The sequence below is a fragment of the Actinomycetospora lemnae genome (assembly GCF_028737315.1).
GTDB lineage: Bacteria > Actinomycetota > Actinomycetes > Mycobacteriales > Pseudonocardiaceae > Actinomycetospora > Actinomycetospora lemnae.
The window spans coordinates 173015-288357 of record NZ_JAQZAO010000006.1; the positions used below are offsets into that span (position 1 = coordinate 173015).

106 protein-coding genes (2 of these 106 running past the window's edge) are annotated in these 115343 nt (G+C 73.6%); 62 read left to right on the forward strand and 44 right to left on the reverse strand.

Going from position 1 to position 115343, the window contains the following annotated elements; all coding sequences use genetic code 11:
- Positions 1-1032, reverse strand: the 5' end (the start) of a protein-coding gene (locus PGB27_RS15385; RefSeq protein WP_274201248.1) for a heparinase II/III family protein. It extends 1182 nt beyond the left edge of the window; 1032 of the gene's 2214 nt are visible here — the first part of the coding sequence; the start codon lies at positions 1030-1032; its stop codon lies beyond the left edge, outside the window.
- A 281-nt stretch (positions 1033-1313) separates the two neighbouring features.
- On the opposite strand from PGB27_RS15385, the gene PGB27_RS15390 reads away from it, so the two are divergent.
- Entirely contained in the window at positions 1314-2147 is an 834-nt protein-coding gene (locus PGB27_RS15390; RefSeq protein WP_274201249.1) for a polysaccharide lyase, read from the forward strand.
- A gap of 24 nt (positions 2148-2171) precedes the next feature.
- On the opposite strand, the gene PGB27_RS15395 is transcribed toward PGB27_RS15390, so the two are convergent.
- From PGB27_RS15395 to PGB27_RS15405, 3 genes are read right to left on the reverse strand one after another with little or no spacing between them, the layout of a single operon-like run.
- Complete coding sequence (locus tag PGB27_RS15395; protein WP_274201250.1) at positions 2172-4526, reverse strand: glycosyltransferase; 2355 nt, start codon at positions 4524-4526, stop codon at positions 2172-2174.
- Between the two features lie 44 nt (positions 4527-4570).
- Entirely contained in the window at positions 4571-5734 is a 1164-nt protein-coding gene (locus PGB27_RS15400) for a glycosyltransferase family 4 protein (protein WP_274201251.1), read from the reverse strand.
- Complete coding sequence (locus PGB27_RS15405) at positions 5731-7320, reverse strand: O-antigen ligase family protein (RefSeq protein ID WP_274201252.1); 1590 nt, start codon at positions 7318-7320, stop codon at positions 5731-5733. Before PGB27_RS15405 ends, PGB27_RS15400 begins: the two co-directional genes overlap by 4 nt.
- A gap of 227 nt (positions 7321-7547) precedes the next feature.
- On the opposite strand from PGB27_RS15405, the gene PGB27_RS15410 reads away from it, so the two are divergent.
- Positions 7548-8504, forward strand: a complete 957-nt coding sequence (locus tag PGB27_RS15410) for an NAD-dependent epimerase/dehydratase family protein (RefSeq protein WP_274201253.1) — start codon at positions 7548-7550, stop codon at positions 8502-8504.
- Between the two features lie 83 nt (positions 8505-8587).
- On the opposite strand, the gene PGB27_RS15415 is transcribed toward PGB27_RS15410, so the two are convergent.
- From PGB27_RS15415 to PGB27_RS15425, 3 genes are all read right to left on the reverse strand, one after another.
- Positions 8588-11107 (reverse strand): P-loop NTPase family protein, encoded by a 2520-nt coding sequence (locus tag PGB27_RS15415; RefSeq protein WP_274201254.1) that lies wholly within the window; start codon positions 11105-11107, stop codon positions 8588-8590.
- A gap of 147 nt (positions 11108-11254) precedes the next feature.
- On the reverse strand, positions 11255-12451 hold the full coding sequence (locus PGB27_RS15420) for a glycosyltransferase family 4 protein (RefSeq protein WP_274201255.1): 1197 nt from the start codon (positions 12449-12451) through the stop codon (positions 11255-11257).
- A complete protein-coding gene (locus tag PGB27_RS15425; RefSeq protein ID WP_274201256.1) occupies positions 12432-13799 on the reverse strand; it encodes a nucleotide sugar dehydrogenase in 1368 nt (455 codons plus the stop codon). The genes PGB27_RS15420 and PGB27_RS15425 overlap by 20 nt, the downstream gene beginning before the upstream one ends.
- Positions 13800-14020: 221 nt before the next feature.
- On the opposite strand from PGB27_RS15425, the gene PGB27_RS15430 reads away from it, so the two are divergent.
- Positions 14021-15163, forward strand: a complete 1143-nt coding sequence (locus PGB27_RS15430; RefSeq protein ID WP_274201257.1) for a GNAT family N-acetyltransferase — start codon at positions 14021-14023, stop codon at positions 15161-15163.
- A 94-nt stretch (positions 15164-15257) separates the two neighbouring features.
- Positions 15258-16202: a polysaccharide deacetylase family protein gene (locus PGB27_RS15435; protein ID WP_274201258.1), complete on the forward strand. Its 945-nt coding sequence runs from the start codon at positions 15258-15260 to the stop codon at positions 16200-16202.
- Here PGB27_RS15435 and galE read toward each other — a convergent pair.
- Positions 16177-17151, reverse strand: a complete 975-nt coding sequence (galE, locus tag PGB27_RS15440) for a UDP-glucose 4-epimerase GalE (RefSeq protein ID WP_274201259.1) — start codon at positions 17149-17151, stop codon at positions 16177-16179. The two genes, PGB27_RS15435 and galE, sit on opposite strands and share 26 nt — an antisense overlap.
- Positions 17152-17424: 273 nt before the next feature.
- Here galE and PGB27_RS15445 point away from each other — a divergent pair, with 273 nt between their 5' ends.
- The gene (locus tag PGB27_RS15445; RefSeq protein ID WP_274201260.1) at positions 17425-18315 is read left to right on the forward strand and encodes a phytanoyl-CoA dioxygenase family protein; all 891 of its coding nucleotides are present in this window, start codon (positions 17425-17427) and stop codon (positions 18313-18315) included.
- Between the two features lie 51 nt (positions 18316-18366).
- On the opposite strand, the gene PGB27_RS15450 is transcribed toward PGB27_RS15445, so the two are convergent.
- Positions 18367-19734 carry a glutamate-1-semialdehyde 2,1-aminomutase gene (locus PGB27_RS15450; RefSeq protein ID WP_274201261.1) on the reverse strand — a complete coding sequence of 456 codons (1368 nt, stop codon included), beginning with the start codon at positions 19732-19734 and terminating at the stop codon, positions 18367-18369.
- Between the two features lie 392 nt (positions 19735-20126).
- Here PGB27_RS15450 and PGB27_RS15455 point away from each other — a divergent pair, with 392 nt between their 5' ends.
- Both PGB27_RS15455 and PGB27_RS15460 read left to right on the forward strand, forming a co-directional pair.
- A complete protein-coding gene (locus tag PGB27_RS15455; protein ID WP_274201262.1) occupies positions 20127-20510 on the forward strand; it encodes a hypothetical protein in 384 nt (127 codons plus the stop codon).
- An 89-nt stretch (positions 20511-20599) separates the two neighbouring features.
- On the forward strand, positions 20600-21439 hold the full coding sequence (locus PGB27_RS15460; protein ID WP_274201263.1) for a hypothetical protein: 840 nt from the start codon (positions 20600-20602) through the stop codon (positions 21437-21439).
- 137 nt (positions 21440-21576) lie between these two features.
- Here PGB27_RS15460 and PGB27_RS15465 read toward each other — a convergent pair whose 3' ends face one another.
- The 5 genes from PGB27_RS15465 to PGB27_RS15485 all read right to left on the reverse strand — a co-directional run bounded on the left by PGB27_RS15465 (position 21577) and on the right by PGB27_RS15485 (position 27309).
- Positions 21577-23271, reverse strand: a complete 1695-nt coding sequence (locus PGB27_RS15465) for a glycine/sarcosine N-methyltransferase (protein WP_274201264.1) — start codon at positions 23269-23271, stop codon at positions 21577-21579.
- 261 nt (positions 23272-23532) lie between these two features.
- Complete coding sequence (locus tag PGB27_RS15470) at positions 23533-24744, reverse strand: OmpA family protein (RefSeq protein WP_274201490.1); 1212 nt, start codon at positions 24742-24744, stop codon at positions 23533-23535.
- A 5-nt stretch (positions 24745-24749) separates the two neighbouring features.
- Positions 24750-25751 (reverse strand): hypothetical protein, encoded by a 1002-nt coding sequence (locus PGB27_RS15475; RefSeq protein WP_274201265.1) that lies wholly within the window; start codon positions 25749-25751, stop codon positions 24750-24752.
- Positions 25748-26482, reverse strand: a complete 735-nt coding sequence (locus tag PGB27_RS15480; protein ID WP_274201266.1) for a hypothetical protein — start codon at positions 26480-26482, stop codon at positions 25748-25750. Before PGB27_RS15480 ends, PGB27_RS15475 begins: the two co-directional genes overlap by 4 nt.
- Positions 26482-27309 carry a hypothetical protein gene (locus PGB27_RS15485; protein ID WP_274201267.1) on the reverse strand — a complete coding sequence of 276 codons (828 nt, stop codon included), beginning with the start codon at positions 27307-27309 and terminating at the stop codon, positions 26482-26484. Before PGB27_RS15485 ends, PGB27_RS15480 begins: the two co-directional genes overlap by 1 nt.
- Positions 27310-27585: 276 nt before the next feature.
- Between PGB27_RS15485 and PGB27_RS15490 the strand changes: the two genes are divergently transcribed.
- Positions 27586-28209, forward strand: a complete 624-nt coding sequence (locus PGB27_RS15490; protein ID WP_274201268.1) for a vitamin K epoxide reductase family protein — start codon at positions 27586-27588, stop codon at positions 28207-28209.
- Complete coding sequence (locus PGB27_RS15495) at positions 28206-30413, forward strand: heavy metal translocating P-type ATPase (protein ID WP_274201269.1); 2208 nt, start codon at positions 28206-28208, stop codon at positions 30411-30413. Before PGB27_RS15490 ends, PGB27_RS15495 begins: the two co-directional genes overlap by 4 nt.
- Before the next feature lie 18 nt (positions 30414-30431).
- Here the strand turns inward: PGB27_RS15495 and PGB27_RS15500 are convergent, their stop codons facing one another.
- The 4 genes from PGB27_RS15500 to PGB27_RS15515 form a co-directional block, all read right to left on the reverse strand.
- The gene (locus PGB27_RS15500; protein ID WP_274201270.1) at positions 30432-31163 is read right to left on the reverse strand and encodes a DsbA family protein; all 732 of its coding nucleotides are present in this window, start codon (positions 31161-31163) and stop codon (positions 30432-30434) included.
- An 89-nt stretch (positions 31164-31252) separates the two neighbouring features.
- Entirely contained in the window at positions 31253-31381 is a 129-nt protein-coding gene (locus tag PGB27_RS15505) for a hypothetical protein (RefSeq protein WP_274201271.1), read from the reverse strand.
- Between the two features lie 117 nt (positions 31382-31498).
- Positions 31499-32251 carry a zf-HC2 domain-containing protein gene (locus tag PGB27_RS15510; protein ID WP_274201272.1) on the reverse strand — a complete coding sequence of 251 codons (753 nt, stop codon included), beginning with the start codon at positions 32249-32251 and terminating at the stop codon, positions 31499-31501.
- 43 nt (positions 32252-32294) lie between these two features.
- Complete coding sequence (locus PGB27_RS15515) at positions 32295-32846, reverse strand: sigma-70 family RNA polymerase sigma factor (protein WP_274201273.1); 552 nt, start codon at positions 32844-32846, stop codon at positions 32295-32297.
- 342 nt (positions 32847-33188) lie between these two features.
- On the opposite strand from PGB27_RS15515, the gene PGB27_RS15520 reads away from it, so the two are divergent.
- From PGB27_RS15520 to PGB27_RS15550, 7 genes are all read left to right on the forward strand, one after another.
- Positions 33189-33425 carry a hypothetical protein gene (locus PGB27_RS15520; protein WP_274201274.1) on the forward strand — a complete coding sequence of 79 codons (237 nt, stop codon included), beginning with the start codon at positions 33189-33191 and terminating at the stop codon, positions 33423-33425.
- Positions 33422-34096, forward strand: coding sequence for a DUF5134 domain-containing protein (locus PGB27_RS15525; RefSeq protein ID WP_274201275.1), 675 nt, complete (start codon positions 33422-33424; stop codon positions 34094-34096). The genes PGB27_RS15520 and PGB27_RS15525 overlap by 4 nt, the downstream gene beginning before the upstream one ends.
- A gap of 49 nt (positions 34097-34145) precedes the next feature.
- The gene (locus PGB27_RS15530; RefSeq protein WP_274201276.1) at positions 34146-35615 is read left to right on the forward strand and encodes a PepSY-associated TM helix domain-containing protein; all 1470 of its coding nucleotides are present in this window, start codon (positions 34146-34148) and stop codon (positions 35613-35615) included.
- A gap of 116 nt (positions 35616-35731) precedes the next feature.
- Positions 35732-37099 carry a UDP-glucose dehydrogenase family protein gene (locus PGB27_RS15535; RefSeq protein WP_274201277.1) on the forward strand — a complete coding sequence of 456 codons (1368 nt, stop codon included), beginning with the start codon at positions 35732-35734 and terminating at the stop codon, positions 37097-37099.
- 104 nt (positions 37100-37203) lie between these two features.
- Complete coding sequence (locus tag PGB27_RS15540; RefSeq protein WP_274201278.1) at positions 37204-37692, forward strand: SRPBCC family protein; 489 nt, start codon at positions 37204-37206, stop codon at positions 37690-37692.
- Positions 37693-37739: 47 nt separating this feature from the next.
- Positions 37740-38531, forward strand: a complete 792-nt coding sequence (locus PGB27_RS15545; RefSeq protein ID WP_274201279.1) for a DUF1990 family protein — start codon at positions 37740-37742, stop codon at positions 38529-38531.
- Between the two features lie 205 nt (positions 38532-38736).
- Positions 38737-39105 carry a hypothetical protein gene (locus PGB27_RS15550; protein ID WP_274201280.1) on the forward strand — a complete coding sequence of 123 codons (369 nt, stop codon included), beginning with the start codon at positions 38737-38739 and terminating at the stop codon, positions 39103-39105.
- 32 nt (positions 39106-39137) lie between these two features.
- Here the strand turns inward: PGB27_RS15550 and PGB27_RS15555 are convergent, their stop codons facing one another.
- Both PGB27_RS15555 and PGB27_RS15560 read right to left on the reverse strand, forming a co-directional pair.
- Positions 39138-40022: an endonuclease/exonuclease/phosphatase family protein gene (locus PGB27_RS15555; protein ID WP_274201281.1), complete on the reverse strand. Its 885-nt coding sequence runs from the start codon at positions 40020-40022 to the stop codon at positions 39138-39140.
- Between the two features lie 116 nt (positions 40023-40138).
- Complete coding sequence (locus tag PGB27_RS15560) at positions 40139-41725, reverse strand: heparin lyase I family protein (RefSeq protein WP_274201282.1); 1587 nt, start codon at positions 41723-41725, stop codon at positions 40139-40141.
- A gap of 613 nt (positions 41726-42338) precedes the next feature.
- Between PGB27_RS15560 and PGB27_RS15565 the strand changes: the two genes are divergently transcribed.
- Complete coding sequence (locus PGB27_RS15565) at positions 42339-43286, forward strand: hypothetical protein (RefSeq protein WP_274201283.1); 948 nt, start codon at positions 42339-42341, stop codon at positions 43284-43286.
- Positions 43287-43451: 165 nt separating this feature from the next.
- Here the strand turns inward: PGB27_RS15565 and PGB27_RS15570 are convergent, their stop codons facing one another.
- Entirely contained in the window at positions 43452-44018 is a 567-nt protein-coding gene (locus PGB27_RS15570; RefSeq protein ID WP_274201284.1) for a hypothetical protein, read from the reverse strand.
- Positions 44019-44246: 228 nt separating this feature from the next.
- Positions 44247-45749 carry a phospholipase effector Tle1 domain-containing protein gene (locus tag PGB27_RS15575; protein ID WP_274201285.1) on the reverse strand — a complete coding sequence of 501 codons (1503 nt, stop codon included), beginning with the start codon at positions 45747-45749 and terminating at the stop codon, positions 44247-44249.
- A gap of 120 nt (positions 45750-45869) precedes the next feature.
- Between PGB27_RS15575 and PGB27_RS15580 the strand changes: the two genes are divergently transcribed.
- Positions 45870-47936 (forward strand): acyltransferase family protein, encoded by a 2067-nt coding sequence (locus PGB27_RS15580; protein WP_274201286.1) that lies wholly within the window; start codon positions 45870-45872, stop codon positions 47934-47936.
- Between the two features lie 7 nt (positions 47937-47943).
- Here PGB27_RS15580 and PGB27_RS15585 read toward each other — a convergent pair whose 3' ends face one another.
- Positions 47944-48132, reverse strand: coding sequence for a hypothetical protein (locus PGB27_RS15585; protein WP_274201287.1), 189 nt, complete (start codon positions 48130-48132; stop codon positions 47944-47946).
- A gap of 192 nt (positions 48133-48324) precedes the next feature.
- Here PGB27_RS15585 and PGB27_RS15590 point away from each other — a divergent pair, with 192 nt between their 5' ends.
- A complete protein-coding gene (locus tag PGB27_RS15590; RefSeq protein ID WP_274201288.1) occupies positions 48325-48486 on the forward strand; it encodes a hypothetical protein in 162 nt (53 codons plus the stop codon).
- 53 nt (positions 48487-48539) lie between these two features.
- On the opposite strand, the gene PGB27_RS15595 is transcribed toward PGB27_RS15590, so the two are convergent.
- The gene (locus PGB27_RS15595; RefSeq protein WP_274201289.1) at positions 48540-49214 is read right to left on the reverse strand and encodes a hypothetical protein; all 675 of its coding nucleotides are present in this window, start codon (positions 49212-49214) and stop codon (positions 48540-48542) included.
- A 250-nt stretch (positions 49215-49464) separates the two neighbouring features.
- Between PGB27_RS15595 and PGB27_RS15600 the strand changes: the two genes are divergently transcribed.
- Complete coding sequence (locus PGB27_RS15600) at positions 49465-49824, forward strand: VOC family protein (protein ID WP_274201290.1); 360 nt, start codon at positions 49465-49467, stop codon at positions 49822-49824.
- A 15-nt stretch (positions 49825-49839) separates the two neighbouring features.
- On the opposite strand, the gene PGB27_RS15605 is transcribed toward PGB27_RS15600, so the two are convergent.
- Positions 49840-50352, reverse strand: coding sequence for a mycothiol transferase (locus tag PGB27_RS15605; protein ID WP_274201291.1), 513 nt, complete (start codon positions 50350-50352; stop codon positions 49840-49842).
- A 27-nt stretch (positions 50353-50379) separates the two neighbouring features.
- Entirely contained in the window at positions 50380-51870 is a 1491-nt protein-coding gene (locus PGB27_RS15610; RefSeq protein ID WP_274201292.1) for a class F sortase, read from the reverse strand.
- 426 nt (positions 51871-52296) lie between these two features.
- Between PGB27_RS15610 and PGB27_RS15615 the strand changes: the two genes are divergently transcribed.
- Positions 52297-52521 (forward strand): hypothetical protein, encoded by a 225-nt coding sequence (locus PGB27_RS15615; RefSeq protein WP_274201293.1) that lies wholly within the window; start codon positions 52297-52299, stop codon positions 52519-52521.
- Between the two features lie 4 nt (positions 52522-52525).
- On the opposite strand, the gene PGB27_RS15620 is transcribed toward PGB27_RS15615, so the two are convergent.
- Entirely contained in the window at positions 52526-52921 is a 396-nt protein-coding gene (locus tag PGB27_RS15620) for a hypothetical protein (RefSeq protein WP_274201294.1), read from the reverse strand.
- A gap of 172 nt (positions 52922-53093) precedes the next feature.
- Here PGB27_RS15620 and PGB27_RS15625 point away from each other — a divergent pair, with 172 nt between their 5' ends.
- The 3 genes from PGB27_RS15625 (at position 53094) to PGB27_RS15635 (ending at position 54989) form a co-directional block, all read left to right on the forward strand.
- Entirely contained in the window at positions 53094-53759 is a 666-nt protein-coding gene (locus tag PGB27_RS15625) for a hypothetical protein (RefSeq protein WP_274201295.1), read from the forward strand.
- A gap of 273 nt (positions 53760-54032) precedes the next feature.
- On the forward strand, positions 54033-54680 hold the full coding sequence (locus tag PGB27_RS15630) for a Clp protease N-terminal domain-containing protein (protein ID WP_274201296.1): 648 nt from the start codon (positions 54033-54035) through the stop codon (positions 54678-54680).
- A 33-nt stretch (positions 54681-54713) separates the two neighbouring features.
- A complete protein-coding gene (locus PGB27_RS15635) occupies positions 54714-54989 on the forward strand; it encodes a hypothetical protein (RefSeq protein WP_274201297.1) in 276 nt (91 codons plus the stop codon).
- Positions 54990-54999: 10 nt separating this feature from the next.
- On the opposite strand, the gene PGB27_RS15640 is transcribed toward PGB27_RS15635, so the two are convergent.
- Positions 55000-57315: a CDP-alcohol phosphatidyltransferase family protein gene (locus tag PGB27_RS15640; RefSeq protein WP_274201298.1), complete on the reverse strand. Its 2316-nt coding sequence runs from the start codon at positions 57313-57315 to the stop codon at positions 55000-55002.
- Between the two features lie 52 nt (positions 57316-57367).
- Between PGB27_RS15640 and PGB27_RS15645 the strand changes: the two genes are divergently transcribed.
- From PGB27_RS15645 to PGB27_RS15665, 5 genes are all read left to right on the forward strand, one after another.
- A complete protein-coding gene (locus PGB27_RS15645) occupies positions 57368-58339 on the forward strand; it encodes a zinc-dependent alcohol dehydrogenase (RefSeq protein WP_274201299.1) in 972 nt (323 codons plus the stop codon).
- Positions 58340-58402: 63 nt separating this feature from the next.
- Entirely contained in the window at positions 58403-58618 is a 216-nt protein-coding gene (locus PGB27_RS15650; protein WP_274201300.1) for an FmdB family zinc ribbon protein, read from the forward strand.
- Positions 58619-58748: 130 nt separating this feature from the next.
- On the forward strand, positions 58749-60011 hold the full coding sequence (locus PGB27_RS15655) for a GNAT family N-acetyltransferase (RefSeq protein ID WP_274201301.1): 1263 nt from the start codon (positions 58749-58751) through the stop codon (positions 60009-60011).
- Positions 60008-61225, forward strand: coding sequence for an FAD-dependent monooxygenase (locus PGB27_RS15660; protein ID WP_274201302.1), 1218 nt, complete (start codon positions 60008-60010; stop codon positions 61223-61225). The genes PGB27_RS15655 and PGB27_RS15660 overlap by 4 nt, the downstream gene beginning before the upstream one ends.
- 342 nt (positions 61226-61567) lie before the next feature.
- Complete coding sequence (locus tag PGB27_RS15665; protein ID WP_274201303.1) at positions 61568-61969, forward strand: 6-pyruvoyl trahydropterin synthase family protein; 402 nt, start codon at positions 61568-61570, stop codon at positions 61967-61969.
- On the opposite strand, the gene PGB27_RS15670 is transcribed toward PGB27_RS15665, so the two are convergent.
- Positions 61962-62477, reverse strand: coding sequence for a L,D-transpeptidase (locus PGB27_RS15670; RefSeq protein ID WP_274201304.1), 516 nt, complete (start codon positions 62475-62477; stop codon positions 61962-61964). The genes PGB27_RS15665 and PGB27_RS15670 overlap by 8 nt on opposite strands.
- Before the next feature lie 93 nt (positions 62478-62570).
- Positions 62571-63101, reverse strand: a complete 531-nt coding sequence (locus PGB27_RS15675; protein WP_274201305.1) for a DinB family protein — start codon at positions 63099-63101, stop codon at positions 62571-62573.
- Positions 63102-63133: 32 nt separating this feature from the next.
- Between PGB27_RS15675 and PGB27_RS15680 the strand changes: the two genes are divergently transcribed.
- The 4 genes from PGB27_RS15680 (at position 63134) to PGB27_RS15695 (ending at position 66825) form a co-directional block, all read left to right on the forward strand.
- Entirely contained in the window at positions 63134-64153 is a 1020-nt protein-coding gene (locus PGB27_RS15680; protein WP_274201306.1) for a glycosyltransferase family 4 protein, read from the forward strand.
- Positions 64087-64977 (forward strand): methyltransferase domain-containing protein, encoded by an 891-nt coding sequence (locus tag PGB27_RS15685; protein WP_274201307.1) that lies wholly within the window; start codon positions 64087-64089, stop codon positions 64975-64977. Before PGB27_RS15680 ends, PGB27_RS15685 begins: the two co-directional genes overlap by 67 nt.
- A gap of 271 nt (positions 64978-65248) precedes the next feature.
- The gene (locus tag PGB27_RS15690; RefSeq protein ID WP_274201308.1) at positions 65249-66280 is read left to right on the forward strand and encodes a lysylphosphatidylglycerol synthase domain-containing protein; all 1032 of its coding nucleotides are present in this window, start codon (positions 65249-65251) and stop codon (positions 66278-66280) included.
- A complete protein-coding gene (locus PGB27_RS15695; RefSeq protein ID WP_274201309.1) occupies positions 66229-66825 on the forward strand; it encodes a histidine phosphatase family protein in 597 nt (198 codons plus the stop codon). The genes PGB27_RS15690 and PGB27_RS15695 overlap by 52 nt, the downstream gene beginning before the upstream one ends.
- A 42-nt stretch (positions 66826-66867) precedes the next feature.
- Here PGB27_RS15695 and PGB27_RS15700 read toward each other — a convergent pair whose 3' ends face one another.
- Together PGB27_RS15700 and PGB27_RS15705 are read right to left on the reverse strand one after the other, a co-directional pair.
- Positions 66868-67029 (reverse strand): hypothetical protein, encoded by a 162-nt coding sequence (locus PGB27_RS15700; RefSeq protein WP_274201310.1) that lies wholly within the window; start codon positions 67027-67029, stop codon positions 66868-66870.
- Between the two features lie 601 nt (positions 67030-67630).
- Positions 67631-67816: a hypothetical protein gene (locus PGB27_RS15705; RefSeq protein WP_274201311.1), complete on the reverse strand. Its 186-nt coding sequence runs from the start codon at positions 67814-67816 to the stop codon at positions 67631-67633.
- On the opposite strand from PGB27_RS15705, the gene PGB27_RS29440 reads away from it, so the two are divergent.
- The 6 genes from PGB27_RS29440 to PGB27_RS15730 all read left to right on the forward strand — a co-directional run bounded on the left by PGB27_RS29440 (position 67769) and on the right by PGB27_RS15730 (position 73567).
- Entirely contained in the window at positions 67769-68251 is a 483-nt protein-coding gene (locus PGB27_RS29440) for a sensor histidine kinase (protein ID WP_408630081.1), read from the forward strand. The genes PGB27_RS15705 and PGB27_RS29440 overlap by 48 nt on opposite strands.
- A complete protein-coding gene (locus tag PGB27_RS15710; RefSeq protein ID WP_274201312.1) occupies positions 68235-68897 on the forward strand; it encodes a response regulator transcription factor in 663 nt (220 codons plus the stop codon). Before PGB27_RS29440 ends, PGB27_RS15710 begins: the two co-directional genes overlap by 17 nt.
- 235 nt (positions 68898-69132) lie before the next feature.
- Entirely contained in the window at positions 69133-70044 is a 912-nt protein-coding gene (locus PGB27_RS15715) for a glycosyltransferase family 2 protein (RefSeq protein WP_274201313.1), read from the forward strand.
- Between the two features lie 4 nt (positions 70045-70048).
- Positions 70049-71386 carry a glycosyltransferase family 2 protein gene (locus PGB27_RS15720; protein WP_274201314.1) on the forward strand — a complete coding sequence of 446 codons (1338 nt, stop codon included), beginning with the start codon at positions 70049-70051 and terminating at the stop codon, positions 71384-71386.
- Position 71387: 1 nt separating this feature from the next.
- Positions 71388-72398 carry a glycosyltransferase family 2 protein gene (locus PGB27_RS15725; protein WP_274201315.1) on the forward strand — a complete coding sequence of 337 codons (1011 nt, stop codon included), beginning with the start codon at positions 71388-71390 and terminating at the stop codon, positions 72396-72398.
- A gap of 14 nt (positions 72399-72412) precedes the next feature.
- Entirely contained in the window at positions 72413-73567 is a 1155-nt protein-coding gene (locus tag PGB27_RS15730) for a glycosyltransferase family 4 protein (protein ID WP_274201316.1), read from the forward strand.
- Here PGB27_RS15730 and PGB27_RS15735 read toward each other — a convergent pair.
- Both PGB27_RS15735 and PGB27_RS15740 read right to left on the reverse strand, forming a co-directional pair.
- Positions 73507-74859 carry a glycosyltransferase family 2 protein gene (locus PGB27_RS15735; RefSeq protein WP_274201317.1) on the reverse strand — a complete coding sequence of 451 codons (1353 nt, stop codon included), beginning with the start codon at positions 74857-74859 and terminating at the stop codon, positions 73507-73509. The two genes, PGB27_RS15730 and PGB27_RS15735, sit on opposite strands and share 61 nt — an antisense overlap.
- A gap of 46 nt (positions 74860-74905) precedes the next feature.
- Positions 74906-76219 carry a DUF7402 domain-containing protein gene (locus tag PGB27_RS15740; protein ID WP_274201318.1) on the reverse strand — a complete coding sequence of 438 codons (1314 nt, stop codon included), beginning with the start codon at positions 76217-76219 and terminating at the stop codon, positions 74906-74908.
- 316 nt (positions 76220-76535) lie between these two features.
- Between PGB27_RS15740 and PGB27_RS15745 the strand changes: the two genes are divergently transcribed.
- Positions 76536-77000, forward strand: a complete 465-nt coding sequence (locus tag PGB27_RS15745) for a hypothetical protein (protein ID WP_274201319.1) — start codon at positions 76536-76538, stop codon at positions 76998-77000.
- Positions 76997-78883 carry a hypothetical protein gene (locus PGB27_RS15750; RefSeq protein ID WP_274201320.1) on the forward strand — a complete coding sequence of 629 codons (1887 nt, stop codon included), beginning with the start codon at positions 76997-76999 and terminating at the stop codon, positions 78881-78883. The genes PGB27_RS15745 and PGB27_RS15750 overlap by 4 nt, the downstream gene beginning before the upstream one ends.
- A gap of 8 nt (positions 78884-78891) precedes the next feature.
- Here PGB27_RS15750 and PGB27_RS15755 read toward each other — a convergent pair whose 3' ends face one another.
- Positions 78892-79560, reverse strand: a complete 669-nt coding sequence (locus PGB27_RS15755; protein ID WP_274201321.1) for a glycoside hydrolase family 16 protein — start codon at positions 79558-79560, stop codon at positions 78892-78894.
- Between the two features lie 205 nt (positions 79561-79765).
- On the opposite strand from PGB27_RS15755, the gene PGB27_RS15760 reads away from it, so the two are divergent.
- The 3 genes from PGB27_RS15760 to PGB27_RS15770 all read left to right on the forward strand — a co-directional run bounded on the left by PGB27_RS15760 (position 79766) and on the right by PGB27_RS15770 (position 82768).
- The gene (locus tag PGB27_RS15760; protein WP_274201322.1) at positions 79766-80365 is read left to right on the forward strand and encodes an acyltransferase; all 600 of its coding nucleotides are present in this window, start codon (positions 79766-79768) and stop codon (positions 80363-80365) included.
- Positions 80366-80441: 76 nt separating this feature from the next.
- Complete coding sequence (locus tag PGB27_RS15765) at positions 80442-81284, forward strand: beta-1,6-N-acetylglucosaminyltransferase (RefSeq protein WP_274201323.1); 843 nt, start codon at positions 80442-80444, stop codon at positions 81282-81284.
- 89 nt (positions 81285-81373) lie between these two features.
- Positions 81374-82768 carry a lipopolysaccharide biosynthesis protein gene (locus PGB27_RS15770; protein WP_274201491.1) on the forward strand — a complete coding sequence of 465 codons (1395 nt, stop codon included), beginning with the start codon at positions 81374-81376 and terminating at the stop codon, positions 82766-82768.
- Positions 82769-82773: 5 nt separating this feature from the next.
- Here PGB27_RS15770 and PGB27_RS15775 read toward each other — a convergent pair whose 3' ends face one another.
- Positions 82774-83280, reverse strand: coding sequence for an SGNH/GDSL hydrolase family protein (locus PGB27_RS15775; RefSeq protein WP_274201324.1), 507 nt, complete (start codon positions 83278-83280; stop codon positions 82774-82776).
- A 578-nt stretch (positions 83281-83858) separates the two neighbouring features.
- Between PGB27_RS15775 and PGB27_RS15780 the strand changes: the two genes are divergently transcribed.
- Positions 83859-85088: an IS110 family RNA-guided transposase gene (locus tag PGB27_RS15780; protein ID WP_274201325.1), complete on the forward strand. Its 1230-nt coding sequence runs from the start codon at positions 83859-83861 to the stop codon at positions 85086-85088.
- 4 nt (positions 85089-85092) lie between these two features.
- On the opposite strand, the gene PGB27_RS15785 is transcribed toward PGB27_RS15780, so the two are convergent.
- The 3 genes from PGB27_RS15785 to PGB27_RS15795 form a co-directional block, all read right to left on the reverse strand.
- Entirely contained in the window at positions 85093-85977 is an 885-nt protein-coding gene (locus PGB27_RS15785) for an alpha/beta fold hydrolase (RefSeq protein WP_274201326.1), read from the reverse strand.
- A gap of 85 nt (positions 85978-86062) precedes the next feature.
- The gene (locus tag PGB27_RS15790) at positions 86063-87019 is read right to left on the reverse strand and encodes a PrsW family glutamic-type intramembrane protease (RefSeq protein ID WP_274201327.1); all 957 of its coding nucleotides are present in this window, start codon (positions 87017-87019) and stop codon (positions 86063-86065) included.
- Positions 87020-87047: 28 nt separating this feature from the next.
- The gene (locus PGB27_RS15795) at positions 87048-87638 is read right to left on the reverse strand and encodes a zinc ribbon domain-containing protein (RefSeq protein WP_274201328.1); all 591 of its coding nucleotides are present in this window, start codon (positions 87636-87638) and stop codon (positions 87048-87050) included.
- A gap of 447 nt (positions 87639-88085) precedes the next feature.
- On the opposite strand from PGB27_RS15795, the gene PGB27_RS15800 reads away from it, so the two are divergent.
- Positions 88086-88748: a hypothetical protein gene (locus PGB27_RS15800; RefSeq protein ID WP_274201329.1), complete on the forward strand. Its 663-nt coding sequence runs from the start codon at positions 88086-88088 to the stop codon at positions 88746-88748.
- Between the two features lie 222 nt (positions 88749-88970).
- Here PGB27_RS15800 and PGB27_RS15805 read toward each other — a convergent pair whose 3' ends face one another.
- Both PGB27_RS15805 and PGB27_RS15810 read right to left on the reverse strand, forming a co-directional pair.
- Positions 88971-89102, reverse strand: a complete 132-nt coding sequence (locus tag PGB27_RS15805; RefSeq protein WP_274201330.1) for a hypothetical protein — start codon at positions 89100-89102, stop codon at positions 88971-88973.
- Between the two features lie 330 nt (positions 89103-89432).
- Positions 89433-90284 carry a hypothetical protein gene (locus PGB27_RS15810; protein ID WP_274201331.1) on the reverse strand — a complete coding sequence of 284 codons (852 nt, stop codon included), beginning with the start codon at positions 90282-90284 and terminating at the stop codon, positions 89433-89435.
- 130 nt (positions 90285-90414) lie between these two features.
- Between PGB27_RS15810 and PGB27_RS15815 the strand changes: the two genes are divergently transcribed.
- From PGB27_RS15815 to PGB27_RS29445, 7 genes are all read left to right on the forward strand, one after another.
- Positions 90415-93735, forward strand: coding sequence for a BTAD domain-containing putative transcriptional regulator (locus PGB27_RS15815; protein WP_274201332.1), 3321 nt, complete (start codon positions 90415-90417; stop codon positions 93733-93735).
- A 783-nt stretch (positions 93736-94518) separates the two neighbouring features.
- Positions 94519-95823: a sugar transferase gene (locus tag PGB27_RS15820; protein WP_274201333.1), complete on the forward strand. Its 1305-nt coding sequence runs from the start codon at positions 94519-94521 to the stop codon at positions 95821-95823.
- Between the two features lie 275 nt (positions 95824-96098).
- The gene (locus PGB27_RS15825; RefSeq protein ID WP_274201334.1) at positions 96099-97427 is read left to right on the forward strand and encodes an exopolysaccharide biosynthesis polyprenyl glycosylphosphotransferase; all 1329 of its coding nucleotides are present in this window, start codon (positions 96099-96101) and stop codon (positions 97425-97427) included.
- A 164-nt stretch (positions 97428-97591) separates the two neighbouring features.
- Positions 97592-98761, forward strand: coding sequence for a glycosyltransferase (locus tag PGB27_RS15830; protein ID WP_274201335.1), 1170 nt, complete (start codon positions 97592-97594; stop codon positions 98759-98761).
- On the forward strand, positions 98754-100340 hold the full coding sequence (locus PGB27_RS15835) for a Wzz/FepE/Etk N-terminal domain-containing protein (RefSeq protein WP_274201336.1): 1587 nt from the start codon (positions 98754-98756) through the stop codon (positions 100338-100340). The genes PGB27_RS15830 and PGB27_RS15835 overlap by 8 nt, the downstream gene beginning before the upstream one ends.
- 20 nt (positions 100341-100360) lie before the next feature.
- On the forward strand, positions 100361-101746 hold the full coding sequence (locus PGB27_RS15840; protein ID WP_274201337.1) for an O-antigen ligase family protein: 1386 nt from the start codon (positions 100361-100363) through the stop codon (positions 101744-101746).
- Positions 101747-103040: 1294 nt separating this feature from the next.
- Positions 103041-104030, forward strand: a complete 990-nt coding sequence (locus PGB27_RS29445) for a glycosyltransferase family 2 protein (protein WP_408630082.1) — start codon at positions 103041-103043, stop codon at positions 104028-104030.
- Between the two features lie 632 nt (positions 104031-104662).
- Here PGB27_RS29445 and PGB27_RS15845 read toward each other — a convergent pair.
- Both PGB27_RS15845 and PGB27_RS15850 read right to left on the reverse strand, forming a co-directional pair.
- Positions 104663-106696: an HNH endonuclease signature motif containing protein gene (locus PGB27_RS15845; protein ID WP_274201338.1), complete on the reverse strand. Its 2034-nt coding sequence runs from the start codon at positions 106694-106696 to the stop codon at positions 104663-104665.
- Between the two features lie 94 nt (positions 106697-106790).
- Complete coding sequence (locus PGB27_RS15850; protein ID WP_274201339.1) at positions 106791-106913, reverse strand: hypothetical protein; 123 nt, start codon at positions 106911-106913, stop codon at positions 106791-106793.
- Between the two features lie 586 nt (positions 106914-107499).
- Between PGB27_RS15850 and PGB27_RS15855 the strand changes: the two genes are divergently transcribed.
- The 7 genes from PGB27_RS15855 (at position 107500) to PGB27_RS15885 (ending at position 113470) form a co-directional block, all read left to right on the forward strand.
- On the forward strand, positions 107500-108306 hold the full coding sequence (locus PGB27_RS15855; RefSeq protein ID WP_274201340.1) for a peptidoglycan-binding domain-containing protein: 807 nt from the start codon (positions 107500-107502) through the stop codon (positions 108304-108306).
- A gap of 174 nt (positions 108307-108480) precedes the next feature.
- Positions 108481-110274 (forward strand): serine/threonine-protein kinase, encoded by a 1794-nt coding sequence (locus tag PGB27_RS15860; protein ID WP_274201341.1) that lies wholly within the window; start codon positions 108481-108483, stop codon positions 110272-110274.
- Positions 110275-110286: 12 nt separating this feature from the next.
- Entirely contained in the window at positions 110287-111102 is an 816-nt protein-coding gene (locus tag PGB27_RS15865; RefSeq protein WP_274201342.1) for an FHA domain-containing protein, read from the forward strand.
- Between the two features lie 117 nt (positions 111103-111219).
- The gene (locus PGB27_RS15870; RefSeq protein WP_274201343.1) at positions 111220-111873 is read left to right on the forward strand and encodes a hypothetical protein; all 654 of its coding nucleotides are present in this window, start codon (positions 111220-111222) and stop codon (positions 111871-111873) included.
- Positions 111870-112193, forward strand: coding sequence for a hypothetical protein (locus tag PGB27_RS15875; protein WP_274201344.1), 324 nt, complete (start codon positions 111870-111872; stop codon positions 112191-112193). Before PGB27_RS15870 ends, PGB27_RS15875 begins: the two co-directional genes overlap by 4 nt.
- A 6-nt stretch (positions 112194-112199) precedes the next feature.
- Positions 112200-113009 (forward strand): WXG100-like domain-containing protein, encoded by an 810-nt coding sequence (locus PGB27_RS15880; protein WP_274201345.1) that lies wholly within the window; start codon positions 112200-112202, stop codon positions 113007-113009.
- Positions 113006-113470, forward strand: a complete 465-nt coding sequence (locus PGB27_RS15885) for a hypothetical protein (RefSeq protein ID WP_274201346.1) — start codon at positions 113006-113008, stop codon at positions 113468-113470. The genes PGB27_RS15880 and PGB27_RS15885 overlap by 4 nt, the downstream gene beginning before the upstream one ends.
- A 7-nt stretch (positions 113471-113477) precedes the next feature.
- Here PGB27_RS15885 and PGB27_RS15890 read toward each other — a convergent pair whose 3' ends face one another.
- Positions 113478-114452: an SGNH/GDSL hydrolase family protein gene (locus tag PGB27_RS15890; protein WP_274201347.1), complete on the reverse strand. Its 975-nt coding sequence runs from the start codon at positions 114450-114452 to the stop codon at positions 113478-113480.
- A 245-nt stretch (positions 114453-114697) separates the two neighbouring features.
- Here PGB27_RS15890 and PGB27_RS15895 point away from each other — a divergent pair, with 245 nt between their 5' ends.
- Together PGB27_RS15895 and PGB27_RS15900 are read left to right on the forward strand one after the other, a co-directional pair.
- Positions 114698-114880 (forward strand): hypothetical protein, encoded by a 183-nt coding sequence (locus PGB27_RS15895; protein ID WP_274201348.1) that lies wholly within the window; start codon positions 114698-114700, stop codon positions 114878-114880.
- A gap of 150 nt (positions 114881-115030) precedes the next feature.
- Positions 115031-115343, forward strand: the 5' portion of a protein-coding gene (locus tag PGB27_RS15900) for a hypothetical protein (RefSeq protein ID WP_274201349.1). Its footprint extends 443 nt past the window's final position; only the first 313 of its 756 coding nucleotides appear in the window; the start codon lies at positions 115031-115033; its stop codon lies off the right edge, out of view.

The window sequence follows — 115343 nt, forward strand, 5'->3', positions numbered from 1 at the left end:
GAGCAGGGCCGCGTCGTCGGCGGTCGGGGCGTGTCCGGGGCGCAGGCGCCGCAGCAGGGCGACGACGCCCAGGAGCTCGGCGGTGAAGACCTGGTAGCCGACGGCCTGCTCGGCGCCGACCCCGTCGGGGAGGATCTGGCGCCGGGCCTCGACCGCGAGCGCGGCCAGGGCGTCGCGCTCCCACCGGCGGGCCCGCGCGAGCTCGGGGAACGCCATCGCGACCGCGGCGAGGCCCGCGAGCTCGCCGACGAGGTGGTTGTTGGCCGAGCTGTGCCGCGAGCGGTCGCGCCAGCAGCGCCGGGCACCGGCGGCGAGCATCCGCACCGCGCGGCGGTAGCGCTGCGCGTCGAGGTCCGGGTGGTCGGCGAGGCCCTGCAGCGCCACCGTCACCGACAGGGCCCGCACGCCGGCCTCGAACGCGCCGCGCCAGGCGATGCCGCGCCCGGGCGGGTTGGCCTCGATCCAGGAGTCGAGCTGGTCGAGCGCCTCGCGGCCGTACCGGTCGTCGCCGGTGACGAGCCACGCCTGCGCGAGCCAGGGGAGGTGCTGCAGGCGGTTGAGCTCCCAGATCCACTTCGGGTCGCCGTGCCCGCTGCGGTGGTTGATCTCGTCCGCCGGGCGGTCCGGCCAGCGGAACCCGGCGAGCGGGTCGTACCACCAGTCGATCGGGCCGTCGTAGCGCGCCTCGGGGTGCGCGAAGTAGGTGAAGCGGTGCTCGAGCACCCGGTCGGCCGCCGCGACGAGGGCCGCGGTCGCCTCCGGGCGCTCGGTGGCCATCCGTAGCGCGGTCGCCCGGTCGAGGAGCACCGGGCGTCCCGTGCCCGCCCGGAAGTCCTCCCGCAGCGCCGCCCAGTCGACCGTCTCGGCACCGAACAGCTTGGCGTCGGTGGGCTCGGCGTCGCCGGTGACCCGCCGGGCGACCGATCCGCCGACGGTGGCCGCGCGGTGCGCGATCTCCTGCGGACTCATGGAGCGGAGCCGCCGCGCGTACCAGGTCAGGGCGGAGCGGGTCGGCGCTCCGGGGCGGGCCATGCGGCGACTGTACGGGGCCTCGACAGGGCTCCCCGGCCCGCCCGGGTCGCCCAGATGGACCTGCAAGGTTCCCACCACATGCGTCACATCAGTCTCACCAGTCCGTGCAGTTGTCACCTGTCACGACAAGTGGTCGGATCACTGCGACAAACGGTCGACGACGGCGGCGCCGCCACGGTGCGCGGTCGACCCGGCTCGACGAACGGCGGGAGCAGGGCGGCATGCAGACGAACGGTCGCGGGGGGTCGCGGAGAGCATCGCGGGGTGCGTCGCGGCGAGCGGTGGTCGGCGCGGTCCTCGGCGCGGGGCTCGCCCTCGGCAGCGGGGTCGGCGGGGCCGCCCCGGCCGCGGAGGCGGGGACGGCCGGGCCGGAGGGGACGGGCACGACAGCCACCACGGCGAGCCGGGCCACCGCCGCCGCGCCCGCCCGCGTCCCGGTCGGCAGCCGGGAGCTCTTCGTCGGCGACTTCGAGACCGGCGACTTCTCGCAGTGGGGGCAGTGCCAGGCGAAGAACCTCAACAAGCGGTGCCGCACGATCGGCGCCGGCAACGACCAGATGCGGATCGTCCCGGCGCCGGACGCGCGCCAGGGGCAGTACGCGGCGCGGTTCAACATCCGTCCCGGCGACGTCCCCCCGTTCGGCGGGGGCGAGCGGTCCGAGGTCCAGTCCAACGCCGCCGGCGCCCTGGTCCACGAGGGCGACGAGCGGTGGTACGAGTGGTCGATGAAGTTCCCCGAGGACTTCGAGAACCCGCGGGGTGTCTGGTTCATCGTCCTGCAGTGGCACAGCTCGTCGGGCTCGCCGCCGCTGGCGATCAACGTCGAGCGCAACGGCGACATCATGATCGGCGGGGACGGGCTCAAGGGCGAGCCCCGGCGCTCGCTGGGCAAGGTGCGGCGCGGCGAGTGGGTGGACTACGTCCTGCACGTCAAGTTCTCGCAGGACCGGGACACAGGGTTCATCGAGGGCTGGGAGAACGGTGTCCAGACCGTGCCGCGCTACAACCGCGCGGCGATGAAGGACGACGAGAACTACCTCAAGCAGGGCGTCTACCGCGACAACGGCCCGGCGACCTGGGTGATGCAGGACGGGCTGCGGGTCACCGCGCCGTGATCAGCACCCCGATCCGCACCCTGGTCAGCGGGCGGTCGCGTAGTCCCGTCCGGTCACCGACTCCGCGAGCCGCGTGAACGCCTCGGCCGTGCCCTCGATGGTGAAGTCGCGCCGGGCCCGCTCCCGCGCCCGCTCACCCATCGTGCGGCGCAGGTCCGGGTCGTCGGCGAGCTTGCGCAGGCGGGCCCCGAGGGCGGCGGCGTCGCCGCGCTCCACGAGGTAGCCCTCCTCGCCGTCGGAGACCAGGTCGGCCACGGCGCCGACGTCGGTGGAGACCACCGGCAGGCCCTGGGCCATCGCCTCCATGATGGAGATCGGCACGCCCTCGTGGTCGGAGGACAGCGCGAACACGTCGGAGCCGGCGAGCAGGCGCACCACGTCGCGGCGCTGGCCGAGGAACGTCACCGTCCGCTCCAGACCCCGCGAGGCGACGACGTCCTCGAGCTCCGCGCGCCGCGGCCCGTCGCCGACGACGGCGACGTGCAGGCGGGGGTCGTGGAGGTCGGCGACGGCCTCGAAGAGCACCTGGTGGGCCTTCGCCGCGGTCAGCCGGGCCAGGACGACGACGACCACGTGCCCGTCGTCGACGCCGAGCTCGGCGCGTGCGGACGCCCGGTCGGCGTCGGTGCGCGGTGGCGGCATCAGGATCCCGTTGGGCACCAGGTACTCGCGGACGCGGCTCAGCGGCCCGCGGTTCACGCCCTCCTCGTCGTGCAGGTAGCGGCCCTGCGACGGCGAGAGCAGGGCGAGGCCCCGCGACAGGAACAGCGTGTTGACCGCCCAGCGCGGCAGCACGCGGCTGCCGACGACGGTCCGGTCCATGTTGTGGGCGGCGACCACCGAGACCGGGCCGCCGGCCAGCACCGCGGCCAGACGCCCGAACAGCAGCGACGCCTTGTGGTAGTTGGCGACGAGCACGACGTCGGTGCGGACCCGCCGCAGGTGGCGCACGAGACGCGGGAGCGTGGAGGGGTCCCACCGGCCCGAGCGCTCGAGCACCGTGACCGGCACGCCGCCGGCGCGGAAGTCGCCCGCCAGCGGGCCCTCCTCGCGCAGGCAGACGACGTCGGTGACGACGCGGTCCGGGTCGAGGTGGGCGAAGGTGTTGCGCAGCACCGTCTCGGCCCCGCCGTGCGCGGCGACGTCGAGCACGAGCGTGACGTGCAGGGGCCGGCGGTCGATGACGTCGGTGCGCGGGCCCGGCCAGGCGAGCTCGGGGGCGTCCTCGTCGCGGCGCGGCAGCACCGGGGTGCGGGCCTCGCGGCCGGCGGTCTCCTCGAACGCGTTCTGCGCCTCGGTGACCGAGCGGTCGAGCGTGAACACCTCGTTCACCCGGCGACGACCGGCGGCGCCCATCGCGCGGGCGGCCTCGGGGTCGGCGAGCAGCTCGAGGAAGCCGGCGGCCAGTGCGGCCGGGTCCTCGGCGGGCACCACGCGGCCGGTGACCCCGTTGACGATCATCTCGGGGACGCCGCCGACCGCGGTGCACACCGCGGGCTTGCCGGCGCTCATGGCCTCGAGCAGCGAGTTCGGGCAGGCCTCGACCGTGCGCGAGCTGAGGGTGAACACGTCGAACACCCGGTGCAGGCGGCGCGGGTCGTTCTGGTGGCCGAGCAGCAGCACGCGGTCGGAGAGGTCGAGCTCGTCGATGAGCGCCTCGAGGTTCGCGCGCTCCGGGCCGTCGCCGACGAGCAGCAGACGGGCGTCCGGGCGCTGGTCGGCGACGCGGCGGAAGGCGCGCAGGAGCGTCGGGTGGTCCTTCTCCCGGCGCATGACGGCCACCGTGCCGATGACCGTGTGCTCGTCGGTGAGCCCGAGCTCGCGGCGCGTGGCGGCGGGGTCGTCGCCGGCCGCCGCCATCCACGTGGGGTCGATGCCGTTGTAGACGATGCGCAGCTTGCGGGCGTCGTAGCCGAGCTCGCCGGTGATGTAGGGCAGCTGGCCCCACGCCACGCCGTAGACCTCGTCGGCGGTGCGGGCGAGCTGCTTGTTGATCCAGCGCCGCCGGCGCCCGGCCGGGACGACGTCGCCGCAGTTGCGGACCCACACCAGGATCCGCGGCACCCCCGTCAGGATGCCGGCGACGCGGCCGAGGATCTCGGCGTTGAACCCGCGCAGCACGACGATGTCCGGCTGCTGCGCACGCATCTCGCGGACCAGCGCGCGGACGGTGCCGACGACGTCGCGCTTGCCACGCCGCAGCTCGGTGCGCGGGACGTCGGCAGCCTCGAGGCGCGCCCAGTTCGCCGTCGACCCCACGTTCCCGCGGTCCTGCAGGCAGACGATCGAGCCGCGGACCCGCTCGGGGTCCATCGAGGCGAGCAACGTGGACGCGTGGCGCTCCGCGCCGCCCACCATCATGTTGGGGACGACGAACATGACCCGCAGCGGCCCTTCCGCCGTCACGGGTCGGCGGGGGCGCCTCACGAGCCGGTGCGGGTGTCGGGGTCCGTCACGGTCACCGACGGTACCGACGCCGCGCCGTGGGTCGGGGACGCGGAGGGGTGGCGTCGGGCCAGCACCTCGTGGTAGAGGCCCTCGATCCGCTCGGCGACCGCCTCGGCGAGGAACTCGGAGCGGGCGCGGGCGAGTGCCGCCTCCCCGAGGGCGCGCCGCCGGTCGGGGTCGGCGAGGAGCTCGCCGAGGGCGTCGGCGAGCGCGGGCACGTCGTGCGGCGGGACGAGCAGGCCCTCGGTGCCGGACGCGACGAGCTCGGGGATGCCGCCGACCTCGGTGGCCAGCACGGCGACGCCCCGGGACATGGCCTCGAGCACGACCATCGGCTGGCCCTCGTTCTCCGAGGGCAGCGCGAGCACGTCGGCGTCGGCGAGCAGGGCGGCGACCTCGTCACCGCGCAGCCAGTCGTGCACGGTGACCGAGCCGCCGACGCCGAGCTCGTCGGCGAGGGCGCGGGCCCGGTCGTGCTCGCCGTCGCCGGCGAGGGTGAGGCGCGGGCCCGGTGTGGCAATCGCGGTCCCGCCCACGACCTTGGCCCAGGCCTCGACCAGGTCGAACGCGCCCTTCTTCGCCCAGATGCGGCCGAGGAAGACGACGTGGGGCGCCGCGCCGGGCGCGCGCCGCGTGGCCGGGGCGACGGGCACCGGATTGGGCAGCGACGTCAGCACGGCGTCGGGAGCGATCCGGGCGAGACGCTCGCGCATCAGCCCGCCGAGGGCGACGACGACGTCCGCGCGGGTCAGCGTGGACCGGATGACGCGCTGCAGCGGAGCCGGCGCCCGGTCGTGGAACAGGTGGAACCGGCCGCTGTGCACGTGGAGCACCACGGGCACGCGCAGCGCGTACGCCGCCCAGCAGACGACGGCCTTGCGTACGAAGCTGCCCGCGGCCGACATGTGCACGTGCACCAGGTCCGGCCGGCGCGCGACGAACTCGACCAGCACGCGGGCGAGGCCGCCGGCGAACGTCGCCGCCTTCGCCGCGGCGCCGCCGTCGCGGTGGGTGGCGACGTGGCGCACGCCCCACCGCGCCCACAGCCCGGTGGCGGCGAGCGTGCGCACGCACGTCGCGATCCCGCCCTGCGTGGTGGTGCTCGTCGAGACCCAGAGGGTCCGAGGGCTGCGGGTCACCGCGCGCCCAGCGGTCGGCCGGTGATGATCGGGGCACCGGCCGGGACGGCCTGCCGCGTGCCCTCCCGCGTGCGGCCCTCCTCGGCCCACGCGACCTGGTCGGCCGTCGTCATGCCCCCCGGCAGGCCGGCGCCGGGCGTGCCCGGACGGGGCGCGGGGCGCGTGTCGCGGAAGCGTTCGAGCTGGCCGACGACCACGCCGGCGTAGAGGAAGCACAGCAGGCCGGCGAAGTCGAGGATGCGCAGGTCCACGGTCAGGCCGTTGGCGACGAGCATGACCATGGCGATCGCCCCGAGGACCGCGAGCGGGCGTCCGAGGAACGTGCCCTCGGGCAGCTCCCGCAGGGCCCGGTAGAGCAGGAACAGGACCCCGACGAGCACCGAGATCCAGAGCAGGACCCCCGGGAGGCCGAGCTCGGCGGCGATCCCGAGCTCGTTCTGGTGCGAGATGATCCCGAGGCCGCGGTTCCAGTCGATCTCCTGGGACCACGAGACGTGCTGGTGGGTGTTGTAGGCCCGGAACTGCCCGATCCCGATGCCGAGGAACGGGTGCTCGGCGAGCGCCTTGAGCGACGTCGCCATGATGTTGAGCCGGTCGTAGATCTCGTTCGACGACCCGATGCCGCCCTCGGACCGGTCGGAGGAGAAGAACGTCGACGCGTTGGCCGCCACGCCGGCCGCCCCGAGCGCGAGGTAGACGACGAAGGGCCGGCGCCACCCCTTGGCGAGGACCGCCCCGAGGAGCAGGGCGACGACGAGCGAGAGCAGCGCGGACCGCGTGTGGGTCAGGTACACCGCGTAGGCCATCGGGAGGGTGAGGGCGTAGAGCGCCCACCGCAGCCGCCGACCGGTGCCCGGCCGCGTCGCGAGGAACAGGCACACGACGAAGCCCATGACGAGCACCATCCCGTTGACCACGGGCTGGTTGAACACGCCGACGGCGCGCCCCTCCCAGTTCGGGGCCTCGACGATGAAGCGCGGCCACACGAGCCGCCGCGGGCCGTGGAACTGGATGATGCTGACCCAGGCCGAGTAGGCCGCCATGCCGATCGTCGTCCACAGCAGCCAGCGGACGGCCTTCTCGGTGTCGAACACCGACTTGGCGACCACGTACACCACGAACGGCAGGATCGTGCCGCTGAAGATCCAGCGGTAGACCTCGGCGGTCTGCTCGGTGATGGGGTCGACCTCGGGGTGGGGCAGGAGCGCCGAGATGATGTTCCAGACCAGGTAGGTCGTCATCAGCCACTCGACGGTCCCGAGCCGGGGCATCTCCTTGGCCCGGCGGGCCACCGCGAGCGCCAGCGCGAGGACCATGGCGTAGAAGAGCGGCGTCAGCGCCTCGGCCGAGACGATCTCCTTCTGCGCGGTGCGGCCGAAGCTCGCCAGCACCACGAGCAGGAGCGCGACCAGCGGGTTGTTGAGGGCGAGTGCGAACACCGCCGCGCCCACCCCGATCGCGGCGAGCAGGAGCCCCGCCTGGCCGGGGGCGACGAAGGCGATGCCGGCGACGACCACGACGACGACCGCGCCGATCACGTACTCGCCGCGGGACCGGTCGCGCACGCCACCGGGGAGCAGGCTCACCGCGTCCCACCCGGCGCTGGTGCCGGAACTGCGGCCGGGGCTCCCGGGGTCGGGGTCATCGGCGCCCTCTCGTCTCCGGTCGGCAGACCGACGCCGCGGACGGGCGCCGGGATCGCGCCGGTCCAGGATATCGGGCTGCGCGAGGGGCGCGGACGGGGCCGTCGCGGGCAGCGGCGGACGACCGGGTTCGATGGGCGGGACCGCACCACGGCGACGGGGGAGAAGACATGTCCGACAGGTATCTCGTGACGGGCGCCGCGGGCTTCGTCGGCAGCACGATCTGCCGCCGGCTCGCCGCCGCCGGGATCGAGACGGTGGGCGTCGACTGCTTCACCGACTACTACGACACCACGCAGAAGAAGGACAACCTCGCGACGATCGCGGGCGGCTCCTTCCGGTTCGTCGAGGCCGACCTGACCGCCACCGACCTGCCCGCGCTGCTCGAGGGCGTCACGCACGTCGTCCACCAGGCCGGCCAGCCGGGGGTGCGCAGCAGCTGGGGCGAGGAGTTCGCGGTCTACACCCGCAACAACGTCGAGCTCACCCAGCGCCTCCTCGAGGTCGCGCGGGCCTCGGACACGCTGCAGCGGTTCGTCTACGCCAGCTCGTCGTCGGTCTACGGCGACGCCGAGCGCTACCCGACCCTCGAGACCGACCTCCCCCGCCCGGTCAGCCCGTACGGCGTCACGAAGCTCGCCGCGGAGCACCTCTGCACGCTCTACGCGTCGAACTTCGGCGTGCCGACGGTCTCGCTGCGCTACTTCACCGTGTACGGCCCGCGCCAGCGCCCCGACATGGCGTTCACCCGGTTCGTGCGCGCGGGCCTGCTGGGCGAGCCCATCAACGTCTTCGGCACGGGCGAGCAGGTCCGCGACTTCACCTACGTCGACGACATCGTCGAGGCGAACCTGCTGGCCGCCGACCGGCCGAGCCCGCCCGGCACGGTCCTCAACATCTCGGGTGGCAGCAGCGTCTCGCTCAACGAGGCGCTCGCGGTGCTCGAGCGGGTCGTCGGGCGGGAGCTGCGGATCGTGCGCCACGACCGGACCGCGGGCGACGTCTTCCGCACCGGCGGCGACGCCTCCCGCGCGGCCGAGGTCCTCGGGTGGCGTCCCGCCGTCACGCTCGAGGAGGGCCTGGCCGCGCAGGCGGAGTGGATGCGCGGGGTGCTCGGCACGTCCTGAGCCGCTCGACCGGCCCCGGAACGACGACGGCGGGAGGGCCCGTGGCCCTCCCGCCGTCCGTGCTCTCGGCGACTGCTCGGTCCTTACTTCTCCGTGCGCAGGGTCACCGTCGGCGCCGACAGGTTGCCCTGCCCCGCGTCGGCGGCGCCGCCGTCCTTGCTGCTCGCACCGGACCCCGAGCTGGTCGGGGCGGCGCTGCGCGAGAACCGCGCGGTGCCGACCCGCTTGGCCCCGGGGGGCGAGCTCGGCGACGCGGACGCGGTGTCGGCCTTCCCCGCGGGCTTCGCGGACCCGCCCTGCGTCCCGTTGGCCGGGCCGCCGGTGGGACGGGCCGAGGGGCCGCCCGCCGGTCCGGACGAGGCGCCGGGACCACCGGGGCCACCGGGCTGCGGGCCGGACGGCTGGGGACCGCTGCCGGGCGTGGGCTTGGGGCTCGGCGACGGCTTGGCCCCCGAGGTGCGGCGGGTGTGCACGCTGACCCCGGGTGCCTCACCGGCGGGGCCGCCGGGGGCACCGGGGCCGGGGTTGCCGGACGGCGCCCCGGCCGCCGACCCCGCGGCGGGCTTGGGGGCCGCGCCCGCGGGCTTGGGGGTGGCGGGCTTGCCGGCGGCCGTGGCGCCCCCGGAGGGGGACGGAGCCGACGGTGCCGACGGTGCCGACGGAGCCGACGCTCCGGCCTGCGCGGTCGGGCCGCCGGTGCCGCCCTGCCCGCCGGTGCCGCCGGCCGGCGGCTTGGCGCCGGACCCGCCCTGCGGGGAACCGCCGGGCGAGGGCTTCGCGCCCGGGGACGGCTTGGCGGCCGACGCGCCCTGCGGCGTCGCCCCGGGCGAGGGCTTCGCGCCCGGACGGGCCGCCGGGTCCTCGCGGCGCGGGGCGGCGCTGCCGTTGGCGGGCTGACCGGAGCCGGAGGAGCCGGACGAGCCCGACCCCGAGGACGACGTCCCGCCGCGCACCGCGCTGCCGTTGGTGGGCTTGGCGACGCCGTTCACCGGCGCGCCGTTGGCGTTGTCGGAGCCCGCGGCGGCGCCGGCGGCGGCACCGGTCGCGCTGCCCGCGCCCATCGCGGCGCGGGCCTCCTCGAGCTTCTCGCGGGAGATCGGGGCGGTGCGGTCGGCCGGCGGGACCTGTGCCGGACGCGACGGGGCCGGGGCACCCGGGCCACCGGGGCCACCCGGGCCGGCGGGCCCGCCACCAGGCACCGGCGGCCCGGCCGGCAGGCGCGCCGGCGTCCAGGACCGCTCGGCGAGGAAGCCGGGGTCGGCGAGCTGAGCGGGGTTGCGCACCAGCACCACGCCGAGCGCGGTGCCGCCGGAGCGGGCCAGCGCGTCGAGCGCCGCGGAGGCGTCGCGCGAGCGGGTCTGGCCCTCCTCGACGACGATCAGCGCGCGGTCCGCGGCCGAGCAGACGACCTGGCCCTCGACGCTCTCGGCGGGCGGGGCGTCGACGATGACGAGGTCGGCGAGCATCCGGCCCTGCGCGAGCAGGCGCGAGACGTGCGAGCGCGAGAACAGCGCGAACAGGTCGTCGCGCTTGCTGCCGCGCGGCGACACCAGCAGGGCGCGCCCGTTCGAGAACACCTTGCCGTCGATGCGGCTGTCGCCGCGCTCGGCGAGGAAGTCGGCGACGCCGGACATCGACGCGAGCTCCGACGAGCCGCCGGCGTCGCTCTCGAGGTCGGCCTGGACCAGCAGCGTGGTCTGGCCCTGCAGGGCGCGCAGCCCGGCGAGCGCGACCGCGATCCGCGTCTTCGAGGCGCGGGCGGTGGTCGGGCCGGTGATCGCGAGCGAGCCCGGGACCGGCATGCCGTGGGCGTTGGTCAGGCCCATGAGCGCCCGCAGCATCTCGTTGCGGGCGTTCTCCCCGGAGCGGCGCTTGCCGCCGACCACCGCGAGGACCTGCAGACCCAGGCGGTCGCGGACCTCGCTCGGGGTGACGATGCGGTTCTCGAAGCGCCCGAGCGCCATGGCGAGCAGGGCGCCGAGGAGCAGGCCACCGACCAGGGCGGCGCCGGCGTTGCGGCCCGCGTTGGTGGGGTTCGAGACGACACCGGCGTTGAGCTGCAGGTCCTGCAGCTGGTTGGTGGTGCTGCTCAGGTCGTCGATCTGGTCCTGGAGCCGGTTGGCCTCGGAGGTGTTGCCGGCCGTCCGCGCCGCGTCGCGCTGCTGGGTGAGGTTCTCGACCTGCTGCCGCTGGGCCTCGCCGCCGCCGAGGCTGGAGTTGACGTCGTCCCGCAGCGTGACGGCCATCTTCGTGGCCGAGTCGGAGGCGACCTCCGGGCTGTCGGCGACCGCCTCGATGTAGACGATGGGGCTCGCCGCGGCGATGCGGGCGTTGAGGGTGACCGAGTCGGGCACGCCCGCCGTCTGGCGCAGCTGCTGCTGCGACGACGCCTGGTTGAAGTAGTCGGCGTAGCCCTGGGCCAGGACGGTGTCCTGCTCGGGGGCACGGTCCTGCGACACGATGGTCAGCGCCGACCGACCGGTGTAGGTCGACCCCTGCAGGAGCGAGGCCCCCAGGGAGCCGACCGCTGCCACGATGCCGATGACGAGGATCAGCACCCACCGGCGGCGGATGCGATCCCACTGGATCTGGAGCGGGCTCATGACGTGCCTTTCGTCCGATCGTCGGCGTGTCGCCCCCGGGGGACGCCGGAGGGCATCCTACTGTGGTGGTCCAAGGCGACCGCCGTGCTGCGCTCGCCGGTCCGCCCGTGGGCGGCGCCGATGGCGCGGGTCATCGCTGCGGGTCCCTCAGCGTCCCTGCATGGCCGACTCGTAGGCCGCCAGCAGTTCCTTCTCGGAGTTCGTCCAGGAGAGTGGCCCGGAGACGCGCTCCGTGCCGATCTCGCCCATCGCCCGCCGACGACGGGGGTCGTCGAGCAGCTCGGACACGAGGCCCGCGAACTCGCCGACGTCGTTGGGGCGGGCGTAGACCGCCGCCTCCCCGGCCGAGACACGGGCCTCGACCAGGTCGAACGACACCACCGGCCGCCCCATCGCCATGTACTCCATGATCTTGTTCATGGTGGACACGTCGTTGAGCGGGTTGCGCGGGTCCGGCGCGAGGCAGACCGACGCGGTGGACAGGTGACGCAGCACCTCCTCGTCGGAGATGCGGCCGGTGAAGGTCACCCGGTCGTCGAGCCCGTAGGCGTGCGACAGGGCGACGACGTCGTCGAAGGCGTCGCCGGTGCCCATGAAGACCGCGTGCCAGTCGTCGCGGCGCTCGGCGAGCTGCGCGAGCGCGCGGATCGCGTAGTCGACGCCGTCCTGGGGGCCCATGACGCCGAGGTAGCAGAGCAGGTGCTCCTTGCCCCGCGCCAGCGCCGGCTCGGGCTCGCCGAGGCGGAAGCGCTCGATGGCGGGCGCGCTGCGCACGACGAACGTGTCCTCGACGGGCACCCGCCCGCGGCCGGTGGCCACGGCGCGGTAGCTCTCGTTGGTGGCGATGACCGTGTCCGCGGTGCGGTAGGTCGCCCACTCGAGCAGCCGCATGCCCCAGTACATCGAGTCCTTCTTCTCGCGGAAGCGCGAGAGGTAGAGCTCGGGGACGAGGTCGTGCTGGTCGAAGATGACCCGCGCACCGCGCGCCTTGGCCCGCAGCGCGGGCAGGAACAGCAGGTCCGGCGGGTTGCACAGGTGCACGACGTCGACCGGCGCGCGCTTCTGGATGCGCTTGAGCAGCCGGTTGGTGTGCCAGAGGGCGGTGCCGTACTCCTTGAGGTAGCCCTGGGGCCCCCCGGTCGCCGCCTCGAGCGGGTAGCGGTGGATCCGCACCCCGTCGATGACGACCTCGGTCTCGGTGTCCCGCTTCGTGCCCTGCGGGCAGATCACCTCGACCTCCCACCCGTGCCCGGTGAGGGTCTGGCACTCCTGCCAGACCCGCCGGTCGAAGGGGACCGAGAGGTTCTCGACGATGATCAGGGCTCTACCAGGCAAGGCCGACATATCCCTCCTGTTGGCGACGCGACGCCGCGTCGGGCAGCCGGACGAGGTCGATCACCGGGACGGTGGTCCCGTGTGCATCCGATGGCCCAGCTCCGCTGCGCCCCGTGTCCGCGAGGGCGGCGCGGACGTCCGCGTCCGCCTTCCCCACGACCAGGACCTCGGCGTGGTCCGTGACCTCGGCGACGCTGTCGACGAGCAGGTCGCGCAGGTGCGGGAGGCGGGCCTCGATGAAGGCCCGGTTGGCCCCGAGCAGCGCGGACTCGACGACGGCGGGGTCGTAGATCCGCAGGTCGAAGCCCTTGCCGAGCATCCGCTCGCACAGCTCCACGAGCGGGCTCTCCCGCAGGTCGTCGGTGCCGCCCTTGAACGCGAGGCCGAAGACGCCGACCCGGCGCTTCCCGGTGGCGGCGACGTGCTCGAACGCGCGCTGGATGTGCTCGTCGTTCGACGGCAGCACGTTCTCCAGGATCGGCACGCGCACGTCGTGGCGGCGCGCGGCGTGCACCAGGCCCCGCAGGTCCTTGGGCAGGCAGGAGCCGCCGAACGCGAAGCCCGGTCGCAGGTAGGCCGGGCTGATGTTCAGCTTCGTGTCGGACAGGAAGATCTCCATGACGTCGTGGGAGTCGACGCCGAGCTCGCGGGCCAGCGCCCCGATCTCGTTCGCGAAGCCGATCTTGAGCCCGTGGAAGGTGTTGTCCACGTACTTGGTCATCTCCGCCACCGGCGGCTCGACCCGGAACTCCGGGGCGCCCAGGCCGGCGTAGAGGGAGAGGACCGCGTCGCCGCTGGCCGGGTCGAGCTCGCCGACCACGGTCTTGGGCGGGTCGTAGAAGTCCTTGACGCTGGAGCCCTCGCGGAGGAACTCCGGGTTGACCGCCACGCCGAAGTCCTGGCCGGCGACGAGGCCCGAGGCCTCCTCGAGCAGCGGGACCAGGACGCCCAGGCAGGTGCCCGGCAGCATCGTCGAGCGGAAGACGACCGTGTGCCGGCCGGCGGTGTCCTCGGGGTCGCGGGAGCCCAGCGCCTCGCCGATCTCGCGGGCGGCGCGCTGGAGGTAGGTGGTGTCCAGGCTGCCGTTGGGCGCGGACGGCGTGCCGACGCACACGAGGGAGAGGTCGGTCCCGTGGATCGCCGCCGTCACGTCGTCGGTGACGGTGAGGCGGCCGGCGGCGACGACCTCGGTGACGATGTCACCGATGCGCTCCTCCACCACGGGCGTACGGCCCTCGCCGATCATCGCGAGCTTGGCGGGGTTGACGTCGACACCGACGACGTCGTGGCCCTCCGTGGCCAGGCACGCGGCGCTCACCGTGCCGACGTAGCCGAGACCGAAGACACTGACCTTCATCGCAGGGAGTCCTCGCAGGAGGGTCGGGGTCGCGGCGGTCGATGGGGAGCGGGACCGCACGCCGGGTCCCGGTCACGGTACCGACGGCATCCGGCCGCACCGCCGTCGGGCAGTCGGCCGGGACACGACGCTGAGGATCCACTCACCGATACGGAGGACGTCCGGGAGGCGGCGAGGTTGGCCCCGGACGGACGAGAAACCCGACCGATAGCCTCGGGCGGGTGAGCCGTGACGTCGAGGTCCTCGCCGATCCCGCCGACGAGCCCGGGCTGGTCGACGAGTGGCGCGCCCTGGCCGAGGCCGCGGGCAACGCGTTCGTGTCCCCCGAGTGGTACGGCGCCTACGCCCGTCACTACGGCGCCGACGCTCCCCCGTTCGTGGTGCGGGTGCGCGACGCCGACGGCTCGCTCGCGGGGCTGCTGCCGCTCTGCCGGGACGCGAAGCGCCGGGGAGCCGGGCGCACCGTGCGCTTCGCGGGCGCGAACGTCGGCGACCGCTTCGCCCCGGTCGCCGCGGCGGGCCGCGAGGCCGAGGTCGCGCGGGCGGCCGCGGGGGCGCTGGGCCGCGAGGCCGTGGTGCTGCACAACGTCGACGCCGGCGCGGCGTGGATCCCGGCGCTGGGCGAGGGCCTGCGCGGGCGGGTCGCCGCGACGCGGCTGCGCGGCGGCGTCATGCCCTACGTCCCGCTGACCGGGCACACGTGGGACACGTTCCTCGGCGCCCGCAGCCGCAACTTCCGCCAGCAGGTGCGGCGCAAGGAGCGGGCGCTGGTCGACGGCCTGGGCGCCAAGGTGCGCGCGACGTCGTCGCCCGGCGAGGTCGTCGGCGACGTCGGCGAGTTCTTCCGGCTGCACGCCCTGCGGTGGGACGAGCGCGAGGGCGGGTCGACGATCACGAGCCCCACCGTGCGCGCCTTCCACGAGGACTTCGCCGCCGCGGCGCTCGGGCGGGGGTGGCTGCGCATGTCGTTCCTGGAGATCGACGGGACCGCGGTGGCGGCGCTGTACGGGTGGCGCATCGGCGGGCGGTACGCGTACTTCCAGGCCGGCTTCGACCCCGCGTGGGCGGAGAAGAGCGTCGGCCTGGTGCTCATGGCCCACACCGTCCGCGAGGCCATCGAGGAGGGCGCCGACGAGTACGACCTGCTCCTCGGCGACGAGACCTACAAGGCCCGCTTCGCCACCGACGAGCGCGCGGTCGAGACCCTCGTCGTCGCCGGCGCGCTCGACCCCACCCGCCTGCTCGCCCAGGCCGACGCGGGCGTCCGGCGCGCCACCGACGGCCTCTCGCCCGAGCTGCGCGCCCGCCTGCGCGACCTCGCCGGGCCGGTCCTCGCCCGCATGCCCGGGACGCGCTCGCGCTGAGCGGCTGTTCAGCCTGGCGTCCACGCCGGCGTTCATCGCCAGGATCTCCACCACGTCGAGGAGCACCCCGACCGGGCCGATACCGTCGGGTGCCATGAGTCGACGACTCCTCGTGCTCGGCTGGCACAACATCGACCCGACGCCGTTCTACCCCGCCGCCCCGGGCGCCGGGCGCCGCGGCTTCGAGCGCCAGCTCGCGGCGATCGACCGGCTCGGCACCGTCGTGCCGCTCTCGGAGGCCGTCGACACCCTGGCCGCCGGCGGCTCGCTGCCGCCGCGCGCGGTGGCCCTGACCTTCGACGACGGCTACGCCGACTGGCTCGACGCCGCCGTCCCCGCGCTCGACCGCCGCGGCCTGCACGGCACCTTCTTCCTCGTCTCGGACATCCTCTCCGGCCGCATCGGCGCCTGGTGGGAGGAGCTCGCCGACGCGTTCGACCGCTGCACCGCGACCTCGCTGGAGTGGGCGGGCCGCACGCACGACCTGTCGACGCCGGTCGCCCGGCGCGCGGCCCAGGACGCGCTGAAGGACGAGCTCAAGCTCGTCGACCGCGCCACGCGCGTCGAGGCGGTGTCCCGCATCGCCGAGCGGATCGCCCCGCCGGCCCCCGAGCGCCCGCCGATGTTCCTCGACTGGGCCGGCGCGAGGGCCCTCGCGGCGACGGGTCACGGGATCGGGTCGCACACGGTCACCCACCCGATCCTCGCTCGCGAGGACGCCGCCACCCAGCGCCACGAGCTCGAGGCGTCGAGGACGGCGCTGGAGGAGGGGCTGGGGCAGACGGTGGACCTGCTGGCCTACCCGAACGGGAACGCCGGCGACTACGACCAGCAGACGATGGAGCTCGCGCGCGCCGCGGGCTACCGGGCCGCGGTGACCACCCGTCCGGGGCTCGTCGGGCCGCAGGAGCCACCGTTCGCGATGCACCGCGTGGTGCTGACGCCGCTCACCGGCGTGGCCGAGCTGTTCGGCAAGGTCGCCCGGAAGGGCACCGGGATGGCCCGGCGCGTCGTCAGGACGCTGACGCCGACCGGCTGAGCAGGGCCTCCCAGGCCGAGGCGACGATGTCGTCGAGGTCGTGGCGGGCGCGCCAGCCGAGCCGCTCGCCGATGCGGGTGACGTCGGCGACGACCGCGGCCGGGTCGCCGGGGCGGCGCGCGACGACGGCGGGCTCGACGGGGCGGTCGACGACGCGCGCCACCGTCGCCATCACCTCGAGCACCGAGAAGCCCCGGCCGACGCCGACGTTGAGCGTCTCGGCGCACGGGCCGTCGAGCAGGGCGGTCGCGGCGACGTGGGCGTCGGCGAGGTCGTCGACGTGGACGAAGTCGCGCACGCAGCTGCCGTCGGGCGTGTCGTAGTCGGTGCCGAAGACCGTCGGCGCCTCGCCCCGGGCGACGGCCTCGAGCGCGATCGGGACGAGGTTCGCCTGCCCGCGGTCGGCGAGGCGCGGGTCGCGGGCCCCGGCGACGTTGAAGTAGCGCAGCGCCACGTAGCGCAGGCCGGTGGCGCGGTGGACGTCGGCGAGCAGCCACTCGCCGGCGAGCTTCGTCGTGCCGTACGGGTTCACCGGCACGGTGGGGGAGTCCTCGGTCACCGCGGCGCCCGTCGTCGCCCCGTAGACCGCGGCGCTCGAGGAGTAGACGAAGCGCTCGACGCCGGCGCGCGCGCAGGCGTCGAGGACGCTGCGCAGGCCCTCGACGTTCTCGTGCCAGTAGTGCAGCGGACGCTCCACCGACTCGGGCACGCTCTTGCGGGCGGCGAAGTGCATGACGCCGTCGAGCCGGTGCTCGGCGAGCGTCGCCGCGATGACGTCGGTGTCCAGCACGCTCGCGCGCACCAGCGGGACGTCGTCGTCGAGGCGCTCGTCGAGGCCGGTCGACAGGTCGTCGAGCACCACCACCGCGTCGCCCCGCGCGCGCAGGGCCCGGACGGTGTGCCCGCCGATGTACCCCGCCCCGCCCGTCACGAGCCAGCGCGCCGCCATGCCGTCGTCCCCCTCGGTGTGCGTCCGGGCCGAGGTTAAGGGGTGGTGCGGGGCGATGACGCGCCCGCCGTCCGGTCACGGAGTGCTCCGCGGCGACGTCCGCGGGCGACTCGTCCGGTTTTTGCGGTTACCACAGCAGCGTGATCCTCCGGGGTAACGCGGTGCGTTCCGAGATCGACGTCACCGGTACGTTGCCGCCGGACCGGCGATGTCCACGTGGGTCGCGCCCGCGGGCAGGGGGGACGCGCCGGTAGGCCCCAGGGAGGTATGTCTGTGACCAACGTGCTCTCGAACCCGTCGTTCGACGACGCCACCCGCCGCGAGCACCTCTACCGCGGCGACGTCATGGTCTACGGCGCGAGCCCGAGCACGCTCGCCCTCGTCGAGTTCACCCGGGAGCTCGTGGAGGAGGCGTTCGGCGATCTCGACCCCCAGCTCGCGCAGTACGCGATGGACGTCCACGACTTCGCGGCGCTGCTCGCGGAGCTCAAGCCGCGGTTCATCCACCACCCGCGGTGCAAGGAGCTGCTGCCGGCCGTCCTGTCGGAGCGCGGCTGCGACCTGGACCGCACCTACTTCGACGTGCCGCGCCTGCGCACGTCGACGTCCGACGACTACCTGACCACCGGCATCGCGTTCGCCTTCCACCCGCACCGCGACACCTGGTACTCGGCGCCGATGTGCCAGACCAACTGGTGGATGCCCGTCTACCCGGTGACCAGCGACAACGTCATGGCGTTCCACCCCAAGTACATGACGCAGGGGATCGCCAACGGCTCGTACCGCTACGACTACGCCGAGTGGAACAGGACGAGCCGTCAGGACGCCGCGAAGCACATCGGCCGGGACACCCGCGACCAGCCGACGCCGGAGGAGCCCGTCGAGCTCGACCCGCAGGTGCGGGTCGTGCCCGAGGTCGGCGGGATGATGGTGTTCTCGGGCAACCAGCTGCACTCGTCGGTGCCCAACACCTCCGGGCGCACCCGGTTCTCCATCGACTTCCGGGTCGTCGACATCGACGACGTCGCCGCCGGGCGCGGGTCGGTCAACGTCGACTCCCGCTGCACGGGCACGACGCTGCGCGACTTCCACCGCGCCTCGGACCTCGCGCCGATGCCCGAGGAGCTCGCGGCGGCCTACGACGGCGTGGCCGTCCCGGTCTGATCCCTGTCGCGGGTCCCGTCGCGGATCGTCTCCGCCCCGTCGCCGCGTGCGTCAGCGCAGGCGGCGGGGCGCGGACGTGGCGCGCAGGGTCGGGGCGACGGGGCGGCCCTCGAGCACGGCCTCGGGGCCGTCGGTGAGCGCCTTCTCGTAGGTGGGCAGCGCGCCGGCGACGGCCGCGACGGTGTGCTCGACGTCGGCGTCGGTGTGCGCCGCGGAGACGACGAAGGATTGCCCCAGCACCCCGCGACGCAGCAGCTCGGCGAGGAAGATCGTGCGCATCGCCTGCGAGGCCCGGCCGTCGGCGTCGCGGGTGCGGAACACGAGGCACGCGGGGTGGCCGACGACGTCGACGAACTCGTCGAGCCCGGCCGCGGCGACGACCTCGTTGCACGCCTCGGCGAGCTTGGTGCCCTGGCGGCGCATGGTGGCCACCGGGTCGTCGCGGCGGTAGGCCTCGACGACGGCGCGGAACGCCGTGAGGCCGACCGTCTCGGGGCCGTGCGTGGTCGAGAGCAGGAAGACGCGCTCGGCGTCGGTGCGCAGTCCGCCGAGCTCCATCAGGTCCCGGCGCCCCGCGAGGGCCGAGACGGGGAAGCCGTTGCCCATGGCCTTGCCCCAGGTCGACAGGTCCGGCGTCACGCCGTAGACGGCCTGGGCGCCGTGCGCCGACCACCGGAACCCCGTGATCATCTCGTCGAAGACGAGCACGGTGCCGTGCGCGGTGCACAGCTCGCGGACGCCCTCGAGGAAGCCGGGCGCCGGGTCCTGCAGCGTGGTGGCGGCCTCGAGGAACACCGCCGCGAGGCGGCCGGGGTGCGCGTCGAACAGCGCCTGCAGCGAGGCGAGGTCGTTGTAGGCGAACCCGACCGTGGCCGTCCTGACGGTCTCGGGGACGCCGGCGCTCATCGGGGTCGTGCCCATGAACCAGTCGTCGGTGGAGAAGAACGGCTGGTCGGCGACGGCGACCATGTCGCGCCCCGTCGCCGCGCGGGCGAGCTTGAGTGCCGCCGTCGTCGCGTCCGACCCGTTCTTGGCGAACTTGACCATGTCGGCGCCCGAGACCAGGGACAGGAAGTCCTCGGCGGCGTCCACCTCGAGCCGGGTCGGGCGCGAGAAGCTCATCCCGCGGTCGAGCACCGCGCGCACGGCCTCGCTGACGGGCGCGTAGCCGTGACCGAGGGTGACCGCCCGCAGGCCCATGCCGTACTCGACGTACTCGTTGCCGTCCACGTCCCACACCCGGGCGCCGCGACCGTGCTCGAGGACCGGCGTCATGTACTCGGGGTACTGGTCGGACCCGCGCGCGTAGGTGTGCGCGCCGCCGGGGACGAGGTCGTGCAGCCGCGCCTGCAGTCGGGCGGATTCGGCGAAGGTCGGCTCGTCGGTGCGGAGGGTGGGCGACGACGACGAGGACGTCATGGGCCTCAGCTTCCCTGGTCGGCGGGCAGCGGCTGCGGGGGGTCGACGTCGACCCGGGATCTCCGGCGTCCAGGGTGACGAAGGCGTTGCTCCATGCGGGATGCGTGTCACCTCCGTCGGCTGGTGTCGCCATCCTCTGCTCCGGGGGGTCATCGGTGCGGAGCGGGTCCACCACACCGACGGCTCAGGGCTCGTCCCCCGGTCCAGATCAGGCCGTACGGGTGTTCACACTGGCCCACATGGCAGCACCGGCGATACCCCCCGGCGCAATGTCGTCAGCGCCGAACGGCCGTCACGCCCGCATCGACGACGCCGGCCCGAGCGTCCCGCCGCGTGGTCGCCGGGCCCGCCGCCGGCTCGCGTCCGCGCCCCGGCGCCGGACGCCGTGGCCGGTGGCCGCAGTGCCCGAGGTCGTGACGGCGACGCTCGCGGCGCCCGCCGCCGTCGAGCCCCTCCCGAGCACCACGGTCCTGCCCGGCTCGCCGGTGGCGCCGACCGCCTGGGCGGGGGTGCCGGGGCTGGTGCGGCGGCCGACGTCGCTGATCCGCCTCTCGCCGCGGGTGCGGCCGGCGTCCTCCGAACCGGCCGCTCCCGTGCCGCCGGGGGCGGTTGTCTCCGAGCCGCCACTGCCGGTCGTCGGCGGGGGACCGGGCGAGGCCGTGACCGGGACCGTCGGCGGGCCTCCGCGCCGCGCCCCGATCCGCCGCGCGCCCGTGCCCGGCACGCCCGTGGCCGAGGAGCGCCCGGTCTGGGGTCCGCCGCACCCCGCGCGCTGAGGGGCTCGCCTGGACCCGGAGCCGTGTCAGCGTGGCGTCCACGCTGGCACTGGACGCCAGGAAATCCACCAGCTGGCAGAGTCGCGGCGGTGGGCGGGACGGAGCTGACGCGGCTGGTCGCCCGCCTCGTCCCGGAGATGCGCCGCCGCGGGCCCTACCGCCCGCCGGGCGCGGACGAGGCCGCGTCGCTCGCCGTGCTGGCCGAGGCCCTCGGGCGCGGGGACGCGGCGGCGGCGCGCGAGGTCGGGGCGTCGCTGGGTCTCGCGGCGACGGAGGACGGCGGGCGGCTGCTGCTCGCGTCCGACCCGGGCGCGGAGCGGGCGTGGCTGGTGGTCGCGCTGCGGTGCGGGGTGGCGCCGGGCGCGGTGGTCGAGGTCCCGCACCCCAACGCCGACCTCGACACCGAGCACGTCGGCCTGGCGCTCGCCGACCGCCGGCCCGGGGCGCTCTACCTCCAGGCGTGCGCGCACCGCGGCGCGGGGGCACCGGCGGACGCGGGCGACCGCGCCGACTTCCCCGCCGACGTCGCCGCCCGGGACGACGCGCCGTTCTCCCGCGTGGCTGCGGGGCTCGCGTCGCGGGGCCTGGCGCAGATCCAGCTGCACGGGTTCGCGGACCGGGGCGACGTCGACGTCGTGCTCTCACCGGGGGCGGCGCCGGCGGGCACGCTGCTCGACGCCGTGCGGGCGCGGCTGACGACCGCCGGGGAGCGGGTCGGCGAGGACGACGACCCGCGGTGGGCGGACCTCCTCGGGCGGCGCAACGTGCAGGGGCGCGCCGCGGCGGAGGCCGGCGCGGCCTTCGTGCACCTCGAGCTGTCGCGGTCCCTGCGCCGCGACCCCGAGCGTCGCGAGGCCGTCGCGGACGCGCTGGCCGGGGCGCTCGACGACGTCGCGGGCGACGCGAGCGGGGGGATTTGCTGGCGTTGAACGCCGGCGTGGACGCCAGGCTGGCAACACCCCGTGCGCCGTGAACCCCCCTCCGGGAACCCCCTCCGGAAGACGGCGAAGGGCCGGGCAGGGACGTGTGGGTCCCCGCCCGGCCCTCGGCCGTCGGTGCGTGCGCGTCAGCGCTTGATGCGGAAGATGCCCCAGGCGAGCTGGCCGCTCCGGCCGCCGTTCACCCAGTTCCGCAGGCCCGTCTTCATGTTCGCGATGTACTCGTCGGAGATCGCGCCCTTGAACTTCGGCTCCGCGGCCTCGAGCTCCGCCAGCACGCGCCCGTAGTGGGTCGTGAGCTGGTGGGTGTGGTCCTCGAAGACGAAGTCGCCGAACCCGTGCTTCGCGAACTCGTCGCGGTAGAAGCCCGGGGAGCCGAGCGTGTCGAGGTGCAGGCGCGCGAGGATCGGCGAGAGCGCCGAGACGTCGGCGGCGTCGTCGGCCATCGGGTCGGTGAACACCACCTGCCCGGTCGGCTTGAGCACGCGGTCGATCTCCTGGACCACGGCGGCGCGCTCACCGGAGTGCAGGAACGCGTCCTGCGACCACACGAGGTCGTAGTAGTTGTCCTGCACCGGCATGTTCTCGAACGACCCGTCGACGACGTCGACGAGGTGGTCGAGGCCCTGCGCGCGGTTCTTCTCGCGATTGCGCTCGTTCTCGACCTCGGAGAGGTTCAGGCACGTCACGCGGCAGCCGTACTGCTTCGCGAGCCAGCGGGCCGAGCCGCCGTAGCCGGCGCCCATGTCGAGCACGCGGGTCTCGGCGGTGATGCCCATGCCCTCGGCCATGCGCTCCACGGTCCGCTGCGAGGCCGGCGCGATGGCCTCGTCGGGGGTGTCGTAGAGGCCGACGTGGATGTCCTCGCCGCCCCAGACCTCGTGGTAGAAGGTGTCGGCGTCGGTCGAGTTGTAGTAGTCGCGGGCGGTGTGGACCGCCGTCGAGTAGCTCTCGCTCAATTCGTCGTCCGGTCGGTAGGTCTTCTCCGCGACGTGGATCCAGAAGTCGGGGCTCTCGGTCCCGTAGGTCTCCTGGAAGTCGCCGTACGTGTCGATCTTCTGGAACCCGACCTCGCGCATGAGCCGGCGCACGTAGTCCTTGCGCAGCGGGAACATGTTGAGGTGGTACACGGAACCGTCGTCGTGGAACGTGTACCGGAAACGGGCGAGCCCGTCGTCGATGTACTCGGGCTCCGCGGTCACCGTGTCACCGCAGTAGAAGTACTTGTGCTTCGACGAGAAACCGTGGTCGAGGATCTCGTCGTAGTTGCGCTGGTCGAGGATCAGCACGCCGTCGTGCTTGAGCATCGCGTAGAACTCGGCCAGCGCCTTGCGCCGGTCACGCTCGTTGAACAGGTGCGTGAACGAGTTGCCCAGGCAGATGATGGCGTCGTACTCGCCGTGGACGTCTCGGTTCAGCCAGCGCCAGTCGGCCTGGACCACCCGCAGGACGTGCCCGTGCTGACGGCCGTTCTCGAAGGCCTTGGCGAGCATCTCCGCACTGCCGTCGGCGGAGACCGTCTCGAAACCGGCCTTGAGGAGCTGGACGGAGTTGAACCCCGTGCCGGTGGCGACGTCGAGGACCTTCTCGACGCCGCGGGCACTGAGCTGGTCGATGAAGAACGACCCCTCGCTGGCGGCGCGACCCTCCCACCCGATGTAGTCGTCCCACTTGTCCACGAACCCCTTCACGTACTCCTCGTGATAGTGGTTCGTGTCCCTGACCTCGTTCGGGTTCTCGCCGAACTCCTGATGAACATCGGCCTCGGTGTACTCGTCGAGGCCAGCCGCGGTGTCGGGGCTCCGGTCTGCGGCTGCGGTCATGTGTCCTCCGGACGTCGGTGACGCTTCCGGGGAGACGACGCTAGGCAGACTCGCGCGGTCCCGGAACCACCCCCCGAGGCCGTACGGTCGACAGAATCGATACAGTCACGACACGTCCCGGTGCGCACACAGCCGTATCGGCGCTGCTCCGACCGGGTGTGCCGCGGAAAGGATCTCCGTGATCACATCGTGCTGTGACGGCAGCCACGTTTCTGGGGGAATGCGCGGAGCGGACCGTGTCGACGGCGTGTCACCGACCGGTTACCCGGTCGGTTCGACGATCACCGTCCGGTTCTGGCTCGCCGGACCGGGCAGCTGCCGGCCGTCCGGACCGACGTCGTCCACGTAGCCGGGGAACTGGCTGCCCACGCCCCGGGTGCTGATCCGGTCCGCGGGCGCGCCGAGCTCGACCAGCAGCGCCTTGACGGCCTCCGCACGCCGGGTGGAGAGGTCGACCTGCCCCTGCGGGGTGCCCGCCCGCGCGCTCGTGCCGGTGAGCGCGAGGCGACGCGACGGCGATTCGGTCAGGAACTGCGCGAACGGCGTCAGCACCGCGGCCGCCGCATTCCGGTCGCGGAACTGCGCGGTGTCGGGCTGGAATCCGACGGAATTGTCGTCGGGCAACGTCGTCGTCTGTCCCGGCGTGATCGTCGGCGGCGGCGGGACGTCCACGACGCTGACGGGCGGGACGTCGCTCGGCGCGTCGCCACCGCGCGGCTCGTCGACGACGGCCACGCACGACGCGCCGCCGGCCTCGGCGATCGCGGTCCACAGCGCGACGAGCGACGAGCGCTGGGCGGGGCTCAGCGCCGGCTGGGGCTCCGCGACGTCGCCGAGGCCCGCGAGGACCACCGTCACGCCCTGCAGCCCCGGCAGCGCGTCGTTCGCCCGCAGCGCCTCGACGGTCTCGGCGGGCGGGGCGTCGAGCAGCCCGCGCTGGCGGAAGTCGAGCGGGGCGACGGTGGAGAGCCCGGAGTCGACGAGGACGACGGTGCCCGGGCGGTTGCCGCCCTGCCCACCCGTCCCGGCGGAGCGGCCGGCCAGGTCGAGCGCGCCGAGCACGTCGACCTCGGGGGTCTGTGCGCGCAGGCCGGTCAGCGCCTCGCCGAGGCCGTTCAGGAAGGCGTTGCGGTCGTCCTCGGCCGCGATGCCGTTGCCGGCGTCGGAGGCGAACGTGTCGCTGCCCGCCGAGACCGGCCGGCCGTCGACGTTGATCAGCGTGATCCGCGGCTGGTAGTCCTCGTCGACCGCGCGGGTCAGCGTCGAGACCGTCGCGTCCTGGACGGCCTGGGGCAGGCCGGGCTCGGGTGAGTTCGCGCGGCCCGACACCGCGAACGCCATGGGCCCCACGGGCACGGGGCAGGACAGCGCGCCGCCGCCCCCGCCGGCGAACCCGCCGCCGGCGCCGCCCTCGTCACTCGAGCAGCCGGCGACCAGCACCACGGTCAGGACGACGGCGAGCAGGAGGGGCACACGCCTCAACGATGGTCTCCGTTCGTGCTCGGCTCGGCCGCGGTCGGCAGGAAGGGACGCAGCTCCGGCGGTGCCTCCTCGCCGGGCACGACCTCGCTGGCCGGGGTGAACAGCGGGTAGAAGGACGAGCCGGTCAGGCCGTCGGTGACCGACGGGTTGCCCTTCTTCGAGGCCATGAGGGTGCGCGCGTAGTTCTGCAGCTCGAGCATCTCGGCCACGACCTGCTGGCGGGCCGCGCGCCAGCGCTGGTCCTCGCGCTCGCGCTCGTTCTCCTGCTGGCGCAGGGCCTCGCGGGCGCGCTCGAGCTCCGCGCGGCTCGCGCGCTCGCGCTCGGTGGCGTCCTGCATCCGCCGCTCCGCACGGCGCAGCGCGCCCGCCACGGGGTTGAACGACACGAACGTCGCCACCATCGCCGCGATGCCGCTGGCGAGGAACAGCGCGCCGAAGAGCAGCGCGGGCAGCAGGGCGTTGATGTCGATGTCGCCCGACGACCCGCCGAACCCGCCGCCGCCCCCGGAGCCGAAGCCGCCGCCGGAACCGCCGGACCCGAAGCCGCCGCCCGAGCCGCCCGAGCCGAAGCCGCCGCCCCCGGAGCCGAAGCCGCCCGACGACGAGCCGCTCGGGGTCATCAGCCGCGTGTAGAACGCGGCCGCGCCGAGCGTGAACCAGGTGACCGCGGCCAGCACGGTCAGGGTCAGCGACGACCGCGGGTCGCCGCAGCGGCGCCGGGCGAGGCCCTGGCCGACGAGGTGGGCGAGCCCGACCGCCGCGGCCGCGAACCCGACGGTGCCGAGCACGATGAGGAACGGCGAGCCGCGGAAGACCCGGGCGAGCACGACGTAGAACGCCGCGATGTCGCCGCCGATCGCGAGCAGGATGATCGCCAGCGAGAGGTAGTCCTCCCGCGAGCGGTTGATCATCAGCGTCGCGTCCCGGTACGAGCGCGGGCGCGGGCCCTCGTCGTCGGCGTCACCGCTGCGCGAGAAGCGGTCCCACAGCGCGCTCACCGGTCGCCTCCGTGCGGGCGACGTCGCGCGGCGCTCGACCCGTCGACACGGCTGGGGCGCACCGGGTCGCCGCGCTCCGGGCGCGGCGGCGGACCGTAGAGCGGCTCGCCGCTCACCGGCCGGGGCATCGGGCCCGTGGGCGGGTCGGCGGGGGTGCCCTCGGGCTCGTCGGCCGGCGAGCGGGTCCGACGGGGAGCCGGGGTCGGGGCCGCCGCGCCCACCGGCTCGCCCAGACGCTCGCGGGCCTCGTCGTAGTCGCGGCGGGCGATGGCGAGGGCGCGGCGGTCGCGCTCGTGGGCGGCCTCGGCCTCGGCGAGCTGCTGGCGGGCGCCGCCGACGAGGCGGTCGATGACGGCCTGGTGGTCGGCGTGCTGGGAGTCGATCCGCGAGAGCCACCCCGACGCCCACGAGGCGATGAGCGGGTCGAGCGCGGCACCCGTGCCCTCGTCGACGCCGTCGAGCAGCTCCTGCACGAGCGTGCGGACGCGGCCGCGGGCGGCCCCGACGTCCGGGCTCGCCTGGTTCGGGTAGGGCATGGGCCCGACGCGGTCGGCGGCGTAGACCTGCGCGAACCGCAGCTCCTCGGGCGTGCCCGGGCCGGACGGCACGCCGGGCAGGCTGGAGAGGGTCCCGCGGGGCGTCGACGGATCGGTGCCCGGGGGCGAGCCGGCCGGGGTCGGGGGACGGCCGGTGCCGCCGCGGCGGCCGGGCCAGAACCTGCGGGTGGCCATCACTGCTCCTGGGAGGTCGTGGCGCCGTACGGGGCGCTCGATCCGGTGCGCGCCGACGAGGTGGTCGGGAAGCCCGTCGGCGGCGACACGGGGCCGGTGTCCGGGATCGACGGGTCGTCGGCCTCCGCGGCCGCGACCCAGCCGGGCACCACCGGGTGCTGCGCGGCCAGGGCCGGGCCGATGCGGTCGCCCGCGGGGTGGCGGCGCACGAGGTGGCGCTCGTAGGCGCTGACCCGGCGCATGACCTGGGCGTGCAGCCGCCGGACGCGGGTGGCCCCGACGAGCTCGCACGCGCGGATCGTGCTGGCCAGCCGGGCGTACTCCACGCGCATCTGCGTGAGCTGGGCGTGCAGGCGGGCGGCCTCGTCGACGAGGGGCCGGCGCACCGCCTCGTGCTCGCGGGCGCGGCGGGCGGCGACGACGTCCTGCGCCGTGTCGCCCTCCCCGCCGCGGCGCACGGCGAGCTGCTCGGCGTCGAGCAGGACCGGGATCGCGTCGAGGCGCGCCCGCGCCCGGGCGAGCGCCTCCTCGGTCTCCGGGATGCGCGCGGCGATCGTCGCCCGGGTCTGGTGCATCGGGGCGATCTCGACGTCGAGCCGGAGCCGCTCGCGGTGCACGCGCGCCAGGAAGTCCTGGTGGTACTCCTCGAGCGAGGGCGTGCCGACGGGCCGGCCCGGCTCGAGGCTCGGCAGGCCGGCGCGCGCATCGGCGCGCGCCTGCCACCAGTCGCCCAGCCGCGCGACGAGTCCGTACGGCGGCATGGGGGAGCCGGTCGCTCCGGGCGAGGGACCGGCGGGGCCCCCGGGCTGGGTCGTCGGGCCCGTCATCGGGGCCTCATCGGGCGCTCATGGGTCAGGGCCGTTCCACCTGGCGGGTTCCTCCTGCGTCGCCCCGTGGAGTGACGGGCGCGTCCGGGGAGTCTAGGACGACGGCCTCCGGCGCCCTGTCGTCGACCGGTCCCCGGGCCCTCCCGCCCGGCGAGCTCGACGCGTGACCGGCTGATCCCCGGGAACTCCGCGGGGTCCCGCAGCGACCGGGACGGTGTGGTCAGCCGAACTGCACCCACCGAGGTCCTGTCCGTCGTGCGGGGGGACGATCGCGGGGTGGACGTGGTCGCCGTGGACGAGCGCGCGGAGCCCGCGCCACCCGCCGACGTCCCCCCGACCCGCGGGGTCGGCGGCGTGCTGCTCGTCGGCGGGCTCGTCGGCGCCGTGGTGTCGCTGGTCCTGCTGCTGGACAAGCTGGCGCTGCTCGCGGACCCGACGTTCGTGCCCGCCTGCAGCATCGACCCGGTGCTGTCCTGCGGCACGATCATGAAGACCTGGCAGGCGTCGCTGCTCGGCTTCCCCAACCCCGTCATCGGCCTGCTGACCTTCCCGGTCGCGGCCGCGATGGGCGCCCTGGTGCTCGGCGGCGTGGCCCTGCCCCGGTGGGCGTGGTGGTCGCTGCAGGCCGGCACCACGGCCGGGATGCTGTTCGTGCACTGGCTGGTCGTGCAGAGCCTCGCGGTGATCCACGCCCTGTGCCCGTGGTGCATGGTCGCGTGGGTCGCGGTGATCGCGATGTTCTGGTGGGTCACCGTGGCGAACCTGCGCGCGGGGCACCTCGGTGGCGCCCCGGCCGCGCTGCGCCATCACGGCTGGGGGCTCGCGGCCTGGTACCTGGCGATCGTCGTCGCGATCGTCGCGACGTTCCCCGCGTGGGCCGCGGGGCTGGTGGGCCTGTGACCGCTCCTGCCTCCGCGGTCGTCCCCGACACGGTGCTCGACCTCGAGATCGGCGGCATGACCTGCGCGGCGTGCGCGGAGCGGATCGAGCGCCGGCTCAACCGGATCGACGGGGTCGCGGCCACCGTCGACTACGCGGGCGAGGGCGCGCGGGTGGTGCTCTCCTCGCCCGAGGTGACCACGGCGACGGTCGTCGACACCGTCGGGGAGCTCGGGTACACCGCACGGCCGGCACGCCCCGCGGCCGACGAGCCCGCGGACGCCCCGGCCGAGGACGCCGAGCTGCGCGACCTGTGGCGCCGCCTCGTCGTCGCGGCGGCGCTGTTCGTGCCGGTCGCGGACCTCGCGCTCGCCATGACCGCCGTGCCCTCGCTGCGCTTCCCGGGCTGGGCGTGGGTGCCGGCCGCGCTCGCCGCGCCGGTCGTCGTGTGGTCGGCGTGGCCGCTGCACCGGCGCGCGCTCGCGGGGCTGCGGCACGGGACGACGTCGATGGACACGCTCGTGTCGCTGGGCATCGTCGCGGCGACGGTGTGGTCGCTGGGGGCGGTGCTCGCCGGTCCGCCGGCGGCACCCGCGGGCAGCACGTGGGAGCTGCTCCTGCACCCGAGCGGGCCGGTGTACCTCGAGGTCGCGGCCGGGGTGACGACGTTCGTGCTGGCCGGGCGCTACGTCGAGCGCCGCGCCCGCCGGGCGTCGGGGGACGCGCTGGCCGCGCTCGCCCGCCTCGCCGCCCGCGACGTCGCGGTGCTCGACGACGACGGCACCGAGCGGCGCGTCCCGGTGGCCTCCCTCGCGGTGGGCGCGCGGTTCGTCGTGCGGCCGGGCGAGAAGGTCGCCGCCGACGGGCGGGTCGTCGCCGGGCGCTCGGCCGTGGACCGCAGCATGCTCACCGGCGAGCCGGTGCCCGACGACGTCGGCGCCGGCGACCGGGTCGTCGGCGGCACGGTCGCGACGTCGGGGCGGCTGGTGGTGGAGGCGACCGCGGTCGGCGAGGCCACGGCGCTCGCCGGGATGGTGCGCCTGGTCCGCGACGCGCGGGCCGACAAGGCCGACGTGCAGCGCCTCGTCGACCGGATCTCGGCGTGGTTCGTGCCCGGGGTCGTGGTCCTGGCGGTCCTGACCGCGACGGGCTGGTGGTCCGCGGGCGCCGGGGCGTCCGGGGCCTTCGGGCCGGCGCTCGCCGTGCTCGTCATCGCGTGCCCGTGCGCGCTGGGGCTGGCGACGCCGATGGCGATGGTCGTGGCGTCCGGGCGGGGCGCGCGGCGCGGCATCTTCCTCAAGGGCCACCACGCGCTCGAGACCAGCCGCCGCGTCGACACCGTCGTCCTCGACAAGACCGGGACCCTGACCACCGGGCGCATGACCGTCGTGGCGGTGCTGGGCGCCGGCCCCGTCCTCGAGCGGGCGGCCGCCGTCGAGCGGGGATCGGAGCACGCGATCGCGGCGGCGATCGTCTCGGCGGTCGACGTGGTCGCGGAGCCCGACGACTTCGTGGCGCTGCCGGGGCTCGGCGCGCGGGCGGCGGTCGACGGCGTGACCGTCACCGTCGGCCGCCCCGACCTCGTCGGACCGGTGCCGGCGTCGCTGCGCGCCGCGTGGGCGGAGGCCGAGGAGGCCGGGCACACGGTCGTCGCCGTCGGGTGGGACGGCGGGGTGCAGGGCGCGGTGGTGCTCGCCGACGAGGTCGAGCCGAGCGCGGCCCCGGCCGTCGCCGCGCTGCGGGCGGCGGGCCTGCACCCGGTGCTGCTCTCCGGCGACCACGAGCGTGCGGCCCGGACCGTGGCCGACGCGGTCGGGATCGACGAGGTCGTGGCCGGTGTGCTGCCCGAGGGCAAGCTCGCGTTCCTCGCGGCGCGGCGCGCGGCCGGCGCCGTCGTGGCGATGGTCGGCGACGGCGTCAACGACGGCCCGGCCCTTGCCGCCGCCGACCTCGGCCTCGCGGTCGGCACCGGCACCGACGTCGCGCTGGAGGCCGCCGACGTCATCCTCGTGCGCGACGACCTCACCGCCGTCCCCGAGGCCCTGGCCCTCGCCCGCGCGACCCACCGCACGATCCGCGTCAACCTCGGCTGGGCGTTCGGCTACAACGTCGCGGCGATCCCCCTCGCCGTCGCCGGCCTGCTCAACCCGCTGCTGGCGGGCCTGGCGATGGCGCTGTCGTCGCTGCTCGTCGTGACGTCGAGCCTGCGGCTGCGGGGCCGGTAGCCGACCCCGCCGCGCGGGTCAGCCGCCGAGCACCCGGTCGAGGTCCGGCGAGCCGAGCTCGATGCGACGGCCGTCGAGGACCACGGTCGGCGTGCCGAACCTCCCGTCCTGCAGCAGCGCGGGGTCGTTCGTGGCCTGCTGGAAGTTCACCGCGACCTCGCCGGTGTGGCGGTTGCTCTGCACGCAGTCGGCGTAGCCCGGGCCCGCGCCGGCGCGCCGGCCGAGGTCGACGAGCTGGCCGGTGTCGTAGCCGCGCGCGCCCTCCGACGGCTGGGCCGCGTAGAGGCTCGCGTGTACGGCCGGGAAGGCGCCGTTCTCGGCCGCGCAGATCATCGCGTTGCCCGCCGCCGAGGAGTAGCCCGGCGGGTTCGAGCGCCGGTCGAGCAGGTTCACGAGGTGGTAGCGGACCTGCACGCGGCCGGCGGCGACGGCCTCGGCGATGCGGTCCCCGTAGCGCTGCTCGAACGCCTGGCAGGCGGGGCACAGCGCGTCCTCGTAGAGGTCGATGGTGTGCGGCGCCGGGCCGCCCGCGGTGACGACGCCGCCCTCGACGGTCGTCGCGTACTCCGCCGGCGCCGGGACGGCGGGGATGGCGTTCCCGGAGGAGTCGGACCCGTTGCCGGTCAGGAGCACGCCGCCGATCACCACGACCGCGACGAGCAGCACGACCACCACCCCGACGATCATCGGCGTCCGCGACGACGTGCGCTGCGGCGGTGCGGGGCGGGGGCGCGTCGGGCGCGTGGCCATCCTCGGGGTCCTCCTCGTGTCGGGACACCGGTCGTCCGGCGCCGTCCTCCTGGTCGCGCGGGAGGGTCCGGGAGTTCCCGGGGTCGCGCTCAGCGGCCCCCGGCGAGGTCGGCGAGCACCGCGTTCCAGGCCGCGAGCTCGGCGTCGCCGTCGCGGTCGGCGTGGCGGTCGCCGCGGGCGGCGTCGCGGCCGTCCGCGCGGGACCACGGCGCGAGCACCCCGGCGACCGACGTCTTCCCCGCCGCCGCCGGCGCGCTCGAGGAGCCCTGGCTGCGCGGGAGGCAGCGGGGGAGTCCCTCGCCCCAGGCGAGGTGGTCGCCGACCCCGGGGCCCGGTCAGGCGACGTCGGACTCACGCTCCCAGGGCGTCGGGGCGGTGGTCGCCGGGCGCTCCGGCGTCTCGGGCCGCGGTCCGCCGCCGAACGACGGGAGGCGCCGGCGGGCGCCCGGGGTGGGGCCGGCGCCCGGGCGCGGGACGGTGCGCACCACCGCGAGCCCGAGCAGGAACCCCGCGACGACGACGAGGTGCGAGACGACGCGGCCCGGCTCGACGCGGCCGGCGACGAGGTCGAGGCCCGAGAGCACGGCGAGCACGGCGATGAACGCCCCGAGCACGGGCAGCAGGCCGGCGAGGTGGCGGGTCCACAGCGCGCCGGCGAGGAACGCGACGCCGAGCGCGAGGTTCCACGCCGCGCTCTCGTGCGTCGCGTGCGCCATCCCGGCGCCGAGCACCTCGAGCGGGTCGACCGCGTGGTGGGCGTGGGTCGCCGCGCCGAGCAGCGAGACCGCACCCAGCACCGCCTGCGCCAGCCCGACCGCCGCCAGCCCCGCGCGGGCCGCCACGCCCCGCCACCGCACCCGCGGCCCCGGGGCGGCGCCGACGACGCGGTCGACGAGGTCGGGACTCGGGGTCACCGCGCCGGTCCGGGCGCGCCGGGTGATCGCCGCCGCGTCGTGCTGCCACGCCCGGCAGTCCGCGCAGCCCGCGAGGTGCGCCTCGATCCGCGCGTGCTCGCCGGCGTCGGCCTCGCCGTCGAGGGCGGCCGACATCGCCTCCCGGCAGGCGTCGCAGGCGGAGGAGCTGGTCACGCCGTGCTGGTCGTCGTGGCGGCCGGTGGAGTTCCCGACGGTGTCACCCCGACCGCCGCTGCGCCGACGGCTCGCCCAGCGCGTCGACGAGGTCGGCGCGGGCGCGGGCGACGCGGGAGCGGATCGTCCCGACCGGGCAGCGGCACACGGCGGCGGCGTCCTCGTAGCTGAGCCCGATGACCTGGGTGAGCACGAACGCCTCACGGCGGTCGGCGTCGAGGGCGGCGAGGGCGTCCCGGACGGCGGCGGACTCGGCGGGGTCGGACTGCGGTGCGCGCCCGAGGGGGCGGTCGTCCTCGGCGGGCTCGGCCGGGGCGACCGGGCGGCGGGCGCGGCGGCGCAGGTGGTCGGCGGCCACCCGCCGGGCGATCGCGAGCAGCCAGCTGCGGGCCGGGGCGTCGCCGCGGTAGCGCCGCAGCGAGCCGAGCGCGCGCTCGTAGCACTCCTGGGCGAGCTCCTCGGCCACCGACGGGTCGGCGAGGTGCGCGAGCAGCCGGACGACCTGGGCCTGGGTGGCCGCGACGAACTCGCCCGCGGCGGCACGGTCGCCGTCCCGCGCGCGCAGCGCCAGCGCGGTGATCCTCGCGTCGTCCACCCGTGCTCCTCGTCGCGTCCCGCCGGCTCCCGGCGGTCCTGCCACGGTGCGCGTCGTCGCGGAGGGCCCCGGAGTTCCCGGCCGTGACCGTCGCGACAACGGGGCTCCGCCGTCGTGCCGGCGGTGCCTACCGTGCTCCTCCGACGGTAGGCCCCACCCGCCGAACGGACGCGGAGCGGTCTCCCTGAGAAGGAACGGGCTCCCGCCTGAGAACGCTGCGCCGTCCGGGCACACCCATCCCCCGCGGCGAGGCGAGCGGTGTGCCGCCGAACCCGATGGTCGTACCGTCGCCGCTGCTCACCGCCATCCCGGCCGCCGAGACCGGCCACCGAGAGGACCGCCATGACGGACCACGGCCCGCTGCCGACGAGCGGCCTGCAGCACGTCGCGACCTTTTGCGGCCAGTGCTCGTGCGGCTGCCCCGAGCTCTACCTCGACCCCGCCGCCGACGACGACCGTCGCGTGCTCATCACCGACGACTTCGGCGCCTCGATCCGCATGAGCCTCGCGCAGCTCGCGGTGATCGTCGACGACGCGCGCAACGGTGTCCTCGACGGCCTGATCGAGGGCGCCCGGTGACCATCCCGGCCCCGCTCACCGGCCTGCTCGCCGCGGTCTTCGCGGCCGCCGCCGCGCTCTGTGTGGCGAGCCTGTGGCGGCGCCGCGCCCGCCACGAGCGCGCCGCCGCGGCCGCCGAGGCCAACCACGTGGTCATGAGCGTCGGGATGGTGCTCATGGTGCTGCCGGCGACGACGGACGTCGTGCCGCCCGTCGCGGGCGCCGCGGCGTTCGCGGGCGCGGGGCTGGCCTGGGGCGTGCGGCTCGTGGCGCTGCGCGCGCGGGGCCGGGCGCTCGGCTCGCCGATCGGCGCCGACCGCTGCGCCGCGCACCCCACCCACCTGCTGCTGTCGAACGCGGCGATGGTCGTCATGTACGCGCTGATGGTCCCGAGCAGCGGCGCCGCGGGCGGTCACGCCGGCCACGCCGGGCACGGGGGCGCGACCGCGGGCGCGACCCCGCTGGCGCTGCAGGCCGTCGGCGTCGCGCTGGCGCTCTACCTGCTCGTGCACACCGCGCTGACCGTGGCGGTGCTGGTGCGCTCGTCGTCCGTGCTGGTGGTCGCCGGCGGGGGCGGTGGGCCGGCCGGTCCGATGGCCCGCGTCGGCCGCGTGGTCGACGCCCCCGCCGTCCAGCTCGGCTGCCAGGCCGTCACCGGGGCCGGGATGGCCCTGATGCTCCTCCTGCACTGATCCCCGGCAGCACCGACAGCCCCGGCTCCCCGCTCCCCGGAAGGCCCCCGTGACCGTCGACGACCAGCCCGCCCCGACCCGCGGCCCGGCGCCGGCGCGGCCCGGCACGTGGACGCTGCTGCGTCCACTGGTGCTGCGCGTGCAGTTCTGGGGCGGCGTGCTGGTCGGGCCGTTCCTGCTGGTCGCGGCGCTGACGGGGTTCGTGTACACGCTCATGCCCTCGCTCGAGCCGGTCGTCTACCGCCACGAGCTGACCGTGCCGGCGTCCGACGCGCAGGTCCCGCTGGCCGACCAGGTGCGCGTCGGCATGGACGCGATGCCCGGCACCACGCTGCGCTCCGTGCGCCCCGGCCCGACGCCGACGGACACCACGCAGGTCATCGCCGACGACCCCGCGCTGCCCGAGTCGTCCTACCGCACCGCCTTCGTCGACCCGCACAGCGGCGACCTGCGCGGCGTCCTCGAGACCTACGGCTCCGGGCAAGCGATGCCGCTGCGCGCCTGGGTCGACCAGCTCCACCGCAACCTGCACCTCGGCGACGCCGGCCGCCTCTACACCGAGCTCGCCGCGTCCTGGTTGTGGGTGCTCGTGCTCGCCGGGCTGGCGCTGTGGGTCGGGCTGGTCCGGCGCCGCCGCAGAGCTCGACGGTCGAGCTCCGCTGCGCTGCGTCTCCCGGAGCGCGCCGGCGCCCTCCTCGTGCCGCGGACATCGGGCGGGCGCCGGGCGCGGCTGCTGTCGTGGCACGCCGTGGTCGGGCTGTGGGCGGCGCTCGGGCTGCTGTTCCTCTCCGCCACCGGGCTGACGTGGTCGACCTACGCCGGCGAGAACGTCGGCGCCCTGCGCGCCCAGCTCTCCTGGGAGACCCCCGAGCCCGCCAGCACGCTGCCCGGGGCGACGGCCGCGAGCCACGAGGCGGGGGCGCACAGCCACCACGCCGAGGCACCGGCCTCGCCGGCCGCGCCGGCGTCGTTCGACCTCGCCGCCCGGGTCGCCGCGGAGGCGGGCCTCGACGGGCTGATCGAGATCTCGCCGGGCGAGGGGCCGGGGTCGGCGACCACCGTCACCCAGATCGACCGCACCTGGCCCGAGGAGCACGACGCGATCGCCCTCGACCCGGCGACGGGGCAGATCACCGACGTCGTGCGCTTCGCCGACTGGCCGCTGGCCGCGACGCTCGCCACCTACGGGATCGACGCGCACATGGGCTACCTGTTCGGCGTCGCCAACCAGGTGGTCCTGGGCGTGCTGGCGCTCGGGCTCGCGTGCGTGGTCGTCTGGGGCTGGGTGCTGTGGTTCCGGCGCGGGCCGGGACGCCGCCCGGGCCACGTGCCGGCCGACGGTGTGCTGCGCTCGCTGCCCCGCGGGCTGCTCGCGGGCGTCGTCGTGGTCACCATCGTCGTCGGCGTGCTCGTCCCGTTGCTCGGCGCGAGCCTGCTCGCGTTCCTGCTGCTCGAGACCCTGCTCGACCGGCGGCGGACGGCCGCCCCCCAGGCCCGCCGGGAGCCGCAGGACGCCTAGCGGTGCCGACGCCCGGTCGTGACGCGCCCGACCACGCGGACGGGCGCGGAGCGTCATCTGGCAGCGTGTCCGGTGACGACGAGACTTCTCGACCCGAGGACTACAGGGGGAGCGCCGTGTTCACGCGTCGGGTGGCGGTGGTGGGGACCGGCTATGTGGGTCTGACGACGGGGGCGTGCCTGGCGTCGTTGGGTCACCAGGTGGTGTGCGCGGACATCGACACCGCGAAGGTGGAGCGGCTGCGCCGGGGTGTGGTGGACATCCTGGAGCCGGGTCTGTCGGAGCTGGTGGCCGAGCAGGTGACCGCGGGGCGGTTGTCGTTCGTGGTGGGGGCCTCGTCGGCGGTGTCCGGTTTCGCCGACGGTGGCGACGGTTCTGGTCAGGCCGAGGTCGTGTTCCTGTGCCTGCCGACGCCGATGGGTGTGGGTGGGGTGGCCGACCTGCGTGCGGTGGAGGCGGTGGTCGAGGAGACCCGTGAGCTGCTGGCGCCGGGCACGGTGGTGGTGAACAAGTCGACGGTGCCGGTGGGGACGGCGGCGCGGACCGCGGAGCTGCTGGATCGTGCGGACGTGGCGGTGGTGTCGAACCCGGAGTTCCTGCGTGAGGGCTCGGCGGTGCACGACTTCCTCAACCCGGACCGGATCGTGGTCGGGTGTGACACGGCGGAGGCCGCGGAGCGGGTGGCGGCGCTGTACGCGCGGTTGGGGGCGCCGACGGTGTTGACCGATGCGTCGTCGTCGGAGCTGATGAAGTACGCGGCGAACTGTTTCCTGGCGATGAAGCTGTCGTATGTGAACGCGATGGCCGAGCTGTGCGAGCGGGTGGGCGCGGACATCGGGGACGTGACCGAGGCGATCGGCTACGACCGGCGGATCGGGCAGGCGTTCCTGTCGCCGGGGCCGGGGTGGGGCGGGTCGTGCCTGCCCAAGGACACGCACGCGTTGTTGCAGGTGGCCGACGCGGCGGACTTCGAGTTCCGGTTGCTGCGCGCGACGATCGACACCAACACCCGTCAGCGCCAGCGGATCGTGGACAAGGTGCGTCAGGCGGTGACGGGGCGGCGGACGGGGTCGCTGACGCGGGTGCGGCTGGGCCTGTTGGGGCTGACGTTCAAGGCCGGTACCGACGACCTGCGGGACTCGCCGGCGTTGGCGATCGCGGCGTTGCTGCGCCAGGCCGGGGCGGACCTGGTGGGCTACGACCCGGCGCTGGTGGGCGACCCGAGCAATCCGGACAAGCCGGCGCGTACCGAGGTGGACGGGGTGCCGCTGGTGGCCGACCCGCTCGAGGCCGCGCAGGGTGCGGAGGCGGTCGTGGTGCTCACCGAGTGGCCGGTGTTCCGGACGCTGGACTGGACGGCGATGGCTGGGGTGATGAAGCAGCCGATCGTGGTCGACACCCGCAACCTGCTCGACTCGGCCACCCTGCGCCGCGCCGGCCTCACCGGCATCGGGCTCGGCCGCCGGGACACCGGCGCCGCCTGATCCCCACCCGGGGCTGGCCCCTCGCCGAGGGCGCGCTTACCGTGGGTGGACGTCGGGGCGGCCGTGCACGCGGGCGTCGGGGAGTCTCATCGGAGAGGCGAGCCATGCGCTGCGAGATCGCGGTCGACATCGCGTCCTGCCCGGACCACGTCTGGGCGGTGGTCACCGACGTCACCCGCTGGCCCCGGTGGACGACGGCCGTGCGCGAGGCCGTCCTGCTCGGCGGCGGCGCGCTCGCCTACGACGGGGTCCTGCGGCTGCGCGCCCCCCGGCTGCCCGAGCGGACGTGGCGCGTCGCCGAGTTCCAGGCACGCCGGCACCGGTTCGCGCTGCGCAGCGAGGGTCTCGGCGGGCGCGCGCAGGTGCGCTTCACGCTCACCCCGGCGGCCGACGCGGGGCGCTCGCGGCTCGTCGTCGTCCACGAGCGAGCCGGCTGGATCGGCTCGCCGATGGCCCGACTGACCGCCCGCACCGTCGAGGGGCACCTGCAGACCCTCGCGGCCGACCTCAAGGCCCACTGCGAGTCGCGGCACGGGTCCCGGGGCGGCGTCGACGCCGGTCCGTCGCGCGCCGGGGTGCCCTCGGCGTCCTGAGACGCACATCCCGGGAGGACCGCGCCGTCCCGGGGTACGCCACCGGCATGGCGCCCGTCGAGCCCCCCGACCCCGCTCTCGGCACCTCGGCCTGGATTCCCGGGCCGCGCCAGGTGATCCGCGAGGCCATGATGCTCACGCGTCTGCCGCGCGGGGTCGCGGGCGTGCTGTGGCGCTGCGTGCGCCCCGACGCCGCGGTGCACGTGATCGACGAGGCCGGCGACCACCGCGACCTCCCGCCCGCCCTCACCGACGGGACGCCGCGTGACCAGCCCCTCGAGCAGGGCTACGGCCCGGCGCTGCACCGCGAGTTCCGCGTGCACGTCGTCGGCGCCCAGCGCAGCGCCGCCGACCTGGTCGACGCCCTCGCCCGCGACATGAACCGCGCCGTCGTCCCCGGCGTCGCACGGTTCGACTACGTCGCGGCGAGCGGCGCGATGACCGTCGGCGAGGAGCTCGTCGTGCGGATGCCCGGGCCGTGGGACGGGCCGGTGCGGGTGCTGCACCGCGACGCGACGTCGTTCCGGCTGGGTACGCTCGTCGGGCACCTCGAGGCGGGCCAGATCGAGTTCGCCGCCCGCGACCTCGACGACGGCCTGGAGTTCGCCATCACGACCTGGGCGCGCGCCGGGGACCCCGTCGCCGACCTGCTCTACAGCCGCCTCGGCCTCGCCAAGCAGATCCAGTACCTGCTGTGGGTCGAGTTCTGCGTGCGGGCCGCGGCGGTGGCCGGCGGCCGCGTGACCGGCGGAGTGACCGTGCGGACACGCACCGTCGCCTGGCCCGACGGCGTCACCGCCGCGGGGAACCCGTCCGAGAATTCTCCGGAGACGGTGTAACGACCGGACGACCCCGGACGACATCCCGGGTGCCCCGCGCGGCCACCGGACCCCCGACCCGGTGGCCCGCGGGGCTTTCTCGTCCCCGGACCTCGTCACCGGTCCGGGGTCGACGGCGCCCGGGTCGTGTGACGCACGATGTCGCCGGGACACGCGGGGTGTCCGTGACGCCGGGCGGTCCCTCGACGGGCTTACCCTCTCCCGCGTGGACGATGACGCGCGGGTGACGACGATGGTCGTCGGTCTGCTCATCGCGTTCTGCGCCGTCCTGCTCGCCAAGTGGCTCGCGGTGGTCGCCCTCGCCGCGCTCCTGCTCCTCGTCGTGCTGCGCTTGGCGCTGCGGCGGGTCCGGCGCGGGGTCCGCGCCCGCCGGGCCGGAGCGGACGAGCCGGCGGTGGTCGCGCTGCCCACCGTCGCCGAGCGCCCCGCCGCCGTCCCGGCGCCCGTGACCCGCGTCCCCGGGCCGACCTGCTCCTGGTGCGGCCTCGTCGGCGGGCACCACGACCTGCGCGGCCGCCCCGTGCGCCCCCGCCACGCCCACGCGCTGCCCGCACCCGCCCGCCACGCCTCCTGAGAGGTGCCCTATCGGCGTGCTGGCTCTGACGCTCACATGCGCCGGAGGCGCACCAGCAGGGCACGGTGGTCGGTGCCCGGCACGTCGAGCACGGCGACGTCGCGGGCCCGCGGACCGTTGCGGGTCAGCACGTGGTCGATCTGCGCGCCCAGGGCCCGCGGCACGCCGGCGAACCACGTGCCGGTGAGCGACGCCCCGCGCTCGGTGGCGGCGTCCGCGCACCCCGCCGTGCCGGCACGGAAGGCCGAGTGGTCGGGGGTCGCGTTGAGGTCGCCGACGACGAGGGCGGGCCCCGCAGCGGCGCACCAGCGCTGCAGCAGCGCCAGCTCGCCGGGCCAGTAGCCGATCCAGCCCGGGGTGATCGAGACGACGTGCACCGCCCCCAGCCGCACCGGCCCGAGGATCCCGCCGGTGACCTCCGCCCACGGGTAGCGCGTGTCGGTGGGCGAGCCGGGCGGGTCGGAGATCGTGCGGAACGCGACGTCGCCGGCGCGCGGCGCGGCGAGCACCGTGATCCCGCGGACGTCCATCGCCCGGGGCGGCACGTTCGTCCACGACCGGTACCCGGGCACGAGGGCGGCGAGGCGGCCGCGGAAGCGCTCGCCGGCCTCGGGCAGCACGACGATGTCGGGGCGCTCGCGACGCACCAGCTCGGCGACGGCGTCGACGTCGGCGAAGCCCTGGAACGCGTTGAGCTCGAGCACCGTGAGCTCGGTGCCACCGGGCGGGGGCGGCGGGGCGGGCACCGTGCGCGGCAGGACGACCGCGGCGGCCAGGGCCACGACGACCGCGACGCCGGCCAGCGCCACCGACCCGCCGGGCCGGCGGCTCCCCGGCCGTCGCCAGCGCCGGAGCGCGAGCAGCACGAGCAGGACCGCGACCAGCCCCGTCAGGGCCGGGCGCAGCGCCGCGAACACCGCGAACGGCAGGTGGTGGTCCAGGCGGACGCGGTCGGGGAGGAGCAGGAGCGCGGCGAGCGCGACGGGGACGAGCGCGCGGGCCGCCGCGGTGGCCCGGGCGCGGCGGGCGGGTGTCAGTCGGCCGGGCGGCGGGGACCGATGCCGCCGATGCCCTGCGCGTCACGCCCGATCTTGAGGTCGGTGACGATGATCGAGCCGCCCGCGCGGATGCCCGGGTCCCGGTACATGCCCATCTTCAGGTACGCCTCGCGGGTGCTCATCGTGCCGTCGCTGGGCTGCCAGTTCGTGACCCCCGTCGGCTGCCCGTCCCGCCAGACGGTCACGCGGCCCTCGTCGGAGTCCATGGACCAGACGATGTTCATGGTCAGGTCGATCCGCTGCCCCGGCGAGACCGGGCCGATGGCCTGCATGTCGTCACCGTTGCTGACCATGTAGAGCTGGCCCCGGGTGACCTGCAGGGCCATCGGCGGCGAGCCGTTCGGCGAGGTGTGGTGCCACTGCAGGACGAGCTGCCAGCTGCCCGTGTCGGTCGGGAAGTCGTCGGACAGCTGGGCGGTGTACCGGATGAACTGCTCCTGCCCGACCACGGGCTCGGTGCCCGAGCCCTGCGGCAGGACCTCGCTGCGCTTGCCGCCCGGCCCGAGGGAGAACTGCCAGGCCTCGCGGGTGGGGTCGTCGGGGTTGGCGACGATGCGGGGCTTCGGCCCGTTCTCGACGAGACCGTCGTCGGCGCTGTTGTCGAAGAGGTCCTCGAACACGCCGGCCGCGGCGTCGAACAGGGCGCCGACGACGGGCGCCGGCCCCTCCGGCGTGGGCGCCGCGGGCGCCGCGGGCGGCGCGACGGGCACGAGCGAGGGCGGCACGGCGACCGGCACGCTGGGCAGCGCCGGGGCGAACAGCCCGGCGGGCGAGGCGGCCACGGGAGCGGGCTCGTCCGGCGTCGCGGGCAGGGGCGCGCCGGGCGTGGTCAGCGCGAGCAGCGCCGCGACCCCGCCACCCCCGACGAGGCCGATCGTCGCGCGCAGGGGCACGCCCCGGCGGCGCTTCGGGGCGGCGAGCTCCGGCGGCGCGTCGGTGGCGTGCGCGGCGCGGGTGGTGACCTCGGTGGCGGTGCTGGCTCCGGCGCCGGCCCCGGTGCCGGCCGGGCCGGTGACCCGGGTGACCGACGCGGACGTGGCGGCCGCGGTGACGGTGGTGGCCGCACCGGTGCCGCGGGGGTGGCGCGAGGTCGGGGCGGCGACGTGGGTGGTCGGGGCCTCGGCCGGTGCGGGCGCCTCGGGGACCTCCGGGGTCTCGGGCCTGTCCGGCGCGGCGTGGCGGCCGGTGCCGGGGCCGGTGACGACGGAGGTGGTGCCCGTGGCGGCGGGGTCCGTGACGATCGGGCCGGTCGGGGCGTCGGCGAGCGCGCTCGAGAAGGTGTCGGGGTCGAAGCCGCCGGTCGCGTCGGCGGCCCGGTGGCGGCTGGGCCCGGCGGTGCTGGTCGGCACGGCGAAGGGCGCGGTGCCGGGGGCGCGGCGGTGCCGGGCCCGGGCGCTCTCCGCGCCGGCGTGCGTCGCGGACGTGGTTGGCCCCGCGGTCGCGGTGGTCGCCGTGTCGGGCGTCGCGCCGGGCACGCGGAGACCCCGGCGGGCACGATGGCTGCGGACCGGACGCCGCCCGTCGCCGGGCGAGGTGTCGGCGTGGCTGGCCACGTCGGTCATCGAGGGCGTCTCCCGGGTCGGTCCGGACGGGGTGACCCGTCGCGCGGCCGTGCAGATCGTGCTCGTCCGCCGACAGCCTGTCACCCAGCCGTGGCCCCGGCGTGCTTCCGAGCGTGTCCTTGGGCCGAACGGCGTGCCCCTCGCGGCGGATGGCTGCTCCGTCCTGCCCGTTCGTGTCGGCCACGCTGCGTCCGACCCCGCGTCCCGGCCCCGATCCGGCCCCGCCGCGCCCGTGACGCACCGGAACGGGACGGTCGCGGAGCGTCCCACCTGCGGGATCGCGGTCACGGGACCCGTTCGTCCGGCCTGGATCTCGGTGCGGTCACGGGACGGTGTCGGTGCGGCGTCGACGACCGGTCGGACGGGCGGCGGGTACTGCCGCGTGGGGACACCGCGGTGGGCCGTTCGGCGCGCACCCCGTGCGGGTCGTCGCCGCGCGGAGGTCCGGGATGTCGGAGATGAAAGGTGCGTGTGCCCGGCCACCGGCGATGCTCCTCCGATCGGGGCATCCGGACGGCCGGTCGTCGCGTCCCGGCGGCGCGTGGGCGGTGACGCCCTCAGGGTTTCTCAGGTTCGCGCTGCGTGGCCGTGCGCATCCCTAGCGTTCCCGGCGATGCGTACGACGACCACGCCGGAGCACCCCGCCACGGGGTCCTCTCCGAGCGCCACGAGTGTCCCCGCGGGCCGTGACGGCGCCGGACTCCTGCGGATCGGTCTCCACCTGCTGCTGGCCGCGCTGCCGCTGCTCGCGATCTCCGCCCACGTCTTCGGGCTCATCACGATGCAGATGTCGGCCGGCATCCTCGTCATCCCCCTCGCCGCGGCCGTCGTCGCCCTGACGGTCCTCGCCCCGCACACCGGCGACCGTGTCGTCGCGGACGGGATGATCTGGGGCATCGTCGGGTGTGCCATCTACGACGGCTTCCGCCTCACCACCGTGCACGTCTTCGGGTGGTGGGCCGACTTCATCCCCGTCATGGGCACCTGGATCACCGGCAACCCGGACGACCTCACGGCCGGCGCTGTGGTCGGCTACCTCTGGCGCTACATCGGTGACGGCGGGGGCATCGGCATCACGTTCTTCGCGCTGGCCTGCGCGTTCGGGCTGCAGCGCTGGTCGCGCCGGGCCGTGGTCGGGGCGTCGATCGCCTTCTCGGTCTTCCCCGTGTGGGCGGGCCTCATGGGCACGGTCGCGATCGCCCCGCGCGGTCAGACGATGATGTTCCCGCTGACCTGGGTGACCGTCACGCTCTCGCTCATCGGCCACCTGATCTTCGGTTGGATCATGGGTCTCGGCTTCTACCGCTCCCGCTCGGTGCGTCAGTCGTGGCCGTGGGAGCCGCTGACGGGCGACCTGCCGGCGCTGCCGGGCGGGACGGGGGAGACGCGTGGCGGAGCGCGAGCCGTGACCACCGGTCGCCAGCCGGCCCTGCCCGCCCAGCGCGCGCCGCACACGCCGCCCGCGGGCCAGAACCTCGACCCCGACACCTGGGAGCTCTGGCGCCGCCAGCTCGAGGCGAACACCGCCGCGCGCCGCTCCCACCGCGTGAAGGTGCGCTAGCACCCTCGACCAGGAGACCCCGCTCCCCGGCGCCGCACGGCCCCGGCCCGATTCCCCCGACGGGCCGGGGCCGCCGCGGTTCTCGACCCGCTCCGCGTCCCGGACAGCACACGGCCCCGGTGGCGTTTCGGGGACGCCACCGGGGCCGTGAGATCTCGCGCCGGATCAGGCCTGGGGCGTCAGCGGCAGCGGCGGGAGCTGCTCCTGGCTCGCCGCGCCCTGGGTCGCCGCGCCCTCGGTGGCCGCGCCCTCGGTGGCCGCGGTGCCCTCGCCCGTGTCCTCCTCGGCGCCCTCGTCGTCGGTCGCCTCGGCGTCGGTCGCGGCACCCTCGTCCTCGGCGCCCTGCTCCTCGGCGTCCTGGGAGCCGCCGCCCAGGACCGGGCCGAGCAGCTCGCTCGCCGGCGGGCAGACGATGTCGTGGACGGGCGCGGTGGCCTCGGTGCCGGCCTCGAACAGCGGCGCGGTGGCGTCGCCCGTGGCCTCGTTGATCGCGCCCTCGCCGGTCTCGAGCGTCGGGTCGACGACGGGGACCTCGCAGGACCCGCCCTCGCTGCTGTGGCCCTCCTGGGACTCGCCGTGGGAGCCGCCGTGGGACGGGCCGTGCGTGGCCTCGCCGGCGAACGCCATGCCGGCGCCCCCGCCGAGCAGCGCGAACGCGGCGGTGGCGGTGAACAGGCCGCGACCGGCGACGGAGGACATCGCGCCGGGACGGCGCGCGGAGTGCTGACCCATGGGTCTCGTACCTCATCGCGTCAGGTGGGGAGCGGTGGCGGCGCGCGACCGCCGTCGGCGGCGCGCACCTCGGGAACGTGACGCTGCGTCCCCTGACTCTGATCAACGAGTGAGGTCACGGTCCGATAACGGCCAGATCACGATCTCACTCGGCCGAGGGACGACCTCGAGCCGTCCCGCTGCCCGGCCGCCCGGGGTCGCCGCAGCGCACGCGGGTGATGCGGGATCTCAGGTGACGCGTGCCACCCCGAGCACCACGGCACCGCCGTTCGAGCCGTAGCCGGTCCAGGCGTCGTTGGCGAAGGCGTAGAGGTAGCCGCCCCGCGTCGTCACGAGCTCGCGCTGTCCGGTGGGACCGATCGGGACGGTCGTCCCCTCGTGGACGGTGCCGTCGAGGTCGACGAGGTCGTCGGCGACCGCCGCGACGAGCTCGAGCCACGCCGCCTCGGGCACGCGGCGGCTGCCGACGACGTCGCTGCGGGCGTTGCCCGTGACGCGCTCGACGAGCCGGCGGACGCCGTCGAGCGCGGTCCCGATCGCGTAGGACGGCCACGACACGACCGGCCACGGCGAGGCGCCCGTGGCCGGCGAGGCGGCGCCGTGGTCGGTCCAGCGTCCCGCGACCGTCAGGACGTAGCGGCCGGGCTCGAGGTAGAGGCCGGTCTCGACCCACGGGTCGTCGGCGTCGACGGCCACCTCGGCGGACTCACCGACCGCGAGCACCCGCCCGGGCCGGTAGGGCGGGTCGAGGTCGCACTCCCGGCGTGCCACCGCGGAGGCGCTGACGTCCGGCGCGCCGGGCACGATCCGCGGGACGGCCCGCGGGCGCGGGCTGAGCAGGCGCCACAGGCCGTCGACGCCGTCGTCCATCGGCGCGCAGGGCTGCCCGACCGGCAGGGTCGGCGCGTCGGGGCTCCAGCGCGGCGCGATGGTCGCGTCGAGCTCGTCGATCATCCAGCGCAGGGCGCCGTCGGACAGGTCGGTCCGGGAACCGCCGCCGCCGACGTCGCCGTGCCCGCCCGGGAACCACACCTGCGCGAACGACGCGTGCCGCCCCGGCGGGGGCGTCGGCCACACCGAGGGCACGTACGGCCCGCGGCGCTCGTCGGCGGCGAGCGCCTGGCGGGCGTGGCGGACGTCGGGGGCGAGCTCGAGGTCGTGGAACGCGGTGACCTCGCGGCCGACGAGGCCGGAGAGCAGGCCGAACGTGCGCGGGACGCCCAGCGCGCCGACGGTGTCCCAGACGCCGAGGAACGCGATCGGGGCCCGGTCGTCGGGCGCGAAGCCGGGGTGGAAGACCAGGCCGGCGTCGGTGAGGTCCTGCTCCGCGCGGTAGCCCTCGGCGAACACGCGCTCGACGATCGCGGTGCGCTCCGCGTCGTCCTGGTCCGTGGCGAACGCCACGAGGCCGCACTGCGCGAGCATCCCGACCGTGCTGCGCACCGTGAACGCGCCGCGGGAGAAACCGACGAACACCAGCTCGTCGCCGGGTCGGAACGTCTCGGCGAGCCAGCGGTAGACCTCGCGGACCGCCTCCGACAGCCCCGCGCCGAACGCCCCGTCGAGCACCCGGCCGATCACGTTCCCGTCCGCCCCGAGGCCCTCCACGTACCGTGGGAGCTGGTCCTCGGTGACGGCGAGCCGGTCGAACAGGCGGCGCACGTTCGTCCGGTCCGTGGCGGTGTTCCAGGTGCCGTCGCAGCAGACGACGAGGCGCCGCGTCACGCTCACCCGATCAGTGTGCCGCGATCATGCCCACGGACGAGGGACGGCCCGGCGTCGGCGCGGCGGCCGCCGTGCGGGACCCTGGGGCGCCGGGCGAGACGATCGACGGGAGGACCGGCAGCGGTGGTGGACAGCGGGACGACGACCGCCGCGCCGGGCACCCGGACCCGCAGCGTGCGCCGTCCGGAGATCGAGGGACTGCGCGGTCTCGCCGCCCTCCTGGTGGTCGTCTACCACGTGTGGGTCGGGCGCGTCTCGGGCGGCGTGGACGTGTTCTTCCTGCTCTCGGGCTTCTTCGTGCTCGGGATGACGGCGCGCACGGCCATCCGCGGCGAGCGGGTCGACGTCACCGGGACCTGGACGCGGCTGTTCTGGCGGCTCGTGCCGACCGCGGGCCTCGTCCTCGTCACGAGCGCCGTCGCGGCGGCCGTGCTGCTGCCGCCGTCGACGTGGTCGCGCAACCTGCGCGAGCTGCTCGCCTCGGTGTTCTTCGTCGAGAACTGGCGGCTCGCGACCGACGCCGTCGACTACTACGCCGACCACGGCACCGCGAGCATCGCGCAGCACTTCTGGTCGCTGTCGATCCAGGCGCAGTTCACGCTGCTCGCCCCGCTGCTCGTGCTCGCCGTGGCGTGGTGGGCGCGCTCGCGGGCCCTCGACGTGCGGTCCGCGCTGCTCACCGCGTTCGCGGCGACGTTCGTGGTGTCGTTCGTGCACTCGGTGGTCGCGACGGCGTCCGACCAGGCCTTCGCCTACTTCGACCTGCGCACCCGGCTGTGGGAGTTCGCGCTCGGCGGGGTGCTGGCGCTCGTGCTCGACGGGGTGCGGATCGGTGCGCGCGCCCGTGCCGTGCTCGGCTGGGCCGGGGTGATCGGGCTCGTGAGCTGCGGCGCGGTGCTCGACGTCGGCGCCGGGTTCCCGGGCTACCTGGCGCTGTGGCCCGTGCTCTCCGCCGCCGCGGTCATCGTCGCCGGCCGGGCGGGCGCCGGCGAGCGCCTGCTGAGGACGCCGGCCGCGCAGTACCTGGGCCGGATCAGCTACCCGCTCTACCTGTGGCACTGGCCGGTGCTGGTCCTGGCGCTCGGGCTCTCCGCGTCGCCGACGCCGGGGGCGGTCGGCGGGCTGGTGGTCGTGGCGGTCTCGGTCGGGCTCGCCGTCGCCACCCACCACCTCGTCGAGCCGCCCCTGCGCACGGTCTCCCTGCCGCGGGCCGCCGGCCGCGCGGGGCTCGCGATCGCGTCGTTCCTGGTCCCGGCGCTGGTCGCCCTGGGCGTGTGGGCCGCGGTGGCCGCCGGCGACAGCGGGACGCCGGTCGCGGTCGGCGACCCCGCCCACCCGGGGGCGACGGCCCTGGCCACGGGCGACGTGGTGGCGGAGCCCGCCGTGACCGACCCCACCGACCCGATCGACCCCGAGCCGGCCGGCGAGGTCGTCCCGGCCGTGCAGCCCTCCACCGCGCGGGTGCAGGACGACTGGGCCCAGTACCGCGACGGGTGCGGGCCGGTCGGCGAGTCGCCGGCGCTCGAGGAGTGCGTCCCGGTCCGCGTCGACGGGGAGCCGCAGCGGCGGATCGTGCTGCTCGGCGACTCGCACATGCAGCAGCTGCTGCCCGCGCTCGAGCCGGTGGCCCGGGAGCGCGGGTGGGAGGTCCGGACGCTCGTGCGCGCCCGCTGCCCGTTCGGGACGACGTCGGAGACCGACCCGGGCGACGCGATGTGCCTCGACCGCAACGCCGCCGCGATCGAGCACCTCGCCGCCGACCCGCCGGACGCGGTCCTCGTCAGCGCCACCCGCGACGTGCGCGCCGGGCTGACCGAGCAGACCCCCGACGGCTTCGTCGCGGGCTGGCAGGAGCTCGACGACCGCGGCATCCCCGTCGTCGCCGTCCGCGACAACCCGCGGTTCGACCACCGCCCGTCCGAGTGCTTCGAGGCCTACGGGCGCGGCGCCGCGCAGTGCGACATCCCGCGCGCCGAGCTGCTCGCCCCCGACCCGCCGTACGCGCTGCGCGACGACGTGCCCGCGGGCGTCTCGTTCCTCGACCTGAGTGACGAGATCTGCACGCCGACCGCCTGCCCGCCCGAGATCGGGAACGTGCTGGTCTACCTCGACGACAACCACCTGTCGGCGTCGTACGCGCGCACCATGTCCCCGGCGGTCGGCGCGCGGCTGCCGGGGCTGCTGGGCTGGTAGGCGGGGTCTAGGCGGACGGCTCGTCGGCGGCCTCGGCGAGACCCTGCTGGTCGGGCTCGAGGTCGACGTCGAAGGCCGGCTCGACCTCGTCGGGGTCGGCGTCGGGGGCGGCGTCGTCGGTGGGCTCGGGGCGGGTCATGCCCTCCTCGCGGTCGACGCGCTCGAGGTCGGTCTCGGCCGGGTGCTCGCTGTCCATCACCGGTTCGTACCCCCGATCCGGCGCCCCGACGCGGGCTCCGTGTCACGGGCACGTGACGGCGCCGAGGTTGCGTCCTCTGACCCGTGACGTGGACGACGCAGCGTGACCGCCAACCGTCGGGCCCTCCACCCGTCTGGATCCACGAGCGCGGGGCGTCCCCGACGCTCGGGAGAAGGAGAGAGTCGGGACATGTTCGTCATCGTGGCCGTGGTGATCGTCGGCGTGATCTTCGTGTGTGGCGCGCTGCTGGGCGTCAGCGTGGCCCAGAACCAGGCCGCCGACCGGGCCCGCCGCACCCATCGCGACCGCCACCTCTCGGCCGTCCGCACCGGGTCCCTGCTCTCGCAGTAGTGGTACGTGAGCACTTTCCACGGCTATAGGCGTGGAAAGTGCTCACACAGGGGTCAGGAGCCGCAGGTACTCGCGACCGTGCCGGCGACACGGTGGGTGACGACGTTCCAGTCCTCGGCGGCGACGGGGTCGGTGTGCAGCCAGCCGACGACGTCGTCGACACCTTCGGCGTAGGCCCGCTGCTCCGCCGAGCCCTCGCCGTAGGTCGCGGCGAGCGCGTCCTCGCGGCCCGCGACCACGCCCGCCCACTGCCCGTTCGGGATGCGCCCGAGCGTGGTGATCGTGTCGTCGATGGCGTCGGCGACCACCTGCGCGCACTGCCCGGCGACGGCCGGGCTCGCGGGGGTGGGTGCGCTCGTGCCCGGCGCGCTGGCCGCGGAGGTGCGCACGGCGTCGACGAGGCCGGGGAGCTGGGAACCCATGCCGACCAGGGCCACCGCGGCGCCCGCGACGGCGACCGTCAGCGGGGCGCGGGTGGCGGCGCGGCGGCGGCCCTGGGCCCGGACGGCCCGGACCGCGGGCGCGGCCGGGACGGCGTGCGGCGGGGTCGGGATGCCGGTCACCGGGTCGGGCCGGTACGCGGTCGGCGGCGGGTAGCCGAGGCCGGCGGGCGGGGCGTCGTGCGGGACGGCGTGTGCGGCGGCGCCGGCACCGGCGTGTCCGGGCGCGGGCAGCGCGACGGCGGACCGCGACGACGCGTGGTCCTCACGCCGGTGGTGCTGCCCCATGATCAACCCCCGAACGGCCTAGTCGCTCAGCGGCCGTCTGGACGCTGTGTGAGCGGTGTCGCAGCAACGGCCGTCGTCGTTAGCGCTCCGGCCGTCCCGAGAGCGGGGTTCACCACGTCGGGTGACGGAGAAACGGGGCGAGGAGCACGAATTCGGGGGTCCGATCGGCCGGGGTATACCTGACGCGCCCTGACAGGAACGGCTCCTAGCGTTCGTCGCGTCCGCTCCCACCGAGCCCCCGGAGACCGCGATGACCGCACCGACGACGCTCGCGATGATCAACCTCGACGGCCCCGACCCCTGCGCCCAGGCGGCCTTCTACGGCGCGCTGCTGGGCTGGGAGACCGTCCACGCCGAGGAGGAGTACGCGATGATCGCCGGCGAGGGCGCGCCGATCGGGTTCGGCCGCGTGGCTGGCTGGACGGCGCCGCCCTGGCCGGACCCCGAGGGCGCCAAGCGCTACCACCTCGACCTCACCGTCGACGACCTCGACGCCGCCGTCGCCCGGGCCCGCGAGCTGGGCGCGACGGTGCCCGAGCACCAGCCCGGCCAGAGGTGGCGGGTGCTCCTCGACCCCGTCGGGCACCCGTTCTGCCTGTGCCCGCGGTAGGGGCGGGCGGGACGCTCAGCGCCGCCGGCGCACCAGTCCGCCCAGGTAGGCGGCCTGCCCGGCGTGCTGGATGTCGTCGTCGACGACGCTGATGAGCCGCACCCCGCGCGTCACGGGCGGGTCCCAGGCGTCGTCGATGACCTCGTCCAGGTCCGCCTCGGACAGCGTCCGCAGGTAGGCGACGGTGCGCTCGTGCACGGCGTCGAGGTAGCCGGTGAGCAGGGCCGGGTCGTCGACGCGCACGGACGCGACCTGCGCGGAGGTGTGCCCGAAGCCGATCGAGGCGTCGTCGAGCGGCAGGTCGAACCGGCGCGCCCACCCGTCGGCGGTCCACACCTGCTCGGTGCCGGCGAGGTCGGCGACGTGGTCGTCCTGCACCCGGGTGAGGTGCCAGACCAGCCACGCGATCGGGTTGGCGTCGCCGTCCGGGCGCCACGACAGCTCCTCGGCGCCGAGGCCGTCGACCGCGCGGTGGGCGTCGTCCTGCGCCCGTCCGAAGGCGTCGACGAGCACGTCGATGGCGTCCACGGTGATCTCTCCTGACCCGCCGGGCGCTCAGCGCGCCGAGGCGAAGACGACGACGTTGTCCTGGTACGACAGCGTGCCCTCGTCGAAGGGTCCACCACACGTGAGCAGCCGCAGCTGCGGGGTGGTCGCGGGCCCGTAGATGCGGTCCGAGGGCAGCGTGTCCTTGGGGAAGTACTCGACGCTGTCGACGGCGAAGCGCGCCGTCTCGCCGTCGGAGCGTGGGACCTCGACGACGTCGCCGGGGCGCAGCCGGTCGAGCTGGGCGAACACGGCCGGGCCGCGACGGGTGTCGACGTGGCCGGCGAACACCGCGGGGCCGGGGTCGCCGGGCACCGCGCTCGCGGTGTACCAGCCGACCTTCCCGAAGTCGGTCGGCACCTGCAGGGCGCCGCGGTAGTCGATGCGCAGGTCGGTGAGGTTCACCGCGGCCAGCCCGACCGCCGGGATCGACATGCCGGTCGGGCGCAGCCCCTCGGGTGCCGCGAGCGCCGCGGCCAGCGGCATCCGCGGTGCGGGCGGGACCTCGGGGTCGTCGGAGAAGAGCCCGGAGAACCAGTCACCGATCGCCGAGAGCAGCGTCGGGGTGGCGAGCCCGCCGAGCCCGGCCTCGGTGCCGCCCCGGGGCACCGGCGGCACCCGCGGCGGCGCGGGCAGCGGGGTCTCGGGGTCGGGCGTCGGCCGCGGGGTGGGGGTGGCGGGGGGCGTCGTCGGCTCGGTGCCGGGTCCGGGCACGGCGGCGGCGGTCGCGGCGTCGGGGACCGGCTGCACGACGATCTGGCCGTCCGGCTCGCGGCCGACGAACAGCGTGGTCACGCCGGTGTCGGGCAGCGTCACGGTCGTCCGGTTCGTCGAGCCCAGCCGCGAGCGGATGTCGACCTCCCAGTCCCGCGTGGGCACGGTGGTGTACGGGGTGGTCGAGCCGTAGAAGAGGTCGCGGGCGAGCGGCGGGCCGCCGGTGAGGTCGACGTCGAGGGCGCCGACGCCGGTCGCGCCCTGGACGACGCGTACCTGGGCGGACCCGGGGGCGGCCGGCGCGGTCTGGTCGTCGAGGACCTGCAGCTCGGGGGCGCCCGAGGTCGTCGAGTCGACGAAGGCCGCGGTCTGCGCGGTCCCGGCGGGCACCTCGACCGACACCTGCACCGCGGGCGGGCTGGTCGCGGGCGCGCCGGCCGGGCGGGCGGTCAGCGTGTACGTGCCGGCGGGTTCGGTGAGGTAGGGCGAGGTGCCCCGGTACCCCACGTCCGGCGCGACCAGCGTCTCGTCCAGGTCGGGCCCCGAGACGTACATGTCCACCGACGGCGTCACCGGCGAGAGGTGGGCGATGCGCAGCATGCCGGTCGAGGGGTCGGCGGTGGCCGTGCGCACCCCGACGGTCACCGACACCGTCAGCGCGACGAGCACCACCGCGGCGAGCGCGATCCAGACCACGGGGCGGCCGAGCCGGCGGCGGCCGGCGGGCGGCATCTCGGGGCTGCCCGGCGGCGGGACGACGGTCGGTGGGTCCTGCGGTGCAGGCACGGGGAGCTCCTCGACGGCTGAAGAACGGGGGAAGGAGAGCGCGTCCGTCCGGCGGCGGGGGCCGGGTCGGGGGTGGCGCCGGCGTCGGGGGCGCAGGCGTCGGGGCGGGCGTCGGGACGGCCGGCGGGGCGCGGCGCCGGGGGTCGGGTCGCGGCGCGGGAGGCGGCCGCCGGTGACGAGGACGGATGCCACCACGGGGACGACGACCACCGCCGGGGGCGGAGCGCGTCGGTCCACTCCCCCTGGGGCACGCGCTCACCCTAACGGGTCACTGATCCGTTCGGAGCACTACTCGGGACGACCGGTCCCGGGTTCCGGTGACCGTCACCGGGTCGTCCGGCCGTCGTCCTGCAGGCAGTCCTGCAGGCCGTCCTGCTCTGGGCGAACACGGCCCCGGCGCGGTCCCGGAGGGATCACGCTGGGGCCATGAGCTCCAGCCTGTACGTGGCCCTGCGCAGCGGTCACGAGCACACCGCCACCGGTCTCGACGACGACGCCGCCGCGTCCCTGCAGCACCGCATCGTCGCCCACCTCGAGGCCCGCGAGTCGCACCCCGTGATCGATCTCGGCGACGGCACCACGGTGCGCACCGACGCCGTGGTCATGACCCGGGTGCACGACGAGGGGCCGCGCACGGGCTTCGTGGGGTGAGCGCTCAGCGCCCCTGACGGGCCGCCGGGATCCGCCGCAGGGCCGCGCGGCGGCGGTCGAGGAACGCGGCCACGTGGCGTCGGGCGGTGCTCGGGGCCGGGTGGCGCGCGCCGAGGTCGTCGAGGACGAGGTCCCAGAGCACGGGCAGGTCCGGGTCGTCCCAGTCGCGCCCGGCGAGGTCGACGAGGGACGGTGCGTCGTGGCCGGTGCCGACCCACTCGATCGCGAGCTCGACGACGTCCGCCGGGTCCCACACCATGCCCAGCACCTGGGCGGCGCGCGCCTCGGCCGGCGTCATCCCCCGCAGCGACGGCAGCGCGGCGAGACCCACCAGGCCGCGCAGGCCCTGCAGGGTCCGCACGTCGTCCGGTGGACGCTCGGCGGTGACGGTGCTGCTCATGACGGCCCCCCGGGTGGTGTCACGGTGATCGATCCAGAATCGCGCTGCGTGAACGAGCCGGCCCCACGGCTCACCCCTGGAGGCTAACGGGTCGATCTTGTGCCGGGTACGGGTGACGCTCGGCAGTATTTCCTGTGAACCGGTGGTCGTCAGGCGTGGCAGTCTCGCGGTCGTGACCCCGGAGTCGTCACTGGAGCGCGCGGTGGCCGAGCGCGCGGGCGCGACGGTCGTCGCCGACCCCGGGCCAAAGCTCGACGACCGGGACGGCGAGCAGGCGGCGCGGCACGGGGCGCTCGCGGGTCTGGGTGCGGCGCTCGCGGTCGAGGCGGAGGCGCGCGACGCCGCGGCCACGATCGCGGCACGGCGCGCCGAGACGGCGGTGTGGCTCGGTGCGAGCCTGGCCGACCTCGGCGCGGTCACCGGGCGCTCGCGGCAGGCCGCCCGGAAGCGCTGGCCGGGGCTGGGCGCGGTCCATCGCCGCCGGCGCTGGCTCGGGAACCACGTCGAGGACGTCCTGTGGGCCGCGCGCCTGGTCCTCGACGCCGGCCTCGGGGGCCCCGACGCTCGCGCGGCCCTCGCCGACGCCGTCGCCGCGGCCGAGGAGGCCTTCGCCGAGGGCGCGCAGCCGGCCGACCTCGACGCCGCGGTCGGGCGCTGGCAGGCGTTCGACGCCCTCGTCGACCGCCACCTGCGCGACCTCCTCGCCGAGGTGCCCGCCGAGCCCGCCGCCCCGGGCGGCGGCGTCGTCGCGCCGGTCGACCCCGGCTTCGCCGCCCACGGCGCCCGCGGCGTGCTGCGGTACGACGACCACGCGGTGCACGCCGTCGACGAGCCCTGACGGCTCACCCGGTGGGACCGCGCCGGCGACGAGGTGTCCGCGGTCGTGTCCGGCGTGTCGGGTCCGGTTCCGCCGAACGTGTCCGGCGCGCCGCGGACGGTCGCGGGCCGTCACGACGGGTCGCGCGCGTCACCCACGGTCGTCCCGCGCTCCCGGGCTCGATCCCGACCGGACCGTCCCTCGACGACCAGGGGTGCCGCGCCGGACCCGGACGTGCGCGGCGCGTCGCCGACCTGCTCGTGGCGCGCACCGCGACCCGCTACAAGGTTCGCCATGGGGACGACCACACCCATCCACGACGCGCTGGCCGGTGTCCGCCTCGAGGTCCCGGTCAAGCCCACTCCCTTCCCGCGCGGGCGCACGTCCGCGCCGCGGACGCGCCGCTCGGTGGCCGAGGACACCGAGCGGGTCGTCGCGCTCGCCTGGCAGGAGGCCGACGAGCGCGGCCACGCCGTCTTCGGCACCGGCCACCTCCTGCTCGCCCTGGTCCGGGCCGACGGTCCCGAGGCGGGGCTGCTCGCCGCGACCGGGGTCACCGCCTCGACCGCGGACGCCGCCATGGCGCTCGTCGAGCTGTCGTCGGTGTCGGAGCCCGTGGTGCGCGGGCGCACCGGTCACGGGCCCGTCGCCGACACGAGCATCGCCGAGGTGCTCTCCGAGGCCGCGGCCGCGGGGGAGCCCGGCGACGAGGTCACCGCCGACGCCCTGCTCACCGCGCTCGCGGCCCGTCCGTGGGGCCAGGCGGCGGAGATGCTCGCGGCGCTGGGCGTCGACTCCGCCGACCTCGCCGCGGCCGTCACGACCCTCGCCGAGGCGGCCGACACCCAGGCGCGCCCGGTGCCGCGCGACCCCAGCGGGCTGCTGTCGTCGGCGTGGCGCCGGCCCGAGGCGAGCGCCACACCCGAGCCCGCGGACGCGTGACGCCGGGCCGTCCCCGCGGTCAGAATCCGGCCCATGGCGAAGCCGAGCTGGATCCGGGCCGAGGACGGCGACTGGTACCGCGCCTCGGAGGTGGTCGCGGTCAAGACGATGCCGCACAACCCCGACGGCGGGTTCATGGTCACCGTCGAGACGCACCGGCACGACAACATCGACGTCACCGGCCGGCTCGACCAGGTCGAGGACGCCTCCCGCTGCCGCGACGCCCTCGTGCGCCTGCTCGCGACGGCGGAGAAGGGCGTGACCATCACCTACGCGTCCGGCGGGTTCAGCAGCGAGGAGATCGACTGATCAGGTCTCGTCAGGGCTGGGGCCCGTAGGTCGCGAGGAACCGGTCGCGGAAGGCCTCCATCGGCCACACCGGCCCGCCGGGGTCGGGCGTGAGCCCGTCCGACCAGCCCCACCCGGCGACCGCGGCGAGCACCGCCGGGTCGCTGCTGACGATCGAGATCGGGACGTCGCGCCCCGCGTCGGGGCCGGTGACCACGGGCGAGGGCTCGTGGTCGCCGAGCAGGACGATCACCGGCGCGCGGCCGGGGTGCACCGCGGCCTGGCGCTCGGTCCACGCCCAGACTGTGGCGAGCGAGTACTCGATCGACCGGCGGTAGTCGTCGCGGACCTTCGCCGGGTCCTGGGTGAAGATCGCCTGGAACGGGAGCTGGGGGCCGTCGGGCGGCGTGAACACCGACCCGTCGCCGACCGCGTCCCACGGCACGGTCCGCGGGACCGGTGACCACGGGCCGTGGCTCGAGGTCAGCGCGATCTCGGCCATGGTCGGCGGGGCGCCGGGCCCGCGCTCGAGGCGGTCGAACGCGGCGAGCGCGTACTGGTCGGGCATCGGCGACCAGGAGAACGGCGGGCCCCGGTAGCCGAGGTCGGCGCCGCCGTAGGCGCGGTCGTAGCCGTAGAACGCGCCCTCGGGCCACGGCCCGCTGGTGCCCGGGGCGACGGCGACGGTGCGCCAGCCGGCCTCGCGGAACGCGCGGGGCAGCGTCAGCCGGTCGGACGTGACGAGCTGCCCGTGGCGCTGCTGGCCGTCGATCCGTAGGCCGGAGAACAGGGTGGCGTGCGCGAGCCAGCTGCCGCCGCCGGCGATCGGCGACGTCAGCACCCCGGTCCGCGCGCCGTAGCCGGCGGCGCCGAGACGTCGCTCGCCGTCGGCGAGGACCGCGCGGACGGGCCCGGCCATCGTCGGGTCGTCGAGGGCGGACAGGCCGTAGCTCTCGACGACGACGACGGCGACGTCCCGTCCGCGCAGGGCGGTGAGCAGCTGGTCGCCGGGCACGTCGCGGTAGGCGTCGGTCGCGGCCTCGGCCTCGAACGCGCGCTGGTCGCGGACGCCCTCGCCGATCGCGAGCGTGCGGTCGACGGTGCGGATCGAGGTGTCGCGCGAGGCGACGGGCACCCCGGGCAGGAGCTGCGCGGACAGCGTCCACGCCGCGAGCCACGCCACCGCGAGCACGGCGACCAGTCGCAGCGTCGCCGAGCGGTGCGCGGCCGCGATACGCACGAGCCGGGCCACGGCGCCGCCCATCGCGACGAGCAGCGCCACCGTCAGGAGCGCGACGACCACCGCGACGACCACGGCGAGCACCGGGCCCGAGGTCCCGGCGACGAAGTCGTAGGCGTTGGTGAGCAGCACCGCGTCGCGCGCCGGGTCGAAGGGGCGGGCGAGCGAGACCGAGAAGCCGAGGTCGAACAGCGTCAGCACCAGCACGAGGCCGAGGACCACGCCCGCGGCCCACGCGAGCACCCGCCGCACCGGGGCGGGCAGCGCGATCGCGACGACGAGCGCGACGAGCAGCTCGACCGGCACGCGCACGAACGCCGGCGTGACCAGCCGCGTGATGTCGCCGGGGGTGACGAAGGCGAGCACCACCAGCACCCCGGCGAGCAGCGTCACCACGCCGGCGAGGCCCCGGCGCACGCGCACCGGGTGGGCGTCGGCGCTGCGCCACAGCCGGACCACGTCGCGCCCGAACGACCACGCCAGCGCGGCGAGGGCACCGGCGACGAGCACGGTCGCGACCGCGACCGGCAGCAGCTGCGCCGACGCCACGACCAGCACCACGCCCTGCGCGGCGGCGACGACCTTGCCCGAGAACAGCGGCGCGAGCTCGCCGCGCAGCCACGGCAGCACCACGCCCGCGGCGACGAAGAGGTAGCGCGCGAGCCCGATGAGCAGCACCCACGACCCGAGCAGGCCCGCGACGTGCACCGACAGCACCATGAGCAGCGCGGCGTCGAGCTCCATGTCGAAGCGCGCGCCGAACGTCGAGGCCACGTCCCGGCGCCGGGCGACCGCGCCGTCGACGCCGTCGAGCGCCAGCGCCACGGCCGCGAGCACGACGAGGGCGGGTGTCGAGACGGGATCGGCGACGAGCGCGGTCACCCCGACGGCGAGCACCCCGCGCAGCAGCGTCACCCGCCCCGCCGGGCCGAGCGCGTCGACGGGTGCGCCGGCGAGCACCGCGACCAGCGCCGCGGTCGCCGTCGCGCCGGCGACGAGGCCGATCGGGCCGAGCCCGAGCCCCGCCGCGAGCACCCCGAGCAGCCCCGCCGCCGTCACCGCGCCGCCGAGGAGCTCGGCGGTCAGGACCGGGGGCGGGAGGCGCACACGTGTCAGCATGGCCGCCGGGAGATCACCACAGGATGAGGAGGGTCGCTCGATGGCCGGCACGACGCGGGCGTTCCGGGTCGAGGCGCCCGGGCAGGCGGACATCGCGGACATCCCGCTGCCCGACCGGGGTCCCGACGACGTCGTCGTGCGCACCCGGCACACCGCGGTCAGCCGGGGGACCGAGTCGCTGGTGTTCGGCGGGCAGGTGCCGGCGAGCCAGTACGCGCTCATGCGCGCGCCGTTCCAGGTCGGCGACTTCCCCGGGCCGGTGGTGTACGGCTACCTCGCGGTCGGCGAGGTCGAGGCGGGGCCGGGTGTCGGGCGCACGGTGTTCGGGCTCTACCCCCACCAGGAGCGTGCGGTCGTGCCGGCCGCCTCGGTGGTCGCGGTGCCGGACGACGTCCCGGCGGCACGCGCGGTCCTCGCCGGCACGGTGGAGACCGCGGTGAACGCGCTGTGGGACGCGGCGCCGCGCGTCGGGGACCGGGTCGCGGTGGTGGGCGCCGGGATGGTCGGGTCGGCGGTGGCCGGGGTGCTGGCGACGTTCCCGGGCGTGCGGGTGGAGCTCGTCGACGTCGACGAGTCCCGCCGCGCGGTGGCCGAGGCGCTCGGCGTGGGGTTCGCGACGCCCGACGCGGCGGCGGGGGAGTGCGACCTCGTCCTGCACGCGAGCACCACCGAGGCGGGGCTCGCGCGGTCCTTGGAGCTGCTCGGCGACGAGGGCGAGGTCGTCGAGCTGTCGTGGTTCGGCGAGAACGCCCCCCGCGTGCCGCTGGGCGAGGCGTTCCACTCGCGGCGGCTGGCGATCCGGGCCTCGCAGGTCGGTCGCGTCGCGCCCGCGCGCCGCGCGCGGTGGACGACCGCCGACCGCCTCCGCCTGGCCCTGCGCCTGCTCGCCGACACGCGCTTCGAGGCGCTCATCACCGACTCCTGCGCCTTCGACGACCTCCCGACCGTCCTCCCGGCCCTCGCCGCCGGCCGGCGCCCCGGCCTCGCGGTGCGCGTGGACTACGGCGCCTGACGCAGCGAACGCGCTGTTCGCCGCTTCTAGGCGGACGAACTCCCCGTTCGTAAGCTCTCGACCATGCCGCGCTACGAGTTCCGCTGCCGGACCTGCGCGTCGACGTTCGAGGTCGACCGGCCCATGAGTGCGTCGAGCGACCCCGCCGCCTGCCCGTCCGGCCACGACGACACGGTCAAGCTGCTGACGACGGTCGGCCTCGGCGGGCGCAGCGGGAGCACGCCGGCCATGGCTCCGTCCGGTGGTGGCGGTTGCTGCGGCGGAGGGTGCTGCGGGTAGGTGGACCGCCGCGCGGAGTAGCACCCACCCCGCCATTCGCCGAACGTTCTTGGATCGAGACCGAGATCTCTGCTCCATCCGTGCGCAGCCCCTCTCGGAGGGCTCCGTAGCGTCGTTGTACGTTCGCCCGATGCTGGTCACAGACCGGCTGGTCGACCACGCGGCCAGGCCGGGCGTTTCCTCTGCCCCACGGCGCCTGCGCCTCGGCTCGGTCGCCCTCACCGCGGTGTCGGCCGCGGAGCGCGACCCCGGGTTCCTCGCCCGGTGGCGCGAGCTGGAGCAGCGGGCCCTCGAGCCCAACCCGTTCCTCGCGCCGCAGACGGTGCTTCCGGCCGCCCGTCACCTCGGCGCGCCACCGTCCCTGCGCCTGCTCACCGTCGAGCACGACGGGCGCCTCGTGTTCCTGCTCCCCGTGGCCGAGGCGGTGCCCCACGCGCTCGCGCCGGTGCCGCCCGGCGTGCCGCTGGGGCCGCTCGGGCTGACGGGCCTGCGCACGTGGTTGCACCCGTACTGCTTCCTCGGCACGCCCCTGGTCGACCCGGACGTCGACCTCGACGCCGTCTGGGAGGCCGTCCTCGGCGAGCTCCCCGTCCTCCGGGCGACGCCGTGGCTGGAGCTGCCCAAGGTCCCCGGCGAGGGGCCGGTCGGACGCTCGCTGGATCGCGCCGTCGCCGCGCGGCCCGCCCGGCGCACGACGCTCGGGGGGCGCTCCTTCGCCCAGCGGCGCCCGTCGCCGACCTACCTCGCGGAGTGGACCAGCAGCAAGAAGCGCTCCGAGCTCAAGCGCAAGCGCCGCGTCCTCGGGCGCGAGCTCGGCGGCGAGGTCGCCACCGTGGAGCACGGGCGGAGCGCCCCGGCCGACGCCGTCGCGCGCTTCCTCGCCCTGGAGGCGAGCGGGTGGAAGGGTCGCGCCGGCACCGCCATGGCCGTGCGGCCGGGCCACGCCCTCTTCCTGCGGGAGATGGCGGCGGGGTTCGCCGAGGAGGGCCGGCTGCTCGCGTTCGCGCTCGGGACCGACACGCGCGTGCTCGCCCGGAGCCTCGCGATCACGGCGGGCCCCGGCGTGTTCGGGTTCAAGCGCGCGTTCGACGAGGAGTTCGCCCGCTGCTCGCCCGGCACCCTGCTCGACGTCGACCTCCTCGCGTGGTTCCACGAGCAGCCGGATCTGGCGTGGATCGACACGTCGTCCGACCCGAGCCGCGCGGACGCCGACCTCTACGGTGACAGCGTGGAGATCGGGACGACGGTGGTCGGCCTCGGCCGCGCCGCGCGACGTGTCCCGGCCCTGTTCGCCGCCGTCGACACGGCGCGCGACCACGTGCGCCGGCACCGGCCGGCCCTCGCCCGTCAGGTGGAGCGGCTGCGCGCGGGCCGCTCGAGGAGTGCTCAGTGAGGATCACCTCTGTCGGCGGCGGACCGGCCGGCCTGTACGCCGCCGTCCTGCTCGCCCAGCAGGGCCACGACGTCACGGTCGTCGAGCGCAACCCCGCCGGGGTCACCCACGGCTGGGGCGTCGTGTTCTGGGAGCCGCTGCTCGCGTCGCTGCGCGAGAGCGACCCGCCGAGCGCCGCCCAGATCGCGGACGCCGCGTTCGCCTGGAACGGCCAGGACGTCGACGTCGAGGGCCGCGGGCGGGTCGCGCGACCGAGCGGCGGCTACAGCATCTCGCGGCAGCGGCTGCTCGACATCCTCACGGCGCGGGCGCAGGAGCTCGGTGTCCGCACGGAGTTCGAGCGCGGCGTCGCGCCGGGTGACGACCTCGACGCGGACCTCGACGCCGACCTCGTCATCGCCGCCGACGGGGTCGGGAGCGCCCACCGCCGCGCGCTGGCCGACGACCTCGCGCCGACCGTCGACGTCGGCACCAACAAGTACGTCTGGCTGGCGACGACCAAGGTCTACACCTCGTTCCTGTTCGCCTTCGTCCGCTCGTCGGCGGGCTGGCTGTGGTGCCACGCGTACGGCTACGACGCCGACCACAGCACCTTCATCGTGGAGTGCTCGCCGGAGACGTGGCGCGGTCTCGGCCTCGACCGGATGGGCGCCGCGGAGAGCCGGGAGCTGCTCGAACGCCTCTTCGCGCGGCACCTCGACGGGCACCCGCTGGTCGGTCTGCCCACCGACCCCGAGGCCCCGCTGCCGTGGCTGGAGTTCCGCACGCTGCACTGCGAGCGGTGGTGGTGCGGGCGGACGGTCCTGGCCGGCGACGCCGCGCACACCACCCACTTCGCGATCGGCTCGGGCACCACCCTGGCCCTCGGGGACGCGATCGCGCTCGGGCGCGCGCTCGCCGGGGTCACGGACGCCGCGGGCCTCCCGGCGGCCCTCGAGCAGTACCAGGCCGAGCGGCAGGCCGCGCTCGCCCCGAGCCGGCGCGACGCCCGCAACAGTGCCCGCTGGCTCGAGGACCTCGAGCGCTACATCGACACCGACGTCGACAGCTTCGCGACGCTGCTGCACCGCCGCTGCTCCTCGCTGCTCGCGCACCTGCCGCCGACGATCTACGTCAAGGCGCGCGAGGTGGCCGAGCGCAGCGGCGCCGCCCGCCGCGTGTGGTCGCAGGCCTCGGCCCTGCGGCGCTCGGCCCTGGTGCGTCGCGGGAGCTAGGACCACTCACGCCGTGTCACCTTGACGACCCGGCTCTGGGCCGAGCGGGCGGTGGTGCTGTCTACTGGCCGCGCTGGAGTGACAGCACGTGATCAGTTCGGGAGAAGGCATGTCCGTGACCACCCCGTCCTCGGTCGTCCCACCGGCAGCGCGGGACCGGAGCACCTCGGCGCGGCCGGCTGGTCGCCGACGTCCAGCTCTTCCTCGTCGTGCTCGCCCTCGGCCTGGCGGTCGCCCTGCTGGTGGTCCTGATCTGACGGGGTGCGCCTCGGGCACAGGTGAGCAGACAGAAGTGCTGGGGCACTTCGTTCTGCTCACCTGCCGTAGGGCACATTGCGGGGCATGTTCGCCGTCACCGTCCGCGACCACATCATGATCGCCCACAGCTTCCGCGGCGCGGTCTTCGGACCGGCCCAGGCCCTGCACGGCGCGACGTTCGTCGTCGACGCGACGTTCCGGCGCGCCAAGCTCGACGCCGACAACATCGTCGTCGACATCGGGCTGGCCACCGAGCAGCTGCACGACGCGCTGGCCGACCTGACCTACACCAACCTCGACGACCACCCCGAGTTCGCCGGGGTGAACACCACGACCGAGTACCTCGCCCAGGTGGTCGCCCGCCGGCTCGCGGAGCGCGCGGGCGACGGGCGGCTCGGCCCGCACGCGGGCGGCCTCGCCGGCATCACGGTGACCCTGCACGAGTCCCACGTGGCGTCGGCGAGCTATGAGCTGACGCTCACCTGACGATCTCGACCTGGTCGCCGGGCTCCAGCGCGGTGAAGACGTCGCGGGCGTCGTCCTTGTCGAGGCGGATGCAGCCGTGCGAGGTGCTCGCCCGGCTGCCGCTGTGGAACGCGCGGCCCTCGTCGTCGAAGAACACCGACCAGGGCATCGGCGCCCGGCCGAACTCGCGGCTCACGTGGTGGCGCTCCTTGCGCTGCACGGTGAACTCGCCGGTCGGCGTCGGGTCCTCGTCGGAGCCCGAGGTGATCGCCATCGGGCCGGAGGTGGCGCGGCCGTCGTCGGTGAGCCAGGCCTGCTCCTCGCTGAGGTCGACGCAGACGTCGGCGGCGTCGCTGCAGGGCGGCGGGTCGGCCTGCGGGGGCTGCTGGGGTGCGGCGGGCGCGGCGCCCGCCAGCGGTGCGGCGGCGAGGAGGGCCGCCGAGGCGACCCCGAACGGCGCGAGCGCGCGACGAGCCGTGTGACTCGTGGCGCGGCGGGGAGCGGGGGAGCGGTGGTGTCGGCCCACCATGGGTGCCTCCTCGTCGGTTCGGGGTGTCGACGAAGTGCGGTCGGCGTTCCCGGCCACGGTCGCACGCACACGCAGGGCCACCCGGGTGGGGGGTCAGGGCCGTCCGGCGGCAGAGATGTCGGCCACGTGGTGCACGCCCTCGTGCGCGGCCTGGCGCAGCAACCAGCGGGCGGTCCTCTCCTCGTGGGCGAGGCGGGTGACCCTGCGGTCCCAGTCGGCGTCGGCGAAGCGGGCGACCTCGTCGAGCAGCCCGGGCGTCACGAGCGCGAGCTCGTGCAGGACGGCGTCGACGTCGTGGTCGTCGTAGCGGAAGCGGCGCACGCGCAGGTCGTTGTACACGGGCTCGAGGGCGGGCCGGTCTTCGGTGCGGGCGCGGTGCAGGCGGATCGTGAAGGCGATCGCGACGTCGCGCAGGTGGCAGACGTACTCGGCGACCGACCAGACGTCCGGGGTGCGGCGCCCGTGACGGCGCGGCGGCGGGATCGCGTCCACCGCCGCCCGGGCGCGAGCGGGTACCGAGGCCGCGAGCGCGGCGGCGGCGTCGACCGACAGCTCGGCGAAGGCCATCCCGCACGGCGCGCAGACGTGGTCCTCGGGCGCCAGTGGCGGCAGGACGTCGACCATGGGGGCACCGTAGGCGCGCCATGCTGGATCCCGTGCCCCCACGTGCGCTGACGGTCGTCCGGCCGGTCGCCGACCCCGCGCTGGTCAGCGGCGGGGACGTCTACGACGCGCGGGTGATCGACGGGCTGCGGGCCCGGGGCGTCGTGGTGCACGACGCCCAGCTGGCCGGCACCTGGCCGCGCCCCGGCGACGCCGCGCGGCGGGCGCTCGCGGCGGTGCTGCGGGGCGCGGGCCCGGTCCTGCTCGACGGGCTCGTCGCAGGCGGGGTGCCGGACGTCGTCGTCCCGCACGCCGCGCGGCTCGCCGTCCTCGTGCACCTGCCCCTCGGCGAGGAGCACCCCGACCTCGCCGCCGACGAGCACGCCGTCCTGCGCACCGCGCGGGCCGTCGTCGCCACCAGCCCCTGGACCGCCCGGCGCCTCCACCAGCAGGGCGTCGACGCGACGGTCGCCGTCCCCGGGGTCGACCCGGCGCCCCGCGCGGCCGGCACCGACGGCGCGCACCGGCTGCTCTGCCTCGGCGCGGTGACCCCGACCAAGGGCCAGGACCTGCTCGTGGCGGCCCTCGCCGCGCTGCGCGAGCACCCCTGGACCCTCGACCTCGTCGGCCCGACCGGCCGCGACCCGGCCTTCGTCGCCGACCTCCGCGCGACGGTCGCGCGCCACGGCCTCGGCGACCGCGTGCGGATCACCGGCCCGCGGACCGGCGCCGACCTCGACGCGGTCTGGCACGCCGCCGACCTGCTCGTCGCACCCTCGCGGGTCGAGACGTACGGCATGGTGGTGACCGAGGCCCGCGCGCGGGGCATCCCCGTGGTGGCGAGCGACGTCGGCGGCCTGCCGGACACGCTGGCGAACGGCGGAGTCTTAACGCCTCCTGAGGATGTACCGGCACTCGTCGCAACGCTGCGCCGCTGGTTCGCCGATCATGCGCATCGTGACGGGTTACGGGTCTCAGCGAGATCCCCACGATGCAGGCTGACCACGTGGACACAGACGTCGCGACGGGTGGAGCAGGCGCTGGCGGACCTGCTCGCGATCCCGCCGACCTGACCCCGGCCCACGCCCTCCCCGGCGCGCCGGCCGCCGCCGACTGGCTCGCCCTGCGCGAGGCCGCCGACGCCGAGGCGCGCGCGGTCGACCTCGTCGAGGAGCTGCGCGCCGGGCACCCCGCGCCCGGCCGCATCCTCGACCTCGGTGCGGGCACCGGGTCGATGGCGCGCTGGCTCGCGCCCCGCCTGCCCGGTCCGCAGCACTGGGTGCTCGCCGACCGCGACGCGGGCCTGCTCGCCCACGTCGCCGACGCGCTGCCCCCGCGGGCGCGCGACGGGTCGCCGATCACCGCGGAGGTCCGCGAGCTCGACGTCACGACGCTCACCGCCGCCGACCTCGCCGGCGTCGACCTCGTGACCGCCTCGGCGTTGCTCGACCTCCTCACCGCCGAGGAGATCGACGCCGTCGCCGCCGCGTGCGTCGGTGCCGGCGTGGCGGCCCTGCTGACGCTGTCGGTGACCGGCCAGGTCCGGTTCGAGCCCGCCGAGCCGCGCGACGTCCCCATGGCCGCGGCCTTCGACGCCCACCAGCAGCGCACCGTCGACGGGCGCGCCCTCCTCGGTCCGCGGGCCCCGACCGTCGCCGAGGAGGCCTTCGTGCGCCACGGCGCGCACATCCTGTCCCGTGCGAGCCCGTGGCACCTCGGGCTCGACGACGTCGACCTCGTCGTCGCCTGGCTGCAGGGCTGGGTGGCCGCGGCCGTCGCGCAGGACCCCGACCTCGCGCGCCACGCCGACGCCTACCTCGCCCGCCGCCTCGAGGCCGCCGAGCAGGGCCGGTTGCGGGTGACCGTCGGCCACCTCGACCTCCTGGCGCTGCCCTAGCCACCCAGCCCCGACCGGCCCCCCGAAGCCCCGCCGCACGCTCCCCAGCTCCCCAGCTCCCCCTGGATCCTCCGTGCCGCTCCCCGCGCCTGCCCTGTCCGCCCTACCCGCCGTCCCCGCCCCACGACGCAGCGTCGACGACCGCCCTGCACAGCACACCGAGGCCCGTGCGGGCAATAGCGCGAACACCCTCACCCCGCGCGACGGCGTCGAGAACACTGGCGGCCCCGCCCGACCCGACCCCTCCGGTCCCGAGCCCACCGGACCCGCCATGACCGCCCCCGCCCGCCGCGTCCCCCTGGGCCTCGTGCTGCGCCTGCTCGTCGGCCTCGGCCTGCCCGCCCTGCTCGCGATCCGCGTGGGCGCGGGCGGGGTGGTCGAGGCGCTCGGGGCGATCACGGCACCGACCGTCCTCGCCGCCCTCGCCCTCGGCGCCCTGACCACCGTCGCCGGCGCCGCGCGCTGGTGCGTCGTCGCCCGCGGCGTCGGGCTCGAGCTGTCCCTGCGCACCGCCACCGCCGACGCCTACCGCGCGACCCTGCTCAACTCGCTCCTGCCCGCCGGCGTCCTGGGCGACGTCCACCGTGCCGTGCGCCACCACCGGCCCGGCGATGCCCGCGGGGCGCGGGCGGTCGTCATCGAGCGGGTGGCCGGGCAGGTCGTGGTGGTCGCCGTCGGCGTCGCCGTGCTGGTCGCGAGCCCGGCCCTGCTGCACGCGCTCGTCGGCCCCGGTCTCGGGGTCGTCGCGGGCGCGGTCGGCGTCGCGGTGCTGGTCGCGGTGCTGGTCGTGGGCCTGTGGCTCCGCCACGCCCGCCGCGCCGCCCGTCTCCGCGCAGCGCTGACGACCGCGGGCCGCGACGTCCGTGAGGGGCTCGGCCGCGTGCGGACGGGGCCGGCGGTGCTCCTGTGCTCGCTCGTCGGGCTCGGCGGGCTGCTCGCGCTGTTCGTGCTCGCCGCCCGCGTCGCCGGGGTCGGCGTGTCGCTGGGGCAGCTGCTGCCGCTGGTCACCGTCGCGCTGCTCGCGATGGCGGTGCCGCTGACCGTCGGCGGGTGGGGGCCGCGCGAGGCCGCCGCCGCGGTCGCCTTCGCCGCGGTCGGTCTCGACGCAGGTCAGGGGCTCGCGACGGCCGTCGTCTACGGCGTCCTGGCGCTCATCGCGTGCCTGCCCGGCGCGCTCGTCCTGCTCGCGGACGCGCTCGGTCGCCCGAATGCGCGCCGGGTGCCCGGTCTGCCGGCACTACCGTGGAGTACGTGCTCACCCTCGTCCGCCACGGTCAGAGTGAGGCCAACGCCCGCGGGGTGATGTGCGGCCGATCGGATCCGCCGCTCACCGACGTCGGGCGACGCCAGGCCCGGGCGCTCGCCGCGGGCCTCCCCCGGCCCACCCGCCTGCTGTCGAGCCCGCTCGCCCGCGCGCAGGAGACCGCCGCGCTCCTGGGCGCCGAGGTGCCCGTCGAGATCGACGCCCGGTGGACCGAGATGGACTACGGCGAGCTCGACGGCCAGCCCATGACGGCGCTCGACGGCGACGGCTGGCGCGCCTGGCAGGAGGACCCGGAGCACGTCCCCGCCGGCGGCGAGTCGCTGGTGGCGGTCCGCGAGCGCGTGGCCCGCGCGTGCACCGAGCTCGCGGCCGAGGCGGCCGCCGGCGAGGTGGTCGTCGTCAGCCACGTCTCGCCGATCAAGGCGGCGATCAGCTGGGCGCTCGGCGTCGGGATCGACATCGCCTGGCGCATGTACCTCGTCGACGCCGCCGTCTGCCGCATCGACACCGGCGGCACCGTCCCGGTGCTCCTCGCCGTCAACGACGAGGGCCCCCTGCACGCCGGGACGGTCCTGCCGGCGTGACCCCCGCACCCGTCGGCGCCGCGCCGGCCGACGGGAGCGAGGTCAGCGTGAGTGCCGCCCGGCCGCGACAGAGGCCGCGGTGACGGTGGTGGTCGCGGCACGCAGGCGGTCGAGGTAGGCCGACGCGCTGACGGCGACCGGGCGGATGATCGTGCTCGCGGTCGGGACGCCGGCCGCCGTGTGCGGCGCCGCGTGCTTGGCCATGGGAACCCCCCGAGGTGCGGCCGGCCCCCATGCCGGCTGTCGATCTCTTCTCGCGCCTCGGGTCCCGACCGTTAGCGCCACCGCTGCCGAATGCCTGGATCTTTCACCGACCGGGTGATGCGAGGCTGCGCCTCAGAGGCCCGTCAGGCGAAGCAGCCACTCCGGCCGCCAGCGAAATCTGGAGCACCGATCGGCGCCGCAGAGGGCGCAGTCGGAGCCTGGGCGGAAGTGCTCATGGGCCTCACGTTCGTGGCCACAACGACACCGCGACCTCCGGGTTCTCGATCTTCCGCCCACCACGGGGACAGAGTAGGTGACACGGGTTCGGAGCCCGGCAAATCGTTACGATTCACCATCGGAAAGATTACGATCCGATATCCAGTTCTGCCGAAGAGTTACTCGCTGAGAGTCCGGACGGGGCCGCGCGGATCCCGGAGGCGTACAGGTGGGTGATAGCTTCTTGTACGATCAGTGGACGTCGTCACCGATGGGGGACTGCCACGTGGAGCCACGCTCGGGGGGGCGGGTGGCTAGAAAGCTCCGACACATCGTCGCAGGTTCTCGGCCTGATAGGACTGCCTCTCCTGCACAGGACAACGCTCTACGCCGGGTGCGAGAGCGCGATCACGAACTGCTCAATCTGACGGCTGGCCTCGCAGCTGTGGCCCACCTGCTCGCTGAGCCTGAGGCCGGGAACAAAGACGATCTCCTGGCTGCCCTGACCAGCGAGCTCGAACGGATGCGGACGCTCCTCGTCGAGGGTCTCGAACCGCGGGCGGTAGGCCACTACGACGCCGCTCCGTTGATTCGCGAGACTCTCCTCGTGTACTCGTTCGGGGCCGAGATTCGTACCGAGGTGGCTCGGTCGCTTCCCGTGCGTGGTGATCCCAGCACTCTGCGGCACACGTTGGTCAACCTTCTGGTCAACTGTGCGGCACATGCACCGGGTTCCGACCTCACGGTCACAGGGTCCCGGGAGGACGGGGCTGTGACGGTGCGTGTGGCGGACTCAGGGCCACGCACGCGGGCAAGCGGTCCTCGGAGTGGGCGTCGGGGTATCGGACTGGCGCTCTCGCGTCGACTGCTCGCCGAGGAGGGCGGATCGGTCGAGCTCGTCGCGAACGCCGCCGGACGAGGGCACGTCGCCGAGGTGCGTCTCGTTGCAGCGGGCCGGCCGGGGGAGGTGGGTCCACCTGAATCCGGACGTGATCGTGATCGATGATCATGAGGTCCTCAGTTCCGCGTTGGTCAGCGTCCTGACGGGCCAGGGCTTCTCCGCACGCCGCATCCCCTTGGCCGACGACCTGCAGGACGTGGCCGGGTACGCGGGCCGACCCGGCACGGCCGGCGGCGTCGCGCTACTCGATCTCGACCTTGGGCCTGTAGCCGGACGCCAGCGCTGGGGGACGCAGCTCGTGACGCCTCTCGAAGCGGCGGGATGGCGAACGCTCGTGATGAGCGCCAGCGGCAACGTCGAGGAGATCGCCTTCGCCGTGGAGGCGGGTGCCCGGGGCGTCGTCGACAAGACGGTGCCTCTCGAGGAGCTGGTGAGCGCCGTGAAGGCGGTGGCGACAACGGGGCTCGCCATGACGCAGGACATCCGCCGCCATTGGCTCGATCGCGCACGTCGCGCGCGTCGACTCCGGGGGCGCCGTGAGGAGCTGCTCGCGGGTCTGACCGACCGTGAGCGCCAGGTGCTCGATCGGCTCGCGGCGGGGTCGAGGGCGGCCAGCATCGCTGACGAGTTCTCCACCTCGCTCGCGACGGTGCGCAGTCAGATTCGGTCGATTCTCCGCAAGCTCGAGGTGACCTCCCAGCTGGAGGCTGTGGCGTTCGTGCGCGCCGCCGAGCGCGACGAGCAGCGCTGACGGGCGCGAAGGCCGCTCGACGGCCAGCGCCTCCGCGTCGGCGCGCTGCGTGCAGCGTACCTCTGAGTAGGTGATCGAAGTCATATCTATCGAGGTAGCGCTGCCGACTTCTCACCGCGAGTAGCTGAATCGTGTCCTCACTCTTGGGGATGTGTCATCCGATCGGGTGGTTGAGGCTAATCGTGCTCGCACGAGCGACACGGAGCGAGAGATGCCGAGTCCGGGGGGAAGGACCGTGATCAACGTGGCGAACAGGACGGTTCAGGTCAGGGAAGCACCCGAGAGGAACGGCGTAGGCGGTCGTCGGACGGTGCCGGGACCGCCCACTGTCTCGGTTGTGATCCCGGCGCGGAACGAGGCTGCCAACCTGCCCAGTGTGCTGCGAGGCCTGAGCCCCTCCTACGAGGTGATCCTCGTCGACGGTGGCTCGGTCGACGACACGATCGGCGTCACCCGCCGATGCCGACCCGACGCTCTCATCGTGCAGCAGACGCGTCGTGGGAAGGGGAACGCTCTGGCGTGCGGATTCGCCGCTGCCACCGGCGACATCATCGTCATGCTCGACGCCGACGGCTCGGCCGACCCGGCCGAGATTCCGGACTTCGTCCGGATGCTGGTCGCCGGGGCCCACTACGCGAAAGGCACGCGGCGGGCATCCGGGGGTGGCAGTGAAGACATCACCGTCCTGCGCTCGCTCGGCAACCAGGCCCTCACCGCAGTGGTCAACCGGCTCTTCGGCGTGCGATACACCGACCTGTGCTATGGCTACAACGCCTTCTGGGCCGGCCTCGTGCCGATCTTCGACCTTCCGTCTCCGGCGGCTTGGGCCGGAGACGACGAGATGCTGTGGGGCGACGGCTTCGAGGTCGAGACTCTAATCAACATTCGAGTCGCCGCAGCGGGTGCCTCGGTCGCGGAGGTCGGGAGCGTGGAGCGGCCGCGTCTACACGGGGTCTCCAACCTCAACGCCGCGCGTGACGGGCTTCGTGTCTTGCGCACGATCCTGAACGAGCGGCAGCGCGCTCGTCACAACCCTTCTGTTCCCGCCCAGCACCTCACAGGACCGGCCTGCCGCCCCGTTGGCCCCTCAGCCGACGAGGTCACCGTCGGCACCCCGGGTGCCGCGCCGACCGCCATCGCCCACTGACGTGGTGATCCAGGACATCGGGACGACTCGGGCGGACAGGTCCACACCCGCGCTCGGGCCGGTTGGGACGTGGTGCTGCGCGATCGAACTCGCCGAACGCGGGCTGCGGGCAAGCGTGCCGCGCACTGCGGCCCACCGCGAGGCGCGGGTCCTCGTCCGCCTCCACGACGAGACACTCGGTTACATCACAGTCGATCTGCCCACCGGCGATCTCGACCCCACGGTCCTTCATCGGGTGGCACGGGCAGAGTTCGCTCAGGTCATTGACGACCACCTCCGACGCGAGGGCATCACGCCGTGCGGGCCGGACGACCCCGGAACCCCTCTGCACGGGCCGGGACTCAATTGCCCCGCCGCCGTGGGGGTCGAAGAGTTGGTCACCGTCGTGGTCTGCACTCGCGATCGCGGTCAGCTCATCGCCGGATGCCTTCGATCCCTCGCCGCGCTGACCTACCCTGCCCTCGACATCGTGATCGTCGACAACGCGCCGTCGAACGACGCCACGCGCAGGGCTGTCGAACTCTACGGCGACGGCCGGTTTCGTCATGTCGTCGAGCCCCGTCCGGGGTTGTCGGCCGCCCGAAATCGTGGTCTCGCGGAGGCTCGTGGGCGCTGGGTGGCCTATACCGACGACGACGTGGTCGTCGATGCGCACTGGATCGAGGGCGTCGTTCGCGGCGTCCGGCGCCGAGAGGATGTCGGTGCAGTGACTGGCCTCGTGGCCACGGCAAGCATCTCCAACCGTGCGGAGGCCTACTTCGATGCCCGGGCGGCCTCGTGGTCGACGCGCACCGCGCCGGAGACCTTCGACCTCGCGTCCCGCCCGGACGACCTCCTGTATCCGTATTCGCCCGGCATCTTCGGCACCGGAGCCAACCTGGTCGTGGACCGCGACCTCGTCTCTGCGCTCGGGGGCTTCGACGAGGCGCTGGGGGCGGGGACCGCCACCCGCGGCGGCGAGGACCTCGACCTGTTCGTCCGGGTACTGAGAGCCGGCCGTGCCATTGCGTACGAACCCTCAGCGCTCGTGTGGCACCACCATCGCGCGGACGAGCGCGCGCTACGTCGGCAGATGTACGCCTACGGCACGGGGCTGTCGGCCTACGCCTCGAAGTACGCGCTGGGGCGATCGACGCGCACGGAACTGCTTCGGCGGCTTCCGTCCGGCGTCAGGCGAATTGACCGGATCCGTCGACGGACGTCGCGCTCCCTCGGGCCGCGAACGCCCGCTCCCCGCGGGGCGTTCATCCTCGAGCTCACCGGGTTGCTCGCCGGGCCGCTCCTCTATCTCCGGGCCCGAAGCGGCGCTCGGCGCTCGCGCACGACCTCGACGGAGACCTGAAGTGACTGCCCAGCCCACAGTCACCGTGATCATCTGCGCCCACACGATGGAGCGCCAGGTCGACTTGGAGAAGTCGGTCGCGTCGGTCGAAGAGCAGACCTTTCCTGTCGAAGAGATCGTTGTCGTGATCGACCACAACGAGGAGCTCCTCGCGTGGGCGCGTGCCCGCTTCCCGCGCGCGGAGGTCGTCCCCAGCCGAGGCCGGCGTGGTCTTTCGGGAGCCCGCAACACCGGTGTCCGCGCAGCGACGGGAGACATCCTGGTCTTCCTCGACGACGATGCGGCCGCAGAAACCGACTGGATCGCGCGGCTCGTCGAGCACTACGAGGATGATGCCGTGCACGGTGTCGGTGGCGGTGTTCTTCCCGCGTGGGACCCGGCGCCGCCGTTCTGGTTCCCCGCGGAGTTCAACTGGGTCATAGGCTGCTCCTACGTCGGCCTTCCCACCGACGTGCGCCCCGTTCGCAACGCTATAGGGGCCAACATGAGCTACCGGCGGGAGACGTTCGAGAGCGCGGGTGCCTTCACCGAGGGCCTGGGACGCGTTGGCTCCCTGCCGCTCGGCTGCGAGGAGACCGAGTTCGGCATCCGTGTCCGCGCAGCCCTGCCCGGCGCGCGTTTCCTCTACGATCCCCGAGCCGAGGTCCACCACACCGTCAAGCGGGAGCGCCGCACGTTGCGGTACTTCGTCCGGCGCTGCTACTCCGAGGGCCTGTCGAAGGCGGCCGTCAGCGATCTCGCCGGTGCGACCGATGCCCTTTCATCTGAACGAGGGTACGTGTGTCGTGTCCTTCCCCGCGGTTTCGTCCGTGGACTCGTGGCCCGCAGGAGCAACCCGGCAAAGGCGGCCGCCATCGCGCTCGGCCTCGCCACGACCATCGCGGGTTACCTTGGCGGACGGTTGCGATCACGATCTCGCAGTGAGCCAGCGCAGACGGGGTGGCGGGGACGCTGTCGTGGTGCTGCGGGCCTTGACGGAGGTCGCTGCGCCCCCCGGCCTCTGGTGCCATGACCGTGAGGTCGCGATTGCGCATCCTCACCCACTCCGCGTGGCTCGAGCCGGTCGGCGGGGTGGAGGTGTGCACGCTGCAGGACAGCCTCGGACTCCGCACTCGCGGGCACGCACTCGACGTCGTATATGGAGTCGACGGGCCATTCCGCGAGCAGTACGAGCAGGCGGATGTCGGGCTCTTCGGGCCCGCGCCGTTCCACTTCGATCCGCGACGGGCGCCGGGCCATCTGCGAAGCTTCCTCCCGGCCGTGCGTTGGGCGCGGGCGCGGCGCCCGGACGTGGTCTGGCTGAACCGCACCGAGCACCTCGTGTGGGGCCAGACGGTGTCACGCCTGACCGGGGCCCCTCTGGTGTGTCACCTGCACGTCCTTCCGGCCTATCGCCGGATGCGACTTTTCGGTCACGGTGTCGCGCACTTCGCGGCTGTCTCGGAGTTCGTCCGCGGGTCGTACCTCGAGCGGGGCGTCCCGCCCGAGCGCGTCAGCGTGCTGCCCAACGCCGTGCGGCGGTCCGACTACCCCGTGGGTGGTCGGACGGAGCGAGCCGTCGCCCGCCACCGGCTCGGCCTGCCGCAGGACGCACCCATCGTCCTCTGCTACGGGCAGATGACCCCGGAGAAGGGCGTCGCGACGCTCGTCCGCGCGTGGTCGGCGGTGCGGGCCCGACGTCCCGACGCGGTCCTGGTCCTGGTCGACGCTCTTGCGGCCAACGGTCAGCGGCCGTCTGACGGGCTCCTCCGAGGTCTCGATCCACGCGCGTACAGGCTCTTCGGCGCGAGCGGGGACGTCGTACCGTTCCTCCACGCCGCAGACCTGGTGGCGTTCCCGACGCTGCTGCCGGAGACCTTCGGGCGGGTAGTGATCGAGACCATGTCCAGCGGCCGCCCTGTGGTGGCGTCACGTGTCGGAGCCGTCCCCGAGATCCTCGGCGCCGAGATGGAGCACCTTCTCGTGGAGCCCGACGCCCCGGACGAGCTCGCCCGACGGCTGGAGTCGCTGCTGGACTGGAGGGTGACAGAGCCCGACCTCGGCGGCCGATGCTCGGCGTGGGTCGACCAGTGCTTCGCATTCGATGCGCATCTCGACGGACTCGAGGACATCTTCGCCCGTCACGCTCGCGGTCGTGCGGTATCAGCCCCGACCCGTGCCGCACGACGGCTGCGTAGGTAGGCGCCAGGGCCCCTGAGGTAGCCGGCGAGCTCACGGCGTGCGAGCTCCGGAGGAAATGTCCTCTCCCCGCCGGACGTCGCCCCGTCCAGCGCGTCCGGGGTCTGCGGTCGATGTCCGCGCAGGCGGGTGGTCGCGCCGCGGCCCAGTCGGACCGCCGCCTTCGGTACCTGCCCGACCAGCCCCAGGAGGTGGCCGCGGTCGTGCAGAACCAGTGACGTCAGCATGGCGGTGAAGCCCGTCCCGTACCCCGACATCTGGCGCAGGAGCTCGTCGTACTCGCGCCGGTGCTGATGGTGGACCGTCGCTGCCGGCTCGTAACCGATCCCGCGGCCGCGCCAAAGCACCGCGATCATCGCGGCCAGGTCCTCGCCGCCCCGTGCCGGCGTACCGGTGCCGAGGGCGAGGTCGAACAGGAGCGGGCCGTACAGAGCCGTGCGCCGGAACGCGATGTTGCAGCCGGCCCCACACGCTCCCGCTCCGTAGAGCGCGAACCGGCGCATCTCCCGCCCCTCGTCGTCACGAGCGACGACCGACGCCCGGGCCCAGGGCGGGCCGCCCGGACGCTTGACCCGGAATGACGTCGGGGCGAAGGTCCGCTCGCCCGAGAACCCGCCGTAGTACCGCTCGAACATCAACTGGGATGGCGTCTCGAGCTCGGAGGGCAGGACGAGGCCGCTGACCACGTCCTCGTCCGGGTGCTCGGCGAACCGTGTTCCGATCGCGCGGAGCCAGCCGGTATCGACGTGGACGTCGTCGTCGGTGAACGCCACCACATCGGCCGTGGTGGCCGCAACGCCGGCGTTCCGCGCGGCGGAGATCCCCGGTCGAGCCTCTCTGACGCACCGGACACGGGCGCGACCCGCGAGGGCCGCCGGTAACGGGTCGTCGTCGGGAATCGTTCGGCGGTTGTCGACGAGCACGACCTCGAACCGGTCGTACTCCACGGCAGCCAGCGCATCCAGACACGCGACGAGCTCGTCGGAGCGCTCGACGATGGTCGGGATCACGACGGCAATGCTCGGCAGCCGTCGTGATCCGGTAGACGGCCCCTGCGGGAACGGCTCCTCGTGGGCTTCCGCGATGAGCTGCTCCAGCGCGGCGCCGGCGTGGGCTGTCGCGTCACGACGAATATCCATCTCGTGGAGCGACAGCGGCCGCCCGCCACGGCGCAGAACGAACCACACCGTTCGGTAGCGCGCACGTAGGTCCTCGAGATCGGGTAGTCCCTGCTCGGTGTCGACAAGGACCACACCTACGGGTGTATCCGGCATCCCCGGCTCCTCCGGGCCCATGTTGTGGACATCGTGCGCATGATCGTGCCGCGTCCTCCTCATCTCGTCACCTGACCTCGATCTCGGCGAGGCCGATGTTGAGCGTTCCGGCGCTGACGTCGTCCGCGGTCAGGCGGAGGCTGGTGACGGTGCGGGCGGGGAAGGTCACGGTGGTGGCCGCGCCTGCGTTGTCCAGGGTGCCGACGGTGGTGGTGGTGCCGTCGGAGAAGCTCAGGGTGCCGCCGGTGACTTGGTCGGCGGGGTTGGGTCGGTCGTGGAGGACGACGCGGTCGATGGTGACCGGGGTGGGCCAGGTCAGCTCCAGCCACGCTCCGGCGCCCTCACCCGCGCTCGCCCATTCCTTGGTGTAGTCGCCGGGGTAGCCGTCGACGACGCCGTCGACCGCGCGCACGGCGATCTGCCCATCACGAGTGTTCTCCGACGACGCGTTCGCCGTCGCCAATCCGGCCACATTCCCGTTCTCGGGTGGGTTGGTGCTGTCGGACACCTCGTACTGGCGCGGCCACCACTTCTCCTCGGGACGCCCGGCGCACGCAGCGATGCTCCCGCACGTCTTCGAGTCGAAAGCGGCATAGGTCGTGAAGATTCGCGTCTTGGCGTCCAGGTCGGCGCCGGTGACATTCTCCGGCCGGCTCGCGATGGGGTAGCCCACATACCCGGTGAACGTGTGCTGCTGCGCGACGCGCTCCTGGGCGGCCTCGGCGAGGTAGCCGACTGTGTGGTGGTCACTGTGGTCGCCGTCACCGTACGAGCCGGCGTAGTCGAGGGTCTTGACGTCGGTGGCGCCGGCGGTCTCCATCAGTGCGGCGAGGGTGGCCACCAGCTGGTCCTGGGTGTAGGTCGCCGACCCGTTGACGGCACGAATGCTCGAGATCGCGCCGGTGTAGAGCTTCTGGAGGCTCTGAAAGCCGTAGCGGGACCCTCCGGCGCCATCTAGCCCCCCGTCGGGAAGGCGGAGGAAGACCAGCTCCAGGCCGGAGCGAGCGGCCAGCGATGAGGTGGCCACGCTGCGTCCAGAGACCGTCGTGGTCCCGTTGGACCACGCATTGTCGACCCCGGCCATCGCGGCGTACGCGGCACGAGCGCCGGACTCGCGCGACTGCCAGTACGCGGTGCCCTCGTTCGCGTCGCCTGCGGTGACGACGACGGTGGTGACACACCGTTCGCTCTGGACGTCGTGGATCAGGTCCGGGCTCTGGAACAGCAGGTCGTCGTCGGGATGGGCGATGACGTTGACGACGGAGCCGGCCGGGCAGTCCACGGCTCGCGCGGCGCCCACCAGGGGCCCGAGTAGCGCGAGCACGAGGATGCCGACACCCGCGACTGCGTACAGCGCAGCACGCGGCGCGCGACGTCTCATCGGCCGGACCTCCTCCAGAAATGTTCGACGGGTCATCGGCGTGAAGGCGCAGAACGTTATCACCGAGCGGCATACCTAAAAGTGATGAGAAGATGGTCGACGCTCCGTGCGCACACCATCACCGTCACGATCTCGCTTTCCGGAAGGGCTCGGGCTACGGTGATCCCGCCAATTCTCAGGTGGTCGACGGCGGGGCGGCGCCGACAATGCCGCGGACGACACCGGGCAGGTCGTGCGACACGCGGGGTCGCAAGGGGGAACAAGTCTTGATGTCCGACGACGCGCGTGCCAGCGCGCCTCTACGGGGTGTGTTCCCGTGATCGCGGCCTGGCTCTTCATCGACGTCCTGCTGGCCGGCGTCCTCGCCGCGCGGGTGCGGTGGCTGATGCGACGGCGCCTCGCGTCCACCGAGGCCCGCCCCGGTGATCGGCGGCGTGCAGCTGTCCTGCTCGGGCTCGCGGGTCTCGCGACCTGCGCGCCCGTCCTGGCGGTCACGCCGGCGGCTCCTCTCGTGGCGGTCGCGCTCCTCGTCGCCCCGGGCGCGGCCCTGGTGGCCTTCCGGCCCGGTGCCGACCTGCTCGACGACGTGGTGGTCGGCGTTGGGATCAGCGTCGCGGTCCTCGTGCTCGGCGGGGTCACGATGCTGGCTCTCGGGACGTGGAACGCCGAGATGTTCCTGGGCGTCCTCGCGTTCGTCGCCGTGCCGGCACTCGTGTGGCGCGGTGCGGCCCTTCTGCTGACCGGTCCCGGCACCGCGGACCGTTCGGGGGCGACGGCGTGACGAGCCTCATCCGGATGCGGGACGTCACCGCTGAACGGACGGCCGGGGATCGGGACGAGAATCTCAGCCCCGTCACGCCGTTCGGTCTCGACCCCGGGCGATCCCAATTGGTCCTCGTGGGCCTCGGGCTCGTGCTCTGGCTAATCTCCTTGACCCGGATCGACCTCCGGGGATTGGACGACCTGGGGCTCGTCTCCGTCCTCCCAGTCACATTCTTCGGTGCGCTGGCGCTGATCGCCACGGCGTTCGCGATCGGCCTCGCGGCGAACTCACGTCGGCGGCTGCTCGACCTGCACGTCCTGGCCCTGGTCGTCGTGCTCCATGCCACGTCGGCGTTCCTGTTCACGGCGCCCAAGTTCGGTTATGTCTACAAGCACCTCGCAGTGATCGACTTTATCCAGCAGTACGGGGTGGTCTACCGCGAAATCGACATCTATCAGAACTGGCCGGGCTTCTTCGCCGCGGCGGCGGTGCTGGCCGACCGGACCGGTGTCGACGCCCTGGCCTTCGCGAACTGGGCTCAGCCCTTCTTCGCCCTCGTGGCCGTCCTCGCTCTCCGCTACGTCTTCGGGGGTCTCACGAGAGACCACCGCCGGATCGCCGCCGGTCTGTGGGTGTTCGTGCTCGGCGCCTGGCTGCTCCCCACATACCTGTCTCCCCAGTCGATGGGCTACGTGCTCACACTGCTGGTCTTCGGTGTCGTTCTGCGACACCTGCGTCCTGAGTCGCGATCCGCACAGCCGTCGGGCCTCCCGCTGGCGGTGCCCGCGGCGATCGGGTCATGGTGGACGCCGCGGGGTCTGCTCGCGACGCTCCGCTCCGTCCCCCGCGACGAGCCGCAGGGTGACGCGCGACCGTTCCCTCGGGTCGTCGCGATCGTGGTTGTGCTCGCGCTGTCAGCGGCCGTCGTGGTCAGCCACCAGCTCAGCCCGTTCTTCCTCGTCCTGGGCCTGGCCGTCATGGTCGTAGTCCGACGCTGCGACGTGCGATGGCTGCCCGTGGCCGTCCTGGTGATGACGGTGATCCAGGTCTGGCTGTCGTGGGACTACGTCTCGACGCACCAGACCGTTGTGAGCTTTGATCTCTGGAACAACGTGCGGGGGGCGCAGTCCGGGAGCCCGAGCGCCGGGTCGGTGGGCCACCAGCTCGTCGGCACCACGGCCCGGGTGGTCAGCCTGCTGCTCGTGGTCGCCGCGGGAGTTGGGTGGTGGCGTGCCCGCCTCCGAGAGGCCTGGATCCTCGTCCTGGCCCTGACGCCCGTCCTCCTGGTACTGGTCCAGGGCTACGGTGGAGAAGGCATTTATCGCATCTTCAGCTTCATGTGCCCGTGGCTGGCGTTCCTGGCAGGCGGGCTCCTGCTCGCACCGGCGGCCGGGTTGCGGCGCCTGGTGGTCGTCGCCGGTACGAGCATGGTGGCGCTGTTGCTGCTCCTCGTCGCCGCGTTCGGGCTGGACCGGGTGAACGCCATCCAGCCGGAGGAGGTCGCCGCAGGTCGGTGGTTCGAGACCTACGCTCCGCCCGGAAGCGCGCTCACCCTCCTGAGCTCCAACTTCCCTGCGCCCCAGTCGGCCCGCTACACGCTCTACTACTCTGGCGGGGCGCAATGGGGCGCCGAGATCACGAGCAATCCGATGTTCGTCGGACGACGCCTCGGCCCGACCGAGGTCACGGAGATCGTGCAGTCGCTCAACGCGCTCCGGCAGCCGGGCCAGCACGTCTACCTCGCGTTGGGCCCGAGTCAGGTCGCCTTCGCGGAGAGCTACGGGTATGCCCCCGAAGGGTCTCTGACGCCGCTTTCCGCCCTGCTCATCGCGGACCCGCGCCTCCAGGTGGTGTTCCACGACGGCGACGCCTGGATCCTCGAGGTCGGGCCGAGCACATGACCAGGCCGTCAGGACCGGGAGCGGACGCGGACCCAGTCCACGTGCATGGCCGACGGCGCCGGCTCGGGGTTGATCTCCGGGAACCAGTCGAGCTGGATCGCCTGGTGCATCGGCTTCCGCGGGGAGCGCGAGGCATCGCGATCCTCGAACACGAGGCGCCCGTCGATGAAGGCGCGCACTCCCGAAGCGGTCCACTCCACGGCATAGACGTGCCAAGTGGTGATGTCGAGCGGGGTCGCCGACCGGACCCATGTGTTGGTCTCGCCGCCCGACAGGTAGTTGACCTGGGCCTCGTCGCCGTCGGCGCTCATCTCGGCGTAGTCGATCTCACCGCCGCCGGGCCAGTTGTTGTCGTCCGGCCACAGGAGGAGGACGGGGTGGTATCCCTGGTCCCCTCCGGTCTCGACCCGCATCCGGGCCTCCCACCGGCCGTAGAGCTGCCCGGGCCAGAGGGCGAGGCCGCCGGTCGTGCCCGACGAGTCGCCGCGGATGGTGAGAACTCCATCGCGCACCTCGATCTGCCCCGGGCTGCGGATGCCGTTGCCGTCGTGTCCGGCGCCGTCGTAGACGAGCCAGCGAGCCGTGTCGAGCGTCGGGCCGTCGAATTCGTCGCCCTGGATGACCGGGCCCCAGCCATGGGGCTCGCCATCGGCCACGTCCTCGGGCCCGTCGAGCATCCAGGTCGCGGCCGTGAGCGTGAGCGTGAGCGTCAGGACCGCGGCGAGGACGAGTACGCCGCGGGGGAGCCGCAACGGAGATCGGCCACGCATGGTGATCTCCTCCAACGCTCCCGCAAACGTGTGCGATCGAGTTTACGACTCGTCCACATCTTCCGAGCGCTCCGGGCAACCGAGCGTCTTGACCCGTCGAGGAGGGCTGATCGTGAAGAGAAGTGAGAAGGTCGCGGGGGTCCTGCGGATGCTGCGCGAGGACGGTGCCTGGACCGTCACCTACGGTCTCAGGTTCCTGGTGCTCAACAACATCGCCGGCAGTGTCCTCGTTCCGCGAGCGGCGCGCATGGCCCTGTACCGACTGATGGGGCTGGACGTACGCACCCCGGACATCGCGAGTGGTGCCACGATCATCGGGCGGGCACCGTTGCGGATCGGGCCAGGTACCTATGTCAATCGCCGTGCCTACATCGAGTTGGTCGCGCCCGTGACGCTCGGTGAGAGCGTCGGGCTCGGGATCGACGTGATGCTGGTGACCAGCGACCACCCGATCCTTGAGGACGGGACGTTCATGCGTTCGGCCATGGGCAGGTCGATCCTGATCGGGGACCGGTGCTGGATCTCGTCACGGGCCGTCGTGCTCCCCGGGGTCACGATCGGCGACGATGTCATCGTCGCGGCGGGCGCGGTCGTCACGCGGGACTGTGCACCGCGCGGGGTCTACGCCGGTGTGCCCGCCCGCCGCATCAAGGAGCGCGAGATCGCGTCCGAGACGCCAGAGGGCGGTCGCACCGTCTTGGCAGGGAGCTGAGGTGTCCCCGCCGACAGGTGAAGTGGGCGGTCCCGTCCCGGACCTCGCGTGTGTCGTTCTGACGCACACCGACCCCGTGCACACCCGCCGCTTGATCGAGGCCCTCGACCCGTTCCCGGTGTTCCTGCACTGCGACATTGCGACGTCGGCTTCGGCGTTCGAGGCGATGAAACGTGACCTACCCGAGCGCTGCCGCGTCCTGCCGAGGATGAACACCGGCTGGGCCAGGTGGGAGAACGTGGCGGCTGAGCTCATGGGATACCGCGTCGCTCTGGAGACGACCGACGCGACGCACGTCGCACTGCTCAGCGGCAGCGACTACCCGCTCGCCTCCACGGACGAGATCCGCTCCCTCCTAAGCCGCCATCTCGGGCGGTCGATCACCCTCACAACACCGATGCCCATAGCGGGGTGGGGGCGGGATGGTGGGCTATCGCGTCTGCGTTACCGGCACCGCGTGTGGCGCAAGCACATGCTGCGCTTGCCCTTTCCTCGGCGGCTGCCCCGTGACGTCGTGCCGTCCGGGGGGCCGCAGCACAAGATTCTCGCGCGTGCGCACGCCCGCCAGGTGGTGGACGTCGCCGCCCGGCGACCGGACCTCGTCGCCTTCTGGCGGGACAGCTGGGTGGCCGACGAGACATTCGTCCCGTCCGTCCTGAACAGCCCGGAGCTGGTGCCCTCTTGGGCAGACGAGCACGTCGCTGAGACGCTGTGGGCGATCGGGTGGGACGGCCGGCGGCGGAAGAGCCCGCCGTGGTTGACGACCGACCACCTCGACATCCTGGGACGCGCCCGAGCGGGGGAGATCGACGACGGCGTCCCGAAGTTCTTCGCCCGCAAGTTCTCGACCGACGTCGACACGCACGTCCTCGACCTGATCGACACGGTGTTCCGCGGAACCACGGTCCCGACGTCGTGACCGGGTCGGCCACGACCGCGAGTTCGGGTTCTGCGGCGGGACGGGCTCCTGCGGGTTCCGGTCTCTTCGGGCGCGGCCTGCTGTACGTGGTGGTCTGGTGCCTACAGGTTGTCGGGTCGACCCTTGTCTCCCCGGTGCTCGCGCACCTCCTTGGTCCCTCGGATTTCGGTGAGCTGTCATCCGCCATCGCCCTGCACCAGGTGCTGGTCATCGTCGCCGGCCTCGGCATCGATCAGGCCCTCGTACAGCAGCGGGCCGAGGACGGCGACGACCGGTCGGCCCGAAGACTGATCACGATCGGTACGGCGTTCGCCCTGCTCATGACGAGTGTCGCCGCTGTGACAGCCCCGGTGTGGAGCACCTTCCTGGGGTTTGCCGGGGTCTCGAGCCTGCTCGTCGCGACCCTCCTCTGGACCGTTCCCGCCGTCGCCGGTCAGATGATGCTGGCGCTACTGCTGAGCCAGGACCGCTTCCGACCTTTCGCGTTGGTGAGCCTGGTGGCTGCGGTTGGCGGGCAGGTCGTCGGGATCGGGCTCCTGGTCGGGCTCGCGCGGGACGCCGGCGTCTACGCCTGGGGCGGCGTCGTGAGCCAGTTCGCGGCGATGGCCCTCGGTATCGTCCTCACCAGGCCCGCATTTCGAGGCGTCGTCGACTCGGCTCTCGTCCGAAGGACGCTCGCTCTCGGGCTCCCACTGACGTTGAGCATGCTGTCGATGTTCGTGCTCAACATGGGCGATCGCGTCGTCATCCAGCGCATCCTCGGCCCGGCGGAGGTCGGGCGCTACCAGGTCGCTTACATCGTCGGCTACGTCGTGGTGATGCTCGTCGGGTTCACCAGTCAGGCATGGAGCCCCCGCATCGCGGGCATCGCCGACCGGGCACGCCGATGGGCTCTGCTGGGGCGTGCCCGCGACGAACTCTACGTCCTGCTCGCGCCGGTGATCCTGGGCGTCACCCTCGCCGCGCCCCTGCTGCTACGCATCGTGGCGCCCGAGAGCTTCCGGCCCGAGGGCCTCGTGGTGGTGGTCTTCCTCGTCGCGCTGTCGGCGTATCCGTTCGCTGCGAGCGGCGCGAGCGGTAGAGCCCTCGTCACCGAACGCCGCACGCGGCCGATCGCGGTCCTGACTGGGGTGGCCGCCGTCCTCAACATCGCGATCAACATCGCACTCCTGGACCGGTTCGGCATCGTCGCTGCCGCAGGCGGAACATTGGTCGCCTTCGCGATCCAGGCACTCCTCCAGCGGAGGGCCGTTCCCGGAATTGCGCCCCTGCCGCGTACGCCGTTGCCCGTGCTCCTGGGCATTGTGGTGGTCACCGCAGTCAGCGCCGCCTCGACTCAACTGCCGCAGACACCGACCTGGAACCTGGTCAAGTTCGCCCTGGCCGTTGCCTGCGTGCCCTACTTCGTGCTCCGCCTACGCCGCGCGCAGCGGTTGCCCGACGCCCGCGGAGCCGTCGATCCTCCGGCGGGTCCCCCGGACTGAGTCGATCACCCGAGGCGGTCCGCGACTGCGGCGGCCAGCATGGCATGGCCCTCGGGCGTGGGGTGCATGCCGTCCTCCTGCATCGGCAACCGCAGGTCCAACAAGGGTATGTACCGTCGATCGGCGCGGTCAGCTGCCTCGTGGAGGATGTCGTCGATCCTCTCGGCGCCCCCGACGCGAGGCAGCGTCACCGGCCCGAGGACGACGACCTCCGGAACGTCGGCCACAGCCTCAAGTAGCTGATCGGCGGCGGCCGCGAGCGCCGCGCTGTCCGTTTCGAGGTCGTTGAGGCTCCCCTGCACGACGATCGTGCGCGGCCCGTGGGCGAGCACCTCGGGGATGCGGTTGAGGTAGTAGGAGTCGCCGCACGGGCCACCAGACGTGAGTCCAGAGTTCCCGACGCCGTCGACGTAGGTCGTCCAATGTCGGGCGAGACCGAGCCGGGTCGCCCAACCCTCGGTGGCCGCATGCCGGAGGCCGTACCCGGCGGTGTAGGAGTCCCCCAGGACCACGACGGCCCGGTCGCCCTGGGTGACCGCGTAGGCAGGTCGCAATTCGTTGCCTTGCTCACGACTGAGCTGGCAACCGTCGGTGCTCCGGACGTCTGCCGGCCTCGTACACGAGGTGCTCCCGGCCAGGAGGACGAGCGTCACGAGAGTGGCGGTCAACCAGGAGCGATGACGTCCCCCACACGACATCTGCCCAGCTTTGCACGCTCAGCAGAGCCGGCTCCTGCTCCTCGCGTCGCGCGGGCAGCCGGGGCGCCCAGTGCTGCCGGTGGTCGACTGCCCCGCGCACGGCCGCTCGCGCCCGATCAACCGCCGCGATCAGAACTCCGTTGGCCCGCAGCCTAATGGGAGCGCACCGGCCGTCGTGCGGTTCGCTGGTGTCCGAGCCGCCGGTGGGGTGAGCACTGCAGGGGCCAGGCCTTTGAGGTCTAGGGCTAGATCGTGCCCCTCGTCGGTGGGCGAGGAGTTCGTAGGGGCTGGTGGGATGTCGTGCCCGGCCGACGCGCCGTGAGCACTGATCCATTAGGTCGCACCCGTTCTCCTCCAGACTCACCGGATCGGTGCGAGCGAAGGAGAGGCTGGTGCTGTTCGTCGGAGACGACTGGGCCGAGGATCATCACGACGTCGAGATCGTCGACCAGGCCGGGCAGCGGCTGGCGCGGCGGCGTCTTGACGAGGGAGCGGCCGGCCTCGCGGCGCTGCACGCGCTGATCGGCGACCATCTCGACCCGGACGCGGAGTCCGACCAGGTGCTGGTCGGAATCGAGACCGACCGCGGGCCGTGGGTGCAAGCCCTGCTCGCTGCGCGCTATGTCGTCTATGCGGTCAACCCGCTGCAGGCCGCCCGCTACCGGGAACGCCACGGGGCCTCGGGCGCGAAGAGCGATCCCGACGACGCGCACGTGCTGGCCGAGCTGGTGCGCCTGGACCGGGACCACCATCGCCCGATCGCCGGTGACTCGACGGTCGCCGAGCACGTCAAGGTCGTCGCCAGGGCCCATCAGTCGATGATCTGGTCGCGGCAACGACAGACCAACACGTTGCGTTCGATGCTGCGCGAGTACTACCCCGCTGCTCTGGCCGCGTTCGACGACCTCGCCGGGCGTGACGCTCTCGCGGTGCTCGCGCTGGCACCGACCCCGGCCCAGGGCCGGCGCTTACGCGGGGCGCAGGTCGAGAAGGCACTGCGCGCCGCCGGCCGCCAGCGCAACCTCTCCGCGGCCGCCCAGCGCATCGTGCAGACGCTGCGCGCCGAGCAGCTCGAGGCCCATCCCGGGGTGGTGGACGCCTACGCCGCGAGCGTGAAGGCACTGGTCGCGGTGATCGGCGAGCTCGCCCGCCAGTGCGAGGTCCTGCGAGGCGAGGTGCAGGCGGGTTTTGGGCGGCACCCGGACGCTGAGCTCTACCTGTCCCAGCCCGGGCTGGGATCAGTGCTCGCCGCCCGGGTGCTCGCCGAGTTCGGAGACGACCCCACCCGCTACGCCGACGCGCGGGCGCGCAAGAACTACTCCGGCATGGCCCCGGTCACTCGCGCCTCGGGCAAGACCCGGGTCGTGCTCGCCCGCCATGCCCGCAACCGGCGCCTGGCCGACGCGCTCTATCAGCAGGCCTTCGCCGCCCTGAACACCTCACCCGGCGCCAGGGCCTACTACGACGCTCACCGCGCCCGCGGCAACACCCACCACCAAGCCCTGCGAGCCCTCGCCAACCGGCTTGTTGGCATCCTGCACGGCTGCCTACGCCACCAACGTCCTTACGACGAGGCCACCGCATGGCACCTCGAGGACAACACCACCCCAGCCGCAGCTTGACCGCTTACGACCGTGGGATGTCTAGCCCCAGGTGCCCACGGAGCTCGGAGACCACGGCGTCCGGCGCCTCCTCGGGCAGGAAGTGCCCGGCGTCGAGCGGCCCGCCGCGCACGTCGTCGGCCCACTGCCGCCACACCGCGAGCGGGTCGTACCAACGGTGCACGGCCCCGGTCGCGCTCCACAGCGCGAGGACGGGGCAGCGCAGGTGATGGGCGCCGCGGTCGGCCTCGTCGTGCTCGACGTCGGCGGTGGCGGCGGCGCGGTACTGCTCGCAGATGGCGTGCACGCGGTCGGGGTCGCGGAAGGTCGCGGTGTAGCGCTCGCGCAGCCACGGGGAGAAGACGGACGGGTCGTCGGACCAGCTGTCGAGCATGTGGTCGACGAACGTGCCCGGCGCCCCGAGCACGAGCTGCTCGGGCACCGGCGCCGGCGCGGCGAGCATCGACCAGACCCAGTAGCCCAGCGCGAACTCGCGGTCGGCGCGGGCGAAGGCTTCGGCGGTCGGGACGACGTCGAGGACGGCGAGGCGGCGGACGTGGTCGGGGTGGTCGAGGGCCATCCGGTAGGCGCAGCGGGCGCCGCGGTCGTGGCCGGCGACGGCGAAGCGCTCGTGGCCCAGCGCCCGCATGACGGCGAGCTGCTCGGCGGCGAGGGCGCGCATGGAGTGGTCGCCGGAGGTCCCGACGCCGCTGGCGCCGTAGCCGCGCAGATCGGTGGTGACGACGGTGTGGTCGGCGGCGAGCGCGGGCGCGACGTGGCGCCACATCAGGTGGGTCTCGGGGATGCCGTGCAGGAGCAGCACCGGCGGCCCGGAGCCCCCGACACGCCCGTGCACGGTGGTGCCCCCGACGCGCACATCGACGACGTCGAAGCCGGGGAAGAGCGACACGCGAGGACCTCCTCCGGTGGACGAGGCCGCGAGGAGCTCCGAGGGACGCGGCGTCCAGCACGCCCTGAATCAGCCTAGGGCCGAGTCAGGTGCTGCTCCAGAACCGCGGGCCAGCGTGGATGCCGGCCGGAGCGCTGAGGGCGATCGGCGCGGTCGGTGGGTCGACGGCGGCGCCGTGGCGGTCATCCGGTGTCTTCGACATCAGGGGAGTGACGGCCGCGGGCCGCGACGCCACCAGCCCGACGCGCGCGTAGGCAACGAAGAGCAGCGCGCTGAGGGCATCGACGAGCACCCAGAGGACCGTGCCGTTCACCGGGTCCCAGTTGTTGAGGCCGTGCAGGAGCGCGGGGAACGCAATGCCCAGCCCCGCGAGTGCCAGGAAGGACCGCGGCTCTCGGTACTGGGCCGCCAGGCCCACGAAGTACCCGGCCATGCCGGCCCACACGGCGTGGACGACGGGCCCGGCGACGAAGCGCCACACGAGCACCATCGCGCCACCGCGGCCGAGGTCGCTGGGCATGTACTCGACGGCGTACTTCACGGCCTCGGCGGCGCCGAAGGCCAGTCCGCTGACGGCTCCGAGGAAAAGCGTGTCCCGAGGCACCAACACGCGGTGCCGATGCACGAAGACCAGCAGCACCACGGGCAGCGCCTTGGCGAGCTCCTCCGGGATGCCGACAGCCAGGACACTCTGGAACAGGTTCTCGGTCCCACCGCCCAGCAGCTGCTCGAGCCAGATGGCCAGCGGCATCTCGATCACGAGCGCGAGACCGACGACCTGCGCGAGCAGCGCACCGTGGACGTTGCGTGGACGCACCAGAACCCAGAGCACGAGGAACCACGCAGCCGCGAAATATGCCGCGAAGACGGTGGCCTCGCCACGGTGGGTGGAGTCGTCGAAGAGCACGAGCGCCAACGGCGGCGTCGCCACGAGCGCGACGAACAGCCACGTCGTCCAGGCCCGCAGGGCGGGGTGACGCAGCCAGGCGCGGAAGGGGAAGAGCACCGACAGGTCGGGCAGGCGCGGGGCGGGCGAGGTCATCGGGGTTCTCCGGGCTGCGGTGTCGGGCTCAGGAGCGGGGGACGGAGGCACCGGACGGGCCGGCGGTGTGGGAGAGGCGCTTGGCGTAGCAGTCGTCGGCGGCGAAGCCCTGCGCGTCGCACCACGCGTTGGCGCCCGCGGCGGTGGTGAAGCCCTGGCCGCTGATGACGACCCAGTAGTCGCTCTCGCGGTAGGTCGACCAGTCGCCCGACCACAGCAGCAGCGCGCCCGGGTAGGACGCCGCGAGTGCCTGGTAGTGCGCGTAGATCGAGGCGGAGTCGTAGGTGGTGCCGTTGTCGACGGTGCCGGCCCGCTTCGAGGACAGCTGCGGCACCCACATCCCGTCGAGGCTCTCCACCGAGGCGCTGCTGGCGTCGGCGGTTGCCTGCAGCGCGCTGCTCGAGCCGGAGGCCGGGCTCGGCGTGACGGTCGTGGTGCCGGGCGCGACGGTCACGGTGACCGGCGCGGGTGCCGGGGCGGCGGTGACGATCGGGGCGACGGTCGAGGCCGGGCGCAGCAGCACCACGGCGACGGCACCGACGATCGCGAGCACGACGACCGCGGCGGCCGCGACGATCCAGGGCGCCGACGAGGAGCGGGCGGGCACGGGCGCGGGCATCGGCGCTCCCGGCACCGACACGACCGGCTGCGGCTCACGCGGCGGCGGCGCCGTGACCGGACGCGGCGGCACCGTCATCAGCGGACGCGGCGGCACCGTCATCTGCGGACGCGGCGCCGGCCGCACGACCGGACGCGGCCCGCCCGCCCCCACCAGCACCGGCGCCGGACGCCGCGCTCCACAGGCCAGGCACATCGGCACGTCGGCGATCAGGTTCGCCCCACAGCCGCACCGCTCCACGTCATCCCCCGACGATCTCGAGGCCGCCCCGACGCGGCCCGCATGGCCACGACATCGCCGGGCACGTCGCGCCGTTACCGCTGGTCAGGACGATTCAGCTCGCGCCACCCGAACGAGTGGTCGGCCTGTAACGACCTCCCCGCCCCGTGCGACACCGCCGGCATCCGCACGCCACCGACGGCGTCGGAGACGTCGGGGGAGACCGAGATGAGCAGCGACACCGAGCCCCGTCCGCAGGCCGGGCCGCCCCGCGCGTCCGAGGACGCGCCGACCACGGCGATCCCGCGACCCACCGGCCCCTGGACGCCGTCGCCGGTCGTCCTCGGCCCGCCGCGCGGTCCTCACGGACCGCAGCCGATGTGGCAGGGCCGACCGCCGCTCTGGTCGGTGCCGCCCGCCGGACTCGGGACGGCCGCTCCCATGCCCACCCCGCCGGCTCGCTCGGGGATGCGCGCCGGGTGGGTCGTCATCGCGATCGTCGCGGCCATCGCTGCGGTCGCGCTCATCGGGACCGTGGCCGCGAACCGGACGATGACCGTCACCGGCTCGGTGACGATCTACGGCATGTACGGCGCCGTCTCGCCGGGCTCGTCGTGCTCGAACACCGCCGTCACCGGCATGCCGGTGACGATCCACGACGCGGCCGGTGATCTTGTCGGCACGGCCACGCTGACCGGTTACGGCACTGCCCGCAACACGTGGAGCTCGTACTCCTATGGCTACGCCGACAGCTGCCAGTACGCCTTCACGATGTCCGACGTCGCGGCGTCCGACCACTACCTCGTCAAGTCCGGCCGGAGCAACGGCGACGGCGTCGGCTTCACGCGCGAGGAGATCGAGAGCAACGGCGCCCACATCACCCTGCGGTAGCGGTACCCGCGTCCCGAGGACACGGATCAGCTTCTTTGCCACCGGCAGAGCGGGGCAACATTGCTGCTCAGCCCTGTCCGGCCATCCAGGACGCCACGGCTGCCACGAAGTCCTCGCGCTCGCCGGGTCGGGTCTTCCCGCCGGACCTGGTCGGCCGCGGCCTCCGACCGCAGGAATGCCAGGTCGTCGCCGATGGCACGGAGCAGGCGTTCGACCCGGACCTCATCGACCACGGCGCACGCTCTCGAGGAACTCCCGCCGGCTGCGCTCGATCCGGGGCAGCTCGTCGAGGTAGATCTTCCGCGTCGTGGCGGTCCAGCGCACCCGAGCTGGCGGGTCGTCGTCGAACAGCACGACGCCGTGCAATGCGATCCGCCCCGCGATCTCCAGGGAGCGGTGTCCAGGACCAGGAGGTCGACGTTCGCCGGGAGCAGGACCTCGAACGACGCGGGCGCCGCACCGCCCCACCACCCGGCGACGTCGACGTCGGAGTCGGGCTTCGCCGTGCCGTCCGCGCGGCTGCCGTGCACCAGCGCGAACCGAGCGCCCGCCTCCCGCAGGGCGGCCACGATCTCCTCCCGCAGCGGCGCAGGGACGGCGGTCACGGCGGCGAGTGTGGCATGCCTGCGTGTCGACCGAGTTCGTTCAACACCCCGCTCCACTGGTGTCCCCGCGGCCACGGGCTCACGACCCCTTCCCCACCCTCCGGATCGTGTCCCGCCCGAAGGCCTGCCACAGCATCCGCGGCGTCACGAGCGCGTAGGGGATGGCCGCGTGCGGGTCGACGATCGCCGGCAGGGGCCGGGGCTCGGCGAGGGGCTCCGGGGCGCTGGGGCCCCCGGTGACGTGACGCAGGGCGACCGCGGCCGAGGACGCGATGGCGCCCGCGGCGTGGTGGAGGAACCCGCGGTCCTCGCGGGCGAGCACGCCGAGCAGGCGCGCCAGGGCCCGTCGGCGGGGCTCGTCGAGGCCGTTGACCACCCGGGCGACGGCCGACGTCACCCGCCCCGACCACCGCACCCGCGCGAGGTCGCCGATCCCGCTGACCGCCACGTCCGGCGGCGTCATCTCCGCGCGCGTGAAGGGGCGACCGTACGCCGTGGCCGCGAGCTCGGCGCAGTAGTAGCTCGGCGCCTCGTCCGAGGCGGCCCAGACCTCGGCGACGCGGCGGGCGGCGGCGAAGAGGCGCTCGGCGCGGTCGTGGTCGGACGACTGCAGCTCGATGGAGCGCAGCGCCGCCGCGACCGTCACGAGCTTGACCACCGAGAACGACGCCGCCTCGCCGCGGCGGGGGCGGAAGCGGGCGAGGTGGTCGAGCGCCCGGGACCGCAGGTCGTCGGGCATGGCGACCGTGTAGAGGTCGCGATGGGGCCGGAACTTCTCGAACGCGTCCCAGCGCACGCCGCCGAGCTCGACGCTGCCGGGGAGCCGGCGGGTGAGGGCGCTGGCGAGGTGGGTGGCCGGTCCGTCGCGACCGTCGACGCGCACGGCGATCCCCGAGTGGGAGAAGCACGTGCCGTCGAGCAGCTGCATCATCCGGCCGAGGGGCTCGCCGGGAATCTGGGTGACCAGGAGTAGGTCACCGGGACGAACATCTCGTGGATCCGTGACCCCGAGGGCCGTAACCTTCGAGGCTCCCGTCACGGACCGTGCTGATGGAGGGACAATGTCGATCTCGCCGGCGCCGGAGCTCCGCATCCGGGTGTTCGGCGAGGTCAGCATCGAGGGCGCCTCCGGGGCGGTCGGTCACCCGGGGCGCCGGCTACGGACCCTCCTGGCCGTGCTCGCCGCGGCCTGCCGGGGCACCGTCGCGGTGCCCGCACTCATCGACGAGATCTGGGGCGCCGACCTCCCCGAGCGGCCGGACGCTGCGCTGCAGGTGCTGGTCAGCCGCCTGCGTCGGGAGGCGCCGGACCCCGACTCCCGCCTGCCGATCCCGCCCATCGGCGAGACCTACCGCCTCGACCTCCCCCGCGAGGCCGTCGACCTGCACCGCTTCCACGACGCCGCCGCGGGCGCCCTGGCCCCGGACGCCGATCGCGCCACCGTCCTCGAGAACGGCCGCCGAGCCCTGACGACCTGGCGCGGCGAGCCGTTCGCCGGCACCCCGGTCGGGCCGCGCCTGGACGCCGAGCGCACCCGCGCCCTCGATCGCCGGCTGCGGCTCCTCGAGCGCCTGGGCGCCACGCTGCTCGACCTCGACCGGCCCGACGAGGCCGTCGACCTCGTGCTCGCCGACCTCTCCGCCGACCGCTCCCACGAGCGCCTCGCGGTCGTCGCCGCCTCCGGGCTGCACCGCCAGGGGCACACCACCGAGGCCCTCGAGGTCCTCGCCGCCACGCGCCGGACCCTGCGCGACGAGTACGACGTCGACCCCGGCCCGGAGATCGAGGACCTCGCCCGCCGCCTCCAGACGCCCGCTCCACAAAGCCGGCCGAGACCCACCCTCCTCGGCCGCGAGGACGAGCTCGGCGTCGTCCGCTCCCTGCTCGAGACGCCGGGCAGCGGCGCGGTCCTGCTCGTCACCGGCGAGGCCGGCATCGGCAAGACCGCCCTCCTGACCGCCGCGCGCGCCGAGGCCCGGGCGCACGGGGTGGTCGTCGGCGGCGGGACCTGCGACGCCGACGCGCCGCCGTGGTCCGCCTGGGCCGAAGCGCTCGCCGACCTCGGCGCCGACCCCGTCCACCCCGGGGACCCCGCCCCCGGCCGCGCGCTGCGGGATCGTCTCGCCGCCCGGCGCTGCCCGGTGCTCGTGACGATCGACGACGCCCACCTGGCCGACTCGGTCACCCTCGCCGCACTGCGCGGACTCGCCCGCGCCGGCCTGCCCGTCGGCGTCGTCGTGCTCGTCGCCGGCCGCGAGCCCGACGCCGAGGTCCACCCCGCCTGGGGCGCGACCCACGCCGAGCTCGCGCTCCTCGAGGACGTCCGCGACCTGCGCCTGCCCGAGCTCCCGCGCGCCACGGTGCGGGGCCTCGTCGTCCGGGACCTGTCCGGGCTCGCGCCCGACGGCGCGGAGCGGGTCGCGGCGGCGCTGTGGGAACGCACGCACGGGCACGCCCTGCACGTCGCGGCGCTGATCGAGACGCTCTCCGGTCTCGACGAGCCCGACGGGGAGAAGGCGTGCGACGAGCTCGCCACCGTCATCCCCGGGCGCCTGCGTCCGCTGCTGTCCCACCAGCTCGCCGGGCTGGCGCCCGCCGCGCGGGACGCCCTGGAGGGGCTGGCGGTGCTCGCCCCGCTCTCGCTCGCCGAGCTCGGGACGGTCGTCGGCGGCACGCCGCGGACGCTGTCGACGCTGCTGCGGGCGGCCGCCGACCGGGGCCTGCTGGCGGCCACCGCGGACGGCTTCGCCTTCCGGCACGCCCTGACCCGGGACGCGGTGCTCGACGCCGTCCCCCCGGCGACCGCGCAGGCGCTGCACCACGCCCGGTACGAGGTGCTGGTCGCGGCCGGGGACGCCGAGCCCTTCACGCTGCTGCGCCACGCCGCGGGCGCGGGCCCGCTGGTCGAGGCGCGGGATCTGGGCGACGCCCGGCTCGCGGCGGGCATCGCGGCGTACGGCCAGGGCGCGCTCGACGAAGCCCTCGCGCAGCTCGACGCGGTGCTCGAGACCTCGTGGCCGAGCACGCTCGCCCTGCACCGGGGGCTCGTCCTCGAGGCCCTCGGGCGGCACGAGGAGGCCGACGAGGTGCTCGACGAGGTCGTCGAGCAGGCTGCCGCACTCGCCGCGGTCGACGAGGGCGAGCCCGCGGCGCACCGACGCGAGATCGACGACGCGGTCGTCGCCGCCGTGGGTCACGACGCCATGGGCATCAGCGTGGCCGGACGCCCCCGACGCGCCCGGCGCCTTCGGCGTACCCGCGGGCTGCCGCTGTCGAACCGCCAACGGGCCGAGGTCCTGCGCAGCCTCATCCTCGAGGAGGAGCAGCTCCACGGGGACGTCGGCGACCCCACCGCCCTGCCCGAGCTGCTCGCCCTCGCCGCCAGAGGGTTCGACGACCGGCGCCTGCTCGCCGGCGTCCGGGTCCTCGAGGCCAACCACCTCGTCGACGCGCCCGTCCCCGCCACCCAGCGGCTCGCCGTCTGCGAGCAGGCCTGCAGCCTCGCCGCCGAGGCCGGAGACGACGCCGTCTGGTTCGAGGCGGAGGAGCTGCGCATCGCCGCCCTGCTCGCCACCGGGCGCCAGGACGAGGCCCTCGCCGCGCGCCGCGACCTCGAGCCGCTCGCCGTCGACCGCCACCGTCCGCGGACGATGTGGATGGTCTCCCTGCTCGACGCCGGCCTCGCCCTCGCGCGCGGGGACACCGTCGAGGCCGACGAGGCCGCGCTCGCGGCGATGACGCGCGGCCAGGAGCTCGGGCTCCCCGACGCCGTCGGCGCCTACGGGGTGCACCTGCTCGTCCGGCACCTGCTCGGCGGCACGCTGCCCTCGCTCCAGGGCCTGCCCGCCGGCGCGGCGACGATGTATCCGCTGGTCGCAGCCTGGTCCGCGGCCGCCGCGGTCGACGCCGCCGTGGGGGAGGACCTCACCGGCGCCGCCGCCCACCTCGCCGACTGGCACCGCAAACGGGAGGGACGCGCCGGCGCGCTGTTCGACCGGCCCGGCCTCTGCCTCGCCGCGTGCGCGGCCTTCGCGCTCGGCGACGTCCCGACCGCCGAGGTCGTCCGCCGCGACCTGCCGCCCGACCCCGGCGCGGTGGTGGTGGTCGGCATCGGCTCGGCCACCTTCGGGCCGATCGCGCTCTACCAGGGGCTCGCCGCCGCCGTGCTCGGCGAGCGCGCCGAGGCCCGCAAGCTCCTTGCCCAGGCCGCGGCCGTCGCCGACGGCCTCGGCTGGGCGCCCTGGGCCGAGGCCGCCCGCACCTTCAACCGCGTCGTGCGCAGCCACGGCGGGGGAGGAGCGGGGCGTCCGACAGCAGACCCCAGGGTCCCCCCGACCCTGCCGCCGGACGCCCGTCCGCTCGGGCTGCTCCCGCCGTCCTGACGCACCCCCCTCGTCAGGACGACGGTCGCGATCACCCGTGGCCCCGGACCCCGAGTGGAGGCCGGCCGCGTGGGTCCGCGAGATCGACACTGCCTCGCCTCCTCCGCCGCCCAGGCCCCGAGGTCCGTGACGCAGAGCAAATCCCGTCTCGCTTTCACGGACCTTTCGGGCTGCGCCGGACGGGACGGCGAGGACTCGGCCGAACGGCCCCATCAATCCACCGTGCCGAGGCGTGTCACGGCCTTCGTGCGGCCGCCCGTGCTAGATGCCCCATCACCCATTGGAGGGGTACGAGGAGATCGTCCTGGCCCTGATCGTCGAGGCTCGGAGCGTTACTCGAACGCGATGCGACCTAGACCACATGGCGCTGAACGGGTGAATAGACGTCATAAGGAGCGGCGCGTCGTCACGACACGCCGTGAAAGCCGAATGCTCAGTGTGTAACGGCCCGGCCAAGGTCACGCGATAGCGGGACAACAGCGCCGGGTTCGAAGTTCAACAAAGAGCTCCCCCCGGCGTGGCAGTCGGCCGGACGGCCTCTCACCGTCCGTCGTCAACCGGGGGGACCGCGAAGTGAGCAGTGGCGTCGACATAGCGGAATCGATCGAGTCGGCCGTCCGCCGACCCCTTCCTCGCACGCAGCGTGACCAGCTGTCCGTCGTGCGGGAGCGCCCGCTCACTCTGGTCCCGGCGCAGCGGCCGATCTCCTCGATCACCCCGCAGCCTCTGCCCGCTGCTCGCCCACTGGTCGGCATCCGGGCGGGGCACGGGATCGCTGCGTGGATGGTCGTCCCGCCGGTCGACGGCGTCATGCTGCTGCTACCCCTGCTCTGGGCTCCGCTGAACACCAAGGCGATCTTGCTCATGGCCGCGGTCGCGATGGTCGTCCTCAACGGCACGGGCCGCTTCCGCGCTCGCCTGCACCTCAGCGTGCTGGACGAGCTCCCCTCCCTGGTCGGCCGCCTGCTGACGGCTGCGGCCATCGTCGGCACGCTCTTCGCCCTGTGGAACACGCAGCAGGAGGTCGCGCCCTTCCTCGCGATGATGCTGGGCACCGTCGGCCTGGTCATCGCCGGCCGCGTCGTGACGACGCAGCTCATCCTCACGGCGCGCAAGCGTCGGGTGGTCGCCCACCCGACGATCATCATCGGCGGCGGCGCCCGCGCCGCGGAGATGGCGACGCTGCTGCAGCGCTACCCGCAGTACGGCCTCGCGCCCGTCGGTTTCGTCGACGACGGCCTCACGTGCCCCGCCACGGCGGTGCTGCCCCGACTCGGGCGTGTCGACGACCTGGACCTGGCGGTGGCCGCATCCGGCGCCGACGTGATCCTCATGGCCGACGGTGACGTCTCCGAGGCCGAGCTCCTCGACGTCGTGCGCCGTCCCGACTGCCTCGACTGCGACCTGCTGGTCATCCCGCGGCTGCCGCAGTTCCACACTCAGGCCGGAGTGGTCGATCACATCGGCTCGGTGCCGGTGATGCGCATCCGTACCCCGAAGCTCGAGGGGCCGGCCTGGGCCGTGAAGCGAGCGTTCGACATCGTCGTCAGCGGCTTCCTGCTCCTGCTGCTGGCGCCAGTGATGACGGCCTGCGCGATCGCCGTGCGCTGGGAGGGCGGCCCGGGCGTGATCTTCCGGCAGGACCGGGTGGGCCGTGACGGCCGGCTCTTCTCCTGCCTGAAGTTCCGCTCGATGAAGCCCGCGACGTCGGCGGAATCGGCCACGCAGTGGAATATCGCCAACGACCACCGCGTGGGGCCGGTGGGCAAGGTCCTCCGTCGCTCGTCGCTCGATGAGCTCCCCCAGCTGTGGAGCATCCTCAAGGGCGACATGACCCTGGTCGGCCCGCGTCCCGAGCGCCCCCACTTCGTCAGCAAGTTCTCGACGGAGATCGAGCGCTACGACCACCGCCACCGCGTCCGCGCCGGGCTCACGGGCCTGGCTCAGGTCAGCGGCCTGCGTGGTGACACCCCGATCACCGACCGGGCCCGGTTCGACAACTACTACATCGAGAACTGGTCGCTCTGGCTCGACGCCAAGGTCCTCCTGCGGACCTTCGGCGAGGTGCTCTTCGCCAGGGGCCGCTGATCCCGGCCGCCCCGTCGGGCTGCCCGCTCCTCCTCGAGGCGGAGCGGGCAGACCGTCCCCCCTTCGAGCGATCGTCGGTGTGGTCCCTACCCTCGGTGGCCTACCGTCCGGGACCGACATCCCGAAGGGGGTCACGGAGTGGTCTCGGACTGATCGGGGAATGTAACTGCCCGCAGTCTCGACGAGCCGGCCCGCCGCCGTGCACGTCTCGTCGCGGCTCGGGGGTTGGGGGCGCCTTCGCGGGCGCTCAGCAGGCGGACATGGGGGGTCTTGCCGTGGGGAATCGGTCCGGTGCGCTCGCCGCGCGCTGGTGGGGGGACGACGCACCCGCCACGCACCTGCACAGCGTGCGGGAGTCCGAGTACCTAGGAGCGCAGCCGCCGAGGAACCCGAAGCCGCTCGCCGGCACCCGGTCGGCCCGCGGCCTCGAGGCATGGATGCTCGTCGTCCCGGTCGACGCGGCCACGCTGCTCGCGCCGGTGCTCTGGGCCCCCCACGCCTTCCCGGCCCTCACGGCCCTGTCGGTCGTGTCGATCGGCCTGCTCGTCGGCCGCGGCCGTTACCGGGCCAAGCTCCACCTCTCCGTGCTCGACGAGCTCCCGGGTCTCGTCTCGCGAGGTCTCATCGCGACAGCGATCGTGGCTCTCGCGTTCGTCCTGCGGCACGACGCAATCGCTGCCATCGACTTCCTCGGCCTCGCCGCCACCAGCATCGGACTCCTCGTCGCCGGCCGGTTCGTCACCACGGCCGTCATCCTCAACGCGCGTCGGCGCGTCGTCGTCGCGCACCGCACCGTCCTCATCGGCGGCGGCGAGCTCGCGGCCGAGATGGCCACGCTGCTCGAGCGGTACCCGCGCTACGGCCTCTCGGTGGCTGGCTTCGTCGACGACGGCGACCGCTGCGACGCGTCCTTCGTCACGTCGCATCTCGGAGCCATTGACGACCTCGAACTGGTGGTCGCGGCCAACGACATCGAGGTTCTGCTGGTCACGGAGGGCAAGTTCGACGAGCTCCAGCTCCTCGACTACGTCCGCAAGCCCGACTGCGCGTCCTGCGACCTGCTCGTGGTGCCGCGGCTGCACGCCTTCCACACTCAGACTGGCCTCTCCGACCACGTCGGATCGATCCCGGTGATGCGGATCCGCAACCCGTCACTGTCCGGCGTCGCTTGGCGCATCAAGCGAGCCTTCGACGTGGTGGTGTGCGCTGCGGCCCTGCTGCTCCTGTCGCCGGTCCTCCTGGCGTGCGCCCTCGCTGTAAGACTCGAGGGCGGTCCGGGGATCATCTTTCATCAGGAGCGCGTGGGCCGCGACGGCCGAACCTTCGAGTGTTTGAAGTTCCGGTCGATGAAGCCGACCACGCAAACCGAATCGGCGACGCAGTGGAACATCGGAACGGACAAGCGTGTCGGGCCGATCGGAAAGATCATCCGGCGGACCTCGCTCGACGAGCTCCCGCAGCTGTGGAACATTTTGCGTGGTGACATGACCCTCGTTGGCCCACGCCCGGAACGGCCACACTTCGTGGAGAAATTCTCGGCCGAGTACACGCGGTATGCCTATCGGCACCGCGTCCCTTCCGGCCTGACTGGGCTCGCACAGTAAGTGGATTACGCGGAGATACTCCAATATCTGATCGCGCGCGATTTGACAACTACTACCATCAAGAACTGGTCGTTGTGGCTGGACACGAAGATCATTGCTCGTACGTTGTCGGAAGCGGTACTCGCAAAAGACCGATAAAATAATCTGGCTGTTAGGAGGCCTGCGTGGCTCGTGCCGTCGTCGTCGCCCATGACTGGACAATCAAATATGCAGGTTCCGAGAGGGTAGTTGAACAACTGCTCGAACTGTACCCCGATGCGCCTCTGATAACCTCAGTCGCCGCTGATCCGCCGCTGCCCTTTCTCCAGAATCGTCAGGTGCGCAAGTCGCCGCTGCAGCGCGCGCCCCGCGCGTCCAAGAACTACGAGTACTACCTCCCAGTGATGCCCCTCGCGTGGCGCATGGTCGGACAAGTATCCGAAGTCGACGCAGTCGTAAGCAGCAGTCATGCGTGCGCACACGCCATTCGAGTGCACCCGCATGTTCCTCAATTGAACTATTGTCATACGCCGATGCGCTACGCGTGGGATTTCGAGAGTGAGAAGCACAGATTTCCCGTCGGATCGCGAAGCCTTGCCAAGCAGCTGATGCGTGCCTTCCGGCGGTGGGACAGACGGAAGGCTCAGACCGTAACAAAGTATGTAGCGAACTCGAGCGCAGTGGCTACACGGATAGAGAAATTCTACGGTCGCGCTGCAAGTGTTATTCATCCGCCCGTTGACGTGGACTACTTCTCGCCGACGACCGGCTCCAAGATTCATGAGCCGTACTTCCTTTACGTCGGACGGCTCGTCTCGTACAAGCGTGCAGATCTCGCGGTAGAGGCGTTCGCCGATCTACCGTACCGCTTGGTGGTCGTAGGCGAAGGGCACCTCAGTGCGCGGCTTCGGGCTACCGCAACCCCCAATGTGTCATTTCGAGGAGGTGTTTCGAAATCAGAGTTGAGAGAGCTCTATCGTCATGCGACGGCGCTGGTCTTCCCTGCAGACGAGGATTTCGGCATCACAATGGCAGAAGCGATCGCCTGCGGCACCCCGGTGATCTCGCTCGCCCGAGGCGGAGCCCTCGATATTGTTGAACCAGGTCAGAATGGTTGGCTGATGGAGCGCCCGACTTCTAGCGCGCTGGCGCACCTAGCGAGGGTCGCTGTCGAGAGCAGCCTACCAGCGACTGAAGTTAGTAGTTCGTCTCAACGATTTGCACCAGCTGTCTTCAAAGAGAAGATGGCGGCGGCAGTAGAAGAGATGATCGCGGGGTACCGGCGGGGGGCAAGCATCGGTGCGCCGAGGTCGGGCGGGCCACCCGCGAGGTGGGAGGTGCAGGCGGATGCCTGACAATGGACCCTCACGTGTAGCACCTCCAACTGCCGACGGCACCGGCCGAAGGAGCCCTCGTCACGGCGCGACGGATAGCCCTACGCAGCAGCTTGGGCCCATTGACGGCACCGCCCGCGCGCCCGGCTTTCTGGCCGAGCGGTATATCCCAGACAGCACCGACCGACGTTTCAAGCCTGTAACTGTAAGCGACGTCGCTCGTCGGTGGCGGACGGTCTTGGCATGCGCACTTGTTGCCCTACTTGCTGGGACCGCCTACCTAGTGCTTGCGGGTCCAGGTTACACATCTCGGGCGAGCCTCTTGTTGGCTTCGACCAACCCCTCGGAGTCGTCCGGCCAGGAGACGAGGGCCGACCTCGAGACGGAGTCGCGAGTGGTGGTCTCCGAGCCGATCCTTGCCGCGGCGGGCCGAGGGGTAGGCGCCGACTTCAGGGAACTCGCCGACTCTGTCGAAGCAACGCCGATCACCAACACTCGAATACTGCAGCTCACCGTGAGGGGGCCCACGCCCGAAGAGGCGATGCTCCGGACGGAGGCCATACTCAACATCTATAGGTCTGAGCGAGTCAAGGCGCAGCAGACCGAGATTGACCAGTACCGAGAATACGTTGCTCAAGAGTTGGCCAGGAACCAACAAGCGCGGGACAACGCGAGAGTGAATGCGGGCACACAATCAACCTTGGATGCTCAGCGGTCTCAGCTCCTGACGGACCTCAGTATTGTCGAGGGGGCGGCCCGCTCTAGGACGGGCGGTGTCTCCGTTATCGATCCTCCACAGGCTCCTTCATCGTTCTCGTTCTACCTACTAGCGGCCATACAGAGTATGCTGGCAGCAGGAATTGGCGGTGTGATCGGTGTCGCCATTATTGTTGCACGACTCTCCACGAGTATGTTCGTCGAGACGGAGCGTCAGCTCAGTAGCGTCGTAGGTCTTCCGGTCCTCGCGCGCGTCGATAGAAGCGAGCTGACAAAAAAGTGCGAAGATCAAGGTGAAGAGCCGTCGAATGTCCTCGATTCGAAGGGCTTGGATGCCGTTCGACGAGCTCTCACTTTAGCCAGGTCCCGTACGCATGTTCTTTGCAGCGTTGGTGAGACGAACGTAAACAGACTAGCGGCGCTGAATGTGGCGCTCGGCACGGCGGCTCGCGGCCGCTCGGTCGTCTTGTTCACGACAATGAACTTTCCTGAAGCCGACGAGATGCTGAATGCGGAGAACGCACCCGCTGCTGGACTTGCCGGCTTGAGTCGAGGCTGGACCAGTGTCCGTGAGATTGCGCTACCTCCTGAGCGAACCTCCGTCGCGAACCTTTGGTTCGTACCGAGGAATCCGGACGACGACAATGTTGCGTTGCTCGCGGTGCCCGAAATTCAGCAGGCCTTCTTGGAGTGCTCGCGATGGTGGGGTGTCTGCTACATAGCGTGCGTAGCCGAAGATCTACCACTGCTGGGAGACGCAGCTAAGGCGGTGGTCCTACTCGTTGACCTAGGCAGCACCGACGAAGCGGCGCTCCGGGAGACCGTCCGTGGACATCACGCAGCTGGACACGAACTGGTCGGATTCGTTGTGGCCGAAGGTTAGCATTGACAGTACCGCAGGACGTGAGCAGCAACTACGGCCAAGGCAACTGCGCGGGTCGTGATGTGCTGCAGTCGAAGTCGACGTTGTCCGAGAAGCCGTGGGACGCTGCTCTCTTGACGAAAGCGCGGCGAGGTCTGCCGTTCCTGGCGGCCGCCCTTGCGGGTGTGGTGTCGTCGATCTCTGCCCTTGGGGCACTCGTACTTGGAGTAGGGCTGTCCACGATACTCGTCGGAGTGTTCTGGCCCGGGATGCTCGCGGCGCTGGTTCTACCGGTCGCGTTCTTGACCTATCGGGTCGGCCCGGAGTCGCTCAGCATCAGTGTCGCCGACTTGGCTCTGTTGGTCGTGCTGGCAACTCTAGCTACGCGGGTTGCCGTGGTGCGTGGCTTGACCCTACTCTGGCTGGTACTTAGCTTGTACCTGGCTCTAATGGCTGCTCCGGTGCTTGCGCATCCAACGCTGGGCGCGATAGCGGAATATGCCCACCGAGTATTCTTAGTTGTCGGTTCTGTCCTGGCTGGCGCGATTTGCGCCAACCGACGGGGCCAGATTGTCGCGCTTCGCCTCTTCATCCTGGTAGCGGTTACCTTTTCGATTGCGGCGGATGTACAAGCATTCTCTTTGGAAGGTGGGCCAGCGTATCCCCTTGGCGTCACCAAGAATCATGCAGGCGGGTTGATCTCTATTGGGATTCTCCTGCTCCTGCTCCTGCCGAGGATGTTGCCTCGAGCACCGAGGCTATTGGCTCTCGGCGTTCTGTTCAGCGGACTGCTGTCCACCCAAGCGCGCGCGGGGATCATCGCGTTGGCAGTTGGAGTCGCCTACGTATGCGTGGTCAGTGCTGCTCAGCGTCGCCGACTGATGTTTCCCCTTATAGGGGGCGGGATTCTTGCGGTCACGTCCGTTCTGTCGTTGGAAGCGGAACAAGAGGTTCCGGCGGATGTGTCCCTGAGCTCAACAACCGAACGACTGTCGTACTGGGAGCACGCCCTTGGCGACTGGAGTCGAGCGCCCTTTCTTGGGAACGGGTTGAAGTACTACTTGGACCCAGAGGTTAACTTCCCGGTGCCATTCACCGAGGAGTTTCCAGATGGCGGTCCACCTAATCCCCATAACATCCTGGTCCAGACCTTAGCTGAATCGGGAGTGGTAGGCCTGCTAGCTTTCGTGGGGCTCGTCATCGGAGTAGTTGGTGTCGTTCGCCGTGGGAAAGGTGAATATGCTCTGGCGGCAGAAGCCACTCTGTTGGCGACCGTCTTCATGGGTGCCTTCGATATATTCTGGCTCGCTGGTAGGACGGTTGTTCCTTTCTTCCTAGTTGGCGTGGCGCTATCGCACCCAATTGGACTCGGACGTACTCCGCACGCGGATGACCGTACGCAGAGGACGTGGAAGAGTGCCTCCTGAAGCGCCCTCTGGAGTGAGGCGGGCCAGCTGGATGCTGGTGGATCAGGTAGCCTCGAGCTTCACGAACTTCCTCGCTTCTATCTCAGTCGCCCGCTTGGCAACGACTTCCGAGTTCGGTTCGTTTAGTGTTGCCTTTGCCGTCATTTACGCGCTCCTAGAGTTGCTCCGGCCGCTGGCGCTGGAACCGCTCCTGGTCAGGTTCAGCGGAGCAGCCGGTGACGACCTTCGCCGGGCCTGCAGAGGCGCGATCAGTACGGGCGTCGGTGTGGGCCTGGGCGGGTCACTGGTTCTGTTGATCTGCGCCACGCTGGCAGGTCCCACCTTGTCGAGCTACTTGCTCGTCGGGGGTTTCGCAGTCTTGGTCGTTCTGGTTCAAGACTCGTGCCGGTTCTGCTTAGTTGCAGCGGGACGTACAAGGGCGGCCGCCTTTAATGATGGTCTGTGGGCGATTCTTGCACTTGCTGGCGTCGTCAGCGTCTGGGCTGCCGGCTGGGGACCAGTGAGTGCCATGTTGGCCTGGGCTACTGGAGGTGCAGTCAGCGCAGTTGTAGGGCTTCTACAGACAGGCGTATGGCCAAGCTTCGCTAGTTGCGTTCAGTGGCTGCGATCCAACCGCCATCTGGCGCCACGTTTTGTGCTCGAGTACCTCCTCGACGCTGGGGGGCTTCAACTGGTCTTGCTTCTTGTGGGTGTGATCGGCGGGCTGGCTGCGCTGGGCGCGCTAAATGGCGCTAGGCTTCTACTAGGTCCGGTCGGCATTCTCTTCCTAGCGATGTCTGGCTTCGCGATAAGTGAGGGTGCGAAGTCTCGCGACACTGGAGATCATCGGCTAGTGAAGAAGCTTGGTGGACTAGCTGGCCTACTAGCGGTGCTCCCCATAGCATGGAGCCTGGTTTTGATTGCTCTCCCACCTGCCGCAGGCGCCGCGATTCTGGGAGATACGTTCGCTTCAGCCCGTGAGATACTCCTGATCCTTGCGCTCTATTGGGCTGCGCGAGGTGCGTTGCTAGGGGCGAAGATCGCGTTTCGCGTATCTGGAAGCGCGCGAACTAGTCTTCGTGTCATGGCGATCTCGTCTCCCGTCGTTGCGGTTGCGAGTGTTGGCGGGGCCCTTGTGGCTGGCGGTCTCGGGGCGGTCGTTGGTCTCGCGGGCGCTTCGACTGTGAGCGCGATCTACTCGCTGAGCAAGGTGAGGTCTCAGTTTCCACCTTGCTTGGGCGGGAGCGGTCGGGAGCCGCTGTCACGTAGCGACGGGCTGAACTGAGGAGGGAGAACTTTGGTGGCTGATGTTGACGTGTCGGTAATCGTACCAACCTACAACCGAAAGGCGGCGCTCAAGGCCTGCCTGCGATCGCTTGATGAGCAAACGGTCGCGGCTACTTTTGAAGTGGTTGTAGTTGACGACGGTTCTACCGATGGTACTGTCGCGTCACTCGTAGGATACGAGTCTCGCTTCGAGCTGTATGTCATTGCAGCCGAGCATCTTGGACCTTCTAACGCTCGCAACCTCGGTATCTCGAAAGCTAGGGGTAGGATTCTGGCGTTCACCGAGGATGATGTCGTGGTTGGGCCTGAGTGGCTAGAGCGCTCTCTGCGGTATATCGATTCGGGTGCGGACGTTGTAGATGGTCGGACCGTATACGTCGGCACCGACCGCTCCGTCCGCAGGTTCGAGGATGACGCTACGAGGCCGCCGGCATTCATCCCTTGCAATCTGGTTCTTCGTCGCCAAGTCTATGACGCTGTGGGCGGGTACGATCCAGCCTTCTTTGACAGCGTCCGCGGTCTCTATTTTCGTGAAGATAGCGATTTTGCTTTTAGAGTTTTAGATGCGGGATTCGATGTGCGAGTGGCGCCAGACGTCGTCGTCGAGCATCCGGTTCAATTTGTTAGCTTCCGCGATGCAACCCGGCACACGAGGCGATACGAGCTTGATGCGCTACTTCACAAGAAGCATCGAGTGCGCTATCGGCGGTCGATAGAGATGCGAAATCTGGGAAGGTTTACTATCCCTCGCCCGATGCACTATGTGTGTCTTATCTACGGTTTGAGCATCCTCTCTGCCGTCGTGTCGACTATACTGGGACGTGGTCGGAGTACGATTACATGTGCGGTACTTGCCTGGGGGTGCTCGACCCTTTATAGATTTCGCTATCAAGGCCCGCGCGCGCTGCGGCCCCGATTCGACCGCGAGTCTGCTGGCTTCCTGGTGCTCCCCGGGGTGTACTTGTACTCGATCTGCCGCGGAGCTCTGCGCTATAGGTCTTTCGGCGTTCTTCGGTAGAGGGCTAGACCGCGTTGCGGCTGGTCGAGCCCTGAGGGAGAGCCTGCAAATGGGCGCCTGCATCTCGTGCTGGCTCCTCAAACCACAAGGCTGCTAAAGTGGACGAGATTCGGCGTATTGCTGCTTTGCGTCAGACTAGACCCCGTAGGCTCTCGCTCTCAGGTAGCTCTTATCGTGTCAGTCGTCCTTCCCAGCAGGGGCTTCGCGGCCAGCATGGGTACGGCCTCGTTGTGTCGCTTCCCTACTAGGCGCCGAAAGACACGTTGTGGTAGGTGGTTCGCAGCCGCACGCAGCGCATCTTCAGGGCGGCAACAGGAACGGCTGAGAGAGCAGATTGAGTCGGGACCGAGATTGGCGGGTGGAAGCTCAAGCATGGACGTCTGGAGGCCGATGAGGAGGTTCATCGGGGGAGGTAGGCAATGGGTTGTGCGCGCGGACCGGGACGTGTTGCGGGCGTAAGGCTTCACACTGGTTGGCGACGGCCTGTTAGCGCAGGTCGTTGAGGTTGTTCTGAGGACCGGCTCGTCGCGCCGTCCTCTCCGAGCCGGCGCGGTGGCAGTGGCGCCGGGGGCGTCCGGTGAGGTCCGCGCGGAGGCCGAGGCTTCGTCGCGGCGCGTTGGGCGGCCTCACTGTCAGAAGGGCGGCTCGTCCGGGAGGTCGGTGCGCGACGTCCGGGCTCGCGGCGCGCGCTGCAGGGTTGTGGCGGCCTTCGGCGCGACCTTGGTGAGCCAGTCGGGGTCGGGTGGCTCGGGGTGGTCGTCCCACCCGTCGTCTGGCAGGGGTCGCGGTTGCGCGGTCGGGCAGGGCGTGGGCAGGGGCTCGAGGACGCGGCGGGGCGCGGTGGTGTGGGTGACGCCAGCGCGGGTGCGGATGACGAAGCGACCGGGCGCGGGCTGGCGGACCCGCCAGCCGCCGTGGTGCTTGGCGCGGTGGTGGTGTTGGCACCAGGCGCCGAGGTTCCACGTCGCGGTGGGCCCGCCGACGGCGTGGTCGCGGGTGTGGTCGAGGTCGGCGCGGTGGGCGGACCGGCGGCACGCGGGCGCGACGCAGTGGCGATCGCGGGTGCGGGTCCAGCGGTCGACCTCGACGCCGGGGCGTCGTCGGGCCCATTCGTCGAGGCCGGCGTCGGCGTCGGGTGGGCGGCCAGGTCGGTCGTGGTCGTGGCGGCCGCGCTCGGCGAGACGCTGCTGGAGCTCGGTGAGCAGCGGCGCCCAGACGCCGTGGTCGTCGGGGCGCAGGCCGGCGAGCACCGTCGTCGGGACCTGGAGCTCCACGATCGCGGCGGTGCGTCGACTGCCGTGCCCCCGCGTCCGGTGCCGGCCGCGGGGGCCGGGATGTCGCGCGGGGCGGCGGCGGGCGAGCAGGACCTGGTCGAGCCGGCCGTCGGGGTCGGTGAGCACGACGCGCCACTCGCCGTGGCGGTGGCCCCACAGCAGCGCGCGGGCGTCGTGGGGGAGGACCGCGCCGTAGCCGGTGACGCTGCCCGGGAGCTCGTCGAGCCCGAGCGCGGTGGTGAGGCGCAACCGGACCTCGACGGAGCCCTGACGCAGACAGCCCGGCGTGCGGTCGAGGGCCGCAGGTGGCATCGCGGGCCCGGGCGGCTCCGGATCGTCCGGGAGGCCGGGCAGCTCGAGTCGACCCTGCCCGGGCGTCGGGCGGCGGGACGAATCGGCAGGAGCGTCGTCGGCAGCGGGGCCAGCGTCTCCGTCGGGGTCGAGGGGCCCGTCGTCGGGGCTGTCGCCCGGCCCATCGTCCGGGTCGTGGCCGGGGTCGTCGTCGGGCCCGTCCTTGTCGTCGCCGCCCTCGTCGTCGGACGGCTCGGCGGGCCGATCCTCCGTGGGGGACGGCTCCGCGTGGTACTCGGCGGCGAGCAGGAGCGCGATGTCGCGGTCGGTCATGCCGGCGGTGGAGCCGTCGAGCAGCCGCATCCCGACCTGGAGGCGCAGCGCCCCGATCGGCGTGAGCACCCCGAGGTGGCGCACCGCCGCGGCGAGCGCGTCGATGCGCGCCTGGGAAGCGATGCCGTCGGGGGTGGGCGCGTCGCAGAAGGACAGGTTCGCGGTGCCCGACGGGTTGGGCGACAGCAGCACCCTCGCCCGCGACTCGGCGCGCTTGCGGCGCCGCTCGGCCCAGTCGGGATCGAGGGCGAGCACGACCTGCTCGAGACGCTCGCGCAGCGCGCCCACCGGTAGCTCCGGCGCCTCGGGCAGCACGAGGCGGCAGGCGGCGTGGGCGTGGTCGTCGGACAGGTCGCTGGTCCACTCGCAGAACGTGCGGGCCTTGGGCTCGTCGATGCGGCCCTCGTGGAGCGCGTCGCCGACCTCGGGCAGGCGGACCAGCAGGTCGTCGGCCAGGTCGAGCTTGCGCGCCGACATCGTGCGTGACCAGCCCAGCAGCCCCGAGACCTCGTCGCCGGAGAACTCGTCGAGCCCGGAGCGCCGCTCGGTGCGCGCGGCCTCGGCGCGACCCAGGTGGTGCAGCGCCTCGAGCAGCTGCGCGGTGGCCCGGCTCTGCAGCTGCCAGCGGGCGCGCACGTAGGCCGCGAGGTCTTCCCCCGTGAGCGACGCCGGCGCGACCTCGTCGAGCCGGTCGACCAGCCGCGCGTCGAGCGCGCACTCCGGCAGCTCGGCCGCCAGGCCGGGCCGCAGGTCGTGGTCGATGCTCACGTCGATGACGGTAGAGCCCACCCCCGACAACGTTGTTGATCACAGATCGCGGTGGTGACCGGCGGCGGGGAGACCGCCGGCCGGCGGCCGGGCGTCACCGCCCGACCGCCGGGGAGGCGTCCGGACCGCACACGTCGGCGGTGCGGACCTCGACCTTGCCGACCCGCACGTCGCCGTCGCGGTGCACGACGACACCGCCGGTGATGGTGCGGGCCACGTCGTCGCATTCAGCCCCGACCCCCACCGCGATGGGGGCCGGAGCCGGTCCCGGCTCCGCCTCGGGGGCCGCCACGAGCACGAGCCCGGCGACGATCCCGACCCGGCCAGCGCCGCGGCGGCGCCCAGGAGGACCTCCCGGGAGAGGGAACGACGCGCGTCGGCCACCACGGCCCGCCACGGCCCGCGATCCAGCGGGGCGGCGATGGCCTCGGTCCTGACCGCGTCCGGGCCCGGCACGGCGTGGACGGGACCGACGGCGTGGCCCGGCACGAAGGTGTCGGCGGTGTGCAGCGAGCCGGCCCGGACGTGATCCATGATGGGTCCCCCTCCGCCCGAGTCCGGGCGTTCCTGTGGAGACCCGATCGGCCTCCGTCGGGGAGGAACGCTAGGCAGCGGATCCGCCGCGACCCATCCCCGAGCGTGGGGGTGGTCGGTGCTCGGCCGGCGATCCGGCGGTGCGTACGGGAGGGGCCTGACCAGCGATTCCTCTCGTCGGCAACCCCTGGGCTCGGGGGTCGTCCCGGACCCGCCCGATGACCACAGTCCGTCGCGTCGCACCACTCCGACCGCGAAGGCAGGTCACCATGTCCGCGATCACCAGCACGAGACTCGCCCGAGGGATCGTCGCCGCCGTCACCGCCGCGCTGCTCGTCGGCGGTGCCGGCCCGGCCGCCGCCGACGACACCGAGAACAGGAGCTACCCCGGCTGCCCTCTCCTGCTCGAGGGCCAGACGAGCAGCTGCGTCGAGAGGCTGCAGCGCGACCTCAACGCCGTCGACCCCGACTACGCACTGCCCGAGACCGGGTTCTTCGGACCGGCGACGCGGACGGCCGTGCTGGACTTCCAGGGTTGGCGCCGACTGCCCGCGGACGGCAACGTCGGGGGTCTCACGGCGGACGCCCTGGCGCGGGAGGTCGGCGAGCCCGGGGAGGCCGGACCTACCGAGCCGCCGCCGGACTCGTGCCGGGAGGGCGACCGGGACCAGGCGACCGAGCTCGCGGATCGAGGGTTCACCACGGTCCGGGAGCAGACCCTGCGGGGCGGCGCCTACGACGGGCTCACGGTGTCGGTCCGGGCGTCGGACACGATGCCTGGCTGCGCCTGGGGCCTGATCTCCGCGCAGGACGACCCGCTCAGCCTCGAGGTGCACGAGGTCTGGGTGGACCGGTCCCTCGACGGCGGCGCCACGTGGGAGCAGCAGCCGGAGACGACCACGCAACTGTTCTCCGGGGTGACACACACCGGGGTGTACGACGCCACCGGGCCCGTGTCGATCCGCGTGTGCGGCGTGAGCTACCACCAGCCGCTGAGCGCGCCGTCGGGGGAGCCGCAGTACGAGGTCCCGGACCAGAGCCCGTACGTCTGCACCGGCTGGTGGACCCAGGGCTGAGGCACCGAGACCGTCGGGTCGCGCCAGGGCCGCGAACGCCTGGATCGATGCTCCGTTCGACTGACTTCGGTCGGACGATGCGCGTGACCCTCCGTTGTGGCTAACGGCGACACCGAGATGGGCGATGCCCCCGCGGACACCGGTTCGGAACCGACGCCGCGGGGGGCGCACACCATGGAGAACGAGCCGTTCGGCGACTACGTCCTGCAGGAGCTGCTGGGACGCGGCGGCATGGGCGAGGTGTTCCGGGCCTACGACACGAAGCGCAAGCGCACCGTGGCCCTCAAGCGCCTCCCGGCCGTCCTAGCCCGGGACGACACGTTCCGCCGGCGATTCCGCACGGAGTCCGAGGTCGCCGCGCGCCTGAACGACCCGCACGTCCTCCCGATCCACAACTTCGGCGAGATCGACGGGCGGCTGTTCATCGACATGCGTCTGGTCGCGGGCTCCGACCTCGCCGCGCTGCTGAGCCGCCGCGGACCCCTCGAGCCGGCGGTGGCGGTCGACGTGCTCGCTCAGGTCGCGAGTGCGCTCGACGCCGCGCACCGGGACGAGCTGGTCCACCGCGACGTGAAGCCGTCGAACGTGCTCCTCGTCCTCGACGAGGCGGATTCCGAGATCGGCTTCGCCTACCTCACCGACTTCGGCGTCGCCCAGGTCGGCGGGGAGGACACCTCGCTGAGCACCACGAACGCAGTGGCCGGGACCCTCGACTACATCGCGCCCGAGCGGTTCACCAGCCGCCGGGCGGGCCACCGCGCCGACATCTACTCCCTCGGCTGCGTCCTGTACGAGATGCTCACCGGCGACCGGCCGTTCCCGGTGCAGAGCCTCCCCGAGGCCCTGCACGCGCACATCTACCTCCCGCCGCCGAAGCCGTCGGACGCCGTGCCCGGCGTGCCGGCGGGGTTGGACGCCGTCGTGGCCCGCGCCATGGCGAAGTCGCCCGACGACCGCTACCCGACCTGCGCCGCCATGGCGGCGGACGCGCGCGCCGCGCTCGCCGGCCGGCAGGTCGAGGACGGTGTCGGACCGGCGGTCCTCCCGGAGGCGCTCATCCCGACGGCCGACCCGGCGCCGGCTGACGTGCGAGCGGCCGCCGCGCCCTCGACGCTGCCCCCCGCGAGCGGAGCAGAACCCGAGGACGCGAGGGGTATCGAGCAGGACGCCGCGGGGCCGGGGCTCGGCGCCACCCCCGCCGCGGCCGCCTCGACGGGCGACGCCGCACCCGCACCGAAGCCGGCGGTGTCGCCCGACGCGCCGACGGCCCGACCGCCGATGGCACCCGCCGCGCCCCCACAGCCACCGGCGCCGGTGTCCCCCGCGCGCCCGCGGCGCCGGCCGCTCGCGACGGCGGCCGCGGCCCTCGGAGCGGCGGCGGCCATCACCGCCGCCGTCGTCGTCGTCGACTACGTCGCCTCGCCCGGGGAGAGCCGCGCCGACACCGTGACGGCGGAGGTCGCGCCGGCGCCGGCGTCGGTGCCGGCAGCGCCGGTGGCGGCGCCCATCCCTGCCGTCGACGGGGTCTTCGCCGGCCGGACCAGCAACAACGAAATCACCGTCGCCGTCGCCACGAGGAACGGCCAGGTGGCCGCCTACATCTGTGACGGCGAGTCCGTCGAGGCATGGCTGGACGGTGACATCCAGAACCGCGAGGTCCGCCTCCGCAACGCCAAGGGCGCCGTGCTCTCCGGAACGGTCACCGACGAGGCCGCCTTCGGGACGATGACCGTCGGTGGTCGCACGCTGCCGTTCTCCGCCCAACTGGCACCCGCGCCGGCCGGCCTCTACGAGGCGCGGTCGGAGAACACCCGCACCGGCTGGATCGTGCTGGCCGACGGCTCGCAGGTCGGGCTGAGCCAGACCAACGGGGTCTCGACGCCGGCACCGGCGCTCGACCCGGCGACCGGGACCGCGCAGGGTCCGAACGGGCCGATCCAGGCGGTCGCGCTGACCGGCGCCGAGTGAGGCGGCCGACCCGTGACCGCTGAGCCCCTCGTCGGGGATGCCCTGGCGCGCGTGGCGGGCACCGACGGCCACAGCGCGGTGCTGACCGCCCGTCGCCACCTCACCATCGGCCGCGACGCCGGCTGCGACATCAGCTTCCCGCAGGAGGCGCGGCTGTCACGCCGAGCCGTGCACCTCTCCTGGAACGGGTTCGGGGTCGTCATCGCCAACGTCAGCCGCACCCACGGTCTGACCGTGACCGCCGCCGCCACGACCGCCCGCCTGCCCAGCCGGTCGGCGTCCGGACCCACCACCGGCTTCTTCCTCGCGAGTGGCACGGCCACCATCGCCGGGCCGTCCTGGCCGGGCTCGCCGTTCCTCGTGACCGTCGAGGTGGGTGGGGGTGAGGTCGCCGCCGGCAGCGCGCTCAACGTGGCCCTCTCCACGACGCACCAACCGTTCCGCCTGAGGACCGACACCAAGGAGTTCCTCACGGCGCTGATGCTCTGCCGACCGCGGCTGGAGGATGCGGCGGCCGCCGTGACGCCGCTGCCGGTCCCTCAGCTCACCCGGCAGATCCTCGAGGTCACGAACAGCTGGCACCTGGTGCGCGAGTTCGATGTCGACGAGTCGGTGCGCAAGACGCTGACCGGTCGCGTCCACGAGCACCTCAAGGGGCTGCGGGCGAAGGTGCTGCGCCACGGCCTGGTACCCGAGGGCACCGCCCTGTCGCCCGCCGCGCTCGTCGAGGTCCTGGTCGCGAGCGAGGCGCTCACGCCGGTGCACCTCGAACTGCTCACCGACGACGCGTGGCTCGAGTGGCAGGAGTCCCAGTGGTGGGAGAGGTGAAGACGGCCCCACGGCTTTAGCGCGAGACCGTCGACGACTTCGCGCGATCGGGTCTCCCGGAGATCGTCCTTGTGTCACGCTCCGGGCGACCCTGTGACGCGCGGGAGGGGGAGGTGCGTGGACGAGCGGCGGTGGGGCTGTGCGGGGCTGAGCGACGAGGAGTTCGAGCAGTTCGCCGTGTCGGCTCCGTCGCGGCCTGCTCCGGTTGCCTCGAGGTCCCGGACCGACGTCGTCCACGTCGAGCTCGACCCGGTGCGCGTGGCCGTGGTCCAGGACTGGCAGGCCACGGTTGACCCGCGTCGGTTGGGCGGCGAGGTCGTCGTGGCGACGGGGCGGGCGGTGGCGCGGGCGCTGGAGCAGAGCCGGCACGCCCCGCCGACCCCGCCGATGGAGCCAACCGCTCCCGACCTCGCCCCCTGGCAGGGCTCGCTCGCGCGCCTGCTCGCCGAGGCTCGTCGAGACCGCGACCGGTACACGGCCGCGGCGGCGTCGTTGGCGCACCGGGTGGTGATGCGGAGAAGCGCGGGCGGGCACGTGGCCGGGACCGCGGGGGGCGGGGTGGTCACCGCGGTGGAGGTCGACGTGGCGTGGGCCGGCGGCGCCCAGGTGCGCGACCTCGAGCACGAGCTCACCGACGTGCTCGCCGGGCTGCGTCGGGACGCCGTACCCGAGGCGCTGCGTCACGCACCGTCGCACCCGGCGGCGGTCGCGCTCCGGCAGCTCGCGGCGGACCCCGCCCTGCTCGTCCGGGCGGCCGGGATGCGGCCGTGACCTCCCCCGAGGAGGGCGTCGACGTCGAGCTCGAGGCGCTGCGCGCCGACGCGGCGGTGTGGCGCGGCGCCGCCGGCGAGCTCGAGCGACGCCGACCGCACGTGCAGGGGATGCTCGTCGCGCCGGCGGCGTTCTCGCTCTGGGGAGTCGACGCGGGCCTCGACCGGACCTACGAGGAGGTCCGCGCCCGGATGGAGGCGCTGCTCGACCAGGGCGGGCAGACCTTCTCGGCGCTCGCCGACACCCTCACCGCCGCCGCGGACACGTACGACCGCGAGGACGCGGCGGGCGCGCACCGGTTCCGCGCGGGCGACGGGTAGGTCGCGGTGACGGTCGTCGACGACGCGCGCGCCGAGTTCGAGGAGCTCCGGCGGGGGATCCGCGAGTTCTTCGCCGCGGTCGACGACGCCCTGCGCGAGGCCGCAGTCGCCCCCGTCGGCACTCCGGGCAGCCCGGGCGGGCCGGTGTTGATCTCGCCCGAGCTGATGGAGGCGATCCGCCAGGGGGTCCGGGACATCCAGGCGCAGGTGCAGCCGCTGCTCGACCGCGTCCAGCAGCTCGTCGACCAGCCCGGCGACCCCGAGCGGCTGCGCCAGGCGGCGATGGGCTGGCAGGTCATCGGCAACGACCTCGGCACGACGGCGGGCACCGTCGGTCTCGACCGGATGCGCGCGACCATCGAGTGGGAGGGCAGTGCCGCGGCGGCCTACCAGGCCCTCGTGCCGCGGCAGGGCGCCCAGCTGACCGCGATGAAGGCCCAGTGCCTCGCCCTGGCGACGTCGCTGAACGCCCTCGCCGACCAGATCGAGGCGTTCTGGTTGGCGATCGTCGCCGCGCTCGTCCTCCTGGGCTTCACCTTCGCCGCGGCGGTCGTGGCGGCGGTGTCCGTCGTCGGCATCCCGGCGGCCATCGGCGCCCTGCTCATCGCCGTCACGGGTGGTGCCTCGGCGATCGCGATCGCCGTCCAGCAGCTGAACGCCATGACCGATCGCATCGCGACCGAGCAGCGGGCCATGGCGCAGTCGCTCCACGACGTCGGCGCCACCTGGCCCGCGCCGAACCCGACGGCCTCCGCGGCGATGGCCGACGCGAGCGTCACCGACGGCGACGGCGCGGAGTGGAGGCCGAACCGGTGATCGCTCCCGAGGAGGAGTGGGAGTGGGTCGGCGAGCACCGGTCCGGGCGCATCCGTGCCGTGGCGGCCGTCGTCGCCGTGGTCACCGGGGTGGCCGCCGTCGTCACCGTCGTGCTGCTGCTCCGGGCCTACGGTCGGATGCCGACCTTCTCGTCGTACCCGCCCGGCCCGCTGTACCTGGTCTTCGGGCTCTTCGCCCCGTTCGCCCTGCTGATCTCCGCGTACGGGGCGCTCCTGCTCCGGCGGTGGGCGCGGGAGGGCTTCCTCCTGCCGAGCGGGGTGGTCCGTGCGCGGCGCGGCTCGATCGCCTGCGTCCTCGCCGGCCTCCTCGCCCTGGGCGGGACCACCCTGGTGACCCGTCCGCCGTTCGACGACCTCGCGCTGGTCACCCTGCCGGCGGTCGTCATCACCGTCCTCCTGGCGGTGCTGTACGCCCCGCTGCTCCGTCGCCCTCGCGATTAGGGCTGCGTCACGGACCGCCGACCGCGAGCGGGGCGTCCGGGGTGCGGACCGGCTCGCGGAGGCCGAGCTCCTCGGCGGCCCGGTCGGCCATGGCCTGCTCGCCGAGGGCGTTGGGGTGCACGACGACGGGGTTGGTGCCGGCGACCGCGGGCTCGACCCAGCGGGTGCCGATCGGCTGGCAGGCGTCGTGGCCCTGGGACGCCGCGGTGACGTCGACGTAGGTCACGTCGGTGGCCTCGGCGGCGCGGCGGACGGCGTCGTTGAGGGTGGCCTGGATGTCGTTGATGTACGGGACGTCGCCGCGCGCGACGGGCATGACCGGGTAGCAGCCGTCCTCCTCGGGGAGGATCTGCAGGTAGCCCGCGATCGCGATCCGCGCGTCGGGCGCCGCGGCCTTGACCGTCTCGAGCGCCTCGACCAGCGACGGGTACGTGACGTCCTCGATGGTGTCGGTGAACCGGTCGCCGTTCTGCTCCTCGCAGGGGTTGCCCCTACCGAGGGTCAGTGCCGCCGCGGTCGTGCAGGCCTGGATGGTGCCGATGAAGACGCCGCTGTCGTTGCCGCCGATCGTCATCGTCACGACGTCGGTCGACGTCGAGAGCGCCTCCACCTGCGGCGGGACGCCGGGGTACTGGGCCTCGGTGAAATGCCGGGTCTCGGCCGCGCCGCAGGAGACGTCGGTGAAGGCGTCGCTCTCGATGCCCCAGCGCGCGGCGAGGACGTGGCCCCAGTTGCGGGCCGACTGCAGGCACTGCGGCGGCGCGCCGGGCGCGGGCGGCAGGACGCCGCTCCCGGCGCTGTAGCTGTCGCCCATGTTGACGTACTCGACGACGCCGGTCCCGCCGCCGTTGCCGCCACCACCGCCGCCGCCTCCGGGACCGTCGCCGTTGTCCGCGAGCGCGGCCGGGAGGCCGAGAGCCGTCAGGCCGACCGCGGCGACCAACGTGACGAGTCCGCGCCGCAGGGGTCCGATCGGTGCCACCGTGTGCCCTTCCGCCGGCCCGGTTCACCGTCGGCGCGGCGCGATCGCGCCGCCGGAGGGCCGTCTGTGATCCGGACAACGAGCGGATCACGCGGACGTCACGCGATCGGAGTACGACTGAGGGGGTTTCGGGTCGGGGGCGCGGCGTCGGCGTGGCGGACACGGCGGGTCGCGGCCCGTAGGCCAAGGTGACTCGACCGCGGTCGCGCTCGTGCGCCGGGGACGCCGTCGAGGTGAGGAGTGGCATGCGCCAACGCCGCGGTCTCTCGTTGGGGACCGTTCTCTACCTGATCATCGGTGTGGTCGTGGCCCTGTCCAACGGCTACGGGATCACCGACTTCTCCTCCTTGCTGTCCTTCCTCCTGGCCATGTTCCTGTGGCCCCTCGTCCTGCTCGGGATCGACCTCAACATCAATCTCGGGGCCTGAGCGTCACCGGTCCGCCGTCCCATGACGGTCGGATCACCCGAACGAGTGGCTACTTCTCCGTAGCAATCCGTCATTCCGATGACGATGAGTGGTCGAGCGAGACCCACACGGGGTCCGACCGCTCAGTGCTTCGGTGGACGGGGGATGGCCATGAGCGAGGCAGAACGCCCGCGCGGACCGGTGTTCGTGGACGCGACGGGACGGCGCCGCCGCGGGGTGACGGTGATCGGCTACCTCGGGGCCTCGGCGGCCACCGCGTACCTCGCGGCCTTCGGGATCACGCTCGGCTCGAGTGCCGGGTCGCTGCACACGACCGGCGCGGCGCTGACGCCGAGCCCGGCCACCGTGGACGAGGGCGTCGACGACGCGTCCGATGAGCCGATCGAGGGCGCCGGGCCTGTGGTCGAGGTGGCGGACACGCAGGACCACGGGTCGCGCCCGGTGCCGCACCGCGAGCGGGACG

Bases quoted from the DNA above. Each gene is read 5' to 3' on its own strand.
- PGB27_RS15395 (WP_274201250.1), bottom strand. From the start codon at position 4,526: ATGTTCGTCGTCCCCAACATGATGGTGGGCGGCGCGGAGCGCCACGCG.
- PGB27_RS15410 (WP_274201253.1), top strand. From the start codon at position 7,548: ATGTCCGACAGGTATCTCGTGACGGGCGCCGCGGGCTTCGTCGGCAGC.
- PGB27_RS15415 (WP_274201254.1), bottom strand. From the start codon at position 11,107: ATGAGCCCGCTCCAGATCCAGTGGGATCGCATCCGCCGCCGGTGGGTG.
- PGB27_RS15420 (WP_274201255.1), bottom strand. From the start codon at position 12,451: ATGTCGGCCTTGCCTGGTAGAGCCCTGATCATCGTCGAGAACCTCTCG.
- PGB27_RS15425 (WP_274201256.1), bottom strand. From the start codon at position 13,799: ATGAAGGTCAGTGTCTTCGGTCTCGGCTACGTCGGCACGGTGAGCGCC.
- PGB27_RS15435 (WP_274201258.1), top strand. From the start codon at position 15,258: ATGAGTCGACGACTCCTCGTGCTCGGCTGGCACAACATCGACCCGACG.
- galE (WP_274201259.1), bottom strand. From the start codon at position 17,151: ATGGCGGCGCGCTGGCTCGTGACGGGCGGGGCGGGGTACATCGGCGGG.
- PGB27_RS15450 (WP_274201261.1), bottom strand. From the start codon at position 19,734: ATGACGTCCTCGTCGTCGTCGCCCACCCTCCGCACCGACGAGCCGACC.
- PGB27_RS15465 (WP_274201264.1), bottom strand. From the start codon at position 23,271: ATGACCGCAGCCGCAGACCGGAGCCCCGACACCGCGGCTGGCCTCGAC.
- PGB27_RS15480 (WP_274201266.1), bottom strand. From the start codon at position 26,482: ATGGCCACCCGCAGGTTCTGGCCCGGCCGCCGCGGCGGCACCGGCCGT.
- PGB27_RS15485 (WP_274201267.1), bottom strand. From the start codon at position 27,309: ATGACGGGCCCGACGACCCAGCCCGGGGGCCCCGCCGGTCCCTCGCCC.
- PGB27_RS15500 (WP_274201270.1), bottom strand. From the start codon at position 31,163: ATGGCCACGCGCCCGACGCGCCCCCGCCCCGCACCGCCGCAGCGCACG.
- PGB27_RS15520 (WP_274201274.1), top strand. From the start codon at position 33,189: ATGACGGACCACGGCCCGCTGCCGACGAGCGGCCTGCAGCACGTCGCG.
- PGB27_RS15540 (WP_274201278.1), top strand. From the start codon at position 37,204: ATGCGCTGCGAGATCGCGGTCGACATCGCGTCCTGCCCGGACCACGTC.
- PGB27_RS15545 (WP_274201279.1), top strand. From the start codon at position 37,740: ATGGCGCCCGTCGAGCCCCCCGACCCCGCTCTCGGCACCTCGGCCTGG.
- PGB27_RS15560 (WP_274201282.1), bottom strand. From the start codon at position 41,725: ATGACCGACGTGGCCAGCCACGCCGACACCTCGCCCGGCGACGGGCGG.
- PGB27_RS15565 (WP_274201283.1), top strand. From the start codon at position 42,339: ATGCGTACGACGACCACGCCGGAGCACCCCGCCACGGGGTCCTCTCCG.
- PGB27_RS15570 (WP_274201284.1), bottom strand. From the start codon at position 44,018: ATGGGTCAGCACTCCGCGCGCCGTCCCGGCGCGATGTCCTCCGTCGCC.
- PGB27_RS15585 (WP_274201287.1), bottom strand. From the start codon at position 48,132: ATGGACAGCGAGCACCCGGCCGAGACCGACCTCGAGCGCGTCGACCGC.
- PGB27_RS15590 (WP_274201288.1), top strand. From the start codon at position 48,325: ATGTTCGTCATCGTGGCCGTGGTGATCGTCGGCGTGATCTTCGTGTGT.
- PGB27_RS15595 (WP_274201289.1), bottom strand. From the start codon at position 49,214: ATGGGGCAGCACCACCGGCGTGAGGACCACGCGTCGTCGCGGTCCGCC.
- PGB27_RS15600 (WP_274201290.1), top strand. From the start codon at position 49,465: ATGACCGCACCGACGACGCTCGCGATGATCAACCTCGACGGCCCCGAC.
- PGB27_RS15615 (WP_274201293.1), top strand. From the start codon at position 52,297: ATGAGCTCCAGCCTGTACGTGGCCCTGCGCAGCGGTCACGAGCACACC.
- PGB27_RS15620 (WP_274201294.1), bottom strand. From the start codon at position 52,921: ATGAGCAGCACCGTCACCGCCGAGCGTCCACCGGACGACGTGCGGACC.
- PGB27_RS15630 (WP_274201296.1), top strand. From the start codon at position 54,033: ATGGGGACGACCACACCCATCCACGACGCGCTGGCCGGTGTCCGCCTC.
- PGB27_RS15635 (WP_274201297.1), top strand. From the start codon at position 54,714: ATGGCGAAGCCGAGCTGGATCCGGGCCGAGGACGGCGACTGGTACCGC.
- PGB27_RS15645 (WP_274201299.1), top strand. From the start codon at position 57,368: ATGGCCGGCACGACGCGGGCGTTCCGGGTCGAGGCGCCCGGGCAGGCG.
- PGB27_RS15650 (WP_274201300.1), top strand. From the start codon at position 58,403: ATGCCGCGCTACGAGTTCCGCTGCCGGACCTGCGCGTCGACGTTCGAG.
- PGB27_RS15655 (WP_274201301.1), top strand. From the start codon at position 58,749: ATGCTGGTCACAGACCGGCTGGTCGACCACGCGGCCAGGCCGGGCGTT.
- PGB27_RS15665 (WP_274201303.1), top strand. From the start codon at position 61,568: ATGTTCGCCGTCACCGTCCGCGACCACATCATGATCGCCCACAGCTTC.
- PGB27_RS15670 (WP_274201304.1), bottom strand. From the start codon at position 62,477: ATGGTGGGCCGACACCACCGCTCCCCCGCTCCCCGCCGCGCCACGAGT.
- PGB27_RS15675 (WP_274201305.1), bottom strand. From the start codon at position 63,101: ATGGTCGACGTCCTGCCGCCACTGGCGCCCGAGGACCACGTCTGCGCG.
- PGB27_RS15690 (WP_274201308.1), top strand. From the start codon at position 65,249: ATGACCGCCCCCGCCCGCCGCGTCCCCCTGGGCCTCGTGCTGCGCCTG.
- PGB27_RS15700 (WP_274201310.1), bottom strand. From the start codon at position 67,029: ATGGCCAAGCACGCGGCGCCGCACACGGCGGCCGGCGTCCCGACCGCG.
- PGB27_RS29440 (WP_408630081.1), top strand. From the start codon at position 67,769: ATGCGGACGCTCCTCGTCGAGGGTCTCGAACCGCGGGCGGTAGGCCAC.
- PGB27_RS15735 (WP_274201317.1), bottom strand. From the start codon at position 74,859: ATGGGCCCGGAGGAGCCGGGGATGCCGGATACACCCGTAGGTGTGGTC.
- PGB27_RS15740 (WP_274201318.1), bottom strand. From the start codon at position 76,219: ATGAGACGTCGCGCGCCGCGTGCTGCGCTGTACGCAGTCGCGGGTGTC.
- PGB27_RS15755 (WP_274201321.1), bottom strand. From the start codon at position 79,560: ATGCTCGACGGGCCCGAGGACGTGGCCGATGGCGAGCCCCATGGCTGG.
- PGB27_RS15790 (WP_274201327.1), bottom strand. From the start codon at position 87,019: ATGACCTCGCCCGCCCCGCGCCTGCCCGACCTGTCGGTGCTCTTCCCC.
- PGB27_RS15795 (WP_274201328.1), bottom strand. From the start codon at position 87,638: ATGCCCGCGCCCGTGCCCGCCCGCTCCTCGTCGGCGCCCTGGATCGTC.
- PGB27_RS15800 (WP_274201329.1), top strand. From the start codon at position 88,086: ATGAGCAGCGACACCGAGCCCCGTCCGCAGGCCGGGCCGCCCCGCGCG.
- PGB27_RS15810 (WP_274201331.1), bottom strand. From the start codon at position 90,284: ATGATGCAGCTGCTCGACGGCACGTGCTTCTCCCACTCGGGGATCGCC.
- PGB27_RS15815 (WP_274201332.1), top strand. From the start codon at position 90,415: ATGTCGATCTCGCCGGCGCCGGAGCTCCGCATCCGGGTGTTCGGCGAG.
- PGB27_RS15820 (WP_274201333.1), top strand. From the start codon at position 94,519: ATGGTCGTCCCGCCGGTCGACGGCGTCATGCTGCTGCTACCCCTGCTC.
- PGB27_RS15835 (WP_274201336.1), top strand. From the start codon at position 98,754: ATGCCTGACAATGGACCCTCACGTGTAGCACCTCCAACTGCCGACGGC.
- PGB27_RS15855 (WP_274201340.1), top strand. From the start codon at position 107,500: ATGTCCGCGATCACCAGCACGAGACTCGCCCGAGGGATCGTCGCCGCC.
- PGB27_RS15860 (WP_274201341.1), top strand. From the start codon at position 108,481: ATGGAGAACGAGCCGTTCGGCGACTACGTCCTGCAGGAGCTGCTGGGA.
- PGB27_RS15895 (WP_274201348.1), top strand. From the start codon at position 114,698: ATGCGCCAACGCCGCGGTCTCTCGTTGGGGACCGTTCTCTACCTGATC.